This window comes from Pseudomonas sp. NY15181, from assembly GCF_048068055.1.
Lineage (GTDB): Bacteria > Pseudomonadota > Gammaproteobacteria > Pseudomonadales > Pseudomonadaceae > Pseudomonas.
This window is the reverse complement of sequence record NZ_JBLUPT010000009.1, coordinates 56,984-167,968: the sequence shown is the minus strand read 5'-3', so window position 1 is coordinate 167,968 and position 110,985 is coordinate 56,984. Positions and strand designations below refer to the sequence as shown.

Annotated in this window: 107 protein-coding genes, 3 tRNA genes and 1 pseudogene (2 of these 111 only partly in view); 61 read left to right on the top strand and 50 right to left on the bottom strand. The window is 66.4% G+C overall.

The window, feature by feature from the left end; all coding sequences use genetic code 11:
• Window positions 1–667: the 5' portion of a sulfotransferase family protein gene (locus tag ACNFBT_RS20520; RefSeq protein WP_416752484.1), read on the bottom strand. It extends 497 nt beyond the left edge of the window; only the first 667 of its 1,164 coding nucleotides appear in the window; it begins with the start codon at window positions 665–667; its stop codon lies beyond the left edge, outside the window.
• A complete protein-coding gene (locus ACNFBT_RS20515; RefSeq protein ID WP_416752482.1) occupies window positions 667–1,779 on the bottom strand; it encodes a DUF1214 domain-containing protein in 1,113 nt (370 codons plus the stop codon). Before ACNFBT_RS20515 ends, ACNFBT_RS20520 begins: the two co-directional genes overlap by 1 nt.
• 151 nt (window positions 1,780–1,930) lie before the next feature.
• Between ACNFBT_RS20515 and ACNFBT_RS20510 the strand changes: the two genes are divergently transcribed.
• The 3 genes from ACNFBT_RS20510 to cysN all read left to right on the top strand — a co-directional run bounded on the left by ACNFBT_RS20510 (window position 1,931) and on the right by cysN (window position 5,301).
• A complete protein-coding gene (locus ACNFBT_RS20510; RefSeq protein ID WP_416752480.1) occupies window positions 1,931–2,401 on the top strand; it encodes an SRPBCC domain-containing protein in 471 nt (156 codons plus the stop codon).
• A gap of 111 nt (window positions 2,402–2,512) precedes the next feature.
• Window positions 2,513–3,409 carry a sulfate adenylyltransferase subunit CysD gene (gene cysD / locus ACNFBT_RS20505; RefSeq protein ID WP_416752478.1) on the top strand — a complete coding sequence of 299 codons (897 nt, stop codon included), beginning with the start codon at window positions 2,513–2,515 and terminating at the stop codon, window positions 3,407–3,409.
• Entirely contained in the window at window positions 3,409–5,301 is a 1,893-nt protein-coding gene (gene cysN, locus ACNFBT_RS20500; RefSeq protein WP_416752476.1) for a sulfate adenylyltransferase subunit CysN, read from the top strand. Before cysD ends, cysN begins: the two co-directional genes overlap by 1 nt.
• A 420-nt stretch (window positions 5,302–5,721) precedes the next feature.
• On the opposite strand, the gene ACNFBT_RS20495 is transcribed toward cysN, so the two are convergent.
• From ACNFBT_RS20495 to ACNFBT_RS20485, 3 genes are all read right to left on the bottom strand, one after another.
• Window positions 5,722–7,293, bottom strand: coding sequence for a FadD3 family acyl-CoA ligase (locus tag ACNFBT_RS20495; RefSeq protein ID WP_416752474.1), 1,572 nt, complete (start codon window positions 7,291–7,293; stop codon window positions 5,722–5,724).
• Window positions 7,294–7,359: 66 nt separating this feature from the next.
• The gene (locus ACNFBT_RS20490; protein WP_416752472.1) at window positions 7,360–8,106 is read right to left on the bottom strand and encodes an SDR family NAD(P)-dependent oxidoreductase; all 747 of its coding nucleotides are present in this window, start codon (window positions 8,104–8,106) and stop codon (window positions 7,360–7,362) included.
• A gap of 173 nt (window positions 8,107–8,279) precedes the next feature.
• On the bottom strand, window positions 8,280–8,759 hold the full coding sequence (locus tag ACNFBT_RS20485) for a nuclear transport factor 2 family protein (RefSeq protein ID WP_416752470.1): 480 nt from the start codon (window positions 8,757–8,759) through the stop codon (window positions 8,280–8,282).
• A gap of 299 nt (window positions 8,760–9,058) precedes the next feature.
• Between ACNFBT_RS20485 and ACNFBT_RS20480 the strand changes: the two genes are divergently transcribed.
• Together ACNFBT_RS20480 and ACNFBT_RS20475 are read left to right on the top strand one after the other, a co-directional pair.
• Window positions 9,059–9,814: an SDR family NAD(P)-dependent oxidoreductase gene (locus ACNFBT_RS20480; RefSeq protein ID WP_416752468.1), complete on the top strand. Its 756-nt coding sequence runs from the start codon at window positions 9,059–9,061 to the stop codon at window positions 9,812–9,814.
• Between the two features lie 14 nt (window positions 9,815–9,828).
• Complete coding sequence (locus ACNFBT_RS20475; protein ID WP_416752466.1) at window positions 9,829–10,605, top strand: glucose 1-dehydrogenase; 777 nt, start codon at window positions 9,829–9,831, stop codon at window positions 10,603–10,605.
• Window positions 10,606–10,829: 224 nt separating this feature from the next.
• Here ACNFBT_RS20475 and ACNFBT_RS20470 read toward each other — a convergent pair whose 3' ends face one another.
• The 4 genes from ACNFBT_RS20470 to ACNFBT_RS20455 are packed head-to-tail and all read right to left on the bottom strand — an operon-like array spanning window position 10,830 to window position 14,875.
• Window positions 10,830–11,909, bottom strand: coding sequence for a 2Fe-2S iron-sulfur cluster-binding protein (locus ACNFBT_RS20470; RefSeq protein WP_416752464.1), 1,080 nt, complete (start codon window positions 11,907–11,909; stop codon window positions 10,830–10,832).
• A 12-nt stretch (window positions 11,910–11,921) separates the two neighbouring features.
• On the bottom strand, window positions 11,922–12,677 hold the full coding sequence (locus ACNFBT_RS20465; protein WP_416752462.1) for a glucose 1-dehydrogenase: 756 nt from the start codon (window positions 12,675–12,677) through the stop codon (window positions 11,922–11,924).
• Window positions 12,678–12,689: 12 nt separating this feature from the next.
• Complete coding sequence (locus ACNFBT_RS20460; protein ID WP_416752460.1) at window positions 12,690–14,351, bottom strand: FAD-binding protein; 1,662 nt, start codon at window positions 14,349–14,351, stop codon at window positions 12,690–12,692.
• Between the two features lie 5 nt (window positions 14,352–14,356).
• Window positions 14,357–14,875, bottom strand: coding sequence for a flavin reductase family protein (locus ACNFBT_RS20455; protein WP_416752458.1), 519 nt, complete (start codon window positions 14,873–14,875; stop codon window positions 14,357–14,359).
• 245 nt (window positions 14,876–15,120) lie between these two features.
• On the opposite strand from ACNFBT_RS20455, the gene ACNFBT_RS20450 reads away from it, so the two are divergent.
• Entirely contained in the window at window positions 15,121–16,305 is a 1,185-nt protein-coding gene (locus tag ACNFBT_RS20450) for a flavin-dependent monooxygenase (RefSeq protein WP_416752456.1), read from the top strand.
• A gap of 128 nt (window positions 16,306–16,433) precedes the next feature.
• The gene (locus ACNFBT_RS20445) at window positions 16,434–17,567 is read left to right on the top strand and encodes an LLM class flavin-dependent oxidoreductase (RefSeq protein WP_416752454.1); all 1,134 of its coding nucleotides are present in this window, start codon (window positions 16,434–16,436) and stop codon (window positions 17,565–17,567) included.
• Between the two features lie 86 nt (window positions 17,568–17,653).
• Here the strand turns inward: ACNFBT_RS20445 and ACNFBT_RS20440 are convergent, their stop codons facing one another.
• Entirely contained in the window at window positions 17,654–17,944 is a 291-nt protein-coding gene (locus tag ACNFBT_RS20440; RefSeq protein ID WP_416752452.1) for a GYD domain-containing protein, read from the bottom strand.
• A gap of 307 nt (window positions 17,945–18,251) precedes the next feature.
• Between ACNFBT_RS20440 and ACNFBT_RS20435 the strand changes: the two genes are divergently transcribed.
• From ACNFBT_RS20435 to ACNFBT_RS20385, 11 genes are all read left to right on the top strand, one after another.
• Window positions 18,252–18,905 (top strand): peroxiredoxin, encoded by a 654-nt coding sequence (locus ACNFBT_RS20435; RefSeq protein ID WP_416752451.1) that lies wholly within the window; start codon window positions 18,252–18,254, stop codon window positions 18,903–18,905.
• 138 nt (window positions 18,906–19,043) lie between these two features.
• Window positions 19,044–19,745 (top strand): hypothetical protein, encoded by a 702-nt coding sequence (locus ACNFBT_RS20430; RefSeq protein WP_416752449.1) that lies wholly within the window; start codon window positions 19,044–19,046, stop codon window positions 19,743–19,745.
• A 58-nt stretch (window positions 19,746–19,803) separates the two neighbouring features.
• Window positions 19,804–20,553 (top strand): Mut7-C RNAse domain-containing protein, encoded by a 750-nt coding sequence (locus ACNFBT_RS20425; RefSeq protein WP_416752447.1) that lies wholly within the window; start codon window positions 19,804–19,806, stop codon window positions 20,551–20,553.
• A 253-nt stretch (window positions 20,554–20,806) separates the two neighbouring features.
• Window positions 20,807–21,727: a M14 family metallocarboxypeptidase gene (locus tag ACNFBT_RS20420; protein ID WP_416752445.1), complete on the top strand. Its 921-nt coding sequence runs from the start codon at window positions 20,807–20,809 to the stop codon at window positions 21,725–21,727.
• A gap of 426 nt (window positions 21,728–22,153) precedes the next feature.
• On the top strand, window positions 22,154–23,011 hold the full coding sequence (locus tag ACNFBT_RS20415; protein ID WP_416752443.1) for a MurR/RpiR family transcriptional regulator: 858 nt from the start codon (window positions 22,154–22,156) through the stop codon (window positions 23,009–23,011).
• Window positions 23,012–23,013: 2 nt separating this feature from the next.
• A complete protein-coding gene (locus tag ACNFBT_RS20410; protein WP_416752441.1) occupies window positions 23,014–23,655 on the top strand; it encodes an isochorismatase family cysteine hydrolase in 642 nt (213 codons plus the stop codon).
• A 15-nt stretch (window positions 23,656–23,670) separates the two neighbouring features.
• Entirely contained in the window at window positions 23,671–25,014 is a 1,344-nt protein-coding gene (locus ACNFBT_RS20405; RefSeq protein ID WP_416752439.1) for a glutamine synthetase, read from the top strand.
• Window positions 24,998–25,741: an N-formylglutamate amidohydrolase gene (locus ACNFBT_RS20400; RefSeq protein ID WP_416752437.1), complete on the top strand. Its 744-nt coding sequence runs from the start codon at window positions 24,998–25,000 to the stop codon at window positions 25,739–25,741. The genes ACNFBT_RS20405 and ACNFBT_RS20400 overlap by 17 nt, the downstream gene beginning before the upstream one ends.
• 110 nt (window positions 25,742–25,851) lie before the next feature.
• Window positions 25,852–27,195 carry an APC family permease gene (locus ACNFBT_RS20395; protein ID WP_416752435.1) on the top strand — a complete coding sequence of 448 codons (1,344 nt, stop codon included), beginning with the start codon at window positions 25,852–25,854 and terminating at the stop codon, window positions 27,193–27,195.
• 121 nt (window positions 27,196–27,316) lie between these two features.
• Window positions 27,317–27,805 carry an Lrp/AsnC family transcriptional regulator gene (locus tag ACNFBT_RS20390; RefSeq protein ID WP_152222979.1) on the top strand — a complete coding sequence of 163 codons (489 nt, stop codon included), beginning with the start codon at window positions 27,317–27,319 and terminating at the stop codon, window positions 27,803–27,805.
• A gap of 298 nt (window positions 27,806–28,103) precedes the next feature.
• Window positions 28,104–29,168: an ornithine cyclodeaminase gene (locus ACNFBT_RS20385; protein WP_416752433.1), complete on the top strand. Its 1,065-nt coding sequence runs from the start codon at window positions 28,104–28,106 to the stop codon at window positions 29,166–29,168.
• A 120-nt stretch (window positions 29,169–29,288) separates the two neighbouring features.
• Here the strand turns inward: ACNFBT_RS20385 and ACNFBT_RS20380 are convergent, their stop codons facing one another.
• Window positions 29,289–30,167, bottom strand: a complete 879-nt coding sequence (locus ACNFBT_RS20380; RefSeq protein ID WP_416752431.1) for an SDR family NAD(P)-dependent oxidoreductase — start codon at window positions 30,165–30,167, stop codon at window positions 29,289–29,291.
• Window positions 30,160–31,923 carry an FAD-dependent oxidoreductase gene (locus tag ACNFBT_RS20375; RefSeq protein WP_416752429.1) on the bottom strand — a complete coding sequence of 588 codons (1,764 nt, stop codon included), beginning with the start codon at window positions 31,921–31,923 and terminating at the stop codon, window positions 30,160–30,162. The genes ACNFBT_RS20380 and ACNFBT_RS20375 overlap by 8 nt, the downstream gene beginning before the upstream one ends.
• A gap of 254 nt (window positions 31,924–32,177) precedes the next feature.
• On the opposite strand from ACNFBT_RS20375, the gene ACNFBT_RS20370 reads away from it, so the two are divergent.
• From ACNFBT_RS20370 to ACNFBT_RS20360, 3 genes are all read left to right on the top strand, one after another.
• Window positions 32,178–33,800: a DUF1302 domain-containing protein gene (locus ACNFBT_RS20370; protein ID WP_416752427.1), complete on the top strand. Its 1,623-nt coding sequence runs from the start codon at window positions 32,178–32,180 to the stop codon at window positions 33,798–33,800.
• 25 nt (window positions 33,801–33,825) lie between these two features.
• The gene (locus ACNFBT_RS20365; RefSeq protein ID WP_416752425.1) at window positions 33,826–35,205 is read left to right on the top strand and encodes a DUF1329 domain-containing protein; all 1,380 of its coding nucleotides are present in this window, start codon (window positions 33,826–33,828) and stop codon (window positions 35,203–35,205) included.
• A 171-nt stretch (window positions 35,206–35,376) separates the two neighbouring features.
• On the top strand, window positions 35,377–37,287 hold the full coding sequence (locus ACNFBT_RS20360; protein ID WP_416752423.1) for a tyrosine-protein phosphatase: 1,911 nt from the start codon (window positions 35,377–35,379) through the stop codon (window positions 37,285–37,287).
• A 104-nt stretch (window positions 37,288–37,391) separates the two neighbouring features.
• On the opposite strand, the gene ACNFBT_RS20355 is transcribed toward ACNFBT_RS20360, so the two are convergent.
• Genes ACNFBT_RS20355 through ACNFBT_RS20325 form a run of 7 tightly spaced genes read right to left on the bottom strand, consistent with a single transcriptional unit; the run spans window position 37,392 to window position 43,440 of the window.
• Entirely contained in the window at window positions 37,392–38,618 is a 1,227-nt protein-coding gene (locus tag ACNFBT_RS20355) for an NADH:flavin oxidoreductase (protein ID WP_416752421.1), read from the bottom strand.
• Between the two features lies 1 nt (window position 38,619).
• A complete protein-coding gene (locus ACNFBT_RS20350; RefSeq protein WP_416752419.1) occupies window positions 38,620–39,726 on the bottom strand; it encodes a 3,4-dihydroxy-2-butanone-4-phosphate synthase in 1,107 nt (368 codons plus the stop codon).
• A gap of 10 nt (window positions 39,727–39,736) precedes the next feature.
• Window positions 39,737–40,651, bottom strand: a complete 915-nt coding sequence (locus ACNFBT_RS20345) for an alpha/beta hydrolase (protein ID WP_416752417.1) — start codon at window positions 40,649–40,651, stop codon at window positions 39,737–39,739.
• Window positions 40,652–40,662: 11 nt separating this feature from the next.
• On the bottom strand, window positions 40,663–41,478 hold the full coding sequence (locus tag ACNFBT_RS20340; RefSeq protein ID WP_416752416.1) for an SDR family NAD(P)-dependent oxidoreductase: 816 nt from the start codon (window positions 41,476–41,478) through the stop codon (window positions 40,663–40,665).
• Between the two features lie 16 nt (window positions 41,479–41,494).
• Complete coding sequence (locus ACNFBT_RS20335) at window positions 41,495–42,472, bottom strand: NADP-dependent oxidoreductase (RefSeq protein WP_416752415.1); 978 nt, start codon at window positions 42,470–42,472, stop codon at window positions 41,495–41,497.
• 13 nt (window positions 42,473–42,485) lie between these two features.
• Entirely contained in the window at window positions 42,486–43,106 is a 621-nt protein-coding gene (locus tag ACNFBT_RS20330; RefSeq protein WP_416752413.1) for a Dabb family protein, read from the bottom strand.
• On the bottom strand, window positions 43,096–43,440 hold the full coding sequence (locus ACNFBT_RS20325; protein WP_416752412.1) for a hypothetical protein: 345 nt from the start codon (window positions 43,438–43,440) through the stop codon (window positions 43,096–43,098). Before ACNFBT_RS20325 ends, ACNFBT_RS20330 begins: the two co-directional genes overlap by 11 nt.
• A gap of 166 nt (window positions 43,441–43,606) precedes the next feature.
• On the opposite strand from ACNFBT_RS20325, the gene ACNFBT_RS20320 reads away from it, so the two are divergent.
• The 3 genes from ACNFBT_RS20320 to ACNFBT_RS20310 all read left to right on the top strand — a co-directional run bounded on the left by ACNFBT_RS20320 (window position 43,607) and on the right by ACNFBT_RS20310 (window position 46,135).
• On the top strand, window positions 43,607–44,656 hold the full coding sequence (locus tag ACNFBT_RS20320; protein WP_416752410.1) for a Rieske 2Fe-2S domain-containing protein: 1,050 nt from the start codon (window positions 43,607–43,609) through the stop codon (window positions 44,654–44,656).
• Between the two features lie 101 nt (window positions 44,657–44,757).
• The gene (locus tag ACNFBT_RS20315) at window positions 44,758–45,888 is read left to right on the top strand and encodes a helix-turn-helix transcriptional regulator (protein WP_416752408.1); all 1,131 of its coding nucleotides are present in this window, start codon (window positions 44,758–44,760) and stop codon (window positions 45,886–45,888) included.
• Window positions 45,889–45,964: 76 nt separating this feature from the next.
• Complete coding sequence (locus ACNFBT_RS20310) at window positions 45,965–46,135, top strand: hypothetical protein (protein WP_416752406.1); 171 nt, start codon at window positions 45,965–45,967, stop codon at window positions 46,133–46,135.
• Window positions 46,136–46,364: 229 nt separating this feature from the next.
• On the opposite strand, the gene ACNFBT_RS20305 is transcribed toward ACNFBT_RS20310, so the two are convergent.
• Window positions 46,365–47,258, bottom strand: coding sequence for a LysR family transcriptional regulator (locus ACNFBT_RS20305; RefSeq protein WP_416752404.1), 894 nt, complete (start codon window positions 47,256–47,258; stop codon window positions 46,365–46,367).
• An 89-nt stretch (window positions 47,259–47,347) separates the two neighbouring features.
• Between ACNFBT_RS20305 and ACNFBT_RS20300 the strand changes: the two genes are divergently transcribed.
• Window positions 47,348–48,124 (top strand): NAD(P)H-dependent oxidoreductase, encoded by a 777-nt coding sequence (locus ACNFBT_RS20300; RefSeq protein ID WP_416752402.1) that lies wholly within the window; start codon window positions 47,348–47,350, stop codon window positions 48,122–48,124.
• A gap of 1 nt (window position 48,125) precedes the next feature.
• On the opposite strand, the gene ACNFBT_RS20295 is transcribed toward ACNFBT_RS20300, so the two are convergent.
• A complete protein-coding gene (locus tag ACNFBT_RS20295) occupies window positions 48,126–48,941 on the bottom strand; it encodes an aminotransferase class IV family protein (protein WP_416752400.1) in 816 nt (271 codons plus the stop codon).
• A 109-nt stretch (window positions 48,942–49,050) separates the two neighbouring features.
• On the opposite strand from ACNFBT_RS20295, the gene ACNFBT_RS20290 reads away from it, so the two are divergent.
• Window positions 49,051–49,965: a LysR substrate-binding domain-containing protein gene (locus ACNFBT_RS20290; protein WP_416752398.1), complete on the top strand. Its 915-nt coding sequence runs from the start codon at window positions 49,051–49,053 to the stop codon at window positions 49,963–49,965.
• A 91-nt stretch (window positions 49,966–50,056) separates the two neighbouring features.
• A complete protein-coding gene (locus ACNFBT_RS20285) occupies window positions 50,057–50,398 on the top strand; it encodes an FKBP-type peptidyl-prolyl cis-trans isomerase (protein ID WP_416752396.1) in 342 nt (113 codons plus the stop codon).
• Window positions 50,399–50,401: 3 nt separating this feature from the next.
• On the opposite strand, the gene ACNFBT_RS20280 is transcribed toward ACNFBT_RS20285, so the two are convergent.
• From ACNFBT_RS20280 to ACNFBT_RS20255, 6 genes are all read right to left on the bottom strand, one after another.
• Window positions 50,402–52,378, bottom strand: a complete 1,977-nt coding sequence (locus ACNFBT_RS20280) for a UvrD-helicase domain-containing protein (RefSeq protein WP_416752394.1) — start codon at window positions 52,376–52,378, stop codon at window positions 50,402–50,404.
• 327 nt (window positions 52,379–52,705) lie between these two features.
• Complete coding sequence (codA, locus tag ACNFBT_RS20275) at window positions 52,706–53,947, bottom strand: cytosine deaminase (protein ID WP_416752392.1); 1,242 nt, start codon at window positions 53,945–53,947, stop codon at window positions 52,706–52,708.
• Between the two features lie 21 nt (window positions 53,948–53,968).
• A complete protein-coding gene (locus tag ACNFBT_RS20270; protein ID WP_416752390.1) occupies window positions 53,969–55,180 on the bottom strand; it encodes a PucR family transcriptional regulator in 1,212 nt (403 codons plus the stop codon).
• Entirely contained in the window at window positions 55,177–56,436 is a 1,260-nt protein-coding gene (gene codB / locus ACNFBT_RS20265) for a cytosine permease (protein ID WP_416752388.1), read from the bottom strand. The genes ACNFBT_RS20270 and codB overlap by 4 nt, the downstream gene beginning before the upstream one ends.
• A gap of 278 nt (window positions 56,437–56,714) precedes the next feature.
• Window positions 56,715–56,957 (bottom strand): DUF2790 domain-containing protein, encoded by a 243-nt coding sequence (locus tag ACNFBT_RS20260; RefSeq protein ID WP_416752386.1) that lies wholly within the window; start codon window positions 56,955–56,957, stop codon window positions 56,715–56,717.
• A 660-nt stretch (window positions 56,958–57,617) separates the two neighbouring features.
• A complete protein-coding gene (locus tag ACNFBT_RS20255; protein ID WP_416752384.1) occupies window positions 57,618–58,079 on the bottom strand; it encodes an Lrp/AsnC family transcriptional regulator in 462 nt (153 codons plus the stop codon).
• Between the two features lie 273 nt (window positions 58,080–58,352).
• On the opposite strand from ACNFBT_RS20255, the gene ACNFBT_RS20250 reads away from it, so the two are divergent.
• From ACNFBT_RS20250 to ACNFBT_RS20225, 6 genes are all read left to right on the top strand, one after another.
• Window positions 58,353–59,585 carry a 3-methyl-2-oxobutanoate dehydrogenase (2-methylpropanoyl-transferring) subunit alpha gene (locus ACNFBT_RS20250; protein ID WP_416752382.1) on the top strand — a complete coding sequence of 411 codons (1,233 nt, stop codon included), beginning with the start codon at window positions 58,353–58,355 and terminating at the stop codon, window positions 59,583–59,585.
• Window positions 59,582–60,634, top strand: coding sequence for an alpha-ketoacid dehydrogenase subunit beta (locus ACNFBT_RS20245; protein ID WP_275607486.1), 1,053 nt, complete (start codon window positions 59,582–59,584; stop codon window positions 60,632–60,634). The genes ACNFBT_RS20250 and ACNFBT_RS20245 overlap by 4 nt, the downstream gene beginning before the upstream one ends.
• Entirely contained in the window at window positions 60,635–61,918 is a 1,284-nt protein-coding gene (locus ACNFBT_RS20240; protein ID WP_416752379.1) for a dihydrolipoamide acetyltransferase family protein, read from the top strand. It begins immediately after the preceding gene.
• Between the two features lie 16 nt (window positions 61,919–61,934).
• Entirely contained in the window at window positions 61,935–63,341 is a 1,407-nt protein-coding gene (gene lpdA / locus ACNFBT_RS20235) for a dihydrolipoyl dehydrogenase (protein WP_416752377.1), read from the top strand.
• 395 nt (window positions 63,342–63,736) lie between these two features.
• Window positions 63,737–64,177 (top strand): type II 3-dehydroquinate dehydratase, encoded by a 441-nt coding sequence (gene aroQ / locus ACNFBT_RS20230; protein WP_416752375.1) that lies wholly within the window; start codon window positions 63,737–63,739, stop codon window positions 64,175–64,177.
• A 5-nt stretch (window positions 64,178–64,182) separates the two neighbouring features.
• Entirely contained in the window at window positions 64,183–65,031 is an 849-nt protein-coding gene (locus tag ACNFBT_RS20225) for a shikimate dehydrogenase (protein WP_416752373.1), read from the top strand.
• Between the two features lie 210 nt (window positions 65,032–65,241).
• Here ACNFBT_RS20225 and ACNFBT_RS20220 read toward each other — a convergent pair whose 3' ends face one another.
• Window positions 65,242–65,907, bottom strand: a complete 666-nt coding sequence (locus ACNFBT_RS20220) for a TetR/AcrR family transcriptional regulator (RefSeq protein ID WP_416752371.1) — start codon at window positions 65,905–65,907, stop codon at window positions 65,242–65,244.
• A gap of 101 nt (window positions 65,908–66,008) precedes the next feature.
• The gene (gene quiC, locus ACNFBT_RS20215; protein ID WP_416752369.1) at window positions 66,009–67,919 is read right to left on the bottom strand and encodes a 3-dehydroshikimate dehydratase QuiC; all 1,911 of its coding nucleotides are present in this window, start codon (window positions 67,917–67,919) and stop codon (window positions 66,009–66,011) included.
• Window positions 67,920–68,455: 536 nt separating this feature from the next.
• On the opposite strand from quiC, the gene ACNFBT_RS20210 reads away from it, so the two are divergent.
• A complete protein-coding gene (locus ACNFBT_RS20210) occupies window positions 68,456–69,790 on the top strand; it encodes an MFS transporter (protein ID WP_416752367.1) in 1,335 nt (444 codons plus the stop codon).
• 54 nt (window positions 69,791–69,844) lie between these two features.
• Here the strand turns inward: ACNFBT_RS20210 and ACNFBT_RS20205 are convergent, their stop codons facing one another.
• The 3 genes from ACNFBT_RS20205 to ACNFBT_RS20195 all read right to left on the bottom strand — a co-directional run bounded on the left by ACNFBT_RS20205 (window position 69,845) and on the right by ACNFBT_RS20195 (window position 72,076).
• A complete protein-coding gene (locus ACNFBT_RS20205) occupies window positions 69,845–70,258 on the bottom strand; it encodes a cupin domain-containing protein (protein ID WP_416752365.1) in 414 nt (137 codons plus the stop codon).
• Between the two features lie 257 nt (window positions 70,259–70,515).
• On the bottom strand, window positions 70,516–71,400 hold the full coding sequence (locus tag ACNFBT_RS20200) for a Dyp-type peroxidase (RefSeq protein ID WP_416752363.1): 885 nt from the start codon (window positions 71,398–71,400) through the stop codon (window positions 70,516–70,518).
• 79 nt (window positions 71,401–71,479) lie between these two features.
• Window positions 71,480–72,076 (bottom strand): DedA family protein, encoded by a 597-nt coding sequence (locus ACNFBT_RS20195; RefSeq protein WP_416752361.1) that lies wholly within the window; start codon window positions 72,074–72,076, stop codon window positions 71,480–71,482.
• A 382-nt stretch (window positions 72,077–72,458) separates the two neighbouring features.
• Between ACNFBT_RS20195 and ACNFBT_RS20190 the strand changes: the two genes are divergently transcribed.
• Complete coding sequence (locus tag ACNFBT_RS20190; protein WP_416752359.1) at window positions 72,459–73,916, top strand: sodium:solute symporter family protein; 1,458 nt, start codon at window positions 72,459–72,461, stop codon at window positions 73,914–73,916.
• 148 nt (window positions 73,917–74,064) lie between these two features.
• On the opposite strand, the gene ACNFBT_RS20185 is transcribed toward ACNFBT_RS20190, so the two are convergent.
• Window positions 74,065–74,397: a GFA family protein gene (locus ACNFBT_RS20185; protein WP_416752357.1), complete on the bottom strand. Its 333-nt coding sequence runs from the start codon at window positions 74,395–74,397 to the stop codon at window positions 74,065–74,067.
• 185 nt (window positions 74,398–74,582) lie between these two features.
• Here ACNFBT_RS20185 and ACNFBT_RS20180 point away from each other — a divergent pair, with 185 nt between their 5' ends.
• From ACNFBT_RS20180 to ACNFBT_RS20135, 10 genes are all read left to right on the top strand, one after another.
• Window positions 74,583–75,782, top strand: a complete 1,200-nt coding sequence (locus ACNFBT_RS20180) for an MFS transporter (RefSeq protein ID WP_416752355.1) — start codon at window positions 74,583–74,585, stop codon at window positions 75,780–75,782.
• 59 nt (window positions 75,783–75,841) lie between these two features.
• The gene (locus ACNFBT_RS20175) at window positions 75,842–76,876 is read left to right on the top strand and encodes a zinc-binding dehydrogenase (protein WP_416752353.1); all 1,035 of its coding nucleotides are present in this window, start codon (window positions 75,842–75,844) and stop codon (window positions 76,874–76,876) included.
• Window positions 76,877–77,017: 141 nt separating this feature from the next.
• A complete protein-coding gene (locus ACNFBT_RS20170; protein ID WP_416752351.1) occupies window positions 77,018–77,800 on the top strand; it encodes an SDR family oxidoreductase in 783 nt (260 codons plus the stop codon).
• Window positions 77,801–78,137: 337 nt separating this feature from the next.
• A complete protein-coding gene (locus ACNFBT_RS20165; protein ID WP_416752349.1) occupies window positions 78,138–79,043 on the top strand; it encodes a LysR substrate-binding domain-containing protein in 906 nt (301 codons plus the stop codon).
• A gap of 102 nt (window positions 79,044–79,145) precedes the next feature.
• Window positions 79,146–81,311: an FUSC family protein gene (locus ACNFBT_RS20160; protein ID WP_416752347.1), complete on the top strand. Its 2,166-nt coding sequence runs from the start codon at window positions 79,146–79,148 to the stop codon at window positions 81,309–81,311.
• Window positions 81,301–81,507, top strand: a complete 207-nt coding sequence (locus ACNFBT_RS20155) for a DUF1656 domain-containing protein (RefSeq protein WP_152222883.1) — start codon at window positions 81,301–81,303, stop codon at window positions 81,505–81,507. The genes ACNFBT_RS20160 and ACNFBT_RS20155 overlap by 11 nt, the downstream gene beginning before the upstream one ends.
• A 1-nt stretch (window position 81,508) precedes the next feature.
• On the top strand, window positions 81,509–82,468 hold the full coding sequence (locus tag ACNFBT_RS20150) for an HlyD family efflux transporter periplasmic adaptor subunit (RefSeq protein ID WP_416752345.1): 960 nt from the start codon (window positions 81,509–81,511) through the stop codon (window positions 82,466–82,468).
• A gap of 86 nt (window positions 82,469–82,554) precedes the next feature.
• Window positions 82,555–83,199: a histidine phosphatase family protein gene (locus ACNFBT_RS20145; RefSeq protein ID WP_416752343.1), complete on the top strand. Its 645-nt coding sequence runs from the start codon at window positions 82,555–82,557 to the stop codon at window positions 83,197–83,199.
• Window positions 83,200–83,270: 71 nt separating this feature from the next.
• The gene (locus ACNFBT_RS20140; RefSeq protein ID WP_416752342.1) at window positions 83,271–84,731 is read left to right on the top strand and encodes a mechanosensitive ion channel domain-containing protein; all 1,461 of its coding nucleotides are present in this window, start codon (window positions 83,271–83,273) and stop codon (window positions 84,729–84,731) included.
• 66 nt (window positions 84,732–84,797) lie between these two features.
• Complete coding sequence (locus tag ACNFBT_RS20135) at window positions 84,798–85,559, top strand: class I SAM-dependent methyltransferase (RefSeq protein WP_416752339.1); 762 nt, start codon at window positions 84,798–84,800, stop codon at window positions 85,557–85,559.
• Here ACNFBT_RS20135 and ACNFBT_RS20130 read toward each other — a convergent pair.
• Together ACNFBT_RS20130 and ACNFBT_RS20125 are read right to left on the bottom strand one after the other, a co-directional pair.
• A complete protein-coding gene (locus tag ACNFBT_RS20130; protein ID WP_416752337.1) occupies window positions 85,537–85,908 on the bottom strand; it encodes an SH3 domain-containing protein in 372 nt (123 codons plus the stop codon). The two genes, ACNFBT_RS20135 and ACNFBT_RS20130, sit on opposite strands and share 23 nt — an antisense overlap.
• 40 nt (window positions 85,909–85,948) lie before the next feature.
• Window positions 85,949–86,664: pseudogene (locus ACNFBT_RS20125) on the bottom strand (2OG-Fe(II) oxygenase).
• A gap of 119 nt (window positions 86,665–86,783) precedes the next feature.
• On the opposite strand from ACNFBT_RS20125, the gene ACNFBT_RS20120 reads away from it, so the two are divergent.
• Window positions 86,784–87,410, top strand: coding sequence for a class I SAM-dependent methyltransferase (locus ACNFBT_RS20120; protein WP_416752662.1), 627 nt, complete (start codon window positions 86,784–86,786; stop codon window positions 87,408–87,410).
• A 263-nt stretch (window positions 87,411–87,673) separates the two neighbouring features.
• Here ACNFBT_RS20120 and ACNFBT_RS20115 read toward each other — a convergent pair whose 3' ends face one another.
• Window positions 87,674–88,702 (bottom strand): ABC transporter substrate-binding protein, encoded by a 1,029-nt coding sequence (locus ACNFBT_RS20115; RefSeq protein ID WP_416752335.1) that lies wholly within the window; start codon window positions 88,700–88,702, stop codon window positions 87,674–87,676.
• Between the two features lie 83 nt (window positions 88,703–88,785).
• The gene (locus tag ACNFBT_RS20110) at window positions 88,786–89,559 is read right to left on the bottom strand and encodes a class II aldolase/adducin family protein (RefSeq protein ID WP_416752333.1); all 774 of its coding nucleotides are present in this window, start codon (window positions 89,557–89,559) and stop codon (window positions 88,786–88,788) included.
• Window positions 89,560–89,724: 165 nt separating this feature from the next.
• Here ACNFBT_RS20110 and ACNFBT_RS20105 point away from each other — a divergent pair, with 165 nt between their 5' ends.
• Both ACNFBT_RS20105 and ACNFBT_RS20100 read left to right on the top strand, forming a co-directional pair.
• A complete protein-coding gene (locus tag ACNFBT_RS20105) occupies window positions 89,725–91,125 on the top strand; it encodes a PLP-dependent aminotransferase family protein (protein ID WP_416752331.1) in 1,401 nt (466 codons plus the stop codon).
• A gap of 132 nt (window positions 91,126–91,257) precedes the next feature.
• On the top strand, window positions 91,258–91,959 hold the full coding sequence (locus ACNFBT_RS20100; RefSeq protein WP_207883228.1) for a YebC/PmpR family DNA-binding transcriptional regulator: 702 nt from the start codon (window positions 91,258–91,260) through the stop codon (window positions 91,957–91,959).
• Window positions 91,960–92,009: 50 nt separating this feature from the next.
• Here ACNFBT_RS20100 and ACNFBT_RS20095 read toward each other — a convergent pair whose 3' ends face one another.
• A complete protein-coding gene (locus tag ACNFBT_RS20095; RefSeq protein ID WP_416752329.1) occupies window positions 92,010–92,909 on the bottom strand; it encodes a LysR family transcriptional regulator in 900 nt (299 codons plus the stop codon).
• A gap of 130 nt (window positions 92,910–93,039) precedes the next feature.
• On the opposite strand from ACNFBT_RS20095, the gene ACNFBT_RS20090 reads away from it, so the two are divergent.
• The 4 genes from ACNFBT_RS20090 (at window position 93,040) to ACNFBT_RS20075 (ending at window position 97,207) form a co-directional block, all read left to right on the top strand.
• A complete protein-coding gene (locus ACNFBT_RS20090; RefSeq protein WP_416752327.1) occupies window positions 93,040–94,548 on the top strand; it encodes a CoA-acylating methylmalonate-semialdehyde dehydrogenase in 1,509 nt (502 codons plus the stop codon).
• Window positions 94,549–94,642: 94 nt separating this feature from the next.
• Complete coding sequence (gene mmsB, locus ACNFBT_RS20085) at window positions 94,643–95,518, top strand: 3-hydroxyisobutyrate dehydrogenase (RefSeq protein WP_416752325.1); 876 nt, start codon at window positions 94,643–94,645, stop codon at window positions 95,516–95,518.
• Window positions 95,519–95,697: 179 nt separating this feature from the next.
• A complete protein-coding gene (locus tag ACNFBT_RS20080) occupies window positions 95,698–96,618 on the top strand; it encodes a bestrophin family protein (protein WP_416752323.1) in 921 nt (306 codons plus the stop codon).
• Window positions 96,619–96,640: 22 nt separating this feature from the next.
• A complete protein-coding gene (locus tag ACNFBT_RS20075) occupies window positions 96,641–97,207 on the top strand; it encodes a flavin reductase family protein (RefSeq protein WP_416752321.1) in 567 nt (188 codons plus the stop codon).
• Between the two features lie 187 nt (window positions 97,208–97,394).
• Here ACNFBT_RS20075 and ACNFBT_RS20070 read toward each other — a convergent pair whose 3' ends face one another.
• A complete protein-coding gene (locus ACNFBT_RS20070) occupies window positions 97,395–97,775 on the bottom strand; it encodes a hypothetical protein (RefSeq protein ID WP_416752319.1) in 381 nt (126 codons plus the stop codon).
• 219 nt (window positions 97,776–97,994) lie between these two features.
• Here ACNFBT_RS20070 and ACNFBT_RS20065 point away from each other — a divergent pair, with 219 nt between their 5' ends.
• Window positions 97,995–98,300: a transcriptional regulator gene (locus ACNFBT_RS20065; protein WP_275607523.1), complete on the top strand. Its 306-nt coding sequence runs from the start codon at window positions 97,995–97,997 to the stop codon at window positions 98,298–98,300.
• A 99-nt stretch (window positions 98,301–98,399) separates the two neighbouring features.
• Window positions 98,400–98,585 carry a hypothetical protein gene (locus ACNFBT_RS20060; RefSeq protein ID WP_416752317.1) on the top strand — a complete coding sequence of 62 codons (186 nt, stop codon included), beginning with the start codon at window positions 98,400–98,402 and terminating at the stop codon, window positions 98,583–98,585.
• 4 nt (window positions 98,586–98,589) lie between these two features.
• On the opposite strand, the gene ACNFBT_RS20055 is transcribed toward ACNFBT_RS20060, so the two are convergent.
• Window positions 98,590–98,952, bottom strand: a complete 363-nt coding sequence (locus ACNFBT_RS20055) for a hypothetical protein (protein WP_416752315.1) — start codon at window positions 98,950–98,952, stop codon at window positions 98,590–98,592.
• 298 nt (window positions 98,953–99,250) lie between these two features.
• Between ACNFBT_RS20055 and ACNFBT_RS20050 the strand changes: the two genes are divergently transcribed.
• Window positions 99,251–99,964, top strand: a complete 714-nt coding sequence (locus tag ACNFBT_RS20050) for an endonuclease (RefSeq protein ID WP_416752313.1) — start codon at window positions 99,251–99,253, stop codon at window positions 99,962–99,964.
• Between the two features lie 87 nt (window positions 99,965–100,051).
• Window positions 100,052–100,558, top strand: a complete 507-nt coding sequence (locus ACNFBT_RS20045; protein ID WP_416752311.1) for a DUF1993 domain-containing protein — start codon at window positions 100,052–100,054, stop codon at window positions 100,556–100,558.
• A gap of 30 nt (window positions 100,559–100,588) precedes the next feature.
• On the opposite strand, the gene ACNFBT_RS20040 is transcribed toward ACNFBT_RS20045, so the two are convergent.
• Entirely contained in the window at window positions 100,589–101,062 is a 474-nt protein-coding gene (locus ACNFBT_RS20040) for an Lrp/AsnC family transcriptional regulator (protein ID WP_416752309.1), read from the bottom strand.
• Window positions 101,063–101,195: 133 nt separating this feature from the next.
• Between ACNFBT_RS20040 and ACNFBT_RS20035 the strand changes: the two genes are divergently transcribed.
• Together ACNFBT_RS20035 and ACNFBT_RS20030 are read left to right on the top strand one after the other, a co-directional pair.
• Entirely contained in the window at window positions 101,196–101,531 is a 336-nt protein-coding gene (locus tag ACNFBT_RS20035) for a hypothetical protein (protein WP_416752307.1), read from the top strand.
• Between the two features lie 108 nt (window positions 101,532–101,639).
• Window positions 101,640–102,638 (top strand): bile acid:sodium symporter family protein, encoded by a 999-nt coding sequence (locus tag ACNFBT_RS20030; protein ID WP_416752305.1) that lies wholly within the window; start codon window positions 101,640–101,642, stop codon window positions 102,636–102,638.
• A 73-nt stretch (window positions 102,639–102,711) separates the two neighbouring features.
• Here ACNFBT_RS20030 and gorA read toward each other — a convergent pair whose 3' ends face one another.
• On the bottom strand, window positions 102,712–104,070 hold the full coding sequence (gene gorA / locus ACNFBT_RS20025; RefSeq protein WP_416752303.1) for a glutathione-disulfide reductase: 1,359 nt from the start codon (window positions 104,068–104,070) through the stop codon (window positions 102,712–102,714).
• Window positions 104,071–104,152: 82 nt separating this feature from the next.
• On the opposite strand from gorA, the gene ACNFBT_RS20020 reads away from it, so the two are divergent.
• Complete coding sequence (locus ACNFBT_RS20020; protein ID WP_416752301.1) at window positions 104,153–104,584, top strand: VOC family protein; 432 nt, start codon at window positions 104,153–104,155, stop codon at window positions 104,582–104,584.
• A gap of 77 nt (window positions 104,585–104,661) precedes the next feature.
• On the opposite strand, the gene galU is transcribed toward ACNFBT_RS20020, so the two are convergent.
• Together galU and ACNFBT_RS20010 are read right to left on the bottom strand one after the other, a co-directional pair.
• The gene (gene galU / locus ACNFBT_RS20015) at window positions 104,662–105,501 is read right to left on the bottom strand and encodes a UTP--glucose-1-phosphate uridylyltransferase GalU (RefSeq protein WP_275607532.1); all 840 of its coding nucleotides are present in this window, start codon (window positions 105,499–105,501) and stop codon (window positions 104,662–104,664) included.
• A gap of 200 nt (window positions 105,502–105,701) precedes the next feature.
• Window positions 105,702–106,049, bottom strand: a complete 348-nt coding sequence (locus ACNFBT_RS20010) for a LexA family protein (protein WP_416752299.1) — start codon at window positions 106,047–106,049, stop codon at window positions 105,702–105,704.
• A 507-nt stretch (window positions 106,050–106,556) separates the two neighbouring features.
• Here ACNFBT_RS20010 and ACNFBT_RS20005 point away from each other — a divergent pair.
• Both ACNFBT_RS20005 and ACNFBT_RS20000 read left to right on the top strand, forming a co-directional pair.
• The gene (locus ACNFBT_RS20005; protein WP_416752297.1) at window positions 106,557–106,922 is read left to right on the top strand and encodes a DUF3509 domain-containing protein; all 366 of its coding nucleotides are present in this window, start codon (window positions 106,557–106,559) and stop codon (window positions 106,920–106,922) included.
• A 543-nt stretch (window positions 106,923–107,465) separates the two neighbouring features.
• Complete coding sequence (locus tag ACNFBT_RS20000) at window positions 107,466–107,777, top strand: hypothetical protein (protein WP_416752295.1); 312 nt, start codon at window positions 107,466–107,468, stop codon at window positions 107,775–107,777.
• A 249-nt stretch (window positions 107,778–108,026) separates the two neighbouring features.
• Here ACNFBT_RS20000 and ACNFBT_RS19995 read toward each other — a convergent pair.
• From ACNFBT_RS19995 to uvrY, 6 genes are all read right to left on the bottom strand, one after another.
• A tRNA-Leu gene (locus ACNFBT_RS19995) sits at window positions 108,027–108,113 on the bottom strand.
• Between the two features lie 159 nt (window positions 108,114–108,272).
• Window positions 108,273–108,346 (bottom strand) — tRNA-Cys (locus ACNFBT_RS19990).
• Window positions 108,347–108,383: 37 nt separating this feature from the next.
• A tRNA-Gly gene (locus tag ACNFBT_RS19985) sits at window positions 108,384–108,459 on the bottom strand.
• 65 nt (window positions 108,460–108,524) lie between these two features.
• Entirely contained in the window at window positions 108,525–109,085 is a 561-nt protein-coding gene (gene pgsA, locus ACNFBT_RS19980; RefSeq protein ID WP_416752293.1) for a CDP-diacylglycerol--glycerol-3-phosphate 3-phosphatidyltransferase, read from the bottom strand.
• 33 nt (window positions 109,086–109,118) lie between these two features.
• Window positions 109,119–110,945: an excinuclease ABC subunit UvrC gene (uvrC, locus tag ACNFBT_RS19975; RefSeq protein WP_416752291.1), complete on the bottom strand. Its 1,827-nt coding sequence runs from the start codon at window positions 110,943–110,945 to the stop codon at window positions 109,119–109,121.
• Between the two features lie 2 nt (window positions 110,946–110,947).
• Window positions 110,948–110,985, bottom strand: partial view of a UvrY/SirA/GacA family response regulator transcription factor gene (gene uvrY, locus ACNFBT_RS19970; protein WP_152222817.1) — the 3' portion only. 607 nt of this gene lie beyond the right edge of the window; the window shows 38 of its 645 coding nt (coding positions 608–645); its start codon lies off the right edge, out of view; its stop codon occupies window positions 110,948–110,950.

The window sequence follows — 110,985 nt, the reverse complement described above, 5'->3', positions numbered from 1 at the left end:
GCCCCGGCGCGATGCCCCGGCGCTGCTGCTGCCATTGCAGGAACTGCAGGGTCTTCTTCAGGTAGCGGTAGACCTGGGCCTGGTCCTGGCGGTCGAGCCAGGCGGTGTAGCTTGGCACGTTGACGTAGGAGTCCATGGCGCAGAGGAAGGAGTGCTCCATTAGCATGAATTCCTCATCCGGCTGCTCGGCGTCCAGCGGATGGATGGCCAGCAGCTGCGGCAGGAACTCGATCATCCCCGCCACTTCCATGCGCGCCCGCTCGATGCGCTGGATCGGCGCTTCGACCGCCTCGCCGGCCAGCGGTGCCGGGTAGCGGGTTTCCCACCACTGCGCCTTGCTGAACTGCGGGTCCACCGCCAGGGTGCGCTGCAGCAGCGTGGTGCCGGTGCGCGGCAGGCCGACGATCACCAGCGGGTCGTCGATGGGCTGCTGGAGGATTTCCGGGTAACGCTTGCAGTAGTCCTCCAGCACCAGGCGGTTGCCCAGTTGCGCCAGCAGCTTCTCGCGCAGCAGCGCGCGGCCCTGGGCGGAGAGCTTCGCCTCGTCGCGCAGGGCGACGGCGAGCACGTCCAGCGCCTCGCGGAAGTCGCCCTCGCCGAAGTCGTCGAGACCGCCAGCGCGGGCGCTGGCTTCGGCCAGCAGGGCTTTAGCGGAGAAATCGTCCATCACAGCAGATCCTTGAGTTCGGCGAGCTTGAGCACGCGGGTGGTCGGGTGCACCGGCTGCTTCGCGCCAACCCAGCGCAGACAGAGAGTGCCGTGGGGGTGGCCGGCGGTTTCCAGCCAGTTGGGCAGGCCCGGATCGCGGGCGCTGAGGACGATGCGCACGCCGCCTTCGCCGTCGAGCTGCGCCGAGTGCTTGTTCAGGCAGATGCGGTGGTAGCGGTAGTCCAGAGACTCCATCCAGTAGTTGTTGATCTGAAGGTTCCAGAAGTCGCACTCGGGTACCCGTTCGACATCGATCACCAGCGCCTCGTCGTCGACCAGCGCCCAATAGGAGTGGTAGTAGATGATGTTCGGGTCGCCGCCGACCGACTGGCACAGCGCCTGGTCCGCCAGCGGCAGCTCATTGGCGTGGGCCTGGTAGCCCTGGGCCCAGTCGGCGAACAGCCGCGCGGTGCCCTCGACAAACGAAGCGGCGCGGGTCAGCCCCTGCTGCAGGCGCTGCGGGGTCAGCGGCTCCGGTGCCTGGGCGCCGTCCAGCCGCTCGATGCGCAGTTGCGCCGGTTGCTCGGCGGCGCGGTCGAGGAAGGTCTGGCGCACCACCAGCGCGTTGCTTGCGGCCTCCATCGGCAGCCAGTTGCCGCTGGCCGGCCGATGCTGGCTGAGGATGATCTCGAAGTTGCCGTCGGCGTCGAGCTGCAACAGGCTGGCGTCGATGAAGCCGGTCTGGATCATCTTGCCGTCGGTCTCGTAGCCGCCCTTCTGGGTGCCGAAGCTCAGGTAGAACACGCTGCCGCGACTGCCGCTGACGCGGTACTGGTGCTCGCCGTTGAGGCGCGCGTAACGGTACAGGTTGTCCGGGTTGTCGGCGCCGATCTTCGCCGTCTCGTGGGAGGGCGTGATGAAGCCGGGGAAGTCCGGGTCGGCGAACTCCAGGTGCATCTCCAGGGCGATGCGCAGCAGGCGGGTCAGGTAGCGGAAGCCTTCGGCGCGGGTCTCTCCGTCGGCGGGCGCCTCGGCGCGCAGTATCTGTTCGCCGCTGCGGCGCAGTTGTTCGCAGAAGAGGTTCCAGCTTTCGCCGCTGATGACCTCGTGTTCGATCCTGTCGGTGGGCATTTCGGTCTCCTCCTGTGGGCCTGTACAGACCTTAGGGAGGAGCCGGCTGCGGATTCTTCGTCCGAGCGGACGAGGAGCGCGAAGACGCTTGCGCCGAGTATCGACTCTGACGCGTCGCGCGGTGCGATGCGCACGTCTGAAGGAATCCCTGATGAGCACAGAGAAAAACCTGGTGCGCTCGCTGAGCGTGGAGATCGCAGCGCCCGCCGAACTGGTCTGGTCGATCCTGGTCGACCTGCCGAGCTACCCGCAGTGGAACCCCTACACCGTCAAGGTGGAATCGAGCCTGCGACTGGGCGAGCCGGTCAACCTGTTCCTGCCCAACCCGGCGCAGCCCGGCGAACTGCTGCACGTGGTCGAGTACCTTGCCGACTTCGAACCCCATCGCCTGCTCGCCTGGGAAATGATCGCCAGCGCCGACAATCCGGACGCCGCGCGCCGCGAGCAGATCATCGAATCCATCGGCCCGAACAGCTGCCGCTACCACACCACCGACCAGTTCCTCGGCCCTACCGCCGATCAGGTGATGGCCAACCACGGCCCGTGGGTCAAACAGGGCTTCGACGCCGTGGCCCTGGCGGTCAAGGCTCGTGCCGAGGCATTGAACGCGGTACCGGCCTGAGTCGGGCCGTCGCGGTTTTTTCGTCCGCTCGGACGAAGAACCCGCGACGGCGCATTACCTACCGTGATGTCACGCCGGCCCCGAGGACGGCAAGACACGAGGAGGTAAGTGATGTTGAGTCATCTGCAACGGCTGGAAGCGGAAAGCATCCAGATCATCCGCGAAGTGGTCGCCGAGTGTGAGAACCCGGTGATGCTCTACTCCATCGGCAAGGACAGCGCAGTGATGCTGCACCTGGCGATGAAGGCCTTCGCCCCCGGCAAGCCGCCCTTTCCCCTGCTGCACGTGGACACCACCTGGAAGTTCCGCGAGATGATCGACTTCCGCGATCAGACCGCCAAGCGCCTGGGCCTGGAGCTGCTGGTACACATCAACCCCGAGGGCGTCGAGCGCGGCATCAATCCCTTCGAGCACGGTTCGGCGCTGCACACCGACATCTGGAAGACCCAGGGCCTGAAGCAGGCGCTGGACCAGTACGGCTTCGACGCGGCCTTCGGCGGCGCACGCCGCGACGAGGAGAAGTCACGGGCCAAGGAGCGGGTGTTCTCGATCCGTTCCGAGCAGCACCGCTGGGACCCCAAGCAGCAGCGCCCGGAACTCTGGAAGCTGTACAACACGCGCAAGCGCAAGGGCGAGAGCCTGCGGGTGTTCCCGCTGTCGAACTGGACCGAGCTGGACATCTGGCAATACATCTTCCTGGAACAGATCCCCATCGTGCCGCTGTACTTCGCCAAGGAGCGCCCGGTGGTGCGCCGCGACGGCACCCTGATCATGGTCGACGACGACCGACTGCCGCTGCGCGACGGGGAAACCCCGGAAATGCGCAAGGTGCGCTTCCGCACCCTGGGCTGCTACCCGCTTACCGGCGCCATCGACAGCGACGCCGACGACCTGTCGGCGATCATCCAGGAGATGCTCGTCAGCCGCACCTCCGAACGCCAGGGCCGCCTGATCGACAGCGACTCGGCCGGCTCCATGGAGAAGAAGAAACAAGAGGGGTACTTCTGATGAACGCCATCACCCAATCGGCGCGCGACGACCTCGGCACGTACCTGGCGCAGCAACAGCACAAGCAGTTGCTGCGCTTCATCACCTGCGGCAGCGTCGACGACGGCAAGAGCACCCTGATCGGTCGCCTGCTCTACGAATCCAAGGTGCTCTTCGAGGACCAGCTCGGCCAGCTCGAAGCCGACTCGAAGAAGCTCGGCACCCAGGGCGAGGAACTGGACTTCGCCCTGCTGGTGGACGGCCTGGCCGCCGAGCGCGAACAGGGCATCACCATCGACGTGGCCTACCGCTTCTTCGCCACCGACAAGCGCAAGTTCATCGTCGCCGACACCCCCGGCCACGAGCAGTACACTCGCAACATGGTCACCGGCGCCTCCACCGCCGACCTCGCGGTGATCCTGGTCGACGCCCGCCAGGGCCTGCTGGTGCAGACCCGCCGGCACAGCTACCTGGTGTCCCTGCTGGGCATCCGCAAGGTGGTGCTGGCGATCAACAAGCTCGACCTGATGGACTACTCCCAGGAAGTCTTCGAGCGCATCGAGCGCGACTACCGCGCCTTCGCCGCGCAGATCGGCCTCGACGACATCCAGTGCATCCCGCTCTCGGCGCTGCGCGGCGACAACATGCTCGAAGCCAGCCCGAACACCCCCTGGTACCAGGGCCCGAGCCTGCTGCAATACCTGGAGAGCGTGCCACTGGAAGAGTCGCGGCAGAGCCAGGCGGCGTTCCGCCTGCCGGTGCAGTGGGTGAACCGGCCGAACCTCGACTTCCGTGGCTTCAGCGGCAATATCGCCGCCGGCAGCATCCGCGTCGGCGAGCGCATCCGCGTGCTGCCCTCGGGCCAGCAGAGCACGGTCAGCGGCATCCTCGGCACTGCCGGAGCACAGGATGAGGCCGTCTGCGGCCAGGCGGTGACCCTGACCCTGGAAGACGAGATCGACATCAGCCGTGGCGACCTGATCACCCCGGCCGACGCACCGGCGGAAGTGGCCGACCAGTTCGAGGCCACCCTGGTGTGGATGGACGAGGACGCCCTGTTGCCCGGCCGCCCCTACCTGCTGAAGATCGGCACCCGCACCGTCGGCATGAGCTGCACCAGCCTCAAGCACCGGGTCGACGTGAACAGCCTGGAACACCTGGCCGCGCGCACCCTGGAGCTGAACGAGATCGGCGTGTGCAACCTCAACCTGGACCGCCCGATCGCCTTCGATGCCTATGCCGACAACCGCGACACCGGCGGCTTCATCGTCATCGACCGGCTGAGCAACCGCACCGTCGGCGCCGGCATGCTGCACTTCGCCCTGCGCCGCGCGCAGAATGTGCACTGGCAGGCCATCGACGTGAACCGCGAGGCCCACGCCGCGCTGAAGGGCCAGACGCCACGGGTGCTGTGGTTCACCGGGCTGTCCGGCGCCGGCAAGTCGACCATCGCCAACCTGGTGGAGCGCAAGCTGCACGCCCTCGGCCGGCACACCTACCTGCTCGACGGCGACAACGTGCGCCACGGCCTGAACCGCGACCTGGGCTTCACCGAGGCCGACCGCGTGGAGAACATCCGCCGCGTGGCCGAAGTGGCGAAGCTGATGCTCGATGCCGGGTTGATCACCCTGGTGTCCTTCATCTCGCCGTTCCGCGCCGAACGCGACATGGCGCGCAACCTGGCCGGCGAAGGCAACTTCCTGGAGATCTTCGTCGACACGCCGCTGAGCCTGGCCGAGGAGCGCGATCCCAAGGGCCTGTACCAGAAGGCCCGGCGTGGTGAGCTGAAGAACTTCACCGGCATCGACTCGCCGTACGAGGCGCCGCTGAGCCCGGAGATTCGCGTCGATACCCGCCATGAATCGGCGGAGGCGGCTGCGGAGCGGATCGTGGAGATCCTGCTGAAGGGTTGATACGAGCGGCAAGGCACCAAGGCCCGCCCCCTCACCGGGGCGGGCCTTTGTATTTCGTAGGGCGGATAACGCCTTTGGCGTTATTCGCCCTACGAAAAGAAAGAGCATCGCGGACGGAGTCCGCTCCTACGAGGGCATTCCAATCCGCGATGCATCCGCCAACCACCAGGAACGTAGGGCGTATAACCGTTCGCGGTTATACGCCGTTACGCCCATCCCATCGCCAACACCGCATCCCAACCTGGCGCCATTACATCGCCCAGCTCAAGCCCGAGCAAAACGTCAGCCAAGGCCAATCGGCGTATAACGCGGAGCGTTATACGCCCTACGCAACTGCTGACCTCATGCGCCATCGGCAAAAAAAAAGCCCCGCGGGTAGATTTCCCCGCGGGGCATGACCAGCCAAAGGATTCGGTTGTATCAGCTCGCCGCCAACTCCCGCAGCGCCGCCTTGGTGACCTTGCCGGCGGCGTTCAGCGGCAGCGCGTCGAGCAGCATGGCGCGGCGCGGGGCCTTGTAGTTGGCCATGCGCTCGCGGCACCAGGCGAGGAAGGCATCGAGATCGATCGACTGCCCGGCGGCCGGCAGCAGGAAGGCCATGGCCACCTCACCCAGGCGCTCGTCGGGGATGCCGATCACCGCCGCCTGGGCCACGCCCGGGTAGCAGAGGATGGTCTGCTCGATCTCCGCCGGGTACACGTTGAAGCCGCCGTTGATGAACATGTCCTTGAGACGGTCGGTGATGCGCAGGTAGCCGCGCTCGTCGAGCACGCCGACGTCGCCGGTATGCAGCCAGCCCTCGCTGTCGATGGCTTCGGCGGTTGCCTCGGGGTTGCCGAAGTAGCCCTGCATCAGGTTGTAGCCGCGCACCACCACTTCCCCCGGTTCACCGGTCGGGACGCTGCGGCCCTGGGCATCCACGCAGCGCACCTCCACTTCGGGGAAGGCGCGGCCGCAGGTGGTGGCGACGGTCTCGGCGTCGTCGCCAGGGCGGCAGATGGTGACGAAGCCGCAGGTCTCGGTAAGGCCGTAGGCGGTGACGATGGTTTCGAAGCCCAGCTCGCTGCGCATGCGCCGGACCATTTCCACCGGCACCGAAGCCGCGCCGGTGACGGCCACGCGCAGCGAGCTCAGGTCATGGTCGCTGCGGCGAGGATGGGCCAGCAGCGACTGGTACAGTGTCGGCGGGCCGGGCAGCACGGTGACGCGCTCGGCGGCCACCCGTTCGAGCAGCACGTTCACGTCGAACACCGCCTGCGGCAGGATGCAGCAACCGCGCATCAGCGCCGCCAGCCAGCCGGCCTTGTAGCCGAAGCTGTGGAAGAAGGGGTTGACGATCAGGTAGCGGTCGCCCTCGCGCAGGCCGACCATTTCGCTCCAGTCGCGCACCAGGCGCAGGTTCTGCCCGTGGGCGGTCATCACGCCCTTGGGCTTGCCGGTGGTGCCGGAGGTGAACAGCAGGTCGCACAGGTCATCGGCGGCGACCTGTGCCTGGCGCTCGGCCAGTTGCGCTTCATCAACCGTCTCCGCCAGCGCCAGGAATGCCTCCCAACCCAGCGCACCAGGACGCTCGCCGCGCAGGATCACCCGCTGGCGCAACGCCGGCAGGTCCTCGCCATCGAGCAGCGCCGGGTAGTCGTTGCCGAGGAAGTCGGCGATGACAAACAGCAGGCTCGCCCCGCTCTCGCGCAGCACCAGGCCGGCCTCGGCACCCTTCATGCGGGTATTCAGCGGCACCAGCACGGCGCCCACGCTGTGCAGCGCGGTGGCGGCGACTATCCATTCCCAGTGGTTCGGCGCCCACACCGCGACCCGCTCGCCGTGCCCGATGCCCAGTGCCAGCAGTGCGCGGGCGGCGCGTTGGCGCCACTGGTCGAGCTGGCGGTAGCTCAGGCGGACGTCACCGTCCTCGATGGCCGGCCGGTCGCCATAGGCGGTCGCCGTGGCGCTCAGCAACTGGGGGATGGTCAGGGCGGATTGCGGGCAGGTCATGGCAGGAAACTCACGAACGAAAACCGAAGAAGGGCCGGTACGATGCCGGCCCGATGCCTTGGAGACTCAGGCCTGCGGCGGAGCGAAGCGGCGTCCGGCGGAGAAGCCGCCGTCGACGGCGATCATCTGCCCGCTGACGAAGGACGCGTCGTCGGAGGCGAGGAACAGCGCGGCCTTGGCCACCTCCTCCGGTTGCCCGGCGCGGCTGAGCATGTGCTGCGAGGCGAAGAAGGCGTGGAAGGCTTCCTGCTCGCGCACCATCTGGGTCATGGGGGTTTCGATCAGGCCCGGGCAGAGGCCGTTGACGCGCACGTTGGCATGGCCGTAATCGATGGCCATGGAGCGGGTCAGCTGGTTGATGCCGCCCTTGGCGACGTTGTAGGCGACGTTGCCGTCGCAACCCTGCAGGCCGAAGATCGAGCCGATGTTGATGATCGAGCCGCTACGCTGGGCGACCATCTGCGCCACGGCGTGCTTGCTGGTGAGCATGCTGCCGGTGAGGTTGATGTCCAGCACGCGCTGCCACTCGCTGGTGGACGAATCGGTGACGCTGCCACGGCTGGCGACGCCGGCGGCGTTTACCAGCACGTCGAGGCGACCATGACGCGAAACGACTTCGCCCATCACCTGCTCGACGTTGCTCTCGTTGCGCACGTCCAGGGCCATGAACAGGCCGGGGAACTCGGCGGGCGCCGCGCCCACGTCCAGACCCACTACCTGGGCGCCTTCCGCGGCGAAGCAGCGCGCGCACGCCAGGCCGATACCCGATGCAGCGCCGGTGATGACGGCGACCTTGCCTTGCAGTCGATTCATTGCGTACCTCTGGTCTTGTTGTTCTGAGGGTGTCCTGCGGAGAAAGTCTAATCAGCCGCTGGAAGATGGTGATCGTCCATTGAGACTAGCCACGTGGCAAGCCTGGATACCGTTCAGGCACACCGTGACCGAGAAGGCCCCGGCGGTGCCTCGAACGGTTGCCCGCAGCCGCCTCAACCCGCTACGCCAAACCAGCTCTTGACCACGCGAAAATCCGCCGGGATGGGAGCGGTGACGTTGTCGAGCACGCGGCGGTAGCCGGTGGACAGGATGAGCCAGGCGCCATCGCGCTTGATGTATTCATCCTGGTAGAACGCCGTGCCCTGCACGATCCAGTCGTTATCGAGGTCGATCACCTGGTCCTCCAGGTACCACACGCCACGGGCGCGGTCGGGGGCGACGAGCTCGATCTCGGGGTGGTGTCCCTGGTGCTTGGACAACAGGGTCGGGCGATCCATCATCTGCTTCAACCCGGCGATGAACGCGTCGCGGCCAACGAAGGCGTAGTTGCCGCTGTCCAGCTGGGTCGTGACATCCTCGGCGAGGCAGGTGGCGAACAGCGCCCAGTCGTGGGTGTCGATAGCGCGGAAGTAGCGGTACTTGAGTTGGCGGATCTGTTCGATCTCAAGAAGGACTTCGACGGACTCGGCCATCTGCTTGGCTCCGGAGGTGGGGGGGGGAGCAAGAGCCTGTCAGTACGCATCAGACCGCTCATCGTCCAAGGGGACTAGCCCTAGTCCGATCGGCCGATTCCCGCCCCTGCGAAGGGTGCAAGTCTGCCCCCTGCCTGCCTCACCGCAGGTCGAGCCGCAAGGCTCACGGCATGCCCGGAACATCACCCGACCGATGCGGAAATCCCCGTCGGGCAAGATCGCCGCCGCCCCATCGGCGACACTCGGGTGACGCGGGCAACGCCGCCTCCCTACAACAAAAATTAAAGGAACAATCACCCATGAACATGCTGCAAGGCAAGGTGGCGCTGGTCACCGGTGGCGGTCAGGGCGTCGGCCAGGGCATTGCCTTCGCCCTCGCCGCCGAGGGCGCCCGGGTTGCCGTGGCGGGCCGCACCCGCGCCACGCTGGAACAGACCGTGGAAGAAATCCGCCAGCGCGGCGGCGAAGCCCTGGCGGTGGAGTGCGACGTGATGAGCGCAACCGACCTGGAGCGTAGCGTGGCCCAGGTGGTGGAAGCCTTAGGCGGCCTCCACATCCTGGTCAACAACGCGCAGATCGTGCCGCTGGGGCGCATCCTCGACGTCAGCGACGAGGACTTCATGAAGGGCATCGACTCGGGCCCGATGGCCACCCTGCGCCTGATGCGCGCCTGCTACCCCCACCTCAAGGGCAACGGCTCGATCGTCAACCTGGCCTCCTCCGCCGCCGTCCGCTGGGACGCCTCCGGCTACGGTCACTACGCCGCCACCAAGGAAGCCATCCGTTCCCTGAGCCGCGCGGCCGCCTGCGAATGGGGCGTGGACGGTATCCGCGTCAACGTCATCGCGCCCCATGCCCTGTCGCCGGGGCTGCGTGGCTGGGTGGATGCCCATCCGGCGGAGGCTGAGGCGTTCTTCCAGAGCATTCCGCTGCGGCGGGTCGGCGACTGCGAAGCCGACATCGGCCGCACCGTGGCCTTCCTGGTCAGCGACAACGCCCGCTACCTGACCGGCGCCACCATCCCGCTGGATGGCGGCCAGGCCTACTGGGGTTGAACAAGGAGCAATTCATGCAACGTCTGACAAACAAGATCGCCATCATCACCGGAGGCGCCCGCGGCATGGGCGCCGAAACCGCCCGTCTGTTCGTCGCCGAAGGCGCCCAGGTGGTCATCGCCGACCTCCTGGAACAGGAAGGTGCGGCCCTGGCCGCCGAGCTGGGCGACGCCGCCAGCTTCCAGCGCCTGGACGTCAGCTGCGAGGAAAACTGGCAACGCGTGGTGCAGGCCACCCTGGAGCGTCATGGACGAATCGACGTGCTGGTGAACAACGCCGCCGTGCTGGTGTTCGGCGCCATCGAACAACTGTCCAAGGCGGAGTTCGAACGGGCACTGTCGATCAACCTGACCGGCACCTTCCTCGGCATCCACAGCGTGGCGCCGATCATGCGCGAACAGGGCCGTGGCTCGATCGTCAACATTTCCTCGGTGGACGGCCTGCGCGGCGTCAACGCCCTGGCCGCCTACGTATCGAGCAAGTGGGGTGTGCGCGGCCTGACCAAGGTCGCGGCACTGGAACTCGGCCCACACGGCGTGCGGGTCAACTCGGTGCATCCGGGCGGCGTCGACACCGTGATGTCCAACCCCACCGGCGCCTCGCGCGACGAACTGGCCGGGCAGTACCGCACGGTGCCGCAGCAGCGCATCGGCGCGCCGGAGGAAATCGCCCGCGCCACGCTGTTCCTCGCCAGCGACGAAGCCAGCTACTGCAACGGTAGCGAACTGTCGGTGGATGGCGGCGTGGCGGCCGGCGCCTACTACGCCGGACTGCCGGGCTCGCCGATCTAGACCGCAGCGGGCGGCCCCATATCAAGGGGCTGCCCGCCCTGCTTCTCGCCAGCGAGTGCTGGCGCCACAGCACTCTCCCCCCTGATAGCCACGCCCGACCTCCCGGGTGCCCCTCGCCCATTCGCCTGGCCGCCCAAATCCCAGGCAAAAAAAGACCCGGCCGAAGCCGGGTGAAGGAAGGGGCGGCACAAGCCCCACACTCGAGAGCAACTCAACAAAGCAATTCAATCGGGGAAACGCACCCTCACCTCGCGGCTACCGGCGCGGCCCTGGCAGGCCAGGGTCCAGCCTTCGGCGAGCTCGGCGGCGCTGAGCACGTCGTTGCGCGGCAACATCACTTCGCCCTGCTCCACCTTGCACATGCAGGCGCCGCAGAAGCCCTCCTCGCAGGAGGCCGGCGGCGCAAGGCCGGCGCGGCGGCAGCTTTCCAGCAGGGTTTCACCGGGGATGCAGGTCACCTGGTGCTCCTCGCCGTCCAGCGCCACCACCAGGCTTTCCGCACCAGACTCGGCGGCGGCGCTGCGGGCCTGCTCGCTGGCCGCTTCCAGCGCGTCCGGATCGGGCGGCGAGACGAAGCGCTCGACATGGATGTGCGCGGAATCGACGCCTTCACGCAGCAGCGTGCTTTCCACCGTATCCATGAACGGGCCGGGGCCGCAGATGAAGCATTCGGCCTCTTCCCAGCCGCGCAGCAGATGACGCACGTCGCTGGCGGCGAGGAAGCCCTGCAGGTTGTCCAGCACGTGGATCACCTGCAGGCGCTCGCCGTGCTCGGAGACCAGGCGGCGCAGCGCGTCGCGGAAGATCACCGCGTCGGTATCGCGGTTGGCGTACACCAGGCGGATGCGGCAGTCGCGATGGGCCAGCGCCTCGCGCAGGATGGAGAACACCGGGGTGATCCCCGAGCCGCCGCCGAACAGCAGCAGGTCACGGGTCTGCTCGCCGAGGTGGAAGTGGCCGGCAGGCGGCAGCACTTCCAGCTCGTCGCCCGGACGCACGCGTTCGTTCATCCAGTTCGACACCCGGCCACCGGCCACGCGCTTGACCGTCACCCGCAGCGTTTCGTCCAGCCCAGGCGTGCTGGACATGGAGTAGCAACGCGTCAGGGTCTTGCCGTCGAGCGCCACGCGAAAGCTGAGGAACTGCCCGGCGCGATACGAAAAGCGCCCGGCCAGCTCCGCCGGCACGCGCAGCACCAGCGAGCGCGCGTCGGCGGTTTCCTCGATGACATCGGCCACCTCCAGGCGGAAGGTTCCGGCGGCGGTTGGCGCCGCTTGCGGCGCCAGAGTCTGCGCACTGCCCATCGCCACGCTCCGTCAGACGCCGCTGATCAGCTGGGCGTTGTCCACGCGCAGCTCGGCGCCGCTGATGAAGCGCGACTCGTCCGAGGCGAGGAACAGCACCACGTTGGCGATATCCCGCGGCGCGCACATGCGGTTCATCGGGTCGGCGTCGAGCGCCTCCTGGGGAATCGGCTGACCGCCGGCCAGGGCCTGGGTCATGGGCGTGTTGACGCCGTCCGGGTGCACGCTGTTGCAGCGGATGCGGTAGCCCTGCTGCTTGCAATGTACGGCGATGGAGCGGGTCATGGCCGCGACGGCGCCCTTGGACGCGGAGTAGGCGCAGAACGCCGCCATGCCGCCCAAGGCTGCCACGGAGGACATGTTGACGATGGAGCCGCCGCCGGTTTCCTTCATCGCTTCGATGGCGTATTTGCAGCCGAGGAAGTAGCCATCGCCGTTGATGGTCTGCACCTTGCGCCACAGTTCCAGGCTGGTGTCCTCGATGCTGGCCACGGCCAGGATGGCGGCGTTGTTGACCAGTACGTCGAGGCGACCGAAGCGCTCCACGGTGCTCTTGATCACGTTCTTCCAGTCGCTTTCGCTGGCGATGTCGTGGCGGATGAACAGCGCGTTGTCGCCGATCTCGGCGGCCAGGGCGCGGCCGGCTTCTTCATTGAGGTCGGTGATCACCACGCGGGCGCCTTCGGCGGCCAGCAGCAGGGCGTCCTCGCGGCCGATGCCGCTGGCCCCGCCGGTCACGATGCACACTTTGCCTTGGACTCGATTCATGCTTGTTTTCCTTCAGGCGGTTTCAGGGATGGCGGCCTTCGCGCGGGCTGCCGCATGGGCGGCGACGCGACGGCCGGAATACACACAGTCGGCGATGGACAGGCCGGACAGGTAAAGGTTGGAGGCAACGCCCACGGCGTTGCGGCCGGCGCTGTAGAGCCCCGGAATCGGCGCGCCGGCGTTGTCCAGCACGCGGCCGCTGCGCTCGCAGACGCGCAGGCCGCCAAGGGTGATGGCCGGGCACGGGTAGAGCTTGCTGTCCACCGACAGGTCCAGGGCGTACCAGGGGCCGTCATCCATGTCGGCGAGCATCGCCGGGGACTTGCCGAAGGCGTCGGTGTGCTCGCCGCGGGCGGCGCGGCTGTATTCCTCAAGGGTGTGCCGGAGGTTCTCCGCCGGCACGCCGATGGCGCGGGCCAGGGCGGCGGGCGTATCGCCACGGCGACGGTTGAACAGCAGGTTGAGCAGCACCGGCAGGCGCTGGAACGACCAGACCTTGCCCGGCCCCACCTGGCGCAGGGATTCCTTGAGCAGCGCGCGGTCGAGGATCAGGATGGCGCGGCCGCCCTGCTCTTCCACCATGGCGTGGCCGAGGGTGGCGCCGTAGACCTCTTCGTTGCAGTAGCGCTCGCCCTGGGCGTTGACGACGACTCCACGGGCCCAGGCCAGCGGCGGGTTGATGAAGCGCCAGGCGCTGACCTTCTCCAGGCGCTGCGCCGCGGCGCCCACGCCAAGGCCCAGGCGGATACCGCTGCCGTCGCAACCCGGCGTGCCCAAGGGCAGCGCGGGAAGGTATTGCGGCGCGTGTTCGGCGATCATCTCGCGGTTGAAGACGAAGCCACCGGCACTGAGCAGCACGCCCTTGCGCGCACGGATCAGGATTGGCTCAGCGTGTTTGAGTTCGATACGGCGCAGCGCGGCGGTCAGGCGTTCGGCCAGCGGCGGCGCGTAAGGATGCACGGCCGTGGCCATGCGGCCCAGCCAGGCATGACGGCGCGCCGCCAGGCTGCCCGGCGGCAGGCGCCAGGCTTCGACGCCAACCACGGCGCCACTGGCATCCTGCACCAGCCGGCGCACCTGGCACTGGCTGTAGAGCTGCACGCCCTTCTCCCGCGCGGAAGTGCGCAGGGCGGAGAACAGCGCCGCACCGGACATGCCGGCACCCTTGGTGCGATGTCCGCGCGGTGCCGGGCGAGCCAGGCTGGCATAAGCCGGCACCGACTCGTTGCCCGAGTAGTAGAGGTAGTAGCGGTCGCTGGGATAGGAGGTCTTGTGCGGCGGCACACTGCCCTCGAAGCGCGCGCCATGGCGCTCCAGCCAGGCCAGCTGCTCGACGCTGCGTTCGCAGAAGTCGCGCAGGGTCTCGGCCTTCACGGCGTCGCCGACCTCGCCACGCAGGTAGCTGAACATGGAGTCCGGGTCGTCGTTGTAGCCGGCGTGGGCCTGGTACCGCGTACCGCCGCCAGCGTAGACCACCCCGCCGCTGCGCGCGGTGGCGCCGCCGCCGGTGAAGCGGTCCAGGGCCAGCACCTCAAGACCGCGCTCGCGGGCCTCCAGCGCGGCGCACGCACCGGCGCCGCCGAAGCCGACCACCAGCAGGTCGGTCTGCGCGTGCCAGTCCGGTTGCGCATCCTCGCTCAGGCGCAGCGGAGCGATCGGCCGGGTGCCGCTCATGGCATTCAACCCGCGGCTGCCACGTTCACCGGCTGCACGGCGACAGCGGTGGTGTAGGTGCCGTTCACGTAGATCAGCGGGGTGATGCGCGGGTTGTTGCGGATCTCGCGGATGCGCCCGATGAAGATGGTGTGGGTGCCGTAGGCGAAGCTGCCGTCCTGCTCGCAGATCACGCTGGACTGGGCGTCGGCCAGGTACGGCACGCCGCATTCGGAGGAGCGCCAGTCGCCGCTGGCGAAGCGGCCCTCGCCTTTCACCGGGCCGCTGCACAGATGCGACAGATGCTCCTGTTCCTGGCCGAGGATGTTCACGCAGAAGTCCGCGCCGGCTTCCAGCACGCGGTGCAGCGAGGCGGTCTTGTTCACGCAGATCAGCAGCGACGGCGGCTCGGTCGACAGCGAATCCACCGCGGTGGCGGACATGGCGAAACGCTCGCTGCCATCGCTGGTGGTGATGATGGTCACCGACTTCGCCAGCCGGCGCATCGCCTGGATCATGTCGGCTTTCAGATTGTCTTGGCTCATCGCACGGGACCTCGCTGGGGCTTGTTGGCTCTAGGTGTTGTGCGATGAATTCTGTGACCGGGTCGGGGACTCAACATCGTCCGAGGGGACTAGTCGCCCCGGGGCGCCGCGGCGAGGGCGCATATGGTCCGTTTGTAGGATGTCGGGCCGGTCCTGCGTTGTTCAAATGCCAGTGAAGGCCCCCCTGCGTAGCCGCGTGGTGGCCAAGCGCAGGCCCTGCGGGGCAACCACAGGAGAACAACAAGATGCTCGACCAGGATTTGATCCGCCAGCGCCTCCGCCAGCGCGCCCGCGAGCTGGTGCCGGTGCTGCGCGAACGCGCCGCCGATGCCGCGCGCCAGGGCCAGCTGCCGGAGGAAACCATCCGCGATTTCCACGAGGCTGGTTTCTTCCGCATCCTCCAGCCGGCGCGCTGGGAAGGCTACGAGCTGGAGCCCAAGGACTTCTTCGAAGTGCAGATGACCCTCGCCGAGGGCTGCATGTCGTCCGCCTGGGTGCTGGGCGTGGTCGCCATCCATAACTGGCAGCTGGCCCTGTTCGACGACCGCGCTGCGCAGGACGTCTGGGGTGGCGACTCCAGCGTACTGATCTCCTCCTCTTATATGCCGGTGGGCAAGGTCACCCCGGTGGAAGGCGGCTTCCGCCTGTCCGGTCGCTGGGGTTTCTCCAGCGGCAGCAAGCACTGCCAGTGGGCCTTCCTCGGCGCCATGGTGCCGCCGAGCGAACCGGGCGGCGCGCCGGACTACCGCACCTTCCTGGTGCCGCGCAGCGACTACCAGATCCTCGACAACTGGAACGTGATGGGCCTGGAAGCCACCGGCTCCCACGACGTGCTCGTCGAAGACGCCTTCGTCCCCGACTACCGCACCCACCGCGCCATCGACGGCTTCATGCAGAACAGCCCGGGCAACGCGGTGAACACCTCGCCGCTGTTCCGCCTGCCGTTCGGGCAGATCTTCGTGCGCGCGGTGTCCTCCTCGGCCATTGGCGCGCTGCAGGGCGCGGTGAACCTGTTCGTCGAGCACAACCGTGCCCGCGTCGGCGTCAACGACGGCCGCAAGATGGGCCAGGACCCGGGCGCCCAGCAGGCGCTGGCGGACGCCATGGTGGTGGCCGACGAGTGCCGCACCGTGCTGCTGCGCAACTTCGAGCTGATGATGCAGCGCGCCCGCGATGGCGAGCCGCTGACCATGCCCGAGCGGGTGAAGATGCGCTACGACTCGGCCCTGGTGGCGGACAAGTGCGCCCGCGCGGCCGGCGCGCTGATGTTCAACAGCGGTGCCTCCACCATCTTCCGCGAGCACCCGATCAACCGCACCTTCCGCGACATCCATACCGGTCGCGCGCACGTCGCCAACAGCCCGGCCAAGTACGCCTGGAACCTGGGCGGCGTGAGCATGGGCATGGACAGCACCGACTTCTTCCTCTGAGCCGATACCCAAGAACAAACCGGCGTTTCGGCGTAGTCCATTCGGGCGATTCCGAGGCGCCGGCGAACACTGAACATGGTCCACGAGGCTGAGCCCGTCGGCCGCAACTACAACAAGGGACGCATCCCATGAAATTCTCTCTGATCTACGAAGCCCAGACCCTGGACAGCACCCGTGAAGGCGACCGCCGGGTATTCGACGAGACCGTCGAACAGGCCGTGCTGGCCGACAAGCTCGGCTTCGACACCTTCTGGTGCGTGGAGCACACCGCGCTGACCAACTATTCCCACATGTCCGCCCCGGAGACCATGCTGGCCTTCGTCGCCGGCAAGACCGAGCGCATCGGCATCGGCCACGGCGTGGTCTGCCTGCCGCCGGCGATGAACCACCCGGTGAAGGTCGCCGAGCGCATCGCCACCCTCGACCTGCTGTCCAAGGGCCGCGTGCACTTCGGCGTCGGCAAGGGCGGCACCCAGCAGGAAGCCGGCACCTTCGGCTACGACCTGGCCACCCTGCAGCCGCAGATCGACGAAGCCATGTACCTCATCCCGAAGATGTTCGTGCAGGACGAGATCGAACATAACGGCGAATACGTGAAGATCCCCAAGCGCCCGATCCATCCCAAGCCCTACCAGGACCCGCACCCGCCGATGTACCTGGCCTGCACCAACACCGAGTCGCTGAAGAACGCCGGCGGCCGTGGCATGGGCGCCCTGGTGCTGGGCTTCGGCGGCCCGGAAGAGATCGCCAAGAAAGTGGCCGTGTACCACGAAGCCTGGGACAACCGTGACGCAGCGGACCAGGTCGGCTTCCGTCCCAACCGCCACATCGCCGCCCTGTGCCCGGCCATCGTCCTGGACGACAACGAGAAGGCCCGCGCCATCGGCATCCGTGGCCAGCGCTACTTCATGGAATCGCTGGCCTACTGGTACGCCGGCGGCGAGCGCCCGGACCCGGCCAAGTGGCAGGACGACACCTTCGTCGACGGCAACGGCCAGGCGGTGATCCGCTCGCGCTTCGCCTCCGAGGAAGTCTCCGTGGACTTCTCCGACCCGACCATGGCGATGATGAACCCCAACCACGCCTACGGCACCGTGAACGACTGCATCGGCTACGTGCAGCGCCTGATCGACGCCGGCGCCGATGAAATCCTCTTCATCTGCCAGATGGGCACCGTGCCGCAGTGGGCGCAGCTGGAAACCCTGAAGAACATCGGCGAGAAGGTCATCCCCTACTTCCGCGACAAGGCCAAGAACGCCTGAACAGATGTTCCGCCCCGTTCCTGACGGGTCGGACAGGGCAAGCACGGGGCGGCGCCAGTTTCGGGCCGCCCCGTTTGCGTTTAGCCTCAGCGCATCGCGGCAATCAGCCCACGGAACTCCTGTTCCGAGAAGCCACGCAGGGTCTGCGTGCGGATGTTGCCCAGCGACGCCACCTTGAGCAGCAGCGTGGTGGCCACGTCCTCCGCGCCTTCCACGATCAGCACCATGTCATAGCCACCCGTCGTCCAGTAGGCGGCCTTTACCGAGATGCCGAGCTGCTCGGCCATTGCCCTGAAGGCGGCGTAGCGGTCCGGCGAATCCTTGACGTTGCGGATGCCCTGGTCGGTGAAATTCACCAGGGAAATGAAGGTAGCCATGGTTCAGCTCCTGTCGAGTGCATAGGCGACGGTCGATGGCGCGGAAGCCACTGCACCGGAAGAAGGCCGCCACCCTTCCCGACATGCACGCGCGCGGCGTCCCCAGCACCGCGAGCCACGTCGACCAACACTCATCCGACGACCTCCTCAGAACAGGATTAGCAGCCCTGGCGCGCCCCGGCACGACCGCTGATCCGCTGCCCCACGGGCGACTTGCCGAACACCCACCTATACTTTTCAGCCCATGGCCCGCCCTTCGGCTCGCGCGGCCCGTCCAGACACCCCCAAGCCCACACGGAGAATGGATATGTCCCTACGAATTGGCGATGAGGCCCCCGACTTCACCGCAGACAGCACCGAAGGCACCCTGAACTTCCACCAGTGGATCGGCGATCACTGGGCGATCCTGTTCTCCCATCCGAAGGACTTCACTCCGGTCTGCACCACCGAGCTGGGCTACGTGGCCCGCCTGAAGCCCGAGTTCGACAAGCGCAACACCAAGGTGGCGGGCCTGAGCATCGACCCGGTCAGCGACCATCACGCCTGGGTCGGCGACATCGCCGAGACTCAGGGCCACGCGGTGAACTTCCCGTTGATCGGCGACGACGACCTGAAGGTGGCCAAGCTCTACGACATGATCCACCCCAACGCCAGCGGCGGCCCGCGCACGGCGGTGGACAACGCGACGGTGCGCTCGGTGTTCCTGATCGGCCCGGACAAGAAGATCAAGGCCACGCTGACCTACCCGATGAGCGCCGGACGCAACTTCGACGAAATCCTGCGCCTGCTCGACGCCATCCAGCTCAACGCCAAGCACACGGTGGCGACGCCGGTGAACTGGAAGCCGGGCGAGGATGTGATCATCCCGACCTCGGTGTCCAACGAAGACGCGCAGAAGAAATACCCGCAGGGCTTCAAGACCCTAAAACCGTATCTGCGCGTGGTCGCCCAGCCCAAGTGACCTCCCTCCTCCACGGCAACAGGGAGGAAGGCGCCACACCGGCCGGCTAGTCCACACAGACGATGGCGCCGGCCGGCACCCACTGCATGGTTGCACTCCCCACCCGAACGGGTCATGTCGAAAACGAGGAGCTTTGCCATGCAGAAGGTCATCTACCTACTTTGGCGTGACAATCGCGTCGACGCCGAGGACTTCTTCCGGCAGTTGCGCACGGAGCTGGCCGATCGCCTGGTCCGGCTGGGCGCACACAACCTGCAGCTCAACCTGGATGACGCCGACGTGCGTCCGGCCGATGGCCTGCGCCAGGAGCAGGCCGGCGAGCTGCCGCACGCGGTAGTGAGCTTCTGGGTCGACACCGCCGCGGGCGAATTCCGTCGCCCCTACGACGAGGCGCTGCAGGCCGCCTGCGCACGGATGGCCGGCTACCTGGTCTGCGAATCGGTGCCGATCCGCAACACCCGCTTCCCCGCCCAGGCCGGCCAGCGCACCCACGGCTTCTCCCAGCTGGCGTTTCTCCAGCTGCCGCCGCGCCTGACCCACGAGGCCTGGCTGGGCATCTGGCAGAACCATCACATGCGGGTAGCCATCGATACCCAGGACAACTTCCTCTACGTGCAGAACCTGGTGGTGCAGGTGCTCACCCCCGGCGCCACGCCGCTGGCGGCAATCGTCGAGGAAGGCTTCCCGCCGGCGGCGATGACCGACCCGATGGCCTTCTTCGACGCCCCGGGCGACGAGGCGAAGTTCCAGCACAACCTCGCGGTGATGATGGACAGCTGCCAGCGCTTCATCGACTTCGACCAGCTGGGCGTGGTGCTTACCAGCCAGTACCCGCTCTAGCTCCGCACGCCGGGCGGAGCCCAGGCTCCGCCCCTTCGCGGCTGCCATACTCAATGGCATGAACCGCGCCATCTTCCGCTTCTACGAGGAGCTCAACGACTTCCTGCCCGCCGGCCGGCGCCGGTGCGAGTTCGCTTGCGCCTGCCCGGACGGGGCGACGGTCAAGCACATGATCGAGGCCCTGGGCGTGCCCCACACCGAGGTGGAGCTGATCCTGCTCGACGGCGAGTCGGTGGACTTCGACCGTGCGATCCTCGATGGCGACCGCCTGGCGGTCTACCCCATGTTCGAGCGCCTGGACATCAGCCCGCTGCTGCGCGTGCGGGCCAGCCCCCTGCGCGTCCTGCGCTTCGTCGCCGACGCCCACCTGGGCGGCCTCGCGGCACTGCTGCGCATGAGCGGCTTCGACACCCTGTACGAGAACGCCTTCGACGACGGCGAGATCGCCGAGATCAGCGCGCACCAGGGACGCATTGTGCTCACCCGCGACCGCGAGCTGCTCAAGCGCAGGATCATCAGCCACGGCTGCTACCTGCACGCGCGCAAGCCACGAGAGCAACTGGTGGAGCTGTTCGAACGGCTGGACCTGGCCCGCAGCGCCCGCCCCTTCAGCCGCTGCCTGCGCTGCAACCACCCGCTGCACGAACTGCCGGCGGAACAGGCCCGCACCCGCGTGCCGCCAACGGTGGCCGAGCGGCATGCACTGTTCCTCTCCTGCGACCACTGCGACCAGGTGTTCTGGGAAGGCTCCCACTGGCGCAGCATGCGGGCGTTGCTGGAGCCGTTGCTGCACAGCGGTCTTTCGTAGGGCGTACAACCGTTCGCGGCTGTACGCCGCTACACCCATGCCATCGTCGACTGCGTGGCCAATTCAGGGGCAGGCACAATGCCAAGCTCAACTCCGATCAAACCGGCAGCCAAGGCCAATCGGCGTATAACGCGGAGCCTTATACGCCCTACGTTTCCGGAGATCCTGTGGCTCCGGCAAGTGCAATGGAATCAACCCTCGGCAGCGCCGGTGCTACAGTGGCAGACCTGTTTCCTCAGCCAGTGAGCGCACGATGACGACGGCCGCCTTCTACCCCGTGGGAACCCCTGGCCAGCCCTGGGGCGAAACCGAGCGAAACCAGTGGCGGGCACGCCAGTCGCGCCTGCGCCGTTACGACGAGGACGTGCTGCCGCGCATCGAGGCGCTGTCCGACCGTTTCGAGAAAATCGCCTATGGCCGGCTCGACTATGCCGGCGAGAGCTACACCCTGTACGCCCTGCGCAGCCGCGACTGGAACCCCGCGCTGCCCGCTGCCCTGGTGACCGGCGGTGTGCATGGCTACGAAACCAGCGGCGTGATGGGCGCGCTGGGATTCCTGGAACAACGCGCTATCGAGTACGCCGGCAAGGCCAACCTGCTGGTGGCGCCCTGCGTGAGTCCCTGGGGCTACGAACGCATCAACCGCTGGAACCCTGATGCCATCGACCCGAACCGCAACTTCCGCGCCGGTGGCCCCGCCCGCGAGTCCACCGCGCTGATCGAACTGGTCGCCCCGCTGCGCGGCCAGTTCCTGCTGCACATCGACCTGCACGAGACCACCGACAGCGACGCCAGCGAGTTCACCCCGGCGTTGGCCGCGCGTGATGGCAAGGCGCACGAGCCGGAGCGGGTTCCGGATGGTTTCTACCTGGTCGATGACCGCGAGAACCCGCAACCGGCCTTCCAGCAGGCGATCATCGCCGCGGTCGAGCGGGTGACCCACATCGCGCCGCCGGACGACAAGGGCGAGATCATCGGCTCTGCGGTGGTCGCACGCGGAGTGATCGAGTACCCGTTGACGGAATACGCCCTGTGCACATCCATCACCGGCGCGCGCTACACCAGCACCACCGAGGTCTACCCGGACAGCCCGCGCACCAGCCCCCAACAATGCAATGACGCGCAGATTGTCGCCGTCTGCGCAGCACTGGATTACGCCCTGGCGCATGCCTGAGGCCGGCACCGGAACCTTACGGACCGGCAGCCCAGGCTGAGTGTCGTAGTCAAACTTCACGTAGGGCGTACAACCGCTCGCGGTTGTACGCCGATACGCCCATCCCATCGCCAACTTCGTGGTCGAGCCTGGGACAACCCCAATGCCAGGCTCAACGCCGAGCAGACCGGAGTCCGAGGCCAATCGGCGTATAACGCGGAGCGTTATACGCCCTACGCTCCTCCGCGCCAGTCCCATCGCCGGACGTGCAATGCGTTCCGTGCAGCCTCACCTGCACTGCACCGACGCTGGAAAACCACTGCCTGACGCCCGCCTCCTCCGGTTCGCGGAACGCATCCGCCGCAATGTAGTGAACACTACCAAAAATAACGTATTGCCAATTTATGAAGCGCATTATACAAATAGAGCACACCAAGGGACGCCACCATGCTCACACTCAAAGACCGCCTGAACTCCCCTGAAGTCGATCTCACCAAAGCCGAGCGCAAGGTCCTGCGTGCCCTGCTCGACGACTACCCGCGCCTGGGCCTGGGACCGATGTCGCGCCTGGCCCGCCAGGCCGGCGTGAGCGACCCGACCATCCTGCGCCTGGTGAAGAAACTGGGGTTCGCCGGCTACAGCGATTTCCAGAACGCCCTGATGGCGGAAGTGGATGACCGCCTGCGCTCGCCGCGCACGCTGCTCGCCGGGCGCCGCGAGGGGATGAACCACAACGACGCCTGGTCGAACTTCCTCAGCGACGCCAGCGAAGGCATCCAGCGCACCCTGGCGCTGACCCAGGCCGACGACATCCGCCTGCTCGGCGACTGGCTGCTCGACACGCGCGTTCGCGTGCTCTGCCACGGCGGTCGCTTCAGCCGCTTCCTCGCCGGTTATCTGGTGGCGCACCTGCGCATGCTGCGCCCGGGCTGCCTGCTGCTGGACGACGGCGCCGCACTGCCGGACCAACTCAACGACATCGACCGCCAGGTGCTGGTGGTGGTGTTCGACTACCGCCGCTACCAGGCCCAGGCATTGGGCGTGGCCAAGGCCGCGAAGGCTCGCGGCGCGCGCGTGGTGCTGTTCACCGACGTGTACGACTCGCCGCTGCGCGAGTTCGCCGACCTGATCGTCAGCGCACCGGTGGAGTCGCCCTCGCCCTTCGACACCCTGGTGCCCGCCACGGCCCAGGTCGAAGCACTGATTGCCAGCCTGGTGGCGCGCATGGACGGCCACCTCGATGAACGCCTCGAAGGCATCGATCACCTGCGTGCTGCCTTCGGCAGCCACATCCTGGAGGAATAACCGTGTTCAGCCTGCCCCACCAGTCGCCCCGCGACCTCCCGTTCACGCCCGGCCAGACCGCCATTCTGTTCGTCGACATGCAGAATGCCTGGGTCGTGCCCGGCCGCGACGCTCACGTCGATCCGCTTGAGCACCGCTACTTCTACGATCGCGTGGAAGCGACCGTGGTGCCGAACCAGCAGCGCCTGCTGGCCGCGATGCGCGAGGTGGGCGGCGAAGTCCTGCACACCATCATCGAAAGCCTCACCGCCGACGGGCGTGACCGCTCGCTGGACCACAAGCTGTCCGACATGCACCTGCCCAAGGGCAGCCCGGATGCACAGGTCATCGACGCCCTGGCGCCTGCGGAAAACGAAATCGTCCTGCCCAAGACCTCCTCGGGCGTCTTCAACTCCACCGCCATCGACTACGTGCTGCGCAACCTGAACACCCGCCACCTGATCGTCTGCGGCGTGGTCACCGACCAGTGCGTCGACATGGCGGTGCGCGATGCCGCCGACCGCGGCTACCTGGTCACCCTGGTGGAAGACGCCTGCGCCACCCACACCCCCGAGCGCCACCAGGCCTGTCTCGACGCGATCAAGGGCTACTGCTGGATCGCCGAAACCGACACCGTGCTCGCACGAATCGCTGCGCTGGCCTGAAGCCAGGAGAACGCCATGAGCCAGAACAATAACAATCGCGGCACCCCGATGCGCCTGACCAGCTTCGTCACCACCGATCTCTGCGGCATCACCCGCGGCCGTTCGCTCCCCGAGTCGGAAGTCGCCGAGCAACTGGCCACCGGTTGCGGCTGGGTACCCGCCAACAGCGCGCTGACGCCCCAGGACATCATCGCCGAGGACAACCCCTGGGGCAGCCACGGCGACCTGCGCCTGCTGCCCGACCCGGCCAGCCGGGTGCGCCTGGAAAGCGGCCCCGATCAACAGGCCGCGCCGCTGGACTACCTGCATGGCGATCTCGTGCTGACCGACGGTTCGCCCTGGCCGGTGTGCCCGCGCACCCTGCTGCGCGACGAGATCGCCCGCTATCGCCAACTCGACCTGCAGGTCACCGCCGCCTTCGAGCATGAGTTCAACCTGCTCGGCCTGCCGGACGAGCACGCCGCCGCCTTCTCCCTGCAGGCCCAGCGGCAGACCGGCAACTTCGGCGGCTGGCTGATGAGCGCGCTGGAGCAGATCGGCGCGGAGCCGGAAATGTTCCTGCCCGAATACGGCCGCAACCAATATGAAGTCACCTGCCGACCGACCCAGGGTGTGGCGGCGGCAGACCGCGCCGTGAACGTGCGTGAGGTGACCCGCGAGATCGCCCGGCAGTTCGGCTGGCGCAGCAGCTTCACTCCCCTGCTCGCCCCCGGCGCAGTGACCAACGGCGTGCACCTGCACCTGAGCCTGCAACGCCTGGACGGCACCCCGGTGTTCTATGACGAGGCCAGCGCCACCAACCTGTCGAAGCTCGCCGAACACTGGGCGGCCGGCGTACTGCGCCACCTGCCCGCGCTCTGCGCCCTCACCGCGCCGACCGCCGTTTCCTACCTGCGGCTGAAACCGCACCACTGGAGCGCCGCCTACGCCTGCCTGGGCCTGCGCAACCGCGAAGCGGCGCTGCGCATCTGCCCGGTGGTGGAGATCGGCGGCAAGCCGAAAGCGCGCCAGTTCAACCTCGAATTCCGCCCGATGGATGCCACCGCGAGCCCGCACCTGGCCATGGCCGCCGTGCTGATCGCCGGTCGCCTGGGCATCGAGCAGGAACTGCCGCTGTCGGCGGTGACCGACGTGGACCCGCACAGCCTCGGCGCGGCGGACCGCGAAAGACTCGGCATCAAGGCCCTGCCCGGCTCGCTCGACGAAGCCCAGCGACTGCTCATGGAAGACGGCGAACTGTGCAACGAACTGCCGTCCGCTCTGCTGGAAACTTACTTCGCCATGAAGCGGCAGGAACTGGCCCTGACCCGCGACCTCAGCGAAGAACAACTGTGTGAATCCTATGCAAAGTTCTACTGAATCCGGCTTCTACCGGCGCCCGCCGTTCGAGATCGTCAACCCACGGGGCAAGAGCCCCGTACTGCTGGTCTGCGAGCACGCCAGCCGCTTCATCCCCGAGGAGCTGCGGCAACTGGGCCTGGACGACGAGGCGGCACGCGAACACATCGCCTGGGACATCGGCGCGCTGGCCCTGGCCGAGGCGCTCTCGGCCCGCCTCGACGCCACGCTGCTGGTGGCCAATTACTCGCGCCTGCTGATCGACCTGAACCGGCCGCTGGAAGCCCCCGACGCCATTCCCGAGCACAGCGAGATCTACCCGATCCCCGGCAACCAGGGTTTGACTGCCGCTGCCCGGCAGGAGCGCGTTGCGAGCATCTTCGAGCCCTTCCACCGGCAGCTCACCGAGCTGATCGACGAGCGCCTTGAAGCGCAACGCGCGCCGAGGCTGGTCGGAGTGCACAGCTTCACCCCGAAGTACCGGGGCGAGACCCGCCCCTGGGTCGCCGGGGTGCTCTTCGGCAAGGCCGACGCCTATGCCAACCGCATCATCGGCGGGCTGCGCCAGAGCGGCGAGGCAATCGGCTCGAACCAACCCTATGTCATCGACCCACTGGAGGACATGACCGTCCCTGTTCATGGCGACGAACGCGGCGTGGACGCCGTGCTGATCGAAATCCGCAATGACGGACTGCGGACCCCGCAAGGGGTGGAGACCTGGGCGGAACGCCTGGCTCCCTGGCTCTGAGGACCCCACCCGGCTCAACCCGTTCGAGGGCCGGGAGGTTCCGACAACAAGAACAAATCAGCGCATGAGCGCCGAACCCTTAAGGCTGCCGTTCCCAGAGGAATTTACCCGTGGCTATCGAACAGTTCGGATACAAGCAACAACTCCGCCGTAGTCTCACCCTCAGCGACCTGGTGATCTACGGCATGATCTTCATGATCCCCATCGCACCCTTCGGCGTTTACGGCTGGGTCCACGCGGACGCCCATGGCATGGTCCCCATGGCCTACCTGGTGGGCATGGTGGCGATGCTCTTCACCGCGCTCAGCTACGGCGCCATGGCCCGTGCCTTCCCCATCGCCGGCTCCGTGTACTCCTACGCCCAGCGCGGCATCCACCCCAACGTCGGCTTCATCGCCGGCTGGGTGCTGCTGCTCGACTACCTGCTGATCCCGCCGCTGCTCTACGTGTTCAGCGCCCTGGCGTTGAACCACCTGTTCCCGGCGGTCCCCAAGCTTACGTTCATGCTGATCTTCCTGGTCTCCGCGACCCTCATCAACCTGCGCGGCATCACCCTGGCGGCACGCTTCAACCTGCTGTTCCTGATCGCCGAACTGGTGGTGCTGGCCATCTTCCTGATCGTGGGTTACCAGGCGCTGCAAGGCGGGCTGGGCAACGGTCGCCTCACCCTGGAGCCGCTGCTGCAGCCGGAGCACTTCAACCTCGGGCTGGTGATGAAGGCGGTGTCCATCGCGGTGCTGTCGTTCCTGGGCTTCGACGCCATCTCCACGCTCGCCGAGGAAGTCAAAGGCGACCCGGCGCGGCAGATCGGCCGCGCGTCCCTCATCGCCCTGTTCGTCATGGGCGGGATCTTCATCGTCCAGACCTGGCTGGCCACCGACCTGGCCGCGGGCATGACGTTCAAGTCGGCGGACACTGCCTTCTACGAGATTGCCGAAGCCGCCGGCGGCAGCTGGCTGTCCACGCTGACCGCGGTGTCCACCGCGCTGGCCTGGGGCGTGACCGTGTCGATCACCTCGCAGGCCGCCGTCTCCCGCCTGCTCTACTCGATGGCCCGCGACGGCAAGCTGCCGCGCGTGCTGGCCAAGGTGCATCCGAAATACCAGACCCCGCACATCAGCCTGTACCTGGTGGGCGTCCTGTCGCTGGGTATCGGCATCTACTTCCTCGACTCGCCGGACGTGCTCACTTCCCTGGTCAACTTCGGCGCGCTGACGGGCTTCTGCCTGCTGCATGTCGCGGTGATCAATCACTACTTCATCCGCCAGAAGACCGGGCAGGTGTTCAAGCACCTGGTCTTCCCGCTGATCGGCCTGGTGATCATCGCCTACGTGCTGGTGAGCATGAGCGTCGAAGCCCAGTCGCTGGGGATTGGCTGGATCGCGCTCGGCCTGGTCTACCTCGTCGTGCTGAACCGGCGTGGCAATGGTGCGGAGCTGGCCAGGGAGATCTGATCGAGCCTGCGGCGGTCTTTGACAGACCACAGAGCGTTACCCCATAAAGGCAAGGGCCGCCGGACGCCGCTGGATAGAGCGCGTCCGGCGGCCCTTTCCGCTTAACCAGAACGCAGAAACCATGAGCACGAAAGACCAGGACACCGCGTCGTCATTCACGCTGGATCGCATCGACGAAGAGATCATCCGGATCCTCCGCCACCAGGGTCGCATCACCTACGGCAAGCTCTCCTCCCTGGTGCATCTCACCCCGCGTCCCTGCCAGGAGCGCGTACGCAAGCTGGAGAAGCACGGGATCATCCGTGGCTACGGCGCCGTCATCGACGAACAGAAAATCGCCTCGGGCCTGTCGCTGCTGGTGCTGGTCGCCCTGTCGAACCAGAGCGGGCGCACCGCGCAGAAGGCCTTCGAGGCCTGCGTCATCGCCTGCCCGGAAGTGCTGCACTGCCAGCTGATCAGCGGCACCTTCGATTACAGCGTGCGCATGCGCTGCCGGGACATGGAGCACTACCGCGCCCTTACCGAGACCTGGCTGAATGACGAAAGCCTGCACATCGACAAGCTCGTCGCCCACCCCGAACTGACGACCATCAAAGAGTCGGCCAGATAGCGTCACCGCACCCTGTTGCCGACCGTAAAACGGCCCCTCCGCCAGGCCCATCCTCCACAGCAGAATCGGCTGTACGAGGGACGCAATACAGCCGGATCGGTCGGCGCACCCCGGCATTACAGCCGGGATTTCCCCAGAGCGGGTGGGAGAATGGCGGCATCCCACACGTGCAATGGCCCTCCTCCGGCCGGCCACGGACCACCTGTTGCAAGCCCCTGGCGAAGCCGCTCGAGACATTGGCGTTCGGGATACCAAAGCTGAAATTCCAATACCAATCAATCTAGCTGGAGGTCCCGCCATGACTCGCTTCGTCGACGTCCCCACGATGTCTCAACTGGTGCAGGAGATCGGAGTCGCACGCTTCATCGGCGAGCTCGCCGACACCATCCAGCAGGATTTCGTGCGGTGGGAATCCTTCGACAAATCCGCCCGCGTGGCCAATCACTCGGACATCGGCGTCATCGAGCTGATGCCGGTTTCCGATCCCGTGCGCTACGCCTTCAAGTACGTCAACGGCCATCCGCAGAACACCCAGCGCGGGCTCTACACCGTCATGGCCTTCGGCGTGCTGGCCGACGTCGAGACCGGCTACCCGGTGCTGCTGTCCGAGCTGACCGTGGCGACCGCCCTGCGCACCTGCGCCACCTCGCTGATGGCCGCCCGCGCCCTGGCCCGCCCGAACTCCCGGCGCATGGCGCTGATCGGCAACGGCGCGCAGAGCGAGTTCCAGGCGCTGGCCTTCCACTTCCACCTGGGCATCGAGGAAATCGCGGTCTACGACATCGACCCGCAGGCGACCGAAAAGCTGATCCGCAACCTGGCCGAATTCCCGAACCTGAAGATCACCCGCGCCAGCTCCACCGCAGAAGCGGTGCGTGGCGCCGACATCGTCACCACCGTGACCGCCGACAAGGCCTACGCGACCATTCTGACCCCGGAGATGATCGAGCCCGGCATGCACATCAACGGCGTGGGCGGCGACTGCCCGGGCAAGACCGAGCTGCACGCCGACGTGCTGCGCGCCGGCAAGGTGTTCGTCGAATACGAGCCGCAGTCGCGGGTCGAGGGCGAGATCCAGCAGATGCCGGCGGACTTCCCGGTGGTGGACCTCTGGCGCGTCCTGGCCGGCCAGGTCGCGGGGCGCGACAGCGAAGAGCAGATCACCATCTTCGACTCGGTCGGATTCGCGCTGGAGGACTACTCCGCCCTGCGCTACGTCAACGAGCAGGCGAGCCGGCTGAACCTCGGACAGCGCATCGACCTGGTGCCCTGGGGCGAGGATGACGAGGGAAACGATCCCAAGGATCTGTTCCGCCACACCCGCGCCAACAAGGGACGCAAAGGGCTGCGCCGCATCGCCTGATCCTGCATTACGAAAAAACCGGACCCGATGATCGGGTCCGGTTTTTGGCGTGCTTCATGGAAAGCACCGGTCGGCGGGCAACGGAGAAAGTGACGGGATCACCCTCCCCGCCGCAGCGGATCACATCACCCGTGCCGGATGCTGCACACGCGGTCCGCCGAGCTGATCGCGCCAGGACGGCGGCTGGCGGTCGTCGCTGTCCTTGATGCCGTAGCGCAACGCCAGTTCCGCACTGACCAGGGTCTGCCCGGAGAGCTCCGACAGCTTGGGGTCATCCAGCATCGCGCGGATGATCCGCCCGTTGAACTGCGGTGTCTCGGCCATCGCCAGGAAGGCTTCGTACTGTTCGGCCTTGGCCTGGCCGGCGATGGCGGTGCGCTCGGTCAGCTGTGGGCCGAGCCAGAGGGAGACGGCCGCGACCGCGCTGTTCTCGAAGTCGATGCCCATGTCCGCCGCCAGCTTGTCCACCCCGGCCTTCTGCGCGCCGTAGGCCGGGCCGTGCATGTAGCAGCCGGCGCCGAACGAGGAGACGAAGGCCACCAGCGCCTTCGGCGCGCGCAGCAGCAGCGGCGCGGCGTAGTAGCTGGCAACGTAGGACGAGCGCAGGCCGACGTCGAGGATGTCCACCAGCTGCAGCGGCTTCTCCCAGAACGGGCCGGGCTCGATCAACTGCTCGTGAATGAAGGTGACGTTGTTCACCAGCAGGTCCAGGCGGCCTTGCTCGGCCTCGATGCGCTGGAACAGCGCACGGACCTGCTCGTCGTCGCCGTGGTCGCACTGCACGGCGATACCCTTGCCGCCGGCGGCGTCGATGGCCGCCGCGGTTTCATGGATGGAACCGTGCATCACCTGGCCATGCAGCGTGGCAGCGCCGGACTGCAGCGAGCGACCACTGACATAGACAGTCATGCCGGCGGCGCCCAGCGCCTGGGCGATGCCCTTGCCGACGCCACGGCTGGCGCCGGTGACCAGTGCGATACGGGGAGTCTGTTCAGACATTGTTCGAGGCCTCCTGGGCGGTGCGGGCGCGAGTCTGCTCGGCCTGTTGCTGGATGTGCTCGGCGGCGAGGAAACCGAAGGTCATCGCCGGGCCGATGGTGGAGCCCGCACCGGGATAGGTGGTGCCCATCATCGAGGCGGCGGAGTTGCCGATGGCGTACAGGCCGTCGATGGCGCTGCCGTCGTCGCGCAGCACGCGGGCGTTCACGTCGGTGAGCAGGCCGCCCTTGGTGCCGATGTCGCCGGCGTTGATCTGCACCGCATAGAACGGCGCCTTGAGCAGCGGCGCCAGGCAGGGGTTGGGCTGCACGGTGGGGTCGCCGTAGTAGCGGTCGAAGGCCGACTCGCCCTTGTGGAAGTCCGGGTCCTTCCCCAGCGCCGCAAAGTGGTTGAAACGCTCCAGGGTGCGGGCAAGGCCGGCGCCGTCGACGCCGATGGCCGCCGCCAGCCCGGCGATGCTGTCGGCCTTGTGGTAGTAGCTGTGCAGATGCTTGGGCAGGCGGCTGTCGGGTTGCGCATAGCCGGGCAGCAAGGCGCCGCAAGGGTATTTGCGACGGAACTCGGCGTCGAACACCATCCAGCAGGGCACGCTGCGCGCCTGTTCGGAGTCGTGCTCGTACATGGCGTAGACGATGTCGGTGTAGGGTGCGGCTTCGTTGACGAAGCGCTGGCCGGCGGCATCCACCAGCACGCAGCCCGGCAGGGTGCGTTCGACGAACAGCGCGCGCTGCTTTTCCTCACCTTCGACATGGGTGGTCGGTGCCCACCAGGCGTGCTCCATCAGCGCGGTGGCCGCGCCCAGTGCCTGGCCGGCGCGGATGCCGTCGCCGCTGTTGTACGGCGGTGTGGCGCTCCACTGGCTCTGCGACGGCTGCGGGTGGTACTGGCTGCGCATCGCCTGGTTACGCTCGAAACCACCGGCGGCGATCACCACCCCCTTGCGGGCATGCACCCGCACCGGGCGGCCCTGGTGCAGCAGTTCGGCGCCCACCACCCGACCGTCTTCCTCAATCAGGCCCTGCAGCGGCGCCTCCAGCCACAGCGGCACCTGGCGATCGAGCAGCGAACGGCGCAGCGCGGCGACCAGGGCGTTGCCCAGGGTCAGGAAGCGGTCGCGCTTGGAGCGCAGGCGTCCACCCAGGTCGCGCCAGTAGCGCCAGAGAATCTTCATCGTCAAGCCGATCCAGCCGGGGCCGCGGCAGAGCAGCACGCGCGCTTCCTTCATGGTCATGCCCACGCGCCCCATCATCAGGGTGCCCGGCGACGGCTCGCGCATCCGCGCGAACTCCTCGCCCAGCTCACGGGCGTCGAACGGCAGCGGGTCCATGGAGCGGAAGCCCGGCTTGCCCCCCGGAACTTCCGGGTAATAGTCGGCGTATTCGGGCTGCGCCTCGAAGCGCACCCGACTGTTGGCCTCCAGGTATTCGACCATGCGCCGACCGTGTTCGACGTAGGCCTCGATGCGGCCGTCGGTCACAAGATCCCGGGTCACCGCATGGATGTAGCGAATCGCTTCCTGCGGCGAATCCTGGCCCCCGAGGGCGGCGATCCGATGGTTGCAGGGAATCCAGATGCCACCGCCGGACACCGCCGAGGTGCCGCCGTAACGGTCGCTCTTCTCCACCACCAACACGTCCATGCCGAAGTCGCGGGCGCGCAGCGCGGCGGTCATGCCACCGGCCCCGCTGCCCACCACCAGAACGTCACATTCGTGGTCCCACTCGCGGCTCCGCTGGCCGCTCGCCCTTGCGTTCATGCGCTGTTTTCTCCGGGAACTGGCGTGGGTCCGACCCACGCATCGAACCGATTTTTCGCGCAGGCCAGCGGCATCAACATCGTCCGATGGGACTAGCCCGGAAGGGCTCATAGAGCGGCTCGCACCCTGTCTAGCCGGCTTAGTCCCTTCGGACGATGTTGGCGAATCCGGGTGACCACATAGTCGGCTCCGCCACACTCCCGCCAACACAGTTCCGGGTTTGGACGAACGTGCCTGCCCGAGCAGAGGACGAAATGACAAGAATAAGAATCGCCTTCCAGCCGATGCCCCTTGCCGTTGCGATCAGCGCCTCCAGCCTGTTCCTGGCCAGCCAGGCCCAGGCACTCTCGTTCGACGTAAACGACGACCTCAAGATCAACTGGAACACCACCGTCAGCTACGGCCTCGCCTGGCGTACCGAGAAGCGCGCCCACGCGCTGTCCAACGGTGGCAGCAACCCGGCGATCGCCAACATCGATGACGGCAACAACGCCTTCGACCGCGGCAGCTTGATCAACAACCGCGCCAGCTTCCTCACCGAGGCCGACTTCAAGTTCCGCGACGACTTCGGTCTGTTCGCACGCGCCACCGGCTTCTACGACGACGTCTACCACCACAGCAACGACAACACGACCGGCACCTCCAACTGCCTCGCGTCGGGTCATTGCTCCAAGGCTGACGAGTTCCCCGAAGACACCGTCGACCAGCACGGCGACGGCGTGCGCATGCTCGACACCTACGGCTACGGCACCTGGGACCTGGACGGCCACGCCCTCAACGCGCGCGTCGGCAACCAGGTGGTGAGCTGGGGTGAAAGCCTGTTCAACGGCTTCGGCATCTCCGGCGCGATGAGCCCGGTGGACGCGACCAAGGCCAACACCCCCGGCATCGAGATCAAGGAACTGTTCCTCCCGGTCGGCCAGGCCTTCGTCCAGTACAGCCTCACCGACGCCCTCGGCGTGCAGGCGTACTACCAGTACGACTGGAAAAAGACCGAGATCGACGGCGTCGGCAGCTTCTTCTCGGTCACCGACCAGATGGACCGCGGCGGCTTCAGCGACGCCTTCGGCATGACCCGCCGCATTGGCGACGACAAGCCCAGCGACTCCGGCCAGTACGGCCTGGCGATGACCTACAGCGCCGAGGAACTGGCCAACACCGAGTTCGGCCTGTACTACGTGCGCTTCCATGACAAGTCGCCGCAGCTGGACTTCCTCAGCCACTGGAACCAGGCCGAGTACCAGGTGCGCTACTTCGACAACATCGACCTGTACGGCGCGAGCTTCTCCACCGTGCTGGGCGACACCAACGTCAGCGGCGAACTGAGCTACCGCGATGGCCAGCCGGTGCTGGTGGATACCGGTCTGGTACCGCACCCGGTGCGCGCCAAGACCATGGAAGCGTTGATGTCGTTCATCCACTCCTACGGCAACCAGCCCTTCGCCGACAACGTCACCCTGACCGGCGAAGTGGGCTACAACCGCGTGCTGAGCAACGACAAGGCCCCCAGCTTCGACGTCTTCGTCCCCACCGGCGCCGGCTACGCGCTGATCAACACCCCCAACACCAGCGCCCTCTACTACGACAAGTCCGCCTGGGGTTACACCGTCAACCTCACCCTTGATTACAACAACATCTTCAACGGCTGGGACCTCAGCGTTCCGCTCATCTTCAGCCAGGCCGTCAACGGCAACTCGTCGATGCCCGGCAGCTTCGGCCTGGGCGAAGGCGACGACCGCCTCGGCGTCGGCACCACCTGGCGCTACCTGAACAACTTCGCCATCGAGGCCCGCTACAACGTGTTCCTCGGCAACCCGAGCGAAACCGCCCTGTCGGACCGCGACAACGTCTCGCTCAGCGCGAAATACAGCTTCTGATCCTGATATCGAGGAGAACAAGAAAATGACGTGCAAAACCCGCCTGCTGCCCCTGTTCCTTTCCATCGGTCTGGCCGGAGCCAGCCTTAACGCTCATGCCCAGGCCAGCGCTGAGGAAATCGCGCGCCTGGGCAAGGACCTCACCCCGATGGGCGCCGAGAAAGCCGGCAACGCCGACGGCAGCATCCCCGCGTGGTCCGGTAAATGGCGCGGCGCGCCGCCCCAGGTGAAATTCGACGGCACCGGCCACAAGCGCCCCGATCCGTACCCGGACGAGAAGCCGCTGTTCACCATCACCGCGCAGAACATGGACCAGTACGCCAGCAAGCTGTCCGACGGCCAGAAGGCCCTGTTCAAGCGCTACCCGCAGACCTACAAGCTGGTCGTCTACCCCAGCCACCGCGACTTCCGCTATTCGGAATCGGTGGAAAACAACATCAAGTACAACGCCCAGAATGCCCAGTTGGTCAGCGATGGCTATGGCGTCGCCAACGCCTACGGCGCCTCGCCCTTCCCGATCCCGAAGAACGGCTACGAGCTGATCTGGAACCACAACCTTCCCAGCCGCGCCTGGAAGGAAGAAGCCACCTACCTGATGGCCCTGACCCTGTCCAACCAGAGCCGTGTGTTCGAGAAGGTCCACTACCAGATCTTCTCGCCCTGGGATAACCCCACCGGCGACGCCAAGGCCTACGACGGCATCCAGGCCTACGCGATGATCAGCACCCTGGAACCGGTGCGCAAGAAAGGCGAGATCATCCTCACCAACGAGTTCAGCAACCCGGTGGCCCAGCCCCGCCAGAGCTGGCAGTACATCCCCGGCACCCGCCGCGTGCGCCGCGCGCCCACCGTCGGCTACGACACGCCCTACGGCGCCGGTGGCTTCCGCGTGATGGACGAGGACCGCCTGTTCAACGGCGCCCCCGACCGCTACGAGTGGAAGATGGTCGGCAAGCAGGAGATGTACATCCCGTACAACAACTACAAGCTCGACGATCCGGACCAGGACCTGAACGCCCTGCTCACCAATAACGGCCACCTCAACCCCGATGCCGTGCGCTATGAACTGCACCGTGTCTGGGTACTGGAAGGCACCCTGCGCCAGGGCAGCCGGCACATCTACGCCAAGCGCCGCCTGTACCTCGACGAGGACAGCTGGACCGCCGCCCTGGCCGACAACTACGACGCCAAGGGCCAGCTGTGGCGCACCAACGTGCAGACCTCGGTGTACGCCTACGAGATCCAGGCCTTCCACGCCCGCGTTGCGGTGTACCACGACCTGATCGCCGGCTCCTACCTGGTCGACCGCCTGGTCAACGGCATGGGCGGCACCGCCCACCTGAACGACGCTCACTTCGACGCCAGCTACTTCACCGCCAGCAACCTGCGCAAGCTCGGTCAGTAAGCCAGCAAAGCCGGACGTCCCTTCCCGGGGCGTCCGGCTTTTTTTCGTCTCCAGATTTCCATTTTGGCGCCGCAGTTTTCGCGCCTGTAACGATGACGCTCCCGTGCATGACCCGCCCGGGCTCATCGCGATTGCGTCATGACCACCCTCCCTCGATAAGGAACATCCCTCGTGGCCAAGCGACTGCTAATCCCTGCTGCTCTGCTCTGCCTGCCGCACACCGCCGCCCTCGCCGACGACCTCTCGCTGAATACTCCGCGCCTTGCCGGCGCGGACAACTTCCGCGACGTCGCCGGCACCACCCAGGCCGACGTCACCGCCAACGGCGGCGTCATGCGTTCCGGCGTGTTCTATCGCTCCAACGCCCTGACCCTCAAGGGCAATGACAAGGCCATCCTCGAAGGACTGGGGATCGGCGAAGTCTTCGACCTGAGAACCCCCGGCGAAATCGCCCAGGCGCCGGATACCCTTCCCGCCGGCGCCAGCTACCGGAACATCAACATCATCGGCGGCGAGCAGGTGAACCCGCCCCTCACCAGCCCCGCCGCCGCCATGAACTGGATGCGCGACCTGAACCGCGACTTCGTCACCGACGCCGGCCAGCGTGCGCGCTACCGCGAACTGTTCATGGAACTGGCCGCCGCCGAAGACCCGGTGATCTTCCATTGCACCTCCGGCAAGGACCGCACCGGCTGGACCGCCGCCATGCTGCAATCCATCGCCGGTGTCGACTCGGCGACCATCATGCAGGACTACCTGGCCACCAACACCTACAGCGCCGCCAGCATCGAGGCCACCCTGGCCAAGCTCAGCGCGCGCGCCCCGGCATTCGCCGCGATCTATCGGCCGCTGCTGGGCGTCGACGCCAGCTACCTGCAGGCCGGTCTCGACCAGATCACGGCAAGCTATGGCTCGGTCGACAACTACCTGAAGGAAGGCCTGGGCCTGGACCAGGAAACCCTCTACGTGCTGCGCGGCAAGATGGTGCGCTACGGCAGCCTGCCCGGCCAGGCGGCGCTCGCCGGTAACGCCGCGGCCGGCGCCGGCCTGCTGGCCGCCTTGCAGGACAGCGACCTGTCCGGCCACTACAGCGCCTACAACTACTACCTGCAATCGGCCATCGACGCCGGCAGCCTGGGCGGCCTGGAGCAGCGCGTCGGCGGGCAGATCCACGCCGACGCGGCCAGCCACCTGCTGCGCCAGACCCAGCAGATCGACAGCGCCATCGCGCCCTACGCCAGCGGCCGCGACCTGCGCGAGGGCGAAAGCCAGCTGTGGATGAGCGCGCTGGCCAGCTACGTCGGCACTGATGGCTCCTCCCATGCCTCCAGCAGCAACGAGCACAGTCAGGGCGCCCTGGTCGGCCTGACCCACCGCTTCGACAGCCAGACCAGCGCCCGCGCCGGCTTCGGCTACTCCAACGGCGACGTGGCCAGCTCCGGCGCCGATGCCGACGCCGACCTCACCTTCATCACCCTGGGCGGCCGCTACGCCTTCGACAGCCTCGAACAGGGCGCCTACGCCGACCTGCGCCTGGACGCCGGCTACATCGACTACGACAGCCGCCGCGACCTCGGCTACGGCCTGGGCCGCGCCAAGGGCGACACCCAGGGCAGCCTCTACAGCGCCCTGGCCAACCTCGGCTATCGCACCCACAGCGGCGACCTGACGCTGGAGCCGACCCTCGGCGTGCGCGTCAGCCAGGTCCGCCTCGACGGCTTCACTGAAAAAGGCAGCGAGCTGGCCCTGGACGTCGACACCGTCGACAAGACCGTCACCAGCCTGGTCGGCGGCCTCAACCTCGGCTTCGGCCAGTCCCGCGTCGGCGACTGGAGCCTGGAGCCGGGGCTGAACCTGGGCTACGAGCACGCCTTCGGCAACCCCGAGGTGAAGAGCCACGGGGCGGTCCAGGGCTTCGGCGTGGAGCAGGTCTCGGCCTTCAACGACCGCGACCTGTTCAAGGTCGGCGCCGGCCTCACCGCCCGCGCAGGCGCCGTCAGCGTCAGCGCCGATGTGCAGGGCCTGCAAGGCTCCGACAGCCACGGCCTGAGCGGCAACGTCAGCCTGGGCTTCGCCTTCTGAGCGCAACAACCCTCGGGGGCCGGCCCGGCCTCTGAGGGGAAGGCAAAAGAAAACGGCCTGCACCGGAAGGTGCAGGCCGTTTTTCTCGATGCCTCAACTACGACTCAGCGCACCGCCGCAAAGCTCTCCGGCCGGTTCAGCACGCAGCGGATACCACCGGGCAAGCCCATGCTCGCCACGCACTGGTTGCAGTGCGTGCAGCCATTCTCGTAGCGCTCGCCCTGCTGCTGGATATTGCGTATCAGATCCGGGTCGCGCAGCAGTGCGCGGCCCATGGCGACGAAGTCGAAGCCTTCGGTCATGGCGCGTTGCAGGCTGTCGCGGCTGCTCACGCCGCCCAGGTACACCAGCGGCATGTCGGTGGCCTGGCGCACGCGGCGGGCCTGGTCGAGGAAGTACATTTCCGAGTAGGGCGAGTCGGCGAACAGGCGGCCGCCGAACCATTTCATCGCGGTGCGCTGCAGCGGGTTGGGCTCCAGCGGGATCATCTGCTGCAGCGGGCTTTCGCCACGGAACAGGTACATCGGCGAACGGCTGGTGAAGCCGCCGCTCATGACCAGCGCGTTCAGGCCATGCTCGGCCAGGCGCTGCGCGGCGCGGCAGGATTCGTCGATCTCCAGGCCGCCGGCAAAGCCGTCGCTGAGGTTGAGCTTGGCCAGGATCGGGAAGTCGTCGCCCACCGCGTCGCGCACCGCCGTCAGCACTTCCAGGGGCAGGCGCAGGCGGTTGTCCAGGCTGCCGCCGTAGGCGTCGGTGCGCTTGTTGGTGGCCGGCGAGATGAACTGGCTGAGCAGGTAGCCGTGGCCCATGTGGATTTCGATGGCATCGAAGCCGGCGCGTTTCACGAAGGCCGCGGCGTCGTGGTACTCCTTCAGGGTCTTGCGGATGTCCGCATCGCCCATGGCACCGGCGAAGGGCACGCCGGAAAACAGCCCGTACTGGTTGATGCAAGCGCTGGGGCCGCGCGGGCGCGGGATGTTCTGCGGGCGGTTGCGGCTGAAGAAGCCGCAGTGCGCCAGCTGCGCCGACACCGCCCCGCCCTCGCGGTGCACCGCACCGGCCAGCTCGCTCAGCTTGGCAAAGACGCCTTCATGCATCCACATCTGGTCGGGGAAGGTCAGGCCGTCGGGCGACACGCCGCAATAGGCCACGGTGCTCAGGCCGACGCCGCCACGGGCCATGCGCGCATGGTGCGCGACCAGGTCCTCACTGGGCATGCCGCCCGGGCACATGCCCTCGAAGGTGGCGGTCTTGATCACTCGGTTGCGCAGGGCCAGCCCAGCCAGTTGAGCGGGGGCGAAAACCTTGTCCAGCGCGTCTTGCGGGGTCATCTCAAGCCTCCTGGGCCGGGGTGAAGGGGACGAACTCGACGACTTCCAGGTCGAAGCCGGACACCGCCTTGTAGGGAGCCGGGAAACTCATCAGGCGCATCTGGTGCACGCCCAGGTCGCGCAGGATCTGCGCGCCGACGCCCAGGGTACGCTGGGGGAAAGTCGGTGCCTGCAGGCGCGGCCCGTGGGACAGCTGGTCGAGGATGGCGGCGGCGCTTTCCTGCTGCGCCAACAATACCAGCACGCCGCTGCCTTCGGCGGCGATGTGCGCCAGGGAGCGGTCCAGGCTCCATTGCTGCGGCCCGCGCGGCGGTTCGCCGGCCAGCAGGTCGCGGAAGGTCTCCACCGCCTGCACGCGCACCAGCACCGGTTGCGCCGGGTTCACCTCGCCGCGCACCAGCGCCAGGTGTACGACGTCCTTGAAGGCGTCGTGGTAGGCGTACACCTGGAACGGGCCGTGGCGGGTGTCGATGCGGTATTCGCCGCTGCGGGCGATGGTGCCTTCGTGGAGGATGCGGTGGTGGATCAGCTCGGCGATGCCGCCCATGCGCAAGCCGTGGCGCTGGGCAAAGGCGCGCAGGGTTTCGCCACGGGCGTTCTCGCCCTCCTCGTCGAGGATGCCGGCGAGCAGCGCCGCCGGCTGCAATCCGGCCAGCCGGGCCAGGTCGCAGGCCGCCTCGGCGTGGCCGGCGCGGCTCATGACCCCGCCGGGCAGCGCGCGCAGCGGGAAAACATGGCCGGGGCTGACCAGGTCCGCAGGGCCGCTGGCCGGGTCCACCGCCACCTGCACGGTGCGCGCACGGTCGGCGGCGGAGATACCGGTGGTGATGCCTTCGGTGGCCTCGATGGAGACCATGAAGCCCTTGCCTTCGCCACGCGGGTTGTCGGTCATCGGCTTGAGGCCGAGTTCCTGGCAGCGCGCATCGGTCAGCGCCAGGCAGATCAGCCCGCGCGCCTCGCGGGCGAAGAAGTTCAGCGCCGCGTCGTCGACGAACTCGGCGGCCTGCAGCAGCATGCCGTCGCCGCCGTCATCCTCGCCGTCGACCAGCACCACCGGCTGGCCGCGACGCAGGGCTTCGATCAGGTGCAGCGGACTGTCCAGCGTCATGTTGGTCTCCTCAGGCCAGGTTGCCGCGCAGCCAGGCCGCCGCTTCCGCGAGGTAGGCCGCGGCGCGGGGGGCGAAGGGCGCGAAGCTGGCGAAGCCGTGGATCATGCCCTCGGCGCGCACCAGGGCGACCTCGGCGCCGGCGGCGCGGGCGCGTTCGGCGAAGGCTTCGCCCTCGTCGCGCAGCGGGTCGCATTCGGCGCTCATCACCAGGGTCGGCGGCAGGCTGCCGAGGTCGGCGGCGTGCAGCGGCGAAGCCAGGACATCCAGCGGCGCCGGCCACTGGCCCAGGTACTGGCGCCAGAACCAATGCATCATCGAGGCTTCGAGGAAGTGGCCTTTGGCGAATTCGCGGTAGGAGGCGGTGCCGCAGCTCTGGTCGGTCACCGGGTAGAACAGGCACAGCGCGCTCGGGCGCGGCCCGCCGCGCTGGTTGAGCAGGCGCGCCGCGGCGATGGACAGGTTGCCGCCGGCGCTGTCGCCGGCCAGGGCCAGGCGCGAGGCATCGACGCCCAGTTCGGCGGCGCGTTCCACCAGCTCGCAGGTGGCGCGGTAGCAATCCTCCGCCGGCGCCGGGAAGCGCGCTTCGGGCGCCAGCCGGTAGCCCACCGATGCGACCGCCGCGCCCGTGGCCAGGGCCAGGCGACGGCAGAGGTCGTCATGGGTGTCGAGGGTGCCGGCGACGAAGCCGCCGCCGTGGAAGAACACCAGCAGCGGCAGGCCCGCCTCGCCGCTCGGGCGGTACAGCCGCGCCGGCAGGTCATCGGCCAGGCGCAGGTTGCGCACTTCGGCCAGTGCAACGGGTTCTCCGGCCAGGGTCTGGTCGGCGAAGCTGCGGTAGGTGGTGGCGTCGAGGGTGTCGAAGTCCAGGGCGAAGGCGCCGGCGAACTGGTCGAGCAGAGCCTGCATGTGGGGATCGAGGGCCATGGTCACTCCTTTTATACGTCGGCCATCAGGAAGACCGGATTGGTCTCGTCGAGGATGCTTTGCATGCGTGCCTGCAGCGCAGGCTTGAAGTCCGGGTGCGGCAGGATCCAGAAGCGCTTCTCGTCGATCGCCTGGAACACGATCTGCGCCAGTTCGTCCGCCGGCATGCCCTGGCGGATGCTCTGTTCCAGCACGGCGCCCAGGGCGGCGCCGGCGCCCTCGCCCACCTGGTCGGAGGCCATGATGCGGCTGGCCACCGGCCCCGGGCAGAGCACCGAGACGCCGACCGGCGCGCCAAGGGCGAGCATTTCGTGGTGCAGCACTTCGGTCAGCGCCACCAGGGCCTGCTTGGTCACCGTGTAGGCGGCCAGGAACGGGCTGGTGAGCAGGCCGGCGAGCGATGCGGTGTTGACCACGTGGGCCGGACGCCCCTGGGCGAGCAGGGTCGGCACGAAGACGCGCAGGCCGTTGATTACGCCCACCAGGTTGATGTCGAGCATGCGCTGCCATTGCGCCGCGCTCAGTTCCCAGCTGGCGCCGGTCTGCATCACGCCGGCGTTGTTGAACAGCAGGTCGACGCCGCCGAACTGCGCCAGCGCGGCGTCGCGCAGGGCCGCCAGGTCAGCCTCGCTGGCGACGTCGGTAACCCGCGCCAGCACTTGGCTGCCGCTTGCGCGCAGCTCACCGGCCAGGTCATCCAGGCCGGCCTGGTCGCGGTCGGCCAGCACCAGGCTCAGGCCCAGTTTCGCCGCGTGTTCCGCCAGTCCCCGGCCGATACCGCTGGCGGCACCGGTGATCACGGCCACTTGGCCTTGTCGAACGCTCATCGTCATTCCTCTTGTGTCAGTCTGCCTTTACCAGCAGGACCTGCTTGGTGCGGGCCAGGCCCTGCTGCAGGCGTGTATGAGCCACGGCCACGTCGGCCAGCGGCAACTGCTCCAGGCGCGGCGGCACCAGCGCGCCGCTGGCCAGCAGGTCGGCGACCCGCTGCAGGGTGGCGCCGCTGGGCATGCGGCTGTAGGCCACCGCCATGCGTACGCCCAGGCGTTGCGCGGCGGCCAGGTCCGGCGCGGCATCGCCCGGCGCCAGGGTGAGGATCGAGACCAGGATGCCGTTTCTGCGCAGCAGCCCCAGGGCGTCCGGCAGGCTGCCGCCGCCGATGCAGTCGAGCACCAGGTCGACGCCTTCGGCGGACCAGTTGCGCAGTGCCGCGTCGATGTCATCGCTGCGGTAGTCGATGGCGCACTCGGCGCCCAGCGCGGCGACGTGCTCACGGTTGTCGGCGCTGCAGGTGGTGGCGACCCGCGCGCCGGCATGCCGGGCGAGCTGGATGGCGAAACCGCCCACCGCACTTCCGCCGCCATGCACCAGCACGCGCTGGCCGGCTTGCAGACCACCCTCGTCGAACAGGCCGGCCCAGGCGGCCAGGGCCGGGGTCGGCACCGCCGCCGCGGCGGCGAAGTCCAGCGACTGCGGCATGCGCACCACGGAGTCACGGGAGACGCAGGCGTATTCCGCGTAGGAGCCCCACTTGCCGGCGCCGATGTCGCTCTGGGCGAACACCGGGGTACCGACCGGCAGGTCGTCCACGCCCTCGCCCACTTCGGCGACCGTGCCGGAAAGGTCGAAGCCCAGCACCAGCGGGAAGCGGTATTCGAAGAAGCCGGAGAGATAGCCCTCGCGGCATTTCCAGTCGGCCGGGTTGACCCCGGCATGGCGGACCCGCACCAGCACTTCGCCGGGGCCGGGGCGTGGCGTTTCGACCTCGGCCAGTTGCAGGACCTCGGCGCCGCCGAGGCTTTGAATGATCACCGCGCGCATCAGATGGACTCCATCAGGCCTGGCTCAGCAGGCTGCTGTCGAAGGGGCAGAAGGCGTGGGCGATCGAGTCGACCAGCCATTCAGGGAATTCCGGGTCGAACCAGCGATCCACCCAGCCCCAGTGATAGGGATGCGCCAGGTACTCGCCCTGCAGGTCGCCGAGGTCGGCGAATTCCTGCTGCCAGACGTAGGTCCAGCCGCTATCACCGATGACTTCGGAGAGCTGCCAGTTGCGGATGCCCTGCATGTACGCCGGCATCCGCAGCAGGTCGCGTTCGAGCGCCTCGCGCTGGCCGGGGGCGGCATCGGCCTTGACGTGCAGCAGCAGGGTGCGCCAGATGCCGCCGGTCAGTTGCGGCTCGCGCAGGCCGCCGCCGATGCGGCGGTAGGCGTGGCGTTCCAGGCGGGCGGCACCGGGCAGGTGCGCCAGACGCTCGGCCAGGGCGTGGCCGGGGTCCCGTTCAAAGAGCAGATCGAGGGTGCAGTCCGAGGCCCCCCAGCTGCCGGGCAGGTTGGCGCCCAGGGCCAGGTGCCGGAAGCCCGGCAGGTCGCCGAGGCGTTCTCGCAGCAAGGTCGCAAGGTCGGAGGGGTTTGCGCCGGGCGCGAGGTCGAGCTGTACGCTTTCAGCCCACATGGCTCAGCCCTCCCTGGTGTTCCAGGGGCTGGCCGGCATCGCCCAGCACATGCCGCCGGCGACTCAGGCACAGGCCGTCCACCTGCGCCCAGAACTGCATCTCCTGCGCGCCCAGGCGGCTGCGCATACCGTAGTAACCCCAGACATCCGGCACCTGCCAGAGCAGCCAGAGGGTATTGGGTTGCCCCGGTACCGCCACCGGCGGCGACACCCAGCGCTGTTCCAGGCTCAGGCCACGCTCGGGGCACAACGGCAGATAAAGTTCGGCCAGGTCCTGCATCACCCTGTCGATGTGCTCGGCATCGAGGGTGATCTCATCGAGTATGCGGATCATCGCGAAATCCCGCGTCTTGTTGTTGTGCGGGCCAGTAAATCGATCCCCTCCTCCCCAGCCATCGTCCATTCAGACGATGCCATTACCGCCCTGGCTTGCAGAATCCCAACCAGGCCCTTGCCGCCACCCACCCCCTGCCTGCGGCATCCGATGGGAGAACAACAAGATGAGCACGCTGCACCGAATCGAAGCCCGCCCCGTAGAAGACCGCTACGCGCGCGGCTGGCACTGCCTGGGGCTGGCCAGCCAGTACCGCGATGGCAAGGCGCACCGCCTGGATGTCTTCGGCACCCGCCTGGTGGCCTTCCAGGGCGAGGATGGCCAACTGAACATCCTCGACGGCTACTGCCCGCACATGGGCGCGGACTTGAGTGAAGGCTGCGTGGAAGGCAACAGCCTGCGCTGCCCGTTCCACGAGTGGCGCTGGGGCGCTGACGGTGTGTGCGACGACATTCCCTACGCCAAGCGCATCCCGCCGCGGGCGAAGATCAAGTCGTGGCCGGTGATGGAGCAGAACCACCTGTTGTTCGTCTGGAACGACCCGGAGGGCAATCCGCCCATTGCCGAGCAAGCCATCCCACGTATCGACGCCTGCTTCAACGGCGAATGGGCCGACTGGGAAGTGGCCGATATCAAGATCGACACCAACTGCCGCGAACTGGTCGATAACGTCTCCGACATGGCGCACTTCAAGAGTGTCCATGGCGCCCCCATCGACGACTTCAGCAACCACTTCGAAGCGCACACCGCCACCCAGGTGATGCGCGGCCGCAGCGCCCGCCTGTCCGGCGACAGCGAGCTGACCACCGTGGCCACCTACTACGGCCCGGCCTACCAGATCACCGAAATGACCGGAGCCATGGGCGGCCAGCCGATCCATTCGATCCTGCTCAACTGCCACGTGCCGATCGACCAGAACAGCTTCACCCTGCGCTACGGCGTGCTGGTGAAGAAGGTGCCGGGCCTCTCCGCCGAGGAAAACCGCGCCATGGCCCTGGCCTACGTCGAGCAGGCACGCCTGGCGTTCTACGAGGACGTGGCGATCTGGCACACCAAGACCCGCGTCGACAACCCACTGCTGTGCGACGGCGACGGCCCGGTGTATCAGCTGCGCAAGTGGTACGAGCAGTTCTACACCAACGTTGCCGACCTGCCGGCGAACCTGTCCGAGCGCAAGGATTTCATCGTGTGCGCGGCACAGGCCGAACCGGCCTGAACCACCCGTCCCCTGCCTTGAGGGACGGATTGTCTTCTGCGGAAAACGCCGATTAATCTCGTCGGCGTTTTCGTACTACAAAAATAAGAAATGGTTCACCAATGGCACACTCGCTTTCGCTCGACCAGTTCAGCGGAATGCTCGGCAATCTTTACCAGGGCCCTCTGGAGCCCACGCCGTGGCAGTCCTTCCTGAGCCAGCTCAACCAGTTCCTTGGTGGCAAGTACACCACCTTCATCCTGCGTCCGCCCAGCGACCAGAACGAGGGGCTGATGGTCAACACCAACGGCAGTTCCGCCGAGGTGGTGGCGTCCTACAATCAGTACTATTTCAACCTCGACCCCTTCGTCGACCTGCCCAGCGGCCAGGTGGTGATCCTGGATGAGTTCGTTTCCCGGGAAGATTGGCTGACCTCGGAGTTCTACCGCAATTTCCTCGAGCCGGTGGGGGTGTTCCACATCCTCGGTGCCGACATCCGCACCAGCGACGGCGCCCTGTGCCGCATCCGTATCAGCCGCGGCTTCGAGTCCCCCGCGTTCACCGAGGACGACAAGGCGCTGCTCGCCTATTTCGTGCCACACCTGGAGCGCTCGGTGATGCTGCACACGCAGATCAACCGCATCGAGAGCGAACGCAACCTCTACGCCGGCGCGGTGGACCAGTTCGCCGTCGGCACCATCATCCTCGACGAGACCGGCAAGATCCTGCAGACCAACCAGGTGGCCGAGAACCTGCTGCGTGAAAAGGATGGCCTGAAGATCAGCGGCGACAACCTGCAGGTCGGCACCCAGCGCGACAGCCAGGAGTTCCGCCGCCTGGTGAAGCAGGCCCTGCAGTCGCAGAAAGGCTCGCATCCGTCGGTGGTCGAGGCCATGCGCGTGCAGCGCCCCTCCGGCCGCGCGGACCTGGGCATCATCGTGCGCTCGGTACCGCTGAGCGAGTGGAACGAGGGCAAGCACTGCCCCTCGGTGGTGATTTTCGTCAGCGACCCGGAACAGGAATCCCGCGCGCCTCAGGAGATCGTCAAGGCGCTGTTCGACCTGACCCCGGCCGAGGCGCAGCTGGCGATGCTGCTGGCCAACGGCCTGACCCTGGACGAAGCCTCCGACGAGCTGGGCATCAGCCGCAACACCGCGCGCGCCCACCTGCGCTCGACCTTCTCCAAGACCGGGGTGACCCGGCAGACCATGCTGGTGCGCCTGATCCTGCGCAGTGTGGCGACCCTTGGCTAGTCCGAGCGGACGATTTGGCGGCTCCGCCTCCAGGACTAACGTGCGAAGCATGGGGTTAGTCGACGAGGCCGATGCCATGTCCCGATTCATTCCTCTGCTGATCGCGCTGATCATCTGCGCCAGCCTGCTGACCGCGCACCTCATGCTGTGCCACTACGAAGAGGCGAGGCTGCAGGCAGCCCGCAGCGCCCTCCAGCTGCCGACCCCGCCCTGCATTCTCGGCAGTTGTCTGCGCCAGCTACCCTGACCCACCATGTAGGACGTACAACCGTTCGCGGTTGTACGCCGATACACCGCGCGTATCGACGGCTCCACGATCCAGCCCGGAGCACCTGAAATCGCAACTCCGTGACCAGCCCCGGAGTGCTCGGCCAGCAGGGTCAACCGGCGTATAACCTCGAACGTTATACGCCCTACTTCACTGACAGCCAGAGGAGACGCTGGGGCAATGCCTTTCCTACGAAAATCCAATGCAGTCACACGGCTCCGGCAATCTGCTCCCTGAGCCAGCGGTGCGCCGGGTCGCGATGCGAGCGTTCATCCCACAGCATCGACATCTCGTACCCCGGCACCTCCACCGGCGCTTCCACCACCCGCAGCAACGGGTTATCCCGCACCAGCCGGGCCGGCACCATGGCCACCAGGTCGCTGCTGGCCACCGCCGAGATGACGAACAGGAAGTGCGGCACGGACAAGGCCACGCGGCGGCTCAGGCCCACCGCCGCCAGCGCCTCGTCGGTAACACCGCTGAAGCCGCCGCCGTCGGGCGACACCATCACATGCTCCAACCGGCAGAACTGCGCCAGCGTCGGCTTGCGCTTGAGCTTCGGGTGCCCGGCACGCCCTGCCAGCACGTAGCGTTCGGTGAACAGCGCACGGCGACGCATCCCCGGTGGGGCACCCTCGGTGGTGTGGAAGGCCAGGTCGATCTCGCCCTGCTCCGCCTGCCGGGCGATGCGCGGCGGCGCCAGCTCCAGCAGGGCCAGGCGCGTCCCCGGCGCACTGCTGCGCAGCGCGCTCAAGGCCGGCAGCAGGATGGTGGATTCGCCATAGTCGGTCGCGGCGATACGCCAGGTGTTCTGTGCCTGCGCCGGATCGAAGGGTGCCGATGGCGCCACCGCCTGCTCCAGCGCTTCCAGGGCGATGCGCAACGGCTCGCGCAGCGACTCCGCACGCGCCGTCGGCCGCATGCCGCGTGGGCCAGGGAGCAGCAGCGGGTCGTTGAAGATGTCGCGCAGCTTGGCCAGGTGCACGCTGACCGAGGGTTGGGAGAAGTTCAGCCGCTCGGCCGCGCGGGTCACGTTGTGCTCGGACAACAGCACATCCAGGGTCACCAGCAGGTTGAGGTCGAGCCGGCGAAGATTATTCATTCATATACCTGGGATACCGGATATTCATTTCTACTATACCTTGGCAAATCGCATCCTGCGCCCATCCCAAACCTCGCAGGAGATTCACCATGAAGGTACTGATCGTCTACGCCCACCCCGAGCCGCGCTCGCTCAACGGTTCGCTGAAGGATTTTGCCGTGCGCCGCCTGCAGGCCGCCGGCCATGACGTGCAGGTTTCCGACCTGTACGCGATGAACTGGAAAGCCACCCTGGATGCCGCCGACAGCCTGGACCGCGACCCCGAGGCGCGCTTCGACCCGTCGCTGGACTCCAAGCGCGCCTTTGCCGCCGGCCGACAGAGCGCGGACATCGCCACCGAGCAGGAGAAGCTGCGCTGGGCCGATGTGCTGATCCTGCAGTTCCCGCTCTGGTGGTTCACCATGCCGGCGATCCTCAAGGGCTGGGTGGAACGCGTGTACGCGTATGGCTTCGCCTACGGCGTCGGCGAGCATTCCGACGCGCGCTGGGGCGACCGCTACGGCGAAGGCACCCTGGCCGGCAAGCGCGCCATGCTGGTGGTCACCACCGGCGGCTGGGAATCGCACTACAGCGCGCGGGGCATCAACGGGCCAATCGACGACCTGCTGTTCCCGATCCACCACGGCGTGCTGCACTACCCCGGCTTCGAGGTGCTGCCGCCTTACCTGGTGTACCGCACCAGCCGCGTCGATGCGCAGCGCTACGCGCAGATCGAACGGGAACTGGGCGAGCGCCTGGACAACCTGCAGAGCACCGCGCCCATCCCGTTCCGCCGGCAGAACGGCGGCGACTACGCCGTCCCGCAGCTGACCCTGCACGACGAGGTCAACCCGCAGGCCAGCGGCTTCGCCGCGCACCTCACCTGATTCAGGGCTTCACCCGCGGTTCGGCCTCGAACGCGCGCCGCAGCAGCTCGACGAACACCGGCGCCGGCGGGATATCGACACTGTCGATACGATGCACCGGCACCGCCGGCGTCCAGGAATTCATCACCACGGCGCCGGCCAGGCGCGGCAGGTCCTGGCGGTCGATGCAGCGTACCGCCTGGCGCACGCCGAGCTTCTCCAACTGACGACGCAGGATGCCCATGGTGGTGCCGCCGAGCATCCGCGCCTTCGGCCAGATCACCGTCTCGCCGTCCCAGAACGCCAGGTTCCAGATGGTGCCTTCGCTCAAGCGGCCGCGATGGTCGGCGAACACCGCATCGTCGTGGCCGGCGGCCACGGCTTCGCGCAGGTACCAGGTCTTGGCGATCTCGCCAACGTGCTTGACCTCCGGCAGCACCCGCTCATGCCCGGCGATGGCCAGCGAGAGCGCTCCCTGCGGCCCGTCGGAGGGTGGCGCGGTGCGCACCAGCAGCTCCGGGCGATGCTCGGGGCCGGCCACGGTGAACTCGCCGGCCGGCGAATACACCGTGGCCAGCAGCGACACATCGGCCGGCGCCTGCGCCAGCGCGGCACGCAGGGCGGCGCGAATCTCCTCGTCGGCATGGCTCTGGCCGAACAGGCGCTGCGAGGCACTGCGCAACCGCTCCAGGTGCAGGTCCAGCCCGCGCACGCCGCCGCCACGCACCTGCATGGCGGTGAAGTGCGCGTAACCGGCAAAGGCCAGCGGCGCCAGCTCCTCGGCGGTCGCCGGCTGGGCATTGCGCTGGGTGATGTAGGGATGGATTGCGGCTGACATGGCGATGGCTCCGTGCTGTCGATCATCAAGTGCAATGACTATCGACCTTTGACGGAGCCATTGGAAACGAGTATTTCTCGACTGATCATCAAGAAGGATTTGAAGATCAATGAGCCGTTCCTTTCCCGGCACCCGCTCCCTGCGCACCTTCGAGGCCGCCGGCCGGCACCTCAACTTCACCCGTGCGGCGGAGGAAGTCGGCCTGACGCCGGCGGCGGTCAGCCACCAGATCAAGGAACTGGAAGACCAGCTCGACCTGTCCCTGTTCATCCGTACCAGCCGCAATATCCAGCTGACCCCGGCGGGCGCGCTGCTGCTGGAAGCGGCGGCGGAATCCCTCGACCTGTTGCGCCGCGCCACCCTGCGCGCACGGCGCCTGAGCCGTAGCACCGAGCAGTTGCGCGTATCGCTGACCGCGCGCTTCGCCACCCACTGGCTGCTGCCGCGCCTGCCACATTTCCGTGCCCTTCACCCCGGGCTGAAACTCAGTTTCGACGTCAGTGACGAGCTGCGGGATTTCGCCATAGATGACCTCGACCTCGCTATCCGTTTTGGCAGCGGACGCTATCCGGGCCTGCAAGCGGACCGCCTGTTCGAGACCCTGATCGTGCCGGTGTGCTGCCCGAGCCTGCTGGAGGACGGTCCGCCCTTGCGTGAACCGCGCGACCTGCTGGCCCATACCCTGTGCCACGTCGCTTGCGAAACCGAGGGCGCACCCTGGCCGGACTGGGCGCGCTGGATGACGATGGCCGGCGTGGAGGATTTCGACGCCTCCACGTGCGTCGCCTTCGACGACACCAGCCACGTGGTCCAGGCAGTACTGGAAGGCGGCGCGGTCGGGCTGGCCGACCGCGCCATGGTCGCTCGCGAACTGGAACAGGGTTTGCTGGTGCAGCCGTTCGAGTTGGGCGTGCGGGTTGCCGAGGACTACGCGTACAACCTGGTCTATCCGCAGGCCAGCGCGGACGATCCGCGCGTCAAAGCGTTCCGCGAATGGATTCTCGAGGAAATGGCCATCGGCTGATCGCCGCAGGCTGCTTGCAAATGCCGGGTTTTCCTGCGAAAACCCACGCCCTCGCGGCGGTCATGCCGCACCCGCATCACCGGAGAACGCCATGAGCAGCGAACTGCAGATCGAAGATATCGTCGTCGGCGACGGCAAGGCCGTGGTCAAGGGCGCCCTGATCACCACCCAGTACAAGGGCACCCTGGAGGACGGCACCGTCTTCGACTCCTCCTACGACAAGGGCCGCCCCTTCCAGTGCGTGATCGGCACCGGCCGTGTGATCAAGGGCTGGGACATCGGGCTCATGGGCATGAAGGTCGGCGGCAAGCGCAAGCTCTTCGTGCCCGCACAGCTGGCCTATGGCGAGCGCCAGGTCGGCGCGCACATCCAGCCCAACTCCAACCTGCTGTTCGAAATCGAACTGCTGGAAGTCCTCACCCGCGACGACTGATCCTCATGCCGGAGCGGTGACCGGCGCCGCTTCCACGCTGCGCCGCATGGCCAGGATCGCCGTCGGCCCCTGGGCCTTGCGGGTGAACCAGAGCACCCGGCTCACCCCACGGGTGATCGCCACGTAGGCCAGGCGCGATTGCTCGTCCTGCTGGGCCTGGTCGTAGCTGCTGGCGAAGAAGCCCGACGCCGCATACAGCGCGCTGCGCAGCGGGTGCTTCTCCGGCGGCGCGCAGTCGTCGACGATGATCGCCACCTCCGCCTGCAGCCCCTTGGCGCGGTGAATGGTCATGCCCTTCACCGGCAGCTTGCGGTCCAGCTCGCCGAGGATGGTCTGCAGGGTTTCATTGCGCCGGCTGAGCAGCAGCACGGCGGTCTTTTCCTTCGATCCGCGCGCGGCGACGTGCTCGCACTGCAGGCGGATCTCTTGCAGCAGAGTCGGCAGGCTGTTGCGCGCATCGAAGCGCTGCACCAGCTTCACCCCGTGGTCGCCCGCCTCCGTCGACTTGAAGGCGCGGCAGGTCTTGGCCTGCTTGTTCGCCACGCCCACCAGCACCCGTTCGCCGTCCCGGATCACCGGGTCGATGCTGCGGTAGTTGGTCTCCAGCAGCAGCACGCGGCTCTTGCGCCGGCCCTTGCTGGGGAAGTGCCGGTCGAACTCCATGAACAGCTCGGGCGAGCTGCCGCGCCAGGCGTAGATGGATTGCCAGTCGTCGCCGATGGCCATCAGGCTGACCGCCTCGCCACGCTTGGCCAGGTCGCGGTGCAGCGCCTGCAGCCACTGGACGATCTGCGGCGAGACATCCTGGAACTCGTCGATCAGCAGGTGTTGGAACGGCGCCAGCGCGTCGGCCGGCAGCTTGCCGTCACCGAGCTGGTCGGTAAGGTGCTGGAAGGCCAGGTTGAAGGTCAGCAGGCCCTGCTCCTGCAGCGCCTTTTCGAACGCTGCCCAGTACAGTTGCAGGGCCTCGACGAATTGCCGCTCGCGCAGCGGGCAACCAAGCTTCGATGGCTGCAACCGGGCGATGCGCAGGCCGATGCCCTCGATGAATCCGGCCTGTGCGTAGAAGGCTTCGAACAGCGGCGGCGCGGTGAACTCGCCAGCGAGCTTGAAGGCATCCAGCGGCGCCTTGCCGATGCGCGGCGGCTTGTCGTCTTCGCCGGCTTCGGGCGGTGGTGGCAGGTCGAGCAGTTGATGCACCAGCGCGCGGAACTCCGCCTGGTCGGCATAGCATTGCTGGTAGACCTGCTTGAGCAGGCGCTGCTGCGCCGGGCGCAGGCGACCGGCGAGCAAGGGGTTGTCCAGTTCGCTGGCGGGATCGCGCTCGTCCAGCTGCTCGAACCAGCGCGGGTTCTTCAGCGCCACTTTCGCCAGGGTACCCATGGCCGAGTGGAAGGTGCGCACGCATTGGCGCGCCTGCGTTGCGTCGAACGGGTGACCCCAGTAGCCGAGCACCTTCACCAGCTGCTCGCGCAGCTGGGCACAGGAGGCGTTGGTGAAGGAAATCACCGTTACCTTCTCGGCGTCGATGCCCAGGTGGCAGAGCATGTAGACCACCCGCAATACCAGCGTGGTGGACTTGCCGGAACCAGCGCCGGCGAAGATGCGGGCCAGCGGTTCAGGCGCGAGGATCATCGCCCACTGCTCGTCCGACGGCAGGCTCACCACCCCGTGGGCGGCGGCCTGGGCCACGCGCTGGCGCATGTCGAGGGCGTGCTGTTCATCGGCCGCCTTGGCAGTGCCGTAGATACCGGCTGCTGCCGCTGTGCGCGAGCGTTTGGGCGCGGGCGCGGCGCCGTCTTTCCTGGCTTTGGCGGTGCGTTTGGCGGGTGCCTTGGTCTTGCCTTTCGCCTTGCCGCGCCCACGAGGCAGCGGCTGCGCCGCTTCACGTTCGGCGCGCAGGTATTCGGTGGTGCGGGGGAAATAACGCGCAAGGGCTTCGGCGATCAGCCGTTTGTAGCGTTCGACAGCAGACTCCATGGGCCCTACCCGATCAGTTACAGCGTTGAATCATAAGCGCTTTTCGACAGCGGCAGGCAAGCGGTCGCCCAATGACATGCCAGTAGACAGTAACGGGATCGAGAGGATCCGGATTCGCAATCCGGTACAGGGGCGGCGTTAGCGGAGGAGCATTGGTAGGGCGTACAACCGTTCGCGGTTGTACGCCGATACACCTTTGCTATCGCGGGCGACAAGGCTGAGTTCGGAGCGCCCTGGGAACACGGTCAATCGGCGTATAACGTCGAACGTTATACGCCCTACGCTCAGGCCAGGCGCTGGGCGCGGAGCGCGACCATAAAAAGCCAATCAACCCTCGAACAGCTCCACCTGCTCCGGCTCGCGCTTCATCAGCACGCGGCCATTGCGGATCGAGTACAGCGCCTTGGTCTGCTGGCGCACCGCTTCGTAATCGCTCTCCACCCCCAGTACCAGCAGGTTGGCCGGACGGCCGGCGGCGATGCCATAGCGCGCGCCCAGGTTCAGCGCGCGGGCGCTGTTGTCGGTGACCAGGTCCAGCGCGCGCTGCAGGTCATCGAAGCCCATCATGTGGCAGATGTGCAGGCCGGCATCCAGCACGCGCAGGATGTTGCCGTTGCCCAACGGATACCACGGGTCCTTGATCGAATCCTGGCCGAAGCAGACGTTCATGCCGGCGCGGTCCAGCTCGGCCACGCGGGTCACGCCGCGGCGTTTCGGGAAGGTGTCGAAACGGCCCTGCAGGTGGATGCTCTCGGTCGGGCAGGAGACGAAGTTGATGCCGGAGCGCTTGAGCAGGCGGAAAAGCTTGGAGCAATAGGCGTTGTCGTAGGAGCCCATGGCCGTGGTGTGGCTGGCGGTGACGCGGCCGCCCATGCCGCGCACGCGGGCTTCCTCGGCGAGCACTTCGAGGAAGCGCGAATTCGGGTCGTCGGTCTCGTCGCAGTGCACGTCCACCAGGCAACCGGTGCGCTCGGCCAGGTCCATGAGGAACTTGATCGAGCTGACGCCCTGCTCGCGGGTGTTCTCGAAGTGCGGGATGCCGCCGACCACGTCAGCACCCAAGCGGATCGCCTCTTCCATCAGCTCGCGGCCGCCCTCGTAGGACTCGATGCCCTCCTGCGGGAAGGCGACGATCTGCAGGTCCACCAGGTGCCGCGCCTCTTCACGAACCTCCACCATGGCCTTGAGCGCGGCGAGTGTCGGATCGGTCACGTCGACGTGAGTGCGCACGTGCTGGATGCCATGGGCCGCCAGCATGCGAATGGTCGTGTGGGCGCGGGACTTGGTGTCTTCGTGGGTAATGGTTTCCTTGCGCTGGGCCCAGCGCTCGATGCCTTCGAACAGCGTGCCGCTCATGTTCCATTCCGGCTCGCCGGCGGTCAGGGTGGCGTCGAGGTGGATGTGGGGCTCCACCAGCGGGGCGATGGCCAGGTTGCCGCGGGCGTCGATGTCGTCGCCGCTGGCGGCCAGGGTGCCGGCTTGCTGCACGACTTCGGCGATGACGTCGCCTTCGCAGCGGATGGTGAACAGGCCGGTCTGCTTGCGCAGGGAGGCATTGATGATCTTCATGGGTCGGTTATTCCTCTCAGGCTATTCGTGGCGCGGCGCAGTGGACATGCGCCAGATGAGCAGCGCCACCGAGGTATTCAGGCGGAACTGTGCGTCGTCCAGGGACTGGCCGCTCAGGGCTTCGATGCGCGCGATCCGCTGGTTCAGGGTGTTGCGATGGATGCCCAGGCGCTGTGCCGCCTTGAGCGCGTTGCCGTTCTCCTGGACCAGTGCGTCAAGCGTCTCGATCAGCAGGTGCGGCTGTTTACGGCCCGTCTCATGGAGCGGGCCGAGGGTGTCCTTCATGAACTGCTCGACCACCGCGCGATCGGGGATCGCCCGCAGCAGACGCAGCACGCCCAGCTCACGGTAGTCGCAGAAACCGCCGGGCGCCTGCATGCCTTCGGCAACGTCCAGCGCCTGGCGCGCTTCGAGCAGCGCGCGGGGGAATTCCGCGCAGGAATCGGCGCGGGCGGACAAACCGAGATAAGCGCGCAACGGCGCCAGTTCCTGTTGCAGTTCGGCGGCCAGTGCATGCAGTTCGGCGCGCTCGGCGTCGGCCAACAGCAGGACGAACAGGTCGCCCTGGATCACCACCGGCAGGCGCTCGGGGCGCTCCTGCTGCCAGCTTTCCAGATGGTCGAGCAGTCGCTGGCGGGTCAGTTGCAGCGCGCGCTCGGCCTCTTCCGGCTCGTGCTGCTGGAACAATGTGTCGACACCGGACAGCCGCAGCGCCACCAGACGGCGCGGGACCTCCAGCGGCAACTCCAGGTGTTGCGCACGTCGGCGGACGATGTCCAGGCTCGGGTAATCGCCGCTGAGCAACTGGCCGAGGATGTCGCGGCGCGAGGTCTTCACCTGGGTCATCTGCACCAGCGCCGTACCGATCAGGTGGGTGACGATGACCATCTTCAGCGCATAGGGCTGCTCGATCAGCGGCAGGCCTTCCACTTCGGCTAAATGAACCACGGACTCGGGGATGCGCTGGATGAACTCGTCGCCGGTGAGGATGACGATGCCGGCGATGCCGCTGGTAACGCCTTCGTGCACCAGTTGCAGCAGATTGGCTTCGTCGCGGCTGTGGTTGATGCCGGTGACGAACACCAGCTCGCCGCCCATCACCCAGTCGGCGATGCCGACGTTCTCCGCCACGTAGGACCAGCGCACGCTGCGATGCACATTGCGCGCGCCGGCCCGCAGCGCGAGGCTTTCCAGCCCCGGCAGGCGGAGGATTTCCTCGACGCTCAGGCTCAAGCGCGCGGCTCGGCCACCGGCGCGCGGGCGCGGGTGACTTCGGTGAGGACGATGTAGCAGACGGCGGAAGCGGCGATGCCCACCAGCGGCGCGATCCACGGCGAGGCGTAGGCCAGGCCGGCGCCGACGGCGTAGGACACCAGGCCCGAGACGTTGAACGCCGGGATGTGGGTGCCCACCAGCGCCGGGTATTCACCGCGGTTGCGGTACCAGTAGTCCGCCATGATCACGCCACCCAGCGGCGGGATGATCGAGCCCAGCAGCACCAGGAACGGGATCAGCCATTCGTACATGCCGCCGATGGCGAGGATGATGCCGATGCCGGCGGCCAGCAGGGTCATGCTGCGGCGACGCTCGCTGCGCACCAGGTGGCAGGCGGCGGCGGAGACGTTGTAGATGGTCGGGCCCTGGATAGTCCACAGGTTCAGGCAGAGCATGATCACCGCGGCGAAGGACAGGCCCTGCAGCACCATCACTTCGACGATGTCGGCGTTCTGGTAGACGATGGCGCACCAGGCGCCGGCGACGATCATCAGGCCGTTGCCGATGAGGAAAGCGACCACGCTGGCGACCACCGCGATGCGCCCGCTGCGGGCCATGCGGGTCCAGTTGGTGGCCTGGGTCGCGCCGCTGGCGAAGGTGCCGAAGACCATGGTCACGGCGGCGGAGAAGGTCAGCGTCTGGCTCGGCTCCTTCGCCAGCAGGCCGCTCCAGCCGCCGGCCGCACCGGTGGCGATGACCATGGAGGCCACCAGCAGGATGAACATCAGCGGTACCGACACGCGGGACATGATGTCCAGGCCCTTGAAGCCGATGATCGCGGTGATCGAAAACAGCAGGCCGAACACCACCATCAGCGGGATATTCAGCCACTCGGGCAGGCCCAGCATCTTGACCAGCACAATGGCGACGGTGGCGGTACCCCAGGCGTACCAGCCCAGTTCGGCGAAGCCGAGGAGGAAGTCGGATAGCTTGCTGCCGCGCTCGCCGAAGCAGAAGCGCCCCATCAGCACGGTGTTCAGGCCGCTGCGCGAGGCGATCAGGCCCAGGGCGGCGGCGTAGATGGCGAGCAGCACATTGCCGATGAAGGCGACCCAGAGCATGTCGACGAAGTCGAAGGCCATGCCGATCTTGCCGCCGGCGAACATGGTGCCGGTGAAGAAGGTGAAGCTGAACAGGACCATGGCGATGGGCAGCAGGCCTTTGCGCCCTTCCCTGGGCGTCGCGCTCAGGGGGAATTCACTGGGGGAACTCATCAGGTGTCTCCGCAAGATCGGTGAAAGTCTCCCGGCCCGGAGCAAATAGCGGGCCGGAAAAGCCAATCAGGAACGACGCGGCGCATGAAGAACATTGTGAACTGTTCACAATGCACACTTCCGGTGGGTGTAACGGCGTTTCAAGATAGCTCAAATGTGCATTGTGCGGATTTTCGGGGCACGATGCAGCTTTTTCGCACCAAATCTGACGAAACCCTGACTTGCGTTCCTACCGTTCAGCGGAGCCCGGCAGGCCGTTACAGCCTCTGCCACGCGACTCAGACGTCGCTGCAGCGCTCGGTCTGGCGCAGGTAGCGCACGGAATGGACCTGCCCCTGGGAGTCCAGGTAGGTCATGGTCGCCAGGCTGACCTCGCAGCGCTCGTTGGGCTGCTCGATGCGCAACACCTTGGCCACGTCCAGCGGCATGCCGTATTGATAGACCGGCGCTTCTTCGGCGAAAGCGGAGACACAGAGCAGCGTGGCGGGGACGGCGAGCAGGAGAGAAAGAGTGGATTTCATGGCAGGCACCTCGGGGATCACGCGGGTCGCGTCGATCGTGGCCCACAGCCATTAAATCTAGTCGAGTCGCAGCTCGGGGCACAGGGCGACTTCGGCAATGAACTCATGCGGATCGCGCAACAATGGTGGATTGCGATCAGCCGGAGGGCCCGCGATGGACCGGAAGGATTCGCGGACAAGGTCCGCTCCTACGTTGTTTTCTGGGTGATACCCCTTCGGGCCAGCGCAAGCGCTGTTCGCGATGGAGCCGCGTCCCGCGTTCGCGGGGATTACGCAGAGGAACGCGAATCACCCCGTCACTCCCGCGAACGCGGGACAGCGCTTGCGCTGAACGCACTTCAGTGCGGCCCGAAGGGTGAGCGCAGCGAATAGCCCAAAGACAGTTGCTCCTACTGGGATCTGCGCGCGCTCTTGTAGGAGTAATTGTCTTTCCCTGGAGAAACCCGTGCCAGTGCTTCCCCCTCACCCCAGCCCTCTCCCTCAGGGATAGGGGGCAGATGGTGCCAGCTGACGCCATGGTTTCATCCTGCACCGAACAGTCCCCTCTCCCCTTGGAGCGGGGCGCGCAGCCAGGGTTAGGGTGAGGGCCGATCAGAGCGCAGAACTCACAGGTAGGATCTTATCCGCGAAGGGATCGACGCCACGCCAATCCCTGCCTGCTCAAATCGGCGGCGCCGAGCGCAACATCACCGACTTCAGCGCAAAGGCCGACTTGATCCCCGCCACCCCCGGAATCTGCGTCAGCGTATTGGTCAGGAACAGCTGGTACGCCGACAGGTCCTTCACCACCACCCGCAGCACGTAATCCGCGTCCCCGGTCATCTGGAAGCAGCTCATCACCTGGGGCGCCTGGACGATGCGTTCCTCGAATCGCGCGAGGTAGTCGCCCGTCTGTTTCTCCAGGGACACCGAGACGAACACGCTCATGCCGCCGGACAAGCGTTCCTCGTCGAGGCGTGCGAAATAACCCTGGATGTACTGTTCTTCCTCCAGACGGCGCACCCGGCGCAGGGTCGGGGTCAGCGACAGGCCGATCTTCTGCGCGAGATCGCGCCAGGACAGGCGGCCATCGTCAGCCAGGGCGCGGAGGATTTTCAGGTCGGTGCGGTCTAGATCAGCCATTTTACCCAGTACTACAAGTGGTTGTTTTTATGGTTCAAACACACTAATCCGTAAGCTTTGAACTAGTCAATTTGGAGCAAAAAACCAAGCGGTCACACCTATACTGAATCCACAACTACAACAACCGAGGACCTCACCATGAGTGATGTCACCACCCGCTGCGCGACCCTGCGCGGCACCTGCACCGTAGCCCGACCCGGCCGGGTGCGCCCGCCAGGCTTGGCCTCTTCCGTTCGCTGATCCACACCCAACGATCACAACTGGAGACCCGCCATGACCGAATACGCTCCGCTCCGCCTGCACGTCCCCGAACCCACCGGACGCCCGGGCTGCAAGACCGACTTCTCCTACCTGCATCTCTCGCCCGCCGGCGAGGTGCGCAAGCCCGCCATCGACGTCGAACCTGCGCAGACCACCGACCTGGCTTTCAGCCTGGTGCGCGTTCTCGACGATCAAGGCAACGCCGTCGGCCCCTGGGCCCCGGACCTGAGCCACGAGCAACTGCTGCGCGGCATGCGCCTGATGCTCAAGACGCGCATCTTCGACGCGCGCATGCTCACCGCCCAGCGCCAGAAGAAGATGTCCTTCTACATGCAGTGCCTGGGTGAAGAGGCCATCGCCACCGCCCACACCATGGCCCTGCGCGACGGCGACATGACCTTCCCGACCTACCGTCAGCAAGGCATCCTGATCACCCGCGACTACCCGCTGAAAGACATGATCTGCCAGTTGCTCTCCAACGAGCAGGACCCGCTCAAGGGCCGCCAGCTGCCGATCATGTACTCCAGCCGCGAGAAGGGCTTCTTCTCGATTTCCGGCAACCTCGCCACCCAGTTCATCCAGGCCGTCGGCTGGGGCATGGCCTCGGCGATCAAGGGCGACACCAAGATCTCGTCCGCCTGGATCGGCGACGGCGCCACCGCCGAATCCGACTTCCACACCGCCCTCACCTTCGCCCACGTCTACCGCGCGCCGGTGATCCTCAACGTGGTCAACAACCAGTGGGCGATCTCCACCTTCCAGGCCATCGCCGGCGGTGAAGGCACCACCTTCGCCAACCGTGGCGTGGGTTGCGGCATCGCTTCGCTGCGGGTGGACGGCAACGACTTCCTCGCCGTGTACGCCGCCTCGCAGTGGGCCGCCGAGCGCGCCCGCCGGGGCCATGGGCCGAGCCTGATCGAGTGGGTCACCTATCGCGCGGGTCCGCACTCGACGTCGGACGACCCGTCCAAGTACCGCCCGGCCGACGACTGGACCAACTTCCCCCTAGGCGACCCGATCGCCCGCCTGAAGCAGCACCTGATCGCGCTCGGCATCTGGTCCGACGAGCAGCAGGAAGCGCTGCAGAAGGAACTGGAAGCCGAAGTGATCGCCGCGCAGAAAGAGGCCGAACGCCACGGCTCGCTGGTGGATGGCCACGTGTTCAGCGCCGCCAACCTCTTCGATGACGTCTACAAGGACCTGCCGGAACACCTGCGCCGGCAGCGCCAGGAGCTCGGGGTATGAATGCCGTGAACCAGCAACACGAGAACGCCCAGGCGGTCACCAGCATGACCATGATCCAGGCCCTGCGCTCGGCCATGGACGTGATGCTCGAACGTGACGACAACGTGGTGGTGTTCGGCCAGGACGTGGGCTACTTCGGCGGTGTGTTCCGCTGCACCGAAGGCCTGCAGAAGAAGTACGGCACCTCGCGGGTGTTCGACGCGCCGATTTCCGAGAGCGGCATCATCGGCGCCGCCGTCGGCATGGGCGCCTACGGCCTGCGCCCGGTGGTGGAAATCCAGTTCGCCGACTACGTCTACCCGGCCACCGACCAGTTGGTCTCGGAAGCCGCGCGCATCCGCTACCGCTCGGTGAACGACTTCACCGTGCCCATGGTGGTACGCATGCCCTGCGGCGGCGGCATCTACGGCGGGCAGACCCACAGCCAGAGCCCGGAGGCGATGTTCACCCAGGTTTGCGGCCTGCGCACCGTCATGCCGTCCAACCCGTACGACGCCAAGGGCCTGCTGATCGCCTGCATCGAGAACGACGACCCGGTGATCTTCCTCGAACCCAAGCGCCTGTATAACGGCCCGTTCGACGGCCACCACGACCGCCCGGTGACGCCCTGGTCCAAGCACCCGGCCAGCCAGGTGCCAGAGGGTTACTACAGCGTGCCGCTGGACAAGGCCGCCATCGCCCGTCCGGGTTCCGAACTGACCGTACTGACCTACGGCACCACCGTCTACGTGGCCCAGACCGCCGCCGAGGAGACCGGCATCGACGCCGAGATCATCGACCTGCGCAGCCTCTGGCCGCTGGACCTGGACACCATCGTCGAGTCGGTGAAGAAGACCGGCCGCTGCGTCATCGTCCACGAGGCCACCCGCACCTGCGGCTACGGCGCCGAGCTGATGTCGCTGGTACAGGAACACTGCTTCCACCACCTCGAAGCACCGATTGCCCGCGTCACCGGTTGGGACACCCCCTACCCGCACGCCCAGGAATGGGACTACTTCCCCGGCCCGGCTCGCGTCGGTGCTGCCTTCAAACGCGCCATGGAGGTCTGAATGGGCACTCACATCATCAAGATGCCGGACATCGGCGAAGGTATCGCCGAAGTCGAGCTGGTGGAGTGGCACGTCCAGGTGGGCGACGAGGTCCATGAGGACCAGCTGCTGGCCGAAGTCATGACCGACAAGGCCACAGTGGAGATTCCCTCGCCCGTGGCCGGGAAGATCCTCGCGCTCGGCGGTGTGCCGGGCCAGGTGATGGCCGTGGGCGGTGAGCTGATCCGCCTGGAAGTGGAAGGCCAGGGCAACCTCAAGCAAGCCGCGCAACCCAAGGCCCATGAAGAAGCACCGGCCAGGCAGGAAACCAAGCCCGCACCGGCGGCCGAGGCGCCCAAGCCGGCACCGCGCGCCGAGAACAAGCCGGTCGCCCCGGCTGCCCGCCCTGCCCCGACGCCGGCTCCGCGCCGCGCACCGGGCGAGAAGCCGCTGGCCTCGCCGGCGGTGCGCCAGCGCGCCCGCGACCTGGGCGTGGAACTGCAGTTCGTGCAGGGCAGCGGCCCGGCCGGACGCATCCTCCACGAAGACCTGGAGCACTACCTGGAACACGGCGGTGCCACCATCGCTTCCGGCTATGCCGCGCGCCACGACGAGCACCAGATCCCAGTGATCGGCCTGCGCCGCATGATCGCCAAGAAGATGGCCGAGGCCAAACGGCGCATCCCGCACTTCAGCTACGTCGAGGAAATCGACGTTACCGATCTGGAAGCCCTGCGCGTCCACCTCAACGCCAAGCACAGCGCGGCACGCGGCAAGCTCACCCTGCTGCCCTTCATCGCCCGCGCCATGGTCGTCGCCCTGCGCGACTTCCCGCAGCTCAACGCGCGCTATGACGACGAGGCCGACGTGATCACCCGCTACGGCGCGGTGCACCTGGGCGTCGCCACCCAGAGCGACAACGGCCTGATGGTGCCGGTGCTGCGCAACGCCGAGTCCCGCGACCTGTGGGGCAACGCCGCGGAAGTGGCGCGCCTGGCCGAGGCCGCGCGCCATGGCAAGGCCAGCCGCGAGGAACTCTCCGGCTCGACCATCACCCTGAGCAGCCTCGGCGCCCTGGGCGGCATCGTCAGCACGCCGGTGATCAACCATCCGGAAGTGGCCATCGTCGGCGTCAACCGCATGGTCGAGCGGCCCATGGTGATCAACGGCCAGGTGGTCGTGCGCAAGATGATGAACCTGTCCTCGTCCTTCGATCACCGGGTGGTCGACGGCATGGACGCGGCGGCTTTCATCCAGGCCGTGCGCGCCCTGCTCGAACATCCCGCCACCCTGTTCATCGATTGATAGCCGGAGCGCTGACGTGAAACAGAACCAGACTCTCGAAACCACCCTGCTGGTGATCGGCGGCGGCCCCGGCGGCTACGTCGCGGCGATCCGCGCCGGCCAGCTGGGCATCCGCACCGTGCTGGTGGAAGGCGCCTCCCTCGGCGGCACCTGCCTGAACATCGGCTGCATCCCCTCCAAGGCGCTGATCCACGCCGCCGAGGAATACCTCAAGGCCCGCGAGTTCGCCGGCAAGTCGCCGCTGGGCATCAGCGTGCAGGCGCCGAGCATCGACATCCAGCGCACCGTGGAGTGGAAGGACGGCATCGTCGACCGCCTCACCACCGGCGTCGCCGCGCTGCTGAAGAAGCACGGCGTCACCGTGGTGCACGGCTGGGCGAAGATCGTCGATGGCAAGACCGTGGAAGTGGATCTGGCCGAAGGCGGCACCCAGCACATCCATACCGAACACATGTTGCTGGCGGCTGGTTCGAAATCCGTGGAGCTGCCCTTCCTGCCGGTAGGCGGCAACGTGATTTCCTCCACCGAGGCCCTGGCACCCAAGGCGCTGCCCAAGCGCCTGGCGGTGGTTGGCGGCGGCTACATCGGCCTGGAACTGGGCATCGCCTACCGCAAGCTGGGCGTCGAAGTGACGGTGGTGGAAGCGCAGCCGCGCATCCTCCCGACCTACGACGAAGAGCTGACCAAGCCGGTAGCGGGCGCCCTGCGCAAGCTCGGCATCGAGCTGTACCTGGGTCACAGCGTCATGGGCCTGGAGCCCGACGGCAAAGGCCTGCGCGTACAGGATGGCGCCGGCTCGCAACGGGTGATCGAGACCGACCAGGTGCTGGTCGCCGTCGGCCGCCATCCCAATGCCACGGGCTGGAACCTGGAAAGCCTGAGCCTGGACATGAACGGCCGCGCCGTGAAGATCGACGAGCAGTGCCGGACCTCCATGCGCAATGTCTGGGCCATCGGCGACATCGCCGGCGAACCCATGCTGGCCCACCGCGCCATGGCCCAGGGCGAGATGGTCGCCGAGATCATCGGCGGCAGGCGCCGCGCCTTCACCCCCACGGCGATCCCGGCAGTGTGCTTCACCGATCCGGAAGTGGTGGTGGTCGGCCTCTCGCCCGAACAGGCGAAGGCTGCAGGCTATGAAGTGCTGACGGCGAACTTCCCGTTCGCCGCCAACGGCCGCGCCATGACCCTGGAGTCCAACGACGGCTTCGTCCGCGTGGTGGCGCGCAAGGACAACCACCTGATCCTCGGCTGGCAGGCCGTGGGCAAGGCGGTCTCGGAGCTGTCCACGGCCTTCGTGCAGTCGCTGGAAATGGGCGCCTGCCTGGAAGACATCGCCGGCACCATCCACGCCCACCCGACCCTGGGCGAGGCGGCGCAGGAAGCGGCCCTGCGCGCACTGGGGCATGCCCTGCACATCTGATCCGACTTCCCCCTCGTTGACCCGCCGATTGGCGGGTCTTTTTTTGCCCGGTGGATTTACGCCGGACGGGGCGCGGGTATGGCACGCTCCTGGAGCATCGTAGGGCGCATAACCCGGAACGGGTTATCCGCCGCAGGCTTTGCGGCGGATATCGCTGCGCGTTAATCGCCCTACATTCGACCGATCACCGCACAGCATTTGATCTCCTGCACTTTCCTGCCTCGACCGTCACTCCCATCACAATCGTCGACTTTCTCGCACGTAATGCCACTTATCCTGGCATTTATCCGCATCATCCATTGATTCTGCCGTCCATTGACAAAATTAACCATTTGGTACATTTTGCTCCTACAGGCCTTTATAGCGGCCATATAACAACGGAGCCATCCACCCTCATGCCTCACACCCTTCTCGTGCTCAACGGCCCCAACCTCAATCTGCTGGGCGCCCGCGAGCCGGCCACCTACGGCCACGAAACCCTCGACGACATCGCCGCGATCTGCGAGCGCACCGGCGCTGAGCATGGCCTGGAGATCGACTTCCGCCAGACCAACCACGAAGGCCAGTTGATCGACTGGATTCACCAGGCGCGCGGTCGCTGCGCGGGCATCCTGATCAACCCGGCGGCCTGGACCCACACCTCGGTAGCCATCCGCGATGCGCTTGCCGCCGTGGAGCTGCCGGTCATCGAGGTACACCTGTCCAACGTGCACGCGCGCGAGGAATTCCGGCGTCACTCCTTCGTTTCCGGCATCGCCGTCGGCGTCATCGCCGGGCTGGGCAGCGACGGTTATCGCGCCGGCATCCGGCACTTCTCCAAACTGCTGAAAGGGTGAGCGCGATGAATAAACAACGCACCGTATTGGCCGGCCTGATCGGCGCCGGCATCCAGGCTTCGCGCACCCCGGCCATGCACGAACGCGAAGGCGACGCCCAGGGCCTGCGCTACCTGTACCGGCTGATCGACCTGGACGTGCTGGGCGTCGATGCCGGCGCCCTGCCCGACCTGCTCACCGCCGCTGAGCGCATGGGCTACACCGGGCTGAACATCACCTTCCCCTGCAAGCAGGCGGTCATTCCGCTGCTCGATGAGCTGTCCGACGAGGCGCGCGGCATCGGCGCGGTGAACACCGTTGTATGGCGGGACGGCAAGCGCATTGGCCACAACACCGACTGCCTCGGCTTCGCCGAAGGCTTCCGGCGCAACCTCAGCGATGCGCCGCGCGAGCGCGTGGTGCAACTGGGTGCGGGCGGCGCCGGCGCAGCGGTGGCCCATGCGCTGCTCAGCGAAGGCGTGGGGCAGTTGACTCTCTTCGAAGTGGATTCAGCCCGCGCCCAGGCGCTGGTGGACAACCTCAACGCGCACTTCGGCGGCCAGCGTGCTCGCGTCGGTCATGATCTTGCCGGCGCGATTGCCGAGGCTGACGGGCTGGTCAACACCACCCCGGTGGGCATGGCCAAGCTGCCCGGCGCGCCGCTGCCGCTGGAGCTGCTGCACCCGCGCCTGTGGGTGGCGGAGATCATCTATTTCCCGCTGGAGACCGAACTGCTGAAACACGCCCGCAGCCTGGGCTGCCGCACGCTGGATGGCGGCAACATGGCGGTGTTCCAGGCGGTGAAGGCGTTCGAGCTGTTCAGCGGCGTCGCGGCGGATGCCCAGCGAATGTTGGCGCATTTCGCAGTAATGTAATTCCGCACCTTGCGTAGGGCGTACAACCGTTCGCGGTTGTACGCCGTCTCACCATCAGTTGCCGTGAGCGCTCAGTTCGGGTCTCGCGTGGCCTGACGCAACGGTTAAACGGCGTATAACCTCGAAGGTTATACGCCCTACGGTATTGGCCGGTGGTTGCGCAGTGCGCTGAAGGATTTCGCGAACAGCCCCGCTCCGATTCAAACCGGCTTACGGCTGGATAAACCGCAACACCGCCTCGATGATCATTTCCTTGTGCCGCGCCTTCACCGCCGGATCTTCCAGTTCGATCTGGAACAGCGAGCCGACGGTGTGTCGGTTGGACACGCGGTAGAAGCAGAACGAGCTGATCAGCATGTGCACGTCGATCGCCTGCAGCCCCTCGCGGATCACGCCGCTGGCGGCGCCGCGACGGAGGATGTCCTCGATGGTGCGCAGGATGTTGCTGCTCATCGAGCGTATGGTTTCCGAGCCCGAGGCGAACTGGCCGTAGTGGATGTTCTCGATGCAGACGATGCGCACGAAGTCGACGTTGCGGTCGTGGTGGTCGAAGGTGAAGTCCACCAGACGGCGCATGGCCTCCAGCGGTTCCAGTTCGGCCAGGTGCAGGGTCTGCTCGGTGCCACGAATGTCCCCGTAGAGCTTTTCCAGCACCGCCTGGTAGAGCTGCTCCTTGCTGCCGAAGTAGTAGTAGATCATCCGCTTCGAGGTGTTCATGCGCTCGGCGATGGCGTCTACCCGCGCACCGGAGAGCCCCTGCTGGACGAACTCGACGATGGCCGCCTGGAGGATGTCTTCGCGGGTCTTCTCCGGGTTGTTCTTGCGGCCCCGGCGTGCGGTGTCGGCGGGGATCGGCTGGGTGGCGCTGTCAGTCATGGGCTCGGGTGTCGTTGGGCCGGCGCCAAGGGTGCCGGCTGTAAGCGGGTAGGTGCGCGGATTATGCGACCCGAGCCCGCCCGAGGCCAAGCGGTGCCGAGTCAGGCCCGTGGCCGGCGCGTGGTGCCGTTGCGCGCCTGGGCCATGGCCGCCAGGCGCACGGCAACGTTGGCCGCGCCGTAGCCGGCGTAACCACCGCGACGCTGGATGATCTCGAAGAAGAAGCGCTCCTCGAACGGCTCGGTGTACACGTGGAACAGCTCGCCGCCACTGGCGTCGCGGTCGTAGAGCACGTTGAAGTAGGCCAGCTCGCTCAAGAACTCGTCGTCGAAGTCGAAGCGCGCGGCGAGGTCGTCGTAGTAGTTGAGCGGGATTTCCAGCAGCGGCACCCCCGCGTCCTTCGCCCGCTCCACTTCGGCGAAGATGTCTTCGCAGGCGAAGGCAATGTGGTGGACGCCGGAGCCACGATAGCTGGACAGCGCATGGGAGATCGCGGTGTTGCGGTTCTCCGAGATGTTCAGTGGCAGTCGCACGCTGCCGTTGGCGCTGCGCAGGGCGCGGCTCTTCACCAGGCCGTAGGGGTCGGGCAGCACCACTTCGTCGTCGGCCTCGAAATCGAACAGGCCCTTGTAGAACAGCACCCAGCTATCCAGGCCGTCCGCCGGCAGCGCCATGGCCATGTGGTCGATGCGCTGCAGCCGGCCACTGGGCTTGGCGCCGGGGTCGAGGCGGAAATCCACGTCGTAGATGGTCTGCCCGGCGGCGCGTTCTTCAACCAGGTAGATCAGGCTCCCGTCCGGTGCGCGCACGGCGGGAATCTCCCGCTCGTTGGGGCCGACCAGCCCGCGATACGGTTGGCCCTTGTAGGCCTGCGCGCGCTCCAGCGCGCTGGCGGCATCACGCACGCGCAACGCGGTGGCGCACAGTGACGGACCGTGGGCCTCGAAGAAGCTGTGGCCGAAGGAATAGGGTTCGGCATTGAGCACGATGTTGATGTCGCCCTGGCGCAGCAGGCTCACCGCCTTGGAACGATGTTCGCCGGCGCGGGCGAAGCCCAGGCGCTCCAGCCAGTTGCCCAGGCGTGCGCCGAGGGCTTCGTCCACGGCGAACTCGAGGAACTCCACGCCCTCCAGCTGGCTGGCCGGTGGCGGGGCGAACAGGCAGTCCAGTTGTTCCGGGGGCATGCCTTCGGTTTGCAGGCGTTCGCGGGTCTTCTCTTCGAGATAGAGCAATGAGCGCAGGCCGTCGGCGGCGTTGGCGCGCGGCGGCGCGGCGCGGAAGCCGTCGTTGAAGACCTCCAGCGACAGCGGGCCGCGATAGCCACTTTTCAGGATCGGCGCGAGGAAGCCGGCCAGATCGAACTCGCCCTGGCCGGGGAAGTTACGGAAATGCCGGCTCCACTCCAGCACGTCCATGGCCAGGATCGGCGCATCGGCCATCTGCACGAAGAAGATCTTCTCCCCCGGAATCTGCGCGATGCCGGCCGGGTCGCCCTTGAGCGAGAGGGTGTGGAAGCTGTCGAGGATCACGCCCAGCGCCGGGTGGTTCACCTCGCGTACCAGGTCCCAGACCTGCTGCCAGGTGTTCACGTGGCGGCCCCAGGCCAGGGCCTCGTAGCCCACGCGCAGGCCACGGGCGCCGGCGCGTTCGGCGGCAAGCCCGAGGTCTTCGAGGAGGAATTCGCGCTCGCCCAGGGAGTCGACGGCGACGTTGCTGCACATCAGCACCAGGTCGGTGCCCAGCTCCTGCATCAGGTCGAACTTGCGCTCCAGGCGGTCGAGGTTGCGCGGCAGGCGGTCACGGCGGCAGCCCTCGAAGTCGCGGAACGGCTGGAACAGGGTGATCGCCAGCCCCAGGTCGGCGCACAGCCGGCGCACGTCACGCGGGCTGCCGCCGTAGTAGAGGAGATCGTTCTCGAAGATTTCCACGCCGTCGAACCCGGCGGCGGCGATGGCTTCCAGCTTGTCCGGCAGAGTCCCGCTGAGGGAAACGGTGGCGATCGAACGCTGCATCTCATGACTCCTGCCGGGACGGGTTAGAGGTCTTGTCGGAAGGCTCCCCGGCTTGGCTCGATTATTCTGGCGGTCGGGGCTCGCGGCAATTTAAAGTGTACTAACTGGTTAGTTTTGTGTTCGATTACCGAACGGAAGGCCGTTTATCGAATTGACGCTGTTCTGGCCGCTGCTCAAGATTTAGCCACGTCGACGCATTCCGGCAGCCTCCCCAGGCACCTGCCTCTGCCCTGGAGAAGCCCATAAGCCGCTGCGAGATGGCCTGTGTGTCATCCATAACAATTTCAAGAACGGGTAACTGCTCATGTACATCCCTCACCCTCGCCCTACCGCCTCCATCCCCTATCCGCAAACCCGCCTGGCCCGCCTGATGCCAGGTCTGTGCCCGTTGCTCGGCCGCCGCCGCACGCACTGATTTTCGCCAGCCAACGCAATCCTTCTCGCCTTCCCCGCCGCCCGGCGGCGATGCACACGGATTGCGACACAACAATAATTCCCAAGGCTGCTCGCCAGCCTAGAAACGGATGGCCCCGATCATGATTCATACGCATTCCACTCCCCTCGCCGCCGTCGCGCCGCACGGCTCCTCCTTCTTCGGCAAGGTGCGTGGCGCCATGGCCGTCGGCAAGGTGCGCTGGGGCATGCTCGCCCTGGTGTTCTTCGCCACCACCCTGAACTACATCGACCGCGCCGCCCTGGGCGTGATGCAGCCGTTGCTCGCCGAGAAGATGGCCTGGACGGCCATGGACTACGCCAACATCAACTTCTGGTTCCAGGTCGGCTACGCCATCGGCTTCGTGCTGCAGGGCCGGCTGATCGACCGCATCGGCGTGAAGCGCGCATTCTTCTTCGCCGTGCTGCTGTGGAGCTTCGCCACTGGCGCCCACGGTCTGGCCAGCTCGGCGGCGGGCTTCATGGTCTGCCGCTTCATCCTCGGTCTGACCGAGGCGGCCAACTACCCGGCCTGCGTGAAGACAACCCGCCTCTGGTTCCCGGCCGGCGAGCGCGCCATGGCCACCGGCATCTTCAACGCCGGCACCAACGTCGGCGCCATGCTTACCCCGGCCCTGCTGCCGCTGATCCTCGCGGCCTGGGGCTGGCAGGCGGCATTCCTCTGCATGAGCGCACTGGGCTTCGTCTGGGTGGTGCTGTGGGGCCTGAAGTACTTCAACCCCGAAGAGCACCCCACGGTGAAGCAGAGCGAACTGGACTACATCCAGGAAGCCGATGAGCCGCCGGCCGAGCGCGTGCCCTTCTCCGCCATCCTGCGCATGCGCGGCACCTGGGCCTTCGCCCTGGCCCTTTCGCTGACCGCACCGGTGTTCTGGTTCTACCTCTACTGGCTGCCGCCCTTCCTCAATCAGCAGTACGGCCTGGGCATCAGCGTCACCCAGATGGGCATCCCGCTGATGCTGATCTGGCTGACCGCGGACTTCGGCAGCATCGGTGGCGGCATCCTGTCGTCCTGGCTGATCGGCCGCGGCATGAACGCCATCAATGCGCGCCTGCTGTCGATGTTCATCTGCGCCTGCGCCATCATCGGCGTGATCTTCGCCGCCAAGGCCAGCGGCCTGTGGATCGCCGTGGCCGCCATCGCCCTGGGCGTGGGTGCGCACCAGGCGTGGACGGCGAACATCTGGAGCCTGGTGATGGACTACACGCCCAAGCACATGATGAGCACGGTGTTCGGCTTCGGCGGCATGTGCGCGGCGATTGGCGGCATGTTCATGACCCAGATCGTCGGCTACATCCTCACCGTCACCCACAACAACTACGCGATCCTCTTCACCTTGATCCCGACCATGTATTTCCTGGCACTGGCCTGGATGTTCTTCATGGCACCGCGCAAGGTGCCCGGCGCGGCGGAGTGATCTTGAAGCCGTGACGAAGAACCCCGCCAATCGGCGGGGTTCTTTTTTGTGCGCTCACTTATTCAGCGGCGTGAGCACCGGGGCCTTCTCGTCCAGCAGCATCCACACCAGCAGCTTGGCCGGTTTCTGGTTGCTGGCGTTGCGCGAGACCAGGTGCGGTGTGCTGGGCGCCTCGTACCAGGACTGGCCGGCCTGGTAGGTCACCGGCTTCTGCCCTTCCAGCTGCGAGATCACTGCGCCTTCGAGCACGTAGGCGAACACCGAGCCGCTGTGCACGTGGGCGCCGGATGCCTGTCCCGGTGCGTAGGAAACGGTGATCATCAAGCCCTTTTTGCCTGGCGCGTCGGGCATCTTGTGCTCCTGCTGGACGGTGACCTTCTCTTCGCCGGTGCCCTGGGCGAAGACCGGCAGGCTCAGGGCCAGAGAGAGGCCTGCGAACAGGAATTTCAGGGAAGTGGCTGCGGGCATGGCGGGTTCCTCGGGCAGTGGGGAGATGAGTCCACGCTACGCCCAGCGGGGGTGAGGGCCAACAGCCAATTCCGGGGAAGATCGGGGGGCCATTGGTGGCAGCCGGTCAGCCGGTGCCGTGCGGGTTCGCGAGCAAGCTCGCTCCTACGAAGAGCGCGCCGGTATTCCCTTGTAGGAGCGAGCTTGCTCGCGAACCGGCGCGCCAGCGCCCACAAAAAAGCCCCGCGCAAAGGCGGGGCTTTCGGCAGGACCGCGAATCAGCCGATCAACGCACGCAGGTCCAGCACCCCATCCTTGCGCGGCGGGCACCAGTAGTAGCCGCCGGTCAGCGGGCGGCTGAAGCGGTACAGGGCGTCGGTGATGCCGTCCTCCAGGCCGCTCATGCGGCGCAGTTGCACCTCGAAGGCGTCGAGCGTGCGACCGAAGGCGAGGAACATCAGGCCGGCATCCTGGTCATGGGTCCAGGGCATGGAACGGCGCACGATGAAGGCTTCGGGGTCGAAGCTTTCCTGGGCGGTGCGCTTGACGTGGGCAGACTCCGGCGCATCGTCCAGCTCCTCATTGTCGCTCAGGCGGCGGCCCATGATGTCGTCGCGCTCGGCCTGAGGCAGCGCGGCAAAATCCTGCAACTGGTGGCGCCACTGCTGGATGGCGGCGAAGCTGCCCCCGGCCAGGCCGCCCACGCCGTTGTCGACGATGGCGGCGGCGACGGCGTCGTCGTCCTGCGGGTTCTCGGTGCCGTCCTCGTAGCCGGTCAGGTCATGGCCGTCACCGTGGCGGAAGGCTTCGGTCAACACAGCCAGTTCCAGCGCCGGCGCCAGCAGCGCCTGCAATTGCTGGGTGCGCAGCAGCAGATCGCCGCGCTCCTCGCCGCGCAGCCAGACCCACAGGGCGTGCGGGGTGGATGGGTTGTCCACGCCGACTCCGGCGATCGCCGGGAACTCGCGCAACCCCTCGATGCCACGACCCAGCGCGCGCACCAGCGACTCACCGAAACCGACGACGGCCGACTGGCCATCGGCGAACTGCACCAGGCGATCCAGGGCGGCCGGCAGTTCCTGCAGCGAGGTCAGGTCGAAGAACAGGTGGCGGGCGTGGGCGGGAACCGGGGTGGCGAGAATGCCGGGCTGGTAGAGGCTCATGGTTGCATCCTTGAACGAAAGAGCGGCAATTCTAATCGCCGCGGGCGCGAATCCAAACCGCTCTGCATCACGGCGCGGCTCATTGCCTGGGCGTACCGGCGGGGGACGGCGCCCGACGGCTCCGCCGGCGCCGCCAGAACTCGAAGCCGCCACCCAGCAGCACGACGCCGAGCAGGATCGGCAGCCGGTAGGGCTTCAGATCGCCGAGCCAGCTTTCCAGCACCTGCCCGGCCCAGTAGCCGGCAGTGGCGAACAGCAGCGCCCAGCTGAATGCACCGAACAGGTTGATCAGCAAAAAGCGCAGCGGCGCTACCCGGCTGGCGCCGATCAGCAGCGGCCCGGCCAGGCGCATGCCGTAGAGGAAGCGCACGGCAAAGATCGCCAGCAGCGGATGGCGTTCGATCAGCCCGGTGACCCGCTCCACCGCCAGCCCCCGCCGCTGCAGCCAGGGCAACGCCCGTACCCCGGCGCGCCGTCCGGCCCAATAGAGCAACTGGTCCCCGCAGGCGCCCCCCACACACCCCCAGAACACCACCGGCACGAAGCCCATCAGCCCCTGGTGCGCCGCGAGGCCCGCGAGAAGGAGCATGGTCTCGCCCTCCATCAGGCAGCCGATGAACAGCGCCAGATAGCCGTAGCTGGAAAGCAGTTGCGCGAGGTCGAGGTGGTCGAGCATGAGCGTCCTTCGAATACTCCCAGAGCCAAGAGCCTAGCGCCTTGCAAGATGTTCTGCTTATCAAACAGGTGTCGTAAAAAATAATCGACTATCTGGTCATCCAGAATCGTTAGCAGCCAATCAAATCAATCCTTTAAGCGAACCATCCGTCCGGAGATGTAATTTTTTTTACTCATGAGCGATTCAAGTGTTTGACATATTTGACGGATTTGGCAGACTGCGGCCCGTTGACGCAACTGGTTACGTTTCTCCGGCTCCCCCTGCCTGGTGCACCGGATAACCGCTGCCGCGCAACACAACAAAAACAACTTGTCAGTCGCGGCACCTCTGCCCGGGCTCATCCCCGGCAGCCCGGTTCGCGGCGAGCCAACGGAACGAACAAATGCTGATCTGGTTTGTAGCGGTGTATCTGCTGATCACCGTAGCTGTCGGTTTCTACGCTACCACCCGCGTACACAATTCCTCGGACTACGCGGCTGCCGGCCGAAGCATGTCCTTCCCCCTCGTCGTCACCATGGTCTTCGCCACCTGGTTCGGCTCCGAAGCCGTGCTGGGCATTCCGGCCACCTTCCTCGAAGAAGGCTTCGCCGGGATCATCGAAGACCCGTTCGGCTCGTTCGGCTGCCTGATGCTGGTGGGCATGATCTTCGCCCGTCCGCTCTACCGCCTGAACCTGCTGACCATCGGTGACTTCTTCCGCAAGCGCTTCGGCCAGCACGTGGAAATTTTCACCAGCCTGGTGATCATCATTTCCTACATGGGCTGGGTCGCCGCGCAGATCACTGCGCTGGGCGTGGTCTTCAGCGTGCTGTCCGACGGCGCCCTGACCCCGGTTCAGGGCATGATCATCGGTACCGTGATCGTCCTGCTGCACACCCTGTTCGGCGGTATGTGGTCCGTGGCACTGACCGACTTCCTGCAGATGATCATCATCGTCGCCGGCCTGTTCTACCTGGTCTGGCTGATCGGCGGCATGGCCGGTGGCCCGGTCAACGTGATCAGCCACGCCGCCAGCGAAGGCAAGTTCACCTTCCTGCACGGCACCTCGGCCAAGGACATCGTCGCCTTCCTCGGCGCCGCGGTGACCATGATGTTCGGCTCGATCCCGCAGCAGGACGTGTATGCCCGCGTGATGTCGGCCAAGACCGAGAAGATCGCCTCGCGCGCCACCATGACCGGTGCCTGCTGCTACCTGACCTTCTGCATGCTGCCGATCTTCCTGATCTACGCCGCGCAGATGATCGATCCGGAGATGGTCAAGCACTGGCTGGCCGAAGACTCCCAGCAGATCCTGCCGCACCTGATCATGGAGCGTACCCCGCTGTTCGCCCAGATCATGTTCTTCGGCGCCCTGCTCTCGGCCATCATGTCCTCCGCCTCGGGTGCCTTGCTGGCCCCGTCGGTGACCCTGACCGAGAACATCGTCAAGCACTTCCTGCCCAACATGACTGACCGCCAGGCCCTGCTGGCCATGCGTTGCAGCGTGCTGGCAATGACCGTCGCCACCTGCCTGTTCGCCCTGCTGTCCAACGCCAGCATCTACGAGATGGTCGGCAACGCCTACAAGGTGACCCTGGTCGCCGCCGTGGTACCGCTGTTCTTCGGCCTGTTCTGGAAGCGCGCCACCACCCAGGGCGCCCTGACCGCCATCGCCTGCGGCCTGATCGGCTGGGTGTCGCTGGAGCTGGGCCACCAGGAAGGCGACTTCTGGCCGCCGCAACTGGTCGGCCTGATCTGCAGCGCCATCGGCATGATCGTCGGCTCCCTGGCTCCGCAGTTCAGCCAGCACCGTGGCGAGAGCGTGTCTGACATGACCGCCGCCGCTGCCGCTGGCAACTGATAGCCCGGTCGCTCGATAGATAAAGAAGAAGCCCCGCCCAGTGCGGGGCTTTTTTGTGGGCGGCTGGTTTTCGCCGGATTGCCGTTGCCACTGCAGGAGGGAGCCATGTCCACGATTCGTGCGACACAATCGCGGACGAAGTCCGCTCCTACGGGCCTGTCCCTGCGACAACCGTCATACTCCTGCCATCCACCCGCCGCACCGGCAGCGACTCCGAATCGAATCCATCGATACAGCAGCCATTCACGCTGAGCAGCGCCGGATTGCTGCGCCGCTGGTGATAGACGTAGATCCCGCACGTCCCGCAGAAATAATGCATCGCCACCCCGCTGTTCCAGCGGTACAGGCGCAACGCCTCCTCACCATGGGCGATACGGAACTGGCCCTTCGGCACGGTCGCCATCAGCGCATTGCGTTTCGCGCACAACCAGCAGTCGCAGCGCACCCGTTCATCCAGTTCCGCCTCGAAGGCGAAGGCCACCGCGCCGCAGTGACAGGTGCCGGTGTAATGCAGGGTTGAGTCCTCGTCATGGATCGCTCCAGCTTAGACGGACGATCAATTCGTGAATACAGATCAACTATCCTTTGCCGTTCAGCGCGTTTTTCTCAAGGGACCGAGTCGGGAGAATGCCGTCCATCGCATTCCATTATCCGGAGCCCCACCCCATGCCCCTCGCACTCCTGGCGCTGACCCTGAGCGCCTTCGCCATCGGCACGACGGAGTTCGTCATCGTCGGCCTGATTCCCACCATCGCTGGCGACCTGGGCGTCACCCTGCCCTCCGCAGGCCTGCTGGTCAGTCTCTACGCCCTGAGCGTGGCCATCGGCGCACCGCTGCTCACCGCCCTCACCGGCCGCATCCCGCGCAAGGCGCTGCTGGTCGGCCTGATGGCGCTGTTCACGGTCGGCAACCTGGTGGCGTGGCAGGCGCCCAGCTACGAATCGCTGATCATCGCGCGCGTCCTCACCGGCCTCGCCCACGGCGTGTTCTTCTCGGTCGGCTCGATCATCGCCACCAACCTGGTGAGCAAGGACAAGGCCGCCAGCGCCATCGCCACCATGTTCAGCGGCATGACCGTGGCCTTCGTCACCGGCATCCCGCTGGGCACCTTCATCGGCCAGCACCTGGGCTGGCGCGTGACCTTCCTGGTCGTGGCCGCGTTCGGCGTGGTCGCCCTGCTCGGCAGCCTGCTGTTCGTGCCGAAGAACATCCAGCACACCCCGCCGGCGCCGCTGCTGCGCCAGGCCCGCGTGCTGCTGCAACCGCGCCTGCTGCTGGTCTACGCGATGACGGCGGTGGGCTACGGCGGCTCGCTGATCGCCTTCACCTTCCTCGCGCCCATCCTCCAGGACCTGGCCGGGTTCAGCGCGAACATGGTCGGCGTGGTACTCCTGGCCTACGGTGTCTCGGTGGCCATCGGCAATATCTGGGGCGGTCGCCTGGCCGACAAGCGCGGGCCGGTGAGTGCGCTGAAGATCATCTTCGGCCTGCTGGCGGCGGTGCTGCTGGTGCTGACCTTCACCGCCGGCAACCCGTGGCTGGTGGTGCTCACCGTGCTGGCCTGGGGCGCCGTGGCCTTCGGCAACGTGCCGGGCCTGCAGGTGTACGTGGTGCAGCAGGCCGAGCGCGTGGCGCCGGAAGCGGTGGACGTGGCCGCCGGCTTCAACATCGCCGCCTTCAACCTCGGCGTGGCCGGCGGCTCCTGGGCCGGCGGCCTGGTGGTGAGCCACCTGGGCCTGGGCCATACGCCATGGATCGCCGCCGCGGTAACCCTCGCCGCCTTCGGCCTGACCGCCCTCAGCGGTCGCCTGGACCGAAGCCAAACCATGGAACCGTCCACCCCTGGCGCGGTTCCCACTCACTGATCGACCGCCCGCCATCAGCCGCCCCTCATGGGCGGCTTTCCCGTTTCCAAGGATTTTTCATGAGTGCAACCGACCATCTCAACGACTACACCCTCAACGACTATGCCGCCTGGACCTGGACGCCCGGCGCCAGCCTCGACGGCCTGAAGCTGGCGCGCCTGTCGCTGCCCGTCCCCGGCCCGGACGAGGTGCTGGTGGCCAACACCGCCATCGCGCTGAACCCGGTGGACTGGAAGATGATCGACTGGGGCCGCGACGACTGGCAGCAGGGCCAGGTGCCCGGCGTGGATGGCGTTGGCCTGGTCGTCGCCGTCGGCAGCGCGGTGAACCTGCGAGTCGGCACCCGTGTCGCCTACCACCAGGCGCTATCCCGTGGCGGCAGCTTCGCCGAATACGCCCTGCTGCGCGCCCACGCGGTGTACCCGGTGCCGGACGCCCTGGACGACGCCACTGCCGCCAGCCTGCCCTGCCCCGGCCTGACCGCCTGGCAGGCGCTGGACAAGCTGCCGGTCTGCGGCAACCGTGACGTATTGGTGACCGGCGCCGGTGGCGCGGTCGGCTACCTGCTCGCGCAACTGGCCGTGCAGCGGGGCTTGCGCGTGTGGGTGACGGCGGCGCCGAAACACCGCGAGCACCTGCTGCAATTGGGCATCGCCGGCGTCCTCGACTACCACGACGCGCAATGGCCCGCACGCCTGCACGAAGCCCTTGGCCCGCGCCGCTTGCACGCAGTGTTCGACACCGTCAGCGGCAGCCATGCCGCCAGCCTCGCTCCGCTGCTGGGCTACAACGGACACCTGGTGTGCATCCAGGATCGCCAGGAGAATGCCCCGCTGCCAGCCTTCAGCACGGCCCTTTCACTACATGAAGTGGCGCTCAATAGCATCCATGCCCACGGCGACGCGCTGGACTGGCAGGCACTGCGCCAAGCGGCTGCGAGCCTGATGCGCAGCGTTGCCGAAGGGCGCATGCAGGCACCGGCGAAGCAGTTCTTCGACTTTGCCGAACTGCCTGAGGCGCTGCGACGCTTGAAGTCTGGCGAGGGGAACGGTAAATGGATCACTCGTTTACCCGTGCCGGCGATCAACGTCTGACCGCCCCACCGATAGGTATCGCGTCGCTTTGAACTGCGCTTTTCGTAGGAGCGAGCTTGCTCGCGAACCAACCCCCGCTGCGATGCGGTTCGCGAGCAAGCTCGCTCCTACAGGGTCAACCATCTACCTGAGGAGAACATCATGGATCTAGGCATCAAGGGCCGCTGGGCTGTGGTCTGCGCCGCCAGCAAGGGGCTGGGCAAGGGCTGCGCCCAGGCGCTGGCCCGCGAGGGCGTGAACCTGGCGATCAACGCCCGCGACGTCGACACCCTCGCCGTCACCGCCGCCGAACTGCGCCAGCTGGGCGTGCAAGTGCGCGAAGTGGCCGGCGACATCAGCGCGCCGGAGGTACGCGCCGCGCTGCTGGCCGCCTGCCCGCAGGTGGACATCCTGGTCAACAACGCCGGCGGCCCGCCGCCCGGCGACTTCCGCGACTGGGAGCGCGAGGACTGGCTGCGCGCCCTGGACCTGAACATGCTCACCCCCATCGAGCTGATCAAGGCCACGGTGGACGGCATGGCCGAGCGCGGCTTCGGGCGCATCGTCAACATCACCTCCGGGGCGGTGAAAGCGCCGATCGACACGCTCGGCCTGTCCAACGGCGCGCGCAGCGGCCTCACCGGTTTCGTCGCCGGCCTCGCCCGCCAGCCCCGGGTGGCCGGCAGCAACGTGACGATCAATGGCCTGCTGCCCGGCTCGTTCGATACCGATCGCCTGCGCAGCGGCCTCCAGCGGGCCGCCGAGTTCAGCGGGCGTGACGAGAGTGAACTGGTGGACGCCGAGCGCAAAGCGATTCCCGCCGGGCGCTTCGGCACCGCCGAGGAGTTCGGCGCGTTCTGCGCCTTCCTGTGCAGCGTGCAGGCGGGCTACCTGACCGGGCAGAACCTGTTGCTGGATGGCGGGGCTTATCCGGGGACGTTCTGATTTTCGTGCGGTGCTGTTAAGAGCTCCCTCCCCCTGACCCTCTCCCAGAGGGAGAGGGAACTGTTCGGTGCAGGAGGAAACCTCACTGTCAGCCGGCACAGACGGCCCCCTCTCCCTCAGGAGCGGGGCGCGCAGCCAGGGCTGGGGTGAGGGCAGCCCGCGCGCAAATCCCTCCGTGGGAGCAGACTCCGCGTGGCCCCGCGCCTGCAAGAGCATCGCCGCAGGCGGCTTGTTCGCGAGCAAGAACCAGGCGTCCCCCTCGCTCCTACAGAAAAGCAACAGCTCCTGTCAGCCAACCCTCTACAATGCACCCCGCCGCTCCCCAACAGGCCCGCTGATGAAAGCCCACTCCGACGAACTCAAGACCTTCGCCACGGTGATCGACTGCGGCTCCATCACCGCCGCCGCCGAGCAACTGGGACTGACCCCGTCTGCGGTCAGCCGCGCGCTGTCGAAGCTGGAGGAGAAGCTCGGCACCACCCTGCTCAACCGCACCACGCGGCGGATGAAGCTCACCGAGGAAGGCGAGTTCTTCCTCGAACACGCGCGGCACATCCTTGAACAGATGGATGCCCTCGAGGAACGCCTCGCCCTGCGCCAGCAATCCCCCGCCGGACGCCTGCGGATCAACGCCGCCTCGCCTTTCATGCTGCACGCCGTGGTGCCGCACATCGGCGCCTTCCGCGAGCGCTACCCGGACATCGAACTGCAGCTCAACACCAACGACCTGAACATCGACCTGCTGGAACAGAGCACCGACATTGCCATCCGCATCGGCCAGCTCGCCGACTCCAGCCTGCACGCTCGCCCCCTGGGCAGCAGCCGGCTGAACCTGCTGGCCTCGCCGGAGTACCTGGAACGCCACGGCATGCCCGGCGACCTGGACGACTTGCTGGGCCGCACCCTGCTCGGCTTCACCCAGCCCGAGGCGCTGAACGTCTGGCCGCTGCGCCATGCCGGCGGCGACACCCTGGCGATCTCTCCAGCGCTCTCCGCCTCCAGCGGCGAGACCCTCCGCCAGCTGGCCCTGAGCGGCCAGGGCATCGCCTGCCTGGCGGGCTTCATGACGGGCGCCGATATCCGCGCCGGGCGCCTGGTGCGCGTGCTGCCGGAGCTGACCAGCGAACGCCGCCAGCCGATCCACGCGGTGTACTACCGCAACTCGCAGCTGGCCCTGCGCATCCAGTGCTTCCTCGACTTCATCCAGGAGCGCCTGGCGCAGTCGCAGGACAACACCGGCTGAAGCACGAAGAAATCCCGCAACCTCGGCAATCCTCGACCACACTGTTTTGACCAGCCCCGGCCCTGCGCCGGGGTTTTCGTCGCGTCGACACGGGGGGCCGGCATGCCATCGCTGCTGTTGTATCTGCGCGCTGTCATTCATCCGGGCAGGGACACCCTGCTGTTCGCCCTGCGCACCGTGCTGGCCGGGCTCCTGACCCTGTACCTGGCCTTCCTGCTGGACCTGGAGCAGCCCAAGTGGGCGACCATGACGGTGGTGATCATCAGCACCCCGCTGGCCGGCATGACCTTGCAGAAAAGTTTCTCCCAGGTGATCGGCACCACCATCGGCGCCTTCGTCGCGGTGGCGATCATGGCGCTGTTCCCGCAGGCGCCGCTGCCCTTCGTCGTCACCCTGGCGGCCTGGCTGGCGCTCTGCACCGCCGGCGGCACCCTGCTGCGCTTTACCCACTCCCACGCTTTCGTCCTCAGTGGTTTCACCGCGGTGATCGTCGCGCTGCTCGCCCAGCCCGCCCCGGACTCCACCTACACCCTGGCCATCACCCGGGTCACCGAGACCCTGCTCGGGGTGGCCTGTGTGACCCTGGTCAGCCTGTTCTTCGCCCGACCGCAGAGCGTGGCGCGGGGCTATTTCGCCAAGGTCGACCAGTTGATCCGGCTGATCGCCGTGCACGCTGCGGCAGTGATCCGTGGCGAGGAAGCCGAGGAGGATTTCCAGCAGCGGCAGATCCAGTTGCTGGGCGAAATCTCCGCGCTGGAGATGCTGCGCCGCCACCTGTACTTCGATGCGCCGCGCCTGCGCGGCGCCGACGAACTGGTGCAGCTGCTGGCCAACCAGCTGGTGCTGATGACCTCTCGGCTGGCCATCCTGCGCCGCCAGCGCAAGCTGATCGAGGCCCGCCTCACCGGGCCGCTCCCGCAGTCCGTGCAGCGTCTGCGCGAGGACGAGCTGGCCTGCCTGGAGGAGCTGGCCGAATACGGCCGCGCCCTGCCCGCCCCGGTGCGCAAGCGCATCACCCGCCTGCGCCAGCGCTTCGACGCCGCCGCGCGCCAGGCCGAGGAACTGGCCGACGGCCTGCCGACCTCGCTGCGTTCCCTGGCCTGGGCGCTGCGCATCGAGCAGGCGCGGCTGATGCAGCAGCTGGACGAGATGATCGAACTGAGCGACGCGATCCAGGACGGACGGCCGGGTAACCGCATCTCCCACCGGGGCCAGGCCCATTCCCTGCACCTGGACTTCCACCTCGCGGCGATGAATGCCAGCCGCGCCTTCATCGCCCTGTGCTGCGCCGGCTGGATCTGGGTGGAGACCGCCTGGGACGGCGCCCGCGCCGGGATGATCCTGGTGGGCATCCTCTGCTCCATGCTGGCGACCTTCCCGCGCCCGCTGCTGGCCAGCCAGGCGTACCTGCGCGGGCTGGCCCTGGCGCTGGTGGCGTCAGCGCTGCTGCAGTTCGTGCTGCTGCCCAGCGTCGGCGACTTCGAGATGCTCGCGCTGTTCCTCACCCCGCTGCTCTACGTGATCGCCGTCGGCCTGGCCAATCCGCAGACCGCCGGGATCGGCATCGGCCTGGGGCTCTCCACCTTCCTGCTGGTGGGCCCGCAGAACCAGGGCGCCTGGATCAACACCTCGTTGCAATGGTTCGAGTTCGCCGGCGGCTACGTCTGCGCCGGCGTGCTGGCGCTGCTGGTGTACGCCTGGGTGTTCCCGTTCGACGCCGACGCGCGCCTGCGCCGCCAGTCGCGGCGCACCCGCGCCGAGGTGCGCGCGGTGCTGCTGTCCAAGCCCAGCGAGGCGCGCCGCTTCCTGTTCGAGAGCCGCATGGTCGACCGCCTGGCGATCATGCTCGGGCTGCTGCCGGCGGCCCGCGACAGCCAGTCCGGCGAGCGTTTCCAGTGCAGCCTGGCGAGCATGACCCTGGGCGTGGTGCTGCACCAGTTGAGGCGCGAGAGCCTCAACCCCGACGGCTTGCCGGAGGCGCTGCGCGAACGCCTGTCTCTGGTGCTCGACGAACTCGCCGCCTGCCTCGACCAGCCCCCCGCGGCGCCCCTGCAACGAGTCTTGCAGGCCATGCGCGAGCTGGGCGCGGAGCTGGACGAGCTGCAAGGCCAGGACACCCACTCCGGCGGCGAGGCCATGCGCCCGCTGTTCGTCAGCGGCGTGGCGCTGCTGGTGGCCGCCGCCCTGCTGGAGCGCTTCCGCGACCTCTACAGCGAAGCCGCGCGCTTCCACGACGACCACGGGGAACAGCCGCTCCATGCCCGTTGATATCGAACTGGGCGGCGTCTACCTGCCGCCGCTGGCCCAGGCGCTGATCCTCGCCCTGCCGATCTTCCTGCTGCTGGACTGGGCGCTGCGCCGCCTCGGTGTGCTGCGTCTGGTCTGGCATGAGGCGCTGTTCGAGGGCGCGCTCTACACCTGCATCTGCGCCAGCCTGATTCTGCTCATGGGGGCTTTGCACTGACATGCTCGACGTCCGCAAGGCGATCCCGCCGCTGATCACTCTCGCCGTGGTGGCGCTCGCCCTGGTGCTGGGCAGCTACGCCTGGGTCTACTACACCCGCGCGCCCTGGACCCGCGACGCCCGCGTGCGGGCCGACGTGGTGTCGCTGTCGGCGGACGTCACCGGGCGCATCGTCGATCTGCGCGTGCAGGACAACCAGCGCGTGAACAAGGGCGACCTGCTGCTGCAGATCGACCCCGCCCGCTACGAACTGGCGGTGCAGCATGCCGAGCGCGCGGTGGAAGTGGCGCGGGCGGCGCTGGGCCAGTCGCAGGCGTCCATCGTCGCCAACCAGGCGCTGCTGCGTCAGCGCCAGAGCGAGGAAGTCCGCCGGCGGGAGCTGAAGGCACGCTCGGCGATCTCCAACGAGGAATGGGAAAAGGCCAGCACCGACGTCGCCGTGGCCGAGGCCCAGCTGCTGCGCGAACAGGCCAACCTGGGCCTGGCGCAGGCCAACGTCAGCCTCGCCGAAGCGACGTTGCGTCAGAGCCGCCTGGACCTGGAACGCACCCGCGTGCTGGCGCCGGTGAACGGCTACGTGACCAACCTGCTGACCCGCGCTGGCGACTACGCCACCGCCGGCGCAGCGCTGGTCGCGATAGTGGACAGCGACTCCTTCCACGTCAGCGGCTACTTCGAGGAAACCAAGCTGCCGCGCATCCACGAAGGCGACCGGGTCCGCATCGAGCTGATGAGCGGGGAGCGCTTCGACGGCACCGTGCAAAGCATCGCGTTTGCCATCACCGACCGCGAGAACCTGCCCGGCAGCCGCCTGCTGGCCAACATCAACCCGACCTACACCTGGGTCAAGCTGGCCCAACGCATCCCGGTGCGCATCGCCATCGACCCTGCCTACGCCGGGCGCGACCGACTGCGCGCAGGGACCACGGCCACGGTCAGCGTGGTGGAGTCCGAGCGCTAGAAAACCTTCGATTCATCGACTCCGTAGCACGTTTGTCACTCCAACCGGTCAACATGAGCCCATTCGCACTCTGACCAGGGATCGCTGTGACCCCCACGCACGCCGTACGATCCATCGCCAGAACCCCGTACCTGGCCCTTCTGCTGCTGACCGGCATCACCCTGGCGCTGTGCGCCTGGCGTTCGGTCCTCCCCGAGTCGCTGGACAACCCCAGCGGCAGCGCCTTCGAGCAACGCTGGACGCAGGGCCGGGTGATCCTGCTGATCCGCCACCTGGAACGCTGCGACCGCTCCAGCGCACCCTGCCTGGGCGCCGCCGACGGCATCACCCTGCGCGCCGCGGAGCTGGCCAGAGGCCTGGGCCAGTCCATCGCCCGCTACGGCCTGGCGGCCACCGACATCTACAGCAGCCCGCTGACCCGCACCGCGCAGACGGCGGACCTGATGTTCGAGCACACCGTCCCCCGCCAGGACTGGCTCTTCACCTGCAAGAACGAAGACCTGCTGGGACAGATCCGCCAGCACAAGGCCGCCCATCGCAACCTGGTGCTGGTGACCCACAGCGAGTGCTTCGACCGCCTGATGGATAATCTCGACAAACCCGAAGGCGAAACGCCCGAGTACGGCGAGACACTGGTGCTGTTCGACGACAACAGCCCCTCGCCGTGGATCGCCGGCGAGATCGAAGTGCCTGACTGGGCGGAGCTGACGCATCGACCGAATGCCGGTTAACGCCGGTTGAGGCGGCTGCCAGAAGCGTTTTTCTGTGCCATCTTTTGCGCATCGTCCCACGGAGAGGCGCGATGCCTGCCCTGCTCAGCCAACACCCCCTGTTCGCCGCCCCGGCGCTGCTGTTGATCGACCTGCTGCTCTGGCGCCTGCTCGGCATGGCCCATCCGCACTGGCGCCTGACCGCGCGCGTGCTCTGCTTCCTGCTGTTCAGCCTGCTGCTGTTCAACGCCGGAATGAACCCGCTGGGCGCCGCGCCCTGGCCCGATGACCTGCCCAGCCACATGGTCGCCACCGGCGTGCAGATCATCTGGTGGCTGTTCGCGGCGCGCTGCCTGACCGTGGTGCTCGGCTTCCTCCTGGTGCAACGCGTCGGCCATGCCGGGCGGCTGCTGCAGGATGTGGTCGGCGCTCTGATCTTCCTCATCGCCAGCATCGCCGCCGCCGGCTATGTGCTGGAACTGCCGGTGAAGGGGCTGCTGGCCACCTCCGGGGTGGTCGCCATCGTCCTCGGCCTGGCCTTGCAGAGCACGCTGAGCGACGTCTTCTCCGGCATCGTGCTCAACACCACCAAGCCGTACCAGCTGGACGACTGGATCTCCATCGACGGCATCGAAGGCAAGGTCACCGAGATCGACTGGCGCTCCACCTACCTGCAGACCGCCCAGGGCACGCTGGCGGTGGTGCCCAATTCCCTGGCGGCCAAGGCCAAGCTGCTCAACCTCAGCCGGCCGGCGAACCTCTGCGGATTGAGCCTGAGCCTGACCCTCAGCCCACGGGTGCGCCCGCGCAAGGCCATCGAAGCGCTGGAGCGCGCCCTGGGCGGTTGCCGCACGCTGCTGGCCAACCCGGCGCCGACGGTGAGCGTGCGCAAGTCCGACCCCGATGGCGTGGAATACGAACTCAACGGCTTCGTCGCCGCCATGGGCGAGAAGCGCGAGGCGCGCAACCAGCTCTACGACCTGGCCTTCCGTCATCTGCAGGCGGCCGGCATCGAGCTGCTCAGCGAAGTCGATATTCCCACCCGCGAGCACGCCTCCCGCGCCCGCGCGCTGCTGGTGCGCTCCGGCCTGTTCGATGCCCTGGCCGACGCCGAACGCGACGAGCTGGCGGCCACCATGCAGCGCCGCCCCTTCAAGTCCGGCGAGGTGCTGCTGGCGGCCGGCGACGTCAGCGACCAATTGCTGATCATCGACACCGGGGTGGTCAGCGTGACCCTGCCCCACGGCGGGCAAACCCTCGAAGCCGGCCGCATGGGGCCGGGCGAGGTGATCGGCGAAGCTGGCGTGCTCACCGGCTCCGCCTGGCAGGTGCAGTTCACCGCCTTGAGCGATGGCGCGGTCTATCGCCTCGACAAGGCCGTGCTGGCGCCCTGCCTGGAAGCGCGCCAGGAGATCGCCGAAGCCATGACCCGGCTGCTCGATTTCCGCCAGAAGGCCAGCGCCGCCCTGCTGGTGGAGCAACCCGTGGCGGCACCCCAGCGTGGCCTGGTGGCCTGGCTGAAACAGTATGCCGGGCGCCGCTACAAGACCTGAGTCGTACTGGCCTCGGTGCGGATGGGGGAGCAAGATGGAGCCCCGCCCACCGCGCCGAGGTCCGCCATGCCGATCGACAAGAGCACCGACACGCGCTCGCTGTTCACCGCCCAGTCCGACGCCTACCGCGCCAACCGCCCGACCTACGACCCGGCCTTCTTCGCCTGGCTGGCCCAGGCCGCGCCCGGCAAGGCGCGCGCCTGGGACTGCGGTTGCGGCTCGGGCCAGGCCACCCTGGACCTGGCGCAGCACTTCGGCTCGGTCGTCGCCACCGACATCAACGCCGCGCAACTGGACAAGGCACCGCGCCTGCCCAACGTCGACTACCGCTGCGAACCGGCGGAGCACACCTCGCTGGAGCCGGCCAGCGTCGACCTCACCCTGGTCGCCCAGGCCCTGCACTGGTTCGACGTGCCGCGCTTCTACGAGGAAGTGCGCCGCGTCTCCCGGCCCGGTGCGCTGCTGGCGGTGGTCTCCTACAACCTGCTGAACATCACCCCGGAACTCGATGCCCTGGTGCGCCACCTCTACCACGATGTCGTCGGCCCCTACTGGGCGCCCGAGCGCAAGCACGTGGAGAGCGGCTACGAAACCATCGCCTTCCCCTTCGAGCGGGTGCCTTCCCCGGCCTTTGCCCTGGAAGCGACCTGGGACCTGTCGCGCCTGCTGGGTTACTTCGACAGCTGGTCCGCCATCGCCAGCTACCGCGCCGCGACCGGGCTGGACCCGGTGGCGCCGTTGCGCGAGCGGTTCGCCCAGGCCTGGGGCGACACGCCGGAGCGTGCCGTGAGCTGGCCGCTGACCATCAAGCTCGGTCGCATCGACTGAGGCCGGTTTCGCGCAGGCAGGCCAGCGGCACCCAGCCCGACTCGCCGCCGGCCCGGCTGCACCAGCGCCAGCCGCCCAGTTCCCGGCCGCCCTCCAGCCGCTCACCGAGCTCGACATCGAGTTCGCGAGCGGTGTAATCCTCCGTCGCGACTCCAGCGCCCGGAGCCGTCAAGCGGAAGACCTGCGCCGGCACCCAGCCATCCTTCTGCCCGGCCGTCGAACAGAAGTACCAGTCCTGCCAGACCGCCTCTCCTTCATAGCGCTCGCCTACCGCCAGTGCGGCGCCTTTGGCGAAGGTGATCGGCTCGGGATACTCGCTGCGGTGGGGTTGGATGACCTCGTACTGCATGGGCATGTTCCGGACTCCATGGAAACGCCGAGGATAACGCTCAGAGCGCGTCGTGGAAGATCACCCCAAGGGTGTAGCGCTCGCCGCTGTGCAGGCGGCTGACGCCGTGGCGCAGGTTCACCCGGTGGTAGCCACGCACGCCGCGCACCGGCCGCTGGGCCACGGCGAACACCACGGCATCGCCCTGCCGCAGCGGCACCACCTCCACCCGCGACTGCATGCGCGGGCGCTGTTCGGTGAGGACGAACTCGCCCCCCTCGAACTCCTCGCCGGGCCGGGCCGGGACAGCAGGATCGCCACCTGCAACGGGAAGGCCAGTTCGCCGTAGAGATCCTGGTGCAGGCAGTTGTAGTCACCGGTGCCGTAACGCAGCAGCAAGGGCGTCGGGCGCAACTGGCCGGCCGCGTGGCACCGGGCGAGGAATTCGGCGTGTGTTTCCGGATAGCTGATCCCGGTTTCCATGCGTTCGTGCCAGGTATTGGCGATGCTCCGCAGCGGCGGGTAGAAGGCCTCGCGAAGCGCCTGCACCCGCTCAGGCAAGGGATAGGCGAAGTAACGGTACTCGCCCTGGCCGAAATTGTGCCGGGCCATCACCACGCGGCTGCGGAACGCTTTGTCCTGCTCGTAGAGGGCACGCAATGCCTCGCATTGGGCCGTGCCGAGCAGGCCGGGAATCAGCGCCTGGCCGTTGGCGTCGAGTTGCGCGGCCAGGGCCGGCCAGTCCAGTTCGGCGATCTGTCGTGCGGGAGCGGTCATGCTTGTACTCCAGTCGGTCGAGTCAGCAGTCTAGGCCCGCGCCTTCGTCGCCGTTTGCCGCGGCTGACTTTCAAAGTCGCGTTAAGATGACTGCTCCGATGAATCACCCGACGCCCGCCATGAGCCTCGACGACCAGACCCTGCGCGATATTTCCCGGCTGACCCTGGAGCACTACCAGGCCACCGCCGATGCCTTCCGCGAAGGCACCTGGGAGCACGATGTCAGCCAGAACATCGCCGCCCTGCTGCGCAATATCCAGGCCGAACCGCCCTTCGCCCTGCTCGACTTCGGCTGCGGCCCCGGCCGCGACCTGTGCGTATTCCGCTCCATGGGGCACCAGCCGGTCGGGCTCGACGGCTGCCCGAACTTCGTCGCCATGGCCCACCAGGCCAGCGGCTGCGAGGTCTGGCAGCAGGACTTCCTCGTCCTCGACCTGCCCGCCGAGCGCTTCGATGGCATCTACGCCAATGCCAGCCTGTTCCATGTGCCGCGCCAGGAGCTGCCGCGCGTGCTCGGCCAACTGCACGCCGCGCTCAAGCCGGGCGGCGTGTTGTTCGCCTCCAACCCGCGCGGCGAGAACGCCGAGGGCTGGAACGGCCCGCGCTACGGTTCCTATCATGATTGGGAGAACTGGAAGCAACTGCTGGAGGCGGCAGGTTTTGCGGAGCTGGAGCACTACTACCGGCCGGCGGGGCTGCCGCGGGAGCAGCAGCCGTGGTTGGCGAGTGTGTGGCGGCGGGTTTAGCCGCCGGGCTGTTCGCGGGCATGACCCGCTCCTACATGAAGTTCTGCGCGAGGGTCTGCCCTCACCCTAACCCTCTCCCAAGGGGAGAGGGGACCGTTCGGTGCAGGATGAAACGTTGGCGTCAGTTGGCACGATCTGCCCCCTCTCCCTGAGGGAGAGGGCTGGGGTGAGGGGAAAAGCACAGGCACGGATTTATCCGGGACAAGACAGTTGCTCCTACAGGGGAACACGATCCCCGCAGGAGCGAACTGCGCCCTCTCGGATCAGCCCTTCGCCGCCCACGCATTGAACCGCTGCTCCAGATCCTCCCCGTGATCCACCCAGAACGCGAAGTTCACCGGCACCGCCTGCTCCAGGTTCGCCGGAGCGGTGTTCAGGCGCTCCACCAGGGCAGGGTCAAGCAACGCGGTGGTACCCAGGTTGACCGAGCCATAGCCCAGCTTCACGGTGTGGATCTTCTGCTGCTCGGGCTTGAGCGAGAAGGCGATGAAATCCTCGGCCGCCTTCTTGTTCGGGCTGCCCTTGGGAATCGCCCAGGAGTCGATGGCGTACAGGCTGCCATTCCACACCACCTTCATCGGCGCGCCCTCCTCCTGGGCGGCAAACACGCGGCCGTTGTAGGCGGTGCTCATCACCACGTCACCGCTGGCGAGGAATTGCATCGGCTGCGCGCCGGACTCCCACCACTGGATCGACGGCTTGATCTGGTCGAGCTTCCTGAACGCGCGGTCCACGCCCTCCTTCGTCGCCAGCACCTTGTACAGGTCTTCCTTCTTCACCCCATCGGCCAGCAGGGCGATTTCCAGGGTGTACTTGGCGCCCTTGCGCAGCGAGCGCTTGCCGGGGAATTTCTGCGTGTCCCAGAAATCCGTCCAGCCGGTCGGGCCGTTGGGCAGGCGCTTGGCGTCGTAGGCCATGGCCATCGACCACACCAGCAGGCCGGCGCCGCAGTCGGAAACGGTGCCCGGCACGTAGTCCGCGGTCTTCCCCAGCATCGCCGGATCGAGCGGCTCGAACAGGCCTTCGTCGCAGCCGCGCAGCAGCTCCGGGCCCTCAACCTGCACCACGTCCCAGTTGACGCTGCCGGTGTCGACCATGGCCTTGATCTTGCCCATCTCGCCGTTGTACTCGCCGGCGATCACCTTCATCCCCTCGACCTTCTCGAAGGGTTTGTAGAAGGCTTCGGTCTGCACGTCCTTGCTGGTGCCGCCGAAGGAGATCACGGTCAGGTCCGCGGCCATGGCGCCGGACGCCAAGCCCATGAGCAGGGCTCCCAGAATCGGGTTCTTCATTTCCACCTCTTGGCTTTGTTGTTGGCAGATGGTTAAAGCACGCAGGCGCCCGGCCTCTTCGGGCCGGGGCACGGTATCAGGGGTCAGGTGCGATAGACGGCCTCACCGTCCTCGATCAGGCGCAATGCCGATTCCCAGGCCAGCAGGTGCAGGCCGTCGGCCAGCGCTTCCTCTTCCTGCACGGCGACGCGCTCGCACACCGCCTGCGGCGGGTAGCGCAGCTGGCGGCCGCCGGCCAGGGCCTGGATCTGCGCCTGGCAGGCGCGTTCGAGGAAGTAGATCTGGTTGAAGGCTTCGGCGATGCAGCGCCCGGTGGCCAGCAGGCCGTGGTTGCGCAGGATCATCGCCATGTGGCCCCCCAGGTCGCGCACCAGGCGGGAGCGCTCGTCCGGGTCCAGGGCGATGCCTTCGTAGTCGTGGTAACCCAGGCGGTTGTAGAACTTCAGAGCATGCTGGCTGATCGGCAGCAGGCCGTCTTCCTGGGCGGACACGGCGATGCCGGCGGCGGTGTGGGTGTGGATCACGCAGGCCACGTCTTCGCGGGCGGCGTGCACGGCGGAATGGATGTTGAAGCCGGCACGGTTGACGCTGCTGGGGCCGAAGCGCGGATCGATGACGTCACCGGCGTGGTCGACCTTCACCAGGTCGGAAGCGCGCATTTCGTGGAACAGCACGCCGTAGCGGTTGATCAGGTAGTGCCCCGGCTCGCCCGGCACCCGCGCGGAGATGTGGGTGTCGATGTGGTCGGTCCAGCGGAAGTGCGCGATCAGCCGGTACAGCGCGGCGAGGTCGCAACGCGCCTGCCACTCTTCAGCGGAAATACTGGACGGATCGATGTTGTAAGCTGTGTCACGCATGGCGATTCCTTGTTATCAGGCCGGTGCGGCGTACCGCCGCATCACGCCGTCGATAGTGCTGGCCAGCGCCACGGCGCACCATGCACAGGAGCAATGGACCGCCTGCAGTGCTGTTATGGTCGAACGACCTGTACAGAATCTCTCCTCCTACTCTCGGACCTTCGGATGCTGTTGCTCGATCCCACCTCGGACATTCCCCTGGTCACCCAGATCGTCGACGGTATCGCCCAGGCCATCGACGAGCAGCGCCTGCGTCCCGGCGCCAAGCTGCCCTCGATCCGCAAGTTCGCCCAGGCCAACGGCGTCAGCCACTTCACCGTGGTCGAGGCCTATGACCGGCTGGTGGCGCGCGGCTGCCTGAATGCGGTGCCCAATGCCGGCTTCTTCGTGCGCGGCCAGGTGGCCGAGGAAAGCGCCGGCAGCGAGGCGCCGCCGGAGTTCGACTTCGACGCCCACCTGCTGCTGCACAAGGTGTTCCAGCCGCTGGGCATGGAGCTGCGCCCCGGCGTCGGCCTGCTGCCCGAGCACTGGCTCGATGGCGAAGGCCTGCTGCGCGGGCTGCGCAGCCTGGCGCGGGAAGAGCCCACGCAGTTTGGCAACTACGGCCACAGCAAGGGCAACCCGAAGCTGCGCGGCAAGCTGGCCGACCGCCTGGCCGATGCCGGCGTGGCCGCAAGCCCCGAGCAGATCCTGCTCACCGCCGGCGCCAGCCAGGCGCTGGACCTGACCGTGCGCTACCTGGTGCAGCGCGGCGACCCGGTGCTGGTGGACGAGCCCGGTTACCACAACCTGTTCCTCAACCTGCGCCTGCAAGGCGCGCAGCTGCTGGGCGTGCCGCGCAGCGCCGACGGCCTGGACCTGGACCGCCTGGAGCAACTGGCCCGCGAGCACCGGCCCAAGGTCTATTTCACCCAGGCGCGGCTGCAGAGCCCCACCGGCGGCAGCCTTTCCCTGGCGGCCAGCCACCGCCTGCTGCAATTGGCGGAGAAGTACGATTTCCTCATCGTCGAGAACGATATCTACGCCGAGCTCGATCCCGCCGGGCAAATGCTGCTGGCCAACCTCGACCAGCTGGCGCGGGTGATCTACATCGGCAGCCTGTCGAAAGTCATCGCCCCTGCGTTGCGCACCGGCTTCATCGCCGCCCACCCGGAACTGATCGAGGAGCTGGTGCCGCTGAAGATGGTCAGCGGCCTGACCAGCTCGGAACTCACCGAGACACTGGCGTTGGACATCCTTCTGCAAGGCCGGCACCGCAAGCATGTGAAGCAGCTGCGCGACCAGCTCAGCGAGGCCCACGACAGCGTCGCGCGGCGGCTGGAGACGGCGGGCCTGGAAATCTTCCACGAGCCCCGCGCCGGGCTATTCCTCTGGGCCCGGCATCGCGCGGTGGACGATGCCACCCTGCTCGCCGGGCGGGCCAAGGAGGCGAAGATCCTGCTGTTCCCCGGACAGCTGTTCATGCCGGACGGGCGCAGCGTGCCGTGGATGCGCTTCAACGTCGCGCATTCGCTGGATGAGCGGCTTTACGCGTTTCTCTCCCAGCAGGACACGGCTGCCCCGTAGGGCGTATCGGCGTACAACCGCGAACGGTTGTACGCCCTGCGAAAACCCTCTCATCGGTCTGTCGGATATCGCCAGCGGCCGCGCCAGCCCTTAGACTTGCCGCCTATCAGTCACCGCCAGCTAGAGATCACTATGGGCGCTCAGTGGAAAGCCAAACATAAAGAAGCCGCAGCCAACGCCAAGGGCCGCATCTTCGGCAAACTGTCCAAGGAAATCATGATCGCCGCGCGTAACGGCGCCGATCCGGACATGAACCCGAAACTGCGCCTGGTCGTCGAGCAGGCCAAGAAGGCCTCGATGCCCCGCGACACCCTGGAGCGCGCCATCAAGAAAGGCGCCGGCCTGCTGGACGGCGGCGCCAGCTTCGAGCGCGTGGTCTACGAAGGCTTCGCACCGCACCGCGTGCCAGTGATCGTCGAGTGCCTGACCGACAACGTGAACCGCACCGTCGCGGAAATCCGCGTGCTGTTCCGCAAGGGCCAGCTGGGTGCTTCCGGCTCGGTGGCCTGGGACTTCGATTACCTGGGCATGGTCGAGGCCACCCCGGCCAGCGCCGACGCCGACCCGGAACTGGCCGCCATCGAAGCCGGCGCCCAGGACTTCGAGCCGGGCGAGGAAGATGGTGACACCCTGTTCCTCACCGACTCCACCGACCTGGACGCCGTGTGCCGCGCCTTGCCGGAGCACGGTTTCACCGTCGCCTCGGCCAAGCTGGGCTACAAGGCCAAAAACCCGGTCAGCCTGTCCGGCGCCGAACTGGAAGAAGTCGAAGCCTTCCTCGATGCGCTGGATGGCAACGACGACGTGCAGAACCTTTACGTCGGTCTGGCGTAACGCAAAAAGGGCGGCCAATGGGCCGCCCTTTTTCTTTGAGGGTCACGCCTTTACAGGGTGCCCCTTCCCATCAGCGCATCCTGGCTCCCCTCCGCCTTCTCCCGCAGGAAATCCCAGGTAGTGCGCATCCGCGCGATGTCCTTGAGCTCGGTGGGCATCAGCATCCAGAAGGTCCGCACGAACTCGATCTCCCCCGCCAGCACGGGCTGCAGCGACGGATCTTCGCTCGCCGAGAAGGCCGGCAGAATCGCCAGTCCCGCGCCCTCCGCCACCGCCCGCTGCTGGGCCAGGATGCTGGTGCAGCGCAGCGCCATGTGCAGCGGCCGGCCGATTTCGTCGAGGTATTGCAGCTCCTTGCTGTACAACAGGTCGTCGACGTAGCCCACCAGCGCGTGCTCGCGCAGGTCGTCGCGGTTGCGGATCGGCCCGCGCTCGGCCAGGTAGTCCTTCGAGGCGTAGAGCCGCAACACGTAGTCGGTCAGCCGGGTGATCAGGTACGGGCCGCGCCCTGGCCGCTCCAGGGTGATCACGATGTCCGCCTCGTGGCGCGACAGCTGCAACGCGCGCGGCACCGCCAGCAGGTCCACGCCCAGGTGCGGGTGGCGCCGGTTCAGCTCCACCAGTTGCGAGGTCAGCAGGGTCGAACCGTAGCCCTCGGTAGCGCCGATGCGCACCTTGCCGGAGAGATTGTCCTCCGCCCCCGCCAGGCGCTTCTCGATCACCTTGCAGGCGCTTTCCATCGCCTCGGCTTGAGGCAGCAGGCCGTGGCCGGCCTCGGTCAGCCGGTAGCCACCCGGCTCGCGCACCAACAGTTGCGCGCCAATACTCTTCTCCAGCGCCTGCAGGCGGCGGGCAACCGTGGTGTGGTCCACGCCCAGGCGCCGGGCGGCGACAGTGAGCTTGCCGGCACGGGAGAGTTCGAGGAAGAAACGCAGGTTATCCCAATCCATGATCGCCCCACTCTGCGGCAGTTGTGCAAAAACGCAGACCATACTTGCACATCACCGCATTGAGAACATCAAAAATGCACTGTTAGGATCGGTTCAGACAACAAGAAAGCCACAGGCTGGGAGAATCCCGATGACCGCAACTGCCGTCCCTACCGTCAAACTCTTCCTCGACGGCAAGCCCGTCGAGTCCACCACCTCTGAATGGCGCGATGTGATCAACCCCGCCACCCAGGAAGTCCTCGCCCGTGTGCCCTTCGCCACCGCCGAGGAAGTCGACCGCGCCGTGGCCAGCGCCAAGGCCGCGTTCAAGACCTGGAAGAAGACGCCCATCGGCACCCGCGCGCGCATCTTCCTCAAGTACCAGCAGCTGATCCGCGAGAACATGAAAGAACTGGCGGCGATCCTCACCGCCGAACAGGGCAAGACCCTGCCGGACGCCGAAGGCGACGTATTCCGCGGCCTGGAAGTGGTCGAGCATGCGGCCGGCATCGGCAACCTGCAGCTGGGCGAGCTGGCCAACAACGTGGCCGGCGGCGTGGATACCTTTACCATCCTGCAGCCCATCGGCGTTTGCGCCGGCATCACTCCCTTCAACTTCCCGGCGATGATTCCGCTGTGGATGTTCCCGATGGCGATCGCCACCGGCAACACCTTCGTCCTCAAGCCCTCCGAGCAGGACCCGATGGTGACCATGCGCCTGGTCGAGCTGGCCCATGAGGCCGGCGTGCCGCCCGGGGTGCTCAACGTGATCCATGGTGGCCCGGACGTGGTGAACGCGATCTGCGACCACCCGGACATCAAGGCCGTCTCCTTCGTCGGCTCGACCCGCGTAGGCACCCACGTCTACAACCGAGCCTCCCAGGCCGGCAAGCGCGTGCAGTGCATGATGGGCGCGAAGAACCACGCCATCGTGCTGCCCGACGCCAACAAGGAGCAGACCCTCAACGCCATCGCCGGTGCCGCCTTCGGTGCAGCCGGGCAACGCTGCATGGCACTGTCGGTGGTCATCCTGGTGGGCGAGGCCAACGAATGGATTCCCGACCTGGTGGCCAAGGCCAAGAGCCTCAAGGTCAGCGGCGGCACCGAAGCCAATACCGATGTCGGCCCGCTGGTTTCCTGCGCGGCGCTGGATCGCGTCAGCGGCCTGATCGAACGCGGCACCCAGGAAGGTGCGAAGCTGGAGCTGGACGGCCGCAACCCGCAGGTGGCCGGCTACGCCAAGGGCAACTTCGTCGGCCCGACCCTGTTCTCCGGTGTCACCCCGCAGATGACCATCTACCGTGAGGAAATCTTCGGCCCGGTGCTCTGCGTGGTGTCGGCGAAGACCTTCGACGAGGCCATCGAACTGATCAACGCCAACCCCAACGGCAACGGCACCGCGCTGTTCACCCGCTCCGGCGCCGCCGCGCGGCACTTCAAGGAAGAGATCGACGTGGGCCAGGTCGGCATCAACGTGCCGATCCCGGTGCCGGTACCGATGTTCTCCTTCACCGGCTCGCGCGGTTCCAAGCTGGGCGACCTCGGCCCGTACGGCAAGCAGGTAGTGCAGTTCTACACCCAGACCAAGACCGTCACCGAGCGCTGGTTCGACGAGAACGAAGTCGGCGGCGCGGTGAATACCACCATCCACCTCAAGTAAGCCCTTCCCGCCCCAACCACCCCGGACGCCAGCCAGGATGCTGGCGGGCCGGGGCCTGTTTCCTGTCCGACCATCAGAACAAGAGGACAACCCCATGCGCATCGGCTTCATCGGACTCGGCAACATGGGCGGCCCCATGGCCGCCAACCTGCTCAAGGCCGGCTTCGACCTGAGCGTCTTCGACCTCTCCGCCAAGGCCGTGGCAGCGGCCGTCGCCCTCGGCGCCCGCGCGCTGGCATCGCCCGCTGACGTAGCCCGCGACGATGTCGAGGTGATCATCACCATGCTGCCCGCCGCCGCCCACGTGAAGCAGGTCTTCCTCGGCGACGACGGCCTGCTGGCCAACGTGCAGCCCGGCGTGCTGCTGATCGACTCGTCCACCATCGACCCGCTGAACGCCCGCGAGGTGTCCGCCGCCGCCCGCGCCCACGGCAACCCGATGCTGGATGCGCCGGTTTCCGGCGGCACCGCCGGCGCCGCGGCTGGCACCCTGACCTTCATGGTCGGTGGCGAGCAGGCCGACTTCGAGCGCGCCCGCCCGGTGCTGGCGGCCATGGGCAAGAACATCGTGCACTGCGGCGGCACCGGCAACGGCCAGGTGGCCAAGGTGGCGAACAACCTGCTGCTGGGCATTTCCATGATCGGCGTAGCGGAAGCCATGTCCCTGGGCGTGAAGCTGGGGATGGACGCGGAAGTGCTGGCCGGCATCATCAACACCTCCAGCGGCCGCTGCTGGAGCTCGGAGGTGAACAACCCGCTCACCGGCGCCCCGGCGGCGCGCGGCTACAGCGGCGGCTTCGGCACCGACCTGATGCTCAAGGACCTGGGCCTGGCCAGCGAAGCCGCTCGCCAGGTGCACCAGCCGGTATTGCTCGGGGCGCTGGCCCAGCAGCTGTTCCAGACCTTCAGCAACCAGGGCAACGGCCACCTGGACTTCTCGGCGATCGTGAAGCTGTACCAACAGGGCTGACCTGCAGGTCTTGTCGATGTGACGGAATGGAGCAGCAGCTTTTCGTAGGAGCGAGCTTGCTCGCGAACAGCCCCACAGCGAGGAGGTTCGCGAGCAAGCTCGCTCCTACAAGAGCTACTCGCTCAATACCCTTCTATCTCAGCTATCATGCCCGCTCCGCCGCTTCCGGATGCCGCCGCATGATCCTTCGCCCGCAAACCCCGACACTCTGGGTCCTGCTGTTCTCGCTCAAGGGTTCGATCATCCCGGCCATCTGGCGCAAGGTACTCTACACGGTGCTGCTCAGCTCGCTGGTGGTGGCCACCCACGGCACGCTCTACCACTACAAGGTGGTCATCACCTCCACGCCCTTCACCCTCTGGGGCCTGACGCTGGCCATCTTCCTGGGCTTTCGCAACAACGTGGCCTACCAGCGCTTCTGGGAGGCACGCACCCTGTGGGGCGAACTGCTGATCGTGACGCGCAACCTGGCCCGCCAGACCCGTTCGCTGCTGCCGGACCTCGACCCGGAAGCCCGCCGCCGCCTCTGTAACCCGCTGATCGCCTTTGCCTATGTGCTGCGCGACCAACTGCGCGGCAACCCGCAGAGCGAAGACGTGCGCCGCCTGCTCGGCACCGACGAAGCGGCCGCACTGGCCGCCACCGCCAGCCCGACCAACACGCTGCTGGCCAGCCTCGGCCAGCGTTTCGCCGAACGGGCCCGCGAAGCGGGTGCCGGCGACATCACCCTGGCCGCCATCGACCAGCAGATGACCCGGCTCTCCTACGTGCTCGGTGGCTGCGAACGAATCCGCAACACGCCGATTCCCTACCCCTACATCCTGATGCTGCACCGCATCGTGCACGTTTACTGCTTCCTGCTGCCATTCTGCCTGGTCGACAGCATCGGCTGGTTCACTCCGCTGGCGGTATGCGTGCTGGCCTACACCTTCTTCGGCCTGGACGCCCTGGGCGACCAGATTGCCGACCCGTTCGACACCCAACCCAACGATCTGCCGCTGGACGCCATGAGCCGCAACCTGGAAATCGCCGTGCTGGAAATCCTCGGCGAAACGTCCCTGCCCGAGCCGCTGAAGCCGGTGGACGGCCTGCTGCTCTGAGCCCAGCCCCGAGGACCACACCATGAGTCACCTGAAAGACGTGCCGCTGGCCAAGGCCTACCTGCTGCTCAACCATGGCCCGAGCACTATCGTCACCAGCGAACACGATGGCGTCGCCAACGTGATGGCCGCCGCCTGGGTCATGCCGCTGGACTTCGATCCGCCCAAACTGCTGCTGGTGCTCGACCGCAACACCTGGTCGCGTCACCTGGTGGAAGGCTCCGGGGCATTCGTCATCCAGCTGCCCTCGCGCCAGCAGGCGGAGCTGACCCTGGCGGTCGGCTCCAGCAACGGCGGCGAGATGAACAAGTTCGAGCAACTGGATCTCCGCACCTCGCGGGCACGCCACATCCAAGCGCCGATCGTCGACGGCTGCGTGGCCTATCTGGAATGCAAGGTGATCAGCGAGCCGAACAACCAGGAAAGGTACGACCTGTTCATCGCCGAGGTGGTGGCCGCCTACGCGGACGAGCGCGCCTTCTCCAACGGCCGCTGGCACTTCCCGAATGATGATCTGCGCACCATCCACTACCAGGCCGGCGGCGCCTTCTTCGCCACGGGCGAGGCCTTCCAGGTCGCGCGCGACTGAGCGTTCACGGCTATCGCAGTCAGCCCCGCCAGGCCGAATTGCAGACATAAAAAAGCCCGCTCGATGCGGGCTTTTTCATTGGGGAGCTAATCCTTTAGCTGGGATTCATACTCCCCCCGCGCTGGTGAAAAAATCGTGAAGACTTCAGTGCCAATTGCAACAAATTCCATCGCCCGACGAAGCGCCGTCAGCTCGAATAATCCAGCGCCGTCCAGACCCGACTGAGACCTCCGCTGATGCGGCAGGCGGACAGGTCCTGCTCATCGTCACCGGGCGTCAGACGCACCACGGAATCGCCTTCCGTCTCGGTCAGCCACTGCAGCCGGCCGCAATTGGGCGTGTCGATCACATAGCTGGCGGCGATGCTGGAGCGCGCCTTCGGCAAGCGAATGGCGTCATGCACGGTACCGCGCTCTTCGATGCGCTTGCCATCGGCGATCAGCACCGCCCAGGCCTCGCGCCCTTCGATGATCAGATAGGCGCCATTGGCCCTGGGCACGTCCATCGGCGGTTCCGCGCAGCCAGCCAGTACCGCCAGCATCCCGCACGCCATCAGTTTCCCCAGCATCGCTACACCCTCCTCATTCGTCGACGGACCCCGGACGCCATTTCGGCGCCGTGTGGGCTTTCCATGGATTCGGTCAGACAGCGAGGCAATAGTAATCACAAAATACTGTTCATGCATACAGTATTTTGAGAACATTCATTCAACGACGACGAAGGCGCGACGAGCCGGCGTCACGGAACGCCGCATAACGAGGGCCAGCCCCTCTCAAGGAGCAGAGCGATGGTGAGCATCCATCAGCTGAAGTACACCGTGAATCACATGGCCATCGATGAAGTGCGCGAAGCCGTCGAGGAGCTGCTCCTCGAAGGGCTGGTCACCGAAGGCAAGACCCCCTTCAGCCGCACGCACTTCAACGCCTGCTTCGCCGAGATCGAGGCGCTGCTGCAGCGCGCCGGCTACCACCGCCCGCTGGACGTGGTCGGCTACCAGGGACAGGCCTATGCGATGTTCGACCCCAGCCGCTGGGACGCCGTGGAGGTACTGCGCTGGCTCAAGGAATACGTCGAGGAGGCGGCGGCCAGCTGATCCTCCCATGTGAGCGTGCGCGGGAGCAGAAACTTGCGAAGCACCGGCCCGCGCACTAAGGTCCTTTGTGCTCCCGCTTCCCGAATCAAGGACGATTCCATGAGCGACTCATCGAATGCCGACAACTGGCGCTGGGCCTACCGCAAACTGCGCAGCTGGGACGTCGGCCGCATCAGCTCCGCCTTCCTTGCCACACTGTTCCACTGGCGCGGCGACACCGGGTTGTTCTACAGCCACGGTGGCCTGCGCAAATCCCGACTGACCCGCAACGACCAGAGCGACTGACCCGTCAGGGCCGCGTCAACGGGTACACCGTTCCATTGGGGTACTCGATGCTCTGCCGGATGCCCCCTCCGGATTGATCGATGATCACCGTGCTCGAACGCGACTCACCGTAGCCGCGCGGTACCTGCACGCCGCCGTATCCGTCATTGCGTTGCCAGCTCGACGAGCTGTCCACGCTGCCGCTGGCCCCCGGGCTGACATAGATGCGCTGGATCACCGGCGGCGATTGCTGCCACTGCGGCTGGGACGGAGATTGCCGCTGGTATTGGGGCTGGGGTTCTACGTGACCGGAGAACCGCTGCTGCGCCGGCGCTGACGTCGCCAGGGCGCAGCAGGCGATGAGCGCCAGGCTTCCGAGACTCTTCATGGGATGCTCCGGGGTAGCTGGAAAGGTTTCAGGATACCAACCCACCCCAGGGTTGTGCAGGCTAGGATTCCGAATGGAATAACAAAATTTAAGTTGTTTAATTTCATGTGGTTATGAATAAAACATAATACTTAACATGAAGATATCCCGCTGATTGCCGCCGCCACGACAGTACGAACCCACTCAACCAGCCTGCACCCACGTCCTGCGGGCTCCAGGCAGCTTTGCCATTCGATTGCCACGATTGGCAATTCTTTTTCAATCAGTAAGATGCAGCTACTTTCGTAAGGAATACCTCATGTTCCGACGCTGCCTTGCCCTGCTGCTGATTCTCGCCATTCCCGCCGTTGCCTCCGCCGCCGCACCGCGCACCTTCGAGGAAGCCAAGAAGATCGGCCGCAAGCTCTACGCCCGGCAGTCGGTGGAGTTCTATTGCGGCTGCCGCTACAGCGGCAACACGGTGGACCTCAAGAGCTGCGGCTATACCCCGCGCAAGAACGCCAAGCGCGCCTCGCGCATCGAGTGGGAGCACATCGTCCCGGCCTGGGTGATCGGCCACCAGCGCCAGTGCTGGCAGAGCGGCGGACGCAGCAACTGTTCGCGGCACGACCGCGTCTACCAGAAGGCGGAGGCCGACCTGTTCAACCTGGTGCCGAGCATCGGCGAGGTCAACGGCGACCGTAACAACTTCAGCTATGGCTGGCTGCCCAAGCAGCCCCCGCAATACGGCGCCTGCCCGATGGTGATCGACTTCAAGGCGAAGAAGGCCATGCCGCGTCCGCAGATCCGCGGGATGATCGCCCGTACCTACTTCTATATGAGCGACCGCTACGGCCTGAAACTGTCCAACCAGGACCGCCAACTGTTCACTGCCTGGAGCAAGCAGTACCCGGTGGAAACCTGGGAGCTTCAGCGCAACCAGATGGTCGGCTGCGTGATGGGCTGGGGCAATCCCTACGTGGGCCAGATCGATTCCAGCCGCTGCCCGCCGCCGCGCGTTGCCGGGCGCTGAAGCCAGGCGACAGCGCGCAGGTCCAGCAGTAGACTCCGACAGCCGTCCTCGTGACGAGCGCCCTATTTCCTGTCTGGAGTACGCAGCATGTCCCTCTCGATCTACCAGGCCTCCGTTCCCGTCTTCATCCGCATGCTCGGCAACCTCTCGGCGATCCTCGCCAAGGCCGCTGCCCATGCCGAAGCCAAGTCCATCGACCCTTCCGTCCTGATCAACGCCCGCCTCGCACCGGACATGTTCCCGCTGGCGCGCCAGGTGCAGATCGCCAGCGACTCCGCCAAGGGCGCAGGCGCACGCCTGGCCGGCGTCGAGGTGCCGAGCTTCGCCGACGAGGAAACCACCTTCGCCGAGCTGCAGGCACGGATCACCAAGACCGTCGACTTCCTCAAGACCCTGAAGCCCGAGCAGTTCGAAGGCGCTGAGAACCGCACCATCGAGCTGAAGCTGCGCGCCCGCGAGGTCAGCTTCAAGGGCTCCGACTTCCTGCTCGGCTTCGTCAACCCGAACTTCTATTTCCACATCACCACGGCCTACGACATCCTGCGCCACAACGGCGTGGAGGTCGGCAAGATGGATTACCTCGGCGGCGTATGACCGCCCGGGCGCCGGCCACGCCGGCGCCCTTCAGCCACGCGGCAGCGGCAGACTGGTGGTGGACTTGATCTCGGACAGGGCGACGATGGAGTTGATCTCCTGCACGCCCGGTACCTGGGACAGCTTCTCGAAGAAGAACCGCTCATACGCATCCACGTCCTCGGTGACGATACGCAGCATGAAATCCACCGCGCCCATCAGCACGTGACACTCGAGCACCTCGGGAAACTCGCCGATGGCCTGGGCGAAGTCGGTCAGATGATTACGCCCGTGGGCGTTGAGCTTCACCTGGGCGAATATCTGGGTGTTCAGGCCGATCTTCTTGCGATCCAGCAGGGTCACCTGCTTGCGGATCACACCCTCATCCTTCAACCGCTGAATCCGACGCCAGCACGGTGACTGCGACAGCCCGATGCGTTCGGCGATCTCAGCGGTGGACAGCGTCGCCTCCTCCTGCAGCAGGGCGAGGATCTTCTTGTCTTGGGCATCCAGGGCGACGAGCATTAATGAATCTCTGATTCATGACATGGAGAATCATTAATGCACAAAACCACTCAGGCATGCAGAAAACAGGCAAATAAATCCTCTGAGCAGCCCGCACAATCTTCTTCAACTTCCCCCCGAACGGCTGGCTGCCATGACCCTTCCCGCGCTCACCCTTCCCGACTTCCCTCTGGACCAGCAGGATCGCCCGGTTCCGACAGAAACCGCCGCCGACGTTCGCTACCTGATTCGCGCCGAGATAGACGCCGACGTCCTCTGCCGGCTGCTGAACCAGTTCGCGCTGCAGGGCCATGTGCCGATGGAGGTCGAAGCGGTGCGGCAGGAGGACTGGATGGATATCGCCCTGCGGGTGAACACCCTGCCCCGGTACCGGGCCGAAGTGATCGCCCAGCGCATGCGCGGAATGGTCAGCGTCTGCTCGGTCGACCTCCATGTCGATGAACCACGTACTGTCCGTTCAGCGACATAACCTGGCTCTCTGGCGTTAGCCGGCAAATCCCATCGTGACTAGAGTGCAAGCTACCCGCCCGCTTCCGTCGGGCGTGGTCACTCATACAACAACACGAGAGATGTGCCCATGGCTCGCCCACGCCTGCTTCCCGACAACTTCACCCTGGCGCTGATCGCCACCGTGACGGTCGCCAGCCTGCTGCCCTGCGAAGGCACGGCGGCAGTGATCTTCGGCTGGATCACCAACCTGGGCATCGCGCTGCTGTTCTTCCTCCACGGCGCCAAGCTGTCGCGCCAGGCGATCATCGCAGGCGCCACCCACTGGCGCCTGCACCTGCTGATATTCGCCTGCACCTTCATGCTTTTCCCAATCCTCGGCGTTGCGCTCAAGCCGCTGCTGTCGCCACTGGTCACTCCGGATCTTTACCTGGGCATGCTCTACCTGTGCGCCCTGCCCGCCACCGTGCAATCGGCAATCGCCTTCACCTCGCTGGCGCGCGGCAACATCCCGGCTGCAATCTGCAGCGCCTCCGCCTCCAGCCTGCTGGGCGTATTCGTCACTCCGCTGCTGGTGCAGTTGCTGCTCGGCACCCAGGGCGAGACCGGCATATCGACCCTCGACGCCATCGGCAAGATCACCCTGCAACTGCTGGTGCCCTTCATGGCCGGCCAATTGCTGCGTCCCTGGATCGGCGCCTGGGTCGACCGCCACAAGCCGGTGCTGCGCTACGTCGACCAGGGCTCGATCCTGCTGGTGGTCTACACCGCCTTCAGCGCCGCGGTGATCCAAGGGCTCTGGCACCAGATCCCGCTGCCCGCACTGGCCGGCCTGGCAGTCGCCTGCTGCGTGCTGCTGGCCCTGGTGCTGGTCGCCACCAACCTGCTAGGCCGCTACCTCGGCTTCTCCGTGGAAGACCGCATCACCATCGTCTTCTGCGGCTCGAAGAAGAGCCTGGCGACTGGCGTACCGATGGCCTCGGTGCTGTTCGCCAGCAGCAGCGTCGGCGTGGTCCTGCTGCCGCTGATGCTGTTCCACCAGATCCAGCTGATGGTCTGCGCGGTGCTTGCCCAGCGCTACTCTCAGCGCCAGGACACCGCCCATGCCCCGCTGGAGCGCGCCAACTGAAGGGGCATACTCAGGCCCACAAAAAAGCCGGTGCACTGCACCGGCTTTTTCGTTTCTGACGTGACGATCGGGATCAGGCGCCGACCGGTGTCCGCAGGGTGACGAACTCTTCGGCGGCCGTCGGGTGGATACCGATGGTTTCGTCGAAGATCCGCTTGGTCGCCCCGGCTTTCAGCGCAATGGCGATCCCCTGGAGGATTTCCCCAGCCTCGGGGCCGACCATGTGGCAGCCCAGCACCTTGTCGCTCTCGGCATCGACGATCAGCTTCATCAGGGTCCGCTCCTGGCACTCGGTCAGGGTCAGCTTCATCGGACGGAAGCGGCTTTCGAAGAGCTTCACCTTGTGGCCGGCGGCGCGGGCTTCATCCTCGGTAAGCCCGACGGTGCCGATGGTAGGCAGGCTGAACACGGCAGTGGGGATCAGCTTGTAGTCCACCGGACGATATTCCTCCGGACGGAACAGATGCCGCGCCACCGCCATGCCCTCGGCCAGTGCGACCGGGGTCAGCTGAACCTTGCCGATCACATCGCCGATGGCGTGTATGGAAGGCTCGCTGGTGCGATACGCCTCGTCCACCTTGATGAAGCCGCTCTCATCCAGCTCGACGGCAACGTTCTCCAGCCCAAGGTTATCCAGCATTGGCCGGCGGCCGGTGGCATAGAACACGCAATCCGCTTCCAGCACGCGCCCATCCTTGAGGGTGGCCAGCAGCGTGCCGTCAGCCTGCTTGTCGATCCGGGCGATATCGGCATTGAACTGCAGATCGAGGCCCTTCTTGGTCAGCTCGTCGCGCAGGTGCTCGCGCACGCTGCGGTCGAAGCCGCGCAGGAACAGGTCGCGGCGGTACAGCAAGGTCGTCCGGGCGCCCAGGCCGTGGAAGATCGAGGCGAACTCCACCGAGATATAACCGCCCCCCACCACCAGCACGCGGCGCGGCAGCTGCTCGAGGAAGAACGCCTCGTTGGAGGTAATGGCGTGCTCCTTGCCAGGGATATCCGGCAGTTGAGGCCAGCCGCCGGTGGCGAGCAGGATATGCTTGGCCGTGAACCGCTGCCCGTCGACCTCGACGGTGTGCGCATCGCGCAGTTGCGCATGGCCTTCCAGCAGCGTTACACCACTGTTGACCAGGAGATTGCGGTAAATGCCATTGAGGCGGTGGATCTCGCGGTTCTTGTTGGCGATCAGGGTCGGCCAATCGAATTTCGCGCCCTCGGCCGTCCAGCCGAAACCCGCGGCCTGCTCGAAGTCTTCATGGTAGTGAGCGCCATAGACCAGCAACTTCTTGGGCACGCAGCCGACGTTGACGCAGGTGCCGCCCAGGTAGCGACTCTCCGCGACGCCGACCCGCGCACCGAAGCCCGCGGCGAAACGCGCGGCGCGCACACCGCCGGAACCGGCGCCGATGACGAACAGGTCAAAATCGAAAGACATCATGCTTCTCCGCGTGGATATGCCAGGCAGCATACCTTATACGCCCTGACCTATCCTGCGAGGAACCGAAGGAGGTATTTCCATGCGACCGAGCCTGACCCACCTCGCCCTGCACGTTCCCGACCTGGACGCCTGCGTCGCCTTCTACGAGCGCTTCTGCGGCATGCGCATCATCCACCAGCGCGAGGGCAAGGGCTCGCGGATCGTCTGGATGGCCGAGCCAGGCAAGGAGCACAGCTTCATCTTCGTCATCATGCCCGGCGGCGAGGCACGCCACCTGGCCAGCGACGACTACAGCCACTTCGGCTTTGCCGTCGACAGCCACGCGGAAGTGGACCGGATCGCCCAGGAAGCGCAGGACGCGGGCTGCCTGATCTGGGCGCCACGGGAGGAGCCCTACCCGGTAGGCTACTACTGCGGCCTGCGCGACCCGGCCGGCAACTACGTCGAGTTCAGCTACGGGCAGCCGCTGGGCCCTGGTTCGGAGGCCATGCCGATCCCGCCCTCGATGTGAGGCTGCTCTCTCGAAGGCCGGAAACGAAAAAGCCACCCGAAGGTGGCTTTTTCGACGAACCGGGAACAGCCCTGGACTTACCAGGCCTTGCCGGTCTTGTAGAGGTTCTCGTAGCAGAAGTTGGTCGCCTCGATGTAACCCTCGGCGCTACCGCAGTCGAAACGCTTGCCTTTGAACTTGTACGCCAGCACGCAACCGTCCTGGGCCTGCTTCATCAGGGCGTCGGTGATCTGGATTTCACCGCCCTTGCCCGGCTCGGTCTGTTCGATCAGGTCGAAGATGTCCGGAGTCAGGATGTAGCGACCAATGATCGCCAGGTTCGACGGGGCCTCTTCCGGCTTCGGCTTCTCGACCATGGTGTTCACGCGGTAGATGTCGTCACGGATCATCTCGCCGGCGATCACACCGTATTTGTTGGTCTCTTCCGGCGGCACTTCCTGGATCGCCACGATGGAGCAACGGAACTGGTTGTACAGCTTGACCATCTGCTTGAGGACGCTGTCGCCTTCCAGGTTCAGGCACAGGTCGTCCGCCAGGACCACGGCGAACGGCTCATCGCCGATCAGCGGGCGGCCGGTCAGGATCGCGTGGCCCAGGCCCTTCATCTCGATCTGGCGGGTGTAGGAGAAGGTGCACTCGTCGATCAGGCGACGGATGCCGACCAGGTACTTTTCCTTGTCGGTATTGCGAATCTGGTGTTCCAGCTCATAGCTGATGTCGAAGTGGTCTTCGAGGGAACGCTTGCCACGGCCGGTCACGATACCGATTTCGCCGAGGCCGGCTTCCAGGGCCTCTTCCACCGCGTACTGGATCAGCGGCTTGTTCACCACCGGCAGCATTTCCTTGGGCATGGCCTTGGTGGCCGGGAGGAAGCGGGTGCCGTAGCCAGCGGCCGGGAACAGACATTTCTTGATCATGGGAGTCCTTCGAGGGGGACAGGGGTGCGAGTTGCGCGCAGTCTAATCAGGCTGCAGCCACCTTACAATGCCCCGGCACGCGGCGATCCGTGCTCCTATGAGCATTTACGACCTCGCCTCTGTGACCGGTGGCTGCGAATCTGACCATAACCCCGGCGGCAAGTTCGCCACTAATGGCAAAAAGTCAGCATCACCGTCCTTCAGACAGCCACGCCCTGCCCCGACAGACGCCGCCGCACCACACCCCAGATCGTCAGCTCATCGCCGTCGCCAACCCTGATGGACGGAAAGCGATCGCTCGCCGGCAGCAGGGCGAAAGCACCTTCGATGATCGCCAACCGCCGGATCAGGGCCTCTCCGTTGAGCTCCGCGACGACGATTTCACCTTCCGCCGCCAACTCGGAGCGATCGACCAGCAGCAGGTCGTCGTGGTGAATCCCCGCCCCCGTCATGCCATCGCCATGTGCGCGCACTATGTATGTGTGAGATGGCATCCACTGCGGCTGCGCGAGTACGGCATTGTGGACGGATTCCGGTAGCTGGTGCATGGCTCACCTCATATACTGTATGCATATACAGATATCAGGTAGACGCGTGGCTTTCAAGCCTTTGCCGGAACCTCGGACGCCACGGCCACTCCATTGAGAAGGCGCAGCGTGATCCGAGGTGGTCTACCCTTAGCGAGGGGCGAGGACTTTCGATATGACTCCGGGCACGTTCGTGACTCTCATGATTCTGGGTTGGCTGCTGCTGGCAGTGGTAACCCTGTGGGCGATCCTGCGAGTCCCCATGCGACGGGCTCGACTGCAGAAGCCAAAGGCTAAACCCGCCACCACAACGCGGCAGAATCCTCTGCCGCATTGATTCCGTGGGTCGTGCATATTGCCTTGCGAATTGGGCTGCGCCCTGCAAGCTGCACGACGCATTTTCCAATGAAGTCTCGTAAGCCCATGATCTGAAGGGATCTTCTCCAACCCCAGTGCTGGTACGCCCCCTGCAGCGGTCCTTGCAAAGAGTACGGATGGATTTCGCCACTCATTGCCGAGGACGCTGACATGAAGATCGAACGACTTCCTGCCACACACTATCTCAGCCGCCAGTTTCCGGACTTCGAGGTGGAGTTCACCTCACGACCGGATGGCAATCTGGTCATGACTCTCAGTGATGCCGAAGGCGCAACGATAGCCTGCCGCGTGGTTCAGCTGGACGAGCAGCAGGATGCGCATTTGCTGGACGGTCTGGTGGGCCGCATCCGCAGGGGCCTGGCAACCGAAGAAGGCCCGTTGCAGCCGGCAGATGTCGATCATTTCAGGGAGCCGGCTCAACTGCAGAGCTTCCATGAGTCGTCCGAGCCCCTGCGCAAACGTCGCATCGTGAATGCAGGGGATAGACTGCGAGCCCTGGCGCATCTGCGTACATGAGTCCAGTCAGGGTGAACTGACTACAGCAATGCTGCGGCATTTCTCTTTCCCCTGCCCCCTGAAATTCGCAGGGAATGGACAACCGCTGCCTGTGCAATCGGAAGAGATCAACGGCCGACCCAACATGCCGAGAATTATTACATTCAGTGACGGCTTGTAAGAACGAAAGGTCGGGCTCCAGCAACACACAAGCGAACGATTTGCGAGCAATCGCGGTTGTAAGCCGCCTCAATCGCATGACTTCCGATAGTCGCCAGTCCGATGATCGACAACAATTTCATATCCGTTGTGAGCATCTTTCCCCCTGGAATAACCAGTGAAGCCTAAGCTGGCACCGGCAACTCAACATCATTCGAACGCACGAAACCCGCCCCAGCGCCCACCGGCGCATTCCGCACGATCGCCAATTAGATGCCGCGTCCCCGGTGCCGAGCCCGGAGATACTCCTGCACTAGCAGCAATCGATGGAGGCCAGGCAGGCAAGCCTTCCCGGCAGAACCATACTGCTGAATAGCACCGTGCCAGCAGACACAAGAAGCCGATATGAAGAAACACCTGACCCTTTCCCTGCTACTGGTTCTGGCCAGCAGTGTCCAGGCCTCGGACTTTTGCACCGGCATCGGTTTGTTTGCCCGTGCCGGGGCGCTGTATCGAGACCAGGGCAGCACCGAGCAGCAGGCACTTGCGGCAGTAGAGGAAGGCAGCAAAAAGCTCGATGCGGACACCAGGACCGTCATCCGGTACTTCGTCCGCTTCGGCTATCGAGGGAACCAGACCCCCGACCAGGCATTCGCCAGCGCGGAGAGCAAATGCCTGGAGTACGAGGCAAATAGTGCAAAGAAGTCAACGAAGTGAGTTGGGGCTGAGACCGTCCGCAATTTGAAAGACCGGTTCTCTTTCGCAGTTCCCGCTGTCGCCCTCTTATGGCAGGAAAAGCCCATGACCGAAGCCCGAGAAGGTACGGAGGAAACTTTTCTAGCGAGTAAGATCAACGCCAGGCGGCGAATAGGGAGGCTCGGCCGACAAAGGCCCAGCAAGAAAATTGCAGACCCGCATGGACGGAGGAATCGCAGGGGAATGGCCCGCTGGCCATTGATGTAGAAGTGGTGCCCGGAGCCGGGGTCGAACCGGCACGCCCTTACGGACGAGAGATTTTAAGTCTCTTGCGTCTACCGATTTCGCCATCCGGGCGGTAGCGCTGTTCAGCGTTGGGAGGCTCTGGCAAGCCGGAAGCAGACTGGGCTCCATATGGATCGAGTGGTTGCCTACCACCCGCGGAAGCCAATTGCAGGCGCAATTGTCTGCTAAAGAAAAAGCCCTGTAAATCTTGGATTTACAGGGCTTTTCTATTGGAGGCTGAGGTCGGAATCGAACCGGCGTTCACGGATTTGCAATCCGGTGCATAACCACTCTGCTACTCAGCCATAAAACAAACGGCTCACATCGCAAACCGTCAAAATTTGGAGCGGGAAACGAGACTCGAACTCGCGACCCCGACCTTGGCAAGGTCGTGCTCTACCAACTGAGCTATTCCCGCGTCGTGTTGACGGGCGCCATTCTAACGTTTCGAAAAGCCCTGTCAACTCCTTGATTCAAAAAAACTTATTTCTCTTTCGGGGTGGTATTGAGATGAGGCCAGGCGGCGAGCAGATAGTGCAGCATTGACCACAGGGTCAGCACGGCGGCAACGATCAGCAGCACGTAACCCACCACTACCCAGAAGCCCATCATCGGCGCATTGGCCAACAGGATGATCAGCGCCAGCATCTGCGCCGCGGTCTTCCATTTGCCGAGATCGGAAACGGCCACATGTGCCCTCGCCCCCAGTTCGGCCATCCATTCGCGCAACGCCGACACCACGATTTCCCGACCGATGATGATCACCGCCGGCAGGGTCAGCCACAGGTTCGCATGCGCTTCGACCAGCAGCACCAGCGCGGTCGCGACCATCAGCTTGTCCGCCACCGGATCGAGGAACGCCCCGAACGGCGTGCTCTGCCCCAGGCGACGCGCCAGGTAGCCGTCCAGCCAGTCGGTGGCAGCCGCCAGGGCGAACACGGCGCTGGCTACCAGATGGCTGGCAGGGAACGAGGAATAGAACAGCAGGATGAAGATCGGGATGAGAACAACGCGAAGCAGGGTGAGCAGGTTCGGGATATTCATCGGGTCAGGAAGTCTGCGAGTTGAGCCGGCATTCTACTCGCTGTGAAGAACAGCATAAATCTGCTCAGCCAGCTTTTTGCTGATACCGGGGGATTTGGCAATCTCCTCGATACTGGCCCGCGACAGTTCCTGCAACCCACCGAAGTGCTTGAGCAGGTCGCGACGGCGTTTGGGCCCTACGCCTGGCACATCCTCGAGCGTGGAAGTACGGCGCGCTTTTCCTCGCCGAGCGCGGTGGCCGGTAATCGCGAAACGGTGTGCTTCGTCACGGATCTGCTGGATAAGGTGCAGCGCCGGGGAGTCCGCCGGCAGCGTGAATTCATGTTCGGCGTCATTCAGGTAAAGCGTTTCCAGCCCCGGCTTGCGCGTTACGCCCTTGGCGACACCGAGCAGTGTCAGGCCAACCACCGCCAGTTCCTGGAGCACCTCCTGCGCCATCGCCAGCTGCCCCTTGCCACCGTCGACCAGGAGGATGTCCGGCATCTTGCCCTCCCCGTCTTTCAGGCGGCTGAAGCGCCGGGTCAACGCCTGATGCATCGCGGCGTAGTCATCGCCAGCGGTGATGCCCTCGATATTGAAGCGGCGGTAGTCCGACTTCAGCGCTCCCTCGGGCCCGAACACCACGCAGGAAGCAACGGTCGCCTCGCCACTGGAATGGCTGATGTCGAAACATTCGAGGCGTTGCGGCGGCTCGGCGAGGTCCAGCGCGTCGCCCAGCGCCTCGAAACGCGCCGCCATGTGCTGGCGATTGGCAAGGCGCGCGGCCAGGGCCTGCTCGGCGTTGGTCACGGCCAGATGCTGCCAGCGCGCACGGGTGCTGCGCACGCGATGGGTGATTTCCAGCGATTTCCTTCGGGACTCTTCGATGGCCGAGATCAGTACCGGGAAATCCTCGTGTACGGCGTTGACGATGAGCTCAGTAGGCAGGTCGCGCTCGTGATGGCTGAGGTAGTACTGCCCGAGGAAGGCCAGCAGTACGTCGCCGACCTCCTCCTCGATCGCCACCTGCGGGAAGAAGTTCTTGCTGCCCAGCACACGGCCACCGCGCACGCTGATCAGGTGCACGCAGGCACCGCCCGGCGTGACGATGGCGGCGACCACGTCGACGTTGCCGCTGCCACCTTCCATGCTCTGCTGGTCCTGCACGCGGCGCAGGATGGACACCTGGTCGCGCAGTTCGGCGGCTTTCTCGAAGTCCAGGCGCATGGCGGCCTGTTCCATGCTGGTGGTGAGTTCGTCCGCCAGCACATTGCTGCGCCCTTCAAGGAACATGATCGAGTGGCGTACGTCTTCGGCGTATTCCTCTTCGCTGACCAGCCCGACGCAGGGCCCCTTGCAGCGCTTGATCTGATACTGCAGGCAGGGACGCGTGCGATTGCGGAAGTAGCTGTCCTCGCACTGCCGCACGAAGAAGGCTTTCTGCAGCAATGCCAGGCTTTCGCGGATGGCGCCCGCGCTGGGGTACGGACCGAAATAGCGCCCCTTCTGCTTCTTCGCGCCGCGATGGATGGTCAGCCGGGGAAACTTGTCCTCGCTGGAGAGAAACACATAGGGATAGGACTTATCGTCCCGCAGCAGGATGTTGTAGGGCGGTCGCCATTCCTTGATCAGCGTCTGCTCCAGCAGCAACGCCTCGGTCTCGTTGGCGGTGATGGTGGTCTCGACCTGGGCGATCCGCGCCACCAGCGCAGCGGTCTTCGGCGCAAGGCCGGACTTGCGGAAATAGCTAGAGAGCCGCTTCTTGAGGTCCTTCGCCTTGCCGACGTAGAGCAGCTTGGCGTCCGCATCGAACATGCGGTAGACGCCCGGCCGCCCACTGCAGGTGGCCAGGAACGCCGCCGAATCGAATGCCGCGGCCATCGTCAGTTGCTGGTATCGACCATGCCGTGCCGAACGGCCA

Excerpts from the sequence above, each read along its gene's own strand:
- ACNFBT_RS20515 (WP_416752482.1), bottom strand. The coding sequence starts at position 1,779 with ATGCCCACCGACAGGATCGAACACGAGGTCATCAGCGGCGAAAGCTGG.
- ACNFBT_RS20510 (WP_416752480.1), top strand. The coding sequence starts at position 1,931 with ATGAGCACAGAGAAAAACCTGGTGCGCTCGCTGAGCGTGGAGATCGCA.
- cysD (WP_416752478.1), top strand. The coding sequence starts at position 2,513 with ATGTTGAGTCATCTGCAACGGCTGGAAGCGGAAAGCATCCAGATCATC.
- cysN (WP_416752476.1), top strand. The coding sequence starts at position 3,409 with ATGAACGCCATCACCCAATCGGCGCGCGACGACCTCGGCACGTACCTG.
- ACNFBT_RS20495 (WP_416752474.1), bottom strand. The coding sequence starts at position 7,293 with ATGACCTGCCCGCAATCCGCCCTGACCATCCCCCAGTTGCTGAGCGCC.
- ACNFBT_RS20490 (WP_416752472.1), bottom strand. The coding sequence starts at position 8,106 with ATGAATCGACTGCAAGGCAAGGTCGCCGTCATCACCGGCGCTGCATCG.
- ACNFBT_RS20485 (WP_416752470.1), bottom strand. The coding sequence starts at position 8,759 with ATGGCCGAGTCCGTCGAAGTCCTTCTTGAGATCGAACAGATCCGCCAA.
- ACNFBT_RS20480 (WP_416752468.1), top strand. The coding sequence starts at position 9,059 with ATGAACATGCTGCAAGGCAAGGTGGCGCTGGTCACCGGTGGCGGTCAG.
- ACNFBT_RS20475 (WP_416752466.1), top strand. The coding sequence starts at position 9,829 with ATGCAACGTCTGACAAACAAGATCGCCATCATCACCGGAGGCGCCCGC.
- ACNFBT_RS20470 (WP_416752464.1), bottom strand. The coding sequence starts at position 11,909 with ATGGGCAGTGCGCAGACTCTGGCGCCGCAAGCGGCGCCAACCGCCGCC.
- ACNFBT_RS20465 (WP_416752462.1), bottom strand. The coding sequence starts at position 12,677 with ATGAATCGAGTCCAAGGCAAAGTGTGCATCGTGACCGGCGGGGCCAGC.
- ACNFBT_RS20460 (WP_416752460.1), bottom strand. The coding sequence starts at position 14,351 with ATGAGCGGCACCCGGCCGATCGCTCCGCTGCGCCTGAGCGAGGATGCG.
- ACNFBT_RS20455 (WP_416752458.1), bottom strand. The coding sequence starts at position 14,875 with ATGAGCCAAGACAATCTGAAAGCCGACATGATCCAGGCGATGCGCCGG.
- ACNFBT_RS20450 (WP_416752456.1), top strand. The coding sequence starts at position 15,121 with ATGCTCGACCAGGATTTGATCCGCCAGCGCCTCCGCCAGCGCGCCCGC.
- ACNFBT_RS20445 (WP_416752454.1), top strand. The coding sequence starts at position 16,434 with ATGAAATTCTCTCTGATCTACGAAGCCCAGACCCTGGACAGCACCCGT.
- ACNFBT_RS20440 (WP_416752452.1), bottom strand. The coding sequence starts at position 17,944 with ATGGCTACCTTCATTTCCCTGGTGAATTTCACCGACCAGGGCATCCGC.
- ACNFBT_RS20435 (WP_416752451.1), top strand. The coding sequence starts at position 18,252 with ATGTCCCTACGAATTGGCGATGAGGCCCCCGACTTCACCGCAGACAGC.
- ACNFBT_RS20430 (WP_416752449.1), top strand. The coding sequence starts at position 19,044 with ATGCAGAAGGTCATCTACCTACTTTGGCGTGACAATCGCGTCGACGCC.
- ACNFBT_RS20425 (WP_416752447.1), top strand. The coding sequence starts at position 19,804 with ATGAACCGCGCCATCTTCCGCTTCTACGAGGAGCTCAACGACTTCCTG.
- ACNFBT_RS20420 (WP_416752445.1), top strand. The coding sequence starts at position 20,807 with ATGACGACGGCCGCCTTCTACCCCGTGGGAACCCCTGGCCAGCCCTGG.
- ACNFBT_RS20415 (WP_416752443.1), top strand. The coding sequence starts at position 22,154 with ATGCTCACACTCAAAGACCGCCTGAACTCCCCTGAAGTCGATCTCACC.
- ACNFBT_RS20405 (WP_416752439.1), top strand. The coding sequence starts at position 23,671 with ATGAGCCAGAACAATAACAATCGCGGCACCCCGATGCGCCTGACCAGC.
- ACNFBT_RS20400 (WP_416752437.1), top strand. The coding sequence starts at position 24,998 with ATGCAAAGTTCTACTGAATCCGGCTTCTACCGGCGCCCGCCGTTCGAG.
- ACNFBT_RS20390 (WP_152222979.1), top strand. The coding sequence starts at position 27,317 with ATGAGCACGAAAGACCAGGACACCGCGTCGTCATTCACGCTGGATCGC.
- ACNFBT_RS20385 (WP_416752433.1), top strand. The coding sequence starts at position 28,104 with ATGACTCGCTTCGTCGACGTCCCCACGATGTCTCAACTGGTGCAGGAG.
- ACNFBT_RS20380 (WP_416752431.1), bottom strand. The coding sequence starts at position 30,167 with ATGTCTGAACAGACTCCCCGTATCGCACTGGTCACCGGCGCCAGCCGT.
- ACNFBT_RS20375 (WP_416752429.1), bottom strand. The coding sequence starts at position 31,923 with ATGAACGCAAGGGCGAGCGGCCAGCGGAGCCGCGAGTGGGACCACGAA.
- ACNFBT_RS20370 (WP_416752427.1), top strand. The coding sequence starts at position 32,178 with ATGACAAGAATAAGAATCGCCTTCCAGCCGATGCCCCTTGCCGTTGCG.
- ACNFBT_RS20365 (WP_416752425.1), top strand. The coding sequence starts at position 33,826 with ATGACGTGCAAAACCCGCCTGCTGCCCCTGTTCCTTTCCATCGGTCTG.
- ACNFBT_RS20355 (WP_416752421.1), bottom strand. The coding sequence starts at position 38,618 with ATGACCCCGCAAGACGCGCTGGACAAGGTTTTCGCCCCCGCTCAACTG.
- ACNFBT_RS20350 (WP_416752419.1), bottom strand. The coding sequence starts at position 39,726 with ATGACGCTGGACAGTCCGCTGCACCTGATCGAAGCCCTGCGTCGCGGC.
- ACNFBT_RS20345 (WP_416752417.1), bottom strand. The coding sequence starts at position 40,651 with ATGGCCCTCGATCCCCACATGCAGGCTCTGCTCGACCAGTTCGCCGGC.
- ACNFBT_RS20340 (WP_416752416.1), bottom strand. The coding sequence starts at position 41,478 with ATGAGCGTTCGACAAGGCCAAGTGGCCGTGATCACCGGTGCCGCCAGC.
- ACNFBT_RS20335 (WP_416752415.1), bottom strand. The coding sequence starts at position 42,472 with ATGCGCGCGGTGATCATTCAAAGCCTCGGCGGCGCCGAGGTCCTGCAA.
- ACNFBT_RS20330 (WP_416752413.1), bottom strand. The coding sequence starts at position 43,106 with ATGTGGGCTGAAAGCGTACAGCTCGACCTCGCGCCCGGCGCAAACCCC.
- ACNFBT_RS20325 (WP_416752412.1), bottom strand. The coding sequence starts at position 43,440 with ATGATCCGCATACTCGATGAGATCACCCTCGATGCCGAGCACATCGAC.
- ACNFBT_RS20320 (WP_416752410.1), top strand. The coding sequence starts at position 43,607 with ATGAGCACGCTGCACCGAATCGAAGCCCGCCCCGTAGAAGACCGCTAC.
- ACNFBT_RS20315 (WP_416752408.1), top strand. The coding sequence starts at position 44,758 with ATGGCACACTCGCTTTCGCTCGACCAGTTCAGCGGAATGCTCGGCAAT.
- ACNFBT_RS20310 (WP_416752406.1), top strand. The coding sequence starts at position 45,965 with ATGTCCCGATTCATTCCTCTGCTGATCGCGCTGATCATCTGCGCCAGC.
- ACNFBT_RS20305 (WP_416752404.1), bottom strand. The coding sequence starts at position 47,258 with ATGAATAATCTTCGCCGGCTCGACCTCAACCTGCTGGTGACCCTGGAT.
- ACNFBT_RS20300 (WP_416752402.1), top strand. The coding sequence starts at position 47,348 with ATGAAGGTACTGATCGTCTACGCCCACCCCGAGCCGCGCTCGCTCAAC.
- ACNFBT_RS20295 (WP_416752400.1), bottom strand. The coding sequence starts at position 48,941 with ATGTCAGCCGCAATCCATCCCTACATCACCCAGCGCAATGCCCAGCCG.
- ACNFBT_RS20290 (WP_416752398.1), top strand. The coding sequence starts at position 49,051 with ATGAGCCGTTCCTTTCCCGGCACCCGCTCCCTGCGCACCTTCGAGGCC.
- ACNFBT_RS20285 (WP_416752396.1), top strand. The coding sequence starts at position 50,057 with ATGAGCAGCGAACTGCAGATCGAAGATATCGTCGTCGGCGACGGCAAG.
- ACNFBT_RS20280 (WP_416752394.1), bottom strand. The coding sequence starts at position 52,378 with ATGGAGTCTGCTGTCGAACGCTACAAACGGCTGATCGCCGAAGCCCTT.
- codA (WP_416752392.1), bottom strand. The coding sequence starts at position 53,947 with ATGAAGATCATCAATGCCTCCCTGCGCAAGCAGACCGGCCTGTTCACC.
- codB (WP_416752388.1), bottom strand. The coding sequence starts at position 56,436 with ATGAGTTCCCCCAGTGAATTCCCCCTGAGCGCGACGCCCAGGGAAGGG.
- ACNFBT_RS20260 (WP_416752386.1), bottom strand. The coding sequence starts at position 56,957 with ATGAAATCCACTCTTTCTCTCCTGCTCGCCGTCCCCGCCACGCTGCTC.
- ACNFBT_RS20255 (WP_416752384.1), bottom strand. The coding sequence starts at position 58,079 with ATGGCTGATCTAGACCGCACCGACCTGAAAATCCTCCGCGCCCTGGCT.
- ACNFBT_RS20250 (WP_416752382.1), top strand. The coding sequence starts at position 58,353 with ATGACCGAATACGCTCCGCTCCGCCTGCACGTCCCCGAACCCACCGGA.
- ACNFBT_RS20245 (WP_275607486.1), top strand. The coding sequence starts at position 59,582 with ATGAATGCCGTGAACCAGCAACACGAGAACGCCCAGGCGGTCACCAGC.
- ACNFBT_RS20240 (WP_416752379.1), top strand. The coding sequence starts at position 60,635 with ATGGGCACTCACATCATCAAGATGCCGGACATCGGCGAAGGTATCGCC.
- aroQ (WP_416752375.1), top strand. The coding sequence starts at position 63,737 with ATGCCTCACACCCTTCTCGTGCTCAACGGCCCCAACCTCAATCTGCTG.
- ACNFBT_RS20225 (WP_416752373.1), top strand. The coding sequence starts at position 64,183 with ATGAATAAACAACGCACCGTATTGGCCGGCCTGATCGGCGCCGGCATC.
- ACNFBT_RS20220 (WP_416752371.1), bottom strand. The coding sequence starts at position 65,907 with ATGACTGACAGCGCCACCCAGCCGATCCCCGCCGACACCGCACGCCGG.
- quiC (WP_416752369.1), bottom strand. The coding sequence starts at position 67,919 with ATGCAGCGTTCGATCGCCACCGTTTCCCTCAGCGGGACTCTGCCGGAC.
- ACNFBT_RS20210 (WP_416752367.1), top strand. The coding sequence starts at position 68,456 with ATGATTCATACGCATTCCACTCCCCTCGCCGCCGTCGCGCCGCACGGC.
- ACNFBT_RS20205 (WP_416752365.1), bottom strand. The coding sequence starts at position 70,258 with ATGCCCGCAGCCACTTCCCTGAAATTCCTGTTCGCAGGCCTCTCTCTG.
- ACNFBT_RS20200 (WP_416752363.1), bottom strand. The coding sequence starts at position 71,400 with ATGAGCCTCTACCAGCCCGGCATTCTCGCCACCCCGGTTCCCGCCCAC.
- ACNFBT_RS20195 (WP_416752361.1), bottom strand. The coding sequence starts at position 72,076 with ATGCTCGACCACCTCGACCTCGCGCAACTGCTTTCCAGCTACGGCTAT.
- ACNFBT_RS20190 (WP_416752359.1), top strand. The coding sequence starts at position 72,459 with ATGCTGATCTGGTTTGTAGCGGTGTATCTGCTGATCACCGTAGCTGTC.
- ACNFBT_RS20180 (WP_416752355.1), top strand. The coding sequence starts at position 74,583 with ATGCCCCTCGCACTCCTGGCGCTGACCCTGAGCGCCTTCGCCATCGGC.
- ACNFBT_RS20175 (WP_416752353.1), top strand. The coding sequence starts at position 75,842 with ATGAGTGCAACCGACCATCTCAACGACTACACCCTCAACGACTATGCC.
- ACNFBT_RS20170 (WP_416752351.1), top strand. The coding sequence starts at position 77,018 with ATGGATCTAGGCATCAAGGGCCGCTGGGCTGTGGTCTGCGCCGCCAGC.
- ACNFBT_RS20165 (WP_416752349.1), top strand. The coding sequence starts at position 78,138 with ATGAAAGCCCACTCCGACGAACTCAAGACCTTCGCCACGGTGATCGAC.
- ACNFBT_RS20160 (WP_416752347.1), top strand. The coding sequence starts at position 79,146 with ATGCCATCGCTGCTGTTGTATCTGCGCGCTGTCATTCATCCGGGCAGG.
- ACNFBT_RS20155 (WP_152222883.1), top strand. The coding sequence starts at position 81,301 with ATGCCCGTTGATATCGAACTGGGCGGCGTCTACCTGCCGCCGCTGGCC.
- ACNFBT_RS20150 (WP_416752345.1), top strand. The coding sequence starts at position 81,509 with ATGCTCGACGTCCGCAAGGCGATCCCGCCGCTGATCACTCTCGCCGTG.
- ACNFBT_RS20140 (WP_416752342.1), top strand. The coding sequence starts at position 83,271 with ATGCCTGCCCTGCTCAGCCAACACCCCCTGTTCGCCGCCCCGGCGCTG.
- ACNFBT_RS20135 (WP_416752339.1), top strand. The coding sequence starts at position 84,798 with ATGCCGATCGACAAGAGCACCGACACGCGCTCGCTGTTCACCGCCCAG.
- ACNFBT_RS20130 (WP_416752337.1), bottom strand. The coding sequence starts at position 85,908 with ATGCAGTACGAGGTCATCCAACCCCACCGCAGCGAGTATCCCGAGCCG.
- ACNFBT_RS20120 (WP_416752662.1), top strand. The coding sequence starts at position 86,784 with ATGAGCCTCGACGACCAGACCCTGCGCGATATTTCCCGGCTGACCCTG.
- ACNFBT_RS20115 (WP_416752335.1), bottom strand. The coding sequence starts at position 88,702 with ATGAAGAACCCGATTCTGGGAGCCCTGCTCATGGGCTTGGCGTCCGGC.
- ACNFBT_RS20110 (WP_416752333.1), bottom strand. The coding sequence starts at position 89,559 with ATGCGTGACACAGCTTACAACATCGATCCGTCCAGTATTTCCGCTGAA.
- ACNFBT_RS20105 (WP_416752331.1), top strand. The coding sequence starts at position 89,725 with ATGCTGTTGCTCGATCCCACCTCGGACATTCCCCTGGTCACCCAGATC.
- ACNFBT_RS20100 (WP_207883228.1), top strand. The coding sequence starts at position 91,258 with ATGGGCGCTCAGTGGAAAGCCAAACATAAAGAAGCCGCAGCCAACGCC.
- ACNFBT_RS20095 (WP_416752329.1), bottom strand. The coding sequence starts at position 92,909 with ATGGATTGGGATAACCTGCGTTTCTTCCTCGAACTCTCCCGTGCCGGC.
- ACNFBT_RS20090 (WP_416752327.1), top strand. The coding sequence starts at position 93,040 with ATGACCGCAACTGCCGTCCCTACCGTCAAACTCTTCCTCGACGGCAAG.
- mmsB (WP_416752325.1), top strand. The coding sequence starts at position 94,643 with ATGCGCATCGGCTTCATCGGACTCGGCAACATGGGCGGCCCCATGGCC.
- ACNFBT_RS20080 (WP_416752323.1), top strand. The coding sequence starts at position 95,698 with ATGATCCTTCGCCCGCAAACCCCGACACTCTGGGTCCTGCTGTTCTCG.
- ACNFBT_RS20075 (WP_416752321.1), top strand. The coding sequence starts at position 96,641 with ATGAGTCACCTGAAAGACGTGCCGCTGGCCAAGGCCTACCTGCTGCTC.
- ACNFBT_RS20070 (WP_416752319.1), bottom strand. The coding sequence starts at position 97,775 with ATGCTGGGGAAACTGATGGCGTGCGGGATGCTGGCGGTACTGGCTGGC.
- ACNFBT_RS20065 (WP_275607523.1), top strand. The coding sequence starts at position 97,995 with ATGGTGAGCATCCATCAGCTGAAGTACACCGTGAATCACATGGCCATC.
- ACNFBT_RS20060 (WP_416752317.1), top strand. The coding sequence starts at position 98,400 with ATGAGCGACTCATCGAATGCCGACAACTGGCGCTGGGCCTACCGCAAA.
- ACNFBT_RS20055 (WP_416752315.1), bottom strand. The coding sequence starts at position 98,952 with ATGAAGAGTCTCGGAAGCCTGGCGCTCATCGCCTGCTGCGCCCTGGCG.
- ACNFBT_RS20050 (WP_416752313.1), top strand. The coding sequence starts at position 99,251 with ATGTTCCGACGCTGCCTTGCCCTGCTGCTGATTCTCGCCATTCCCGCC.
- ACNFBT_RS20045 (WP_416752311.1), top strand. The coding sequence starts at position 100,052 with ATGTCCCTCTCGATCTACCAGGCCTCCGTTCCCGTCTTCATCCGCATG.
- ACNFBT_RS20040 (WP_416752309.1), bottom strand. The coding sequence starts at position 101,062 with ATGCTCGTCGCCCTGGATGCCCAAGACAAGAAGATCCTCGCCCTGCTG.
- ACNFBT_RS20035 (WP_416752307.1), top strand. The coding sequence starts at position 101,196 with ATGACCCTTCCCGCGCTCACCCTTCCCGACTTCCCTCTGGACCAGCAG.
- ACNFBT_RS20030 (WP_416752305.1), top strand. The coding sequence starts at position 101,640 with ATGGCTCGCCCACGCCTGCTTCCCGACAACTTCACCCTGGCGCTGATC.
- gorA (WP_416752303.1), bottom strand. The coding sequence starts at position 104,070 with ATGTCTTTCGATTTTGACCTGTTCGTCATCGGCGCCGGTTCCGGCGGT.
- ACNFBT_RS20020 (WP_416752301.1), top strand. The coding sequence starts at position 104,153 with ATGCGACCGAGCCTGACCCACCTCGCCCTGCACGTTCCCGACCTGGAC.
- galU (WP_275607532.1), bottom strand. The coding sequence starts at position 105,501 with ATGATCAAGAAATGTCTGTTCCCGGCCGCTGGCTACGGCACCCGCTTC.
- ACNFBT_RS20010 (WP_416752299.1), bottom strand. The coding sequence starts at position 106,049 with ATGCACCAGCTACCGGAATCCGTCCACAATGCCGTACTCGCGCAGCCG.
- ACNFBT_RS20005 (WP_416752297.1), top strand. The coding sequence starts at position 106,557 with ATGAAGATCGAACGACTTCCTGCCACACACTATCTCAGCCGCCAGTTT.
- ACNFBT_RS20000 (WP_416752295.1), top strand. The coding sequence starts at position 107,466 with ATGAAGAAACACCTGACCCTTTCCCTGCTACTGGTTCTGGCCAGCAGT.
- pgsA (WP_416752293.1), bottom strand. The coding sequence starts at position 109,085 with ATGAATATCCCGAACCTGCTCACCCTGCTTCGCGTTGTTCTCATCCCG.
- uvrC (WP_416752291.1), bottom strand. The coding sequence starts at position 110,945 with ATGGCCGCGGCATTCGATTCGGCGGCGTTCCTGGCCACCTGCAGTGGG.